This window comes from Kordiimonas aestuarii, assembly GCF_025574465.1.
In the GTDB taxonomy this organism is placed as follows: domain Bacteria; phylum Pseudomonadota; class Alphaproteobacteria; order Sphingomonadales; family Kordiimonadaceae; genus Kordiimonas; species Kordiimonas aestuarii.
Genome location: NZ_JAOBPP010000018.1, coordinates 1 through 115,343, shown reverse-complemented (window position 1 = coordinate 115,343; position 115,343 = coordinate 1). Strand labels below are relative to the sequence as shown.

Here is a 115,343-nt window from a genome sequence, read left to right as displayed (position 1 = left end):
TGCCCGAGTGCGATACGTCGACAAGAATGCCAAGCTTGTTCATGCGCTCCACCACGGCGACGCCAAAGTCGGAAAGCCCGGCGTTTGTGCGCTCCGTACTGCCATCTCCCACAAGATTACGGCTGTTGTAGGTAAGTTGGAAGCAGCGCATGCCCATCTCGTAAAGGATGTCGATGTTATCCACGTCACCTTCGAGCATGGTCGCGTTCTGGAAGTTCATCATCACTGCCATGCGTCCGGCCTTTTTGGCGGCCAGAAAATCGTCGGCCTTCAGGGCGAACATATAGCGGTCCGGGTGCTCGTCCACGCGCTGGTGCCATTCCAGCAACTGATCAAGCGCGACCTTGAGGGAGTGCCGGTTCAGGCTTGTGATGATGCCGGTGTAGCCCGATTGCTTGACGGCTTCGTATTCCTCATCGTCCCATTTGTGTGCGAAGCTGAGGGTATCGATGACAACAGCATTGTCATAGAGCGCCATCAGGTCTTTACCTTGCAGCGCGCTAGCAGCGCGAGGTGTGAGCGCCGCAGCCCCAGTGGCTGCGGCACCTGCCAGAAATGTGCGGCGATCAAATTGCATGACAACTCCCCCTTGATATTTCTTTCCCGCAGGTTCGGCGGCGAGCGGGGGAGTGTCAAGAGGTCGCAATAAAAAAGGGTGGCAAGAGCCACCCTTTGGGTTCAACTGTCAGAAGGTTATTCGGCTGCTTTGGCAAATCCGGTCAGGCGACCTTTGGCGGCGAAATATTCGTTTGCCAGCCGATCGACCATTTTGGCGGCGGGGACAATTTCCTTTACGGCACCGATGCCCTGACCACAGCCCCAGATATCCTTCCAGGCTTTGGATTTTTCGCTGCCGCCTGACCCAAAGCTCATTTTTGACGGGTTGCTCTCTGGCAGGTTCCGGGGGTCGAGGCCGGCGGCCTCAATGGACGGAGCCAGATAATTGCCGTGTACACCGGTAAAAAGGTTCGAATACACGATATCGTCCGCACCATACTCCACAATTGCCTGCTTGTAGCGGGTATCCGCGTTGGCTTCCTCTGTCGCGATAAAGGCGGAACCAATATAGCCAAAATCAGCCCCCATGGCTTGGGCCGCGAGGACAGCACCGCCGGTTGCAATGGAGCCGGAAAGGGCTAGCGGGCCATCAAACCATTCACGGATTTCCTGAATAAGGGCAAAGGGTGACAGCGTACCGGCGTGGCCACCAGCGCCTGCCGCAACGGCGATCAGGCCATCAGCGCCTTTTTCAATGGCCTTTTTGGCGAAGCGGTTGTTGATGACATCATGCATCACCACCCCACCATAGGAATGCGCAGCGTCATTGACTTCCTTCACAGCGCCCAAGGAGGTAATGATGACCGGTACCTTGTATTTTACGCACAGGTCCACATCGTGCATCAGCCGTTCATTCGATTTATGCACGATCTGGTTTACGGCAAAAGGCGCGGCGGGTTTATCGGGGTTGGCCTGGTTATAGGCATCCAGCTCTTCCGTGATGCGCTTTAGCCACTCTTCGAGCACCGGGGCCGGGCGCGCGTTAAGCGCCGGGAACGCGCCCACAATACCGGCCTTGCACTGCGCGATCACCAGATCGGGGTTCGAGATGATGAAAAGCGGCGAGCCGATCACCGGAATCCGCAGGTTTGAAAACTGTTTCGGTAGCGCCATGTCTGTGCCGTTCCTTACCTAATTGAATGACCTTGTCTTGAGCGTGACGGTAGCGTGATTGCCGCGCCCGTCAACTTTCCCTAGGGCCAAAATAGTTTTTTGGACTGTATAGTCCAGTAAATAATGACGATAGCGCCATCTGGTCAGTCAGCTTTCGCCATGCTACGCAGGTTAAAGACAGTGAACAGGGCTGGGTATATGGTCAAGGGCAGGTTGAGGGATTGGCAACAGCGGTTGTTTGCGCCGGTTGATGGTGCATCGCTCGCGGTCTTTCGCGTCCTGTTTGGTGCGGTTATCCTTTATGAAGCATGGCGGTATGAGACCCATAACTGGATAGAGGACAAGTTCCTTTTCCCTGCTTTTCGCTTCAGTTATCACGGTTTTGGCTGGGTTGAGCCCCTGCCGCCTGCCCTCATGTTATGGGTAACCAAGCTTTTGGCGATATGCGCCTTTCTTGTCATGGTGGGCTTGTTTTTCCGTGTGGCTGCGATGGGGCTGTTCCTATTGTTCAGTTATATCTTCCTGCTCGATAAAGCGCAGTATCTGAACCATTTTTACTTTACCATCCTGCTTGCTTTCATTCTTGCCGTTATTCCGGCGAACCGCGTGTGGTCGCTTGACCGCATGCTGGGGCGAGTGAGCGGCGACGAGACAATGCCCGGCTGGTCGCAGTGGCTCGCACGCGGGCAGATGGAAATCATGCTCCTCTGGGCTGGGCTCGTGAAACTCAATTCTGACTGGCTGAACGGCTTGCCTCTGCGGGACTGGTTGGCGCGAGACGCTGACAAGTTCCCGGGTGTGATCGCGGATATGCTGCGTGCGCCTGACTTTGGCGTGTATGCGGCGTGGGCGGCGGCGGCGCTCCATATCATTGGCGCGCCGCTTCTGCTGGTGCCCGGGGTAAGGGGGGTGGTGTTTTTTGTCTATGCCGGGTTTCATATCTCCAACCATTTCCTATGGCAAATCGGGATTTTCCCTTGGCTGACCATTGTTGGCACGCTGCTTTTTCTGGACGCGTCATGGCCGCGCCGGGTCGCGGGCTTGGTGTCGCACAGGCCGGTTATTTTGCCGGTAAGGCGCATCACATTGCCTGCACAGCCGTTGGTGACGGTTTTTGTCTGCGTCTGGCTTGGGTCTCAGGCGCTGTTGCCGCTCAGGCCCTATCTCTATTCCGGCAATGTCGCCTGGAATGAGCAGGGGCACCGTTTCTCCTGGCGCATGAAGTTGCGGGACAAGGAAGGCGAAATCGCTTTTCGCGTGGTAGACCCAAGGTCGGAGAGAAGCTGGAAGGTTGACCTTGATGATTTTCTGGACGGCAGACAGGTGCGCAAGATGGTGGCGCGGCCTGACATGATCCTGGAGTTCGCACATCATCTTCGCGACCATTGGCGTCGGCGCTATGCGGTCAGGGATGCGCAGGTGTTTGTAAAATCCTTTGTTTCCGCCAACGGCAGGCCGATGGAACGCTTTATTGCCCCGGAACTGGACCTCGCCCGTGTTGAGCGCACGTTTCTTGTACAGGATGACTGGATAGAGCCTTATTCGGAAGACAGGAAGCAGAAGGCCATACCATGAGTGACGTGCCTATCATGCTGTATGATGGTGTGTGCAATCTGTGCAACAGCAGTGTGCGATTTGTGCTGAAACGGGACACCAAAAACATCTTTTGCTTTGCCGCCATCCAGTCCCATGTGGCGACTGAGCTTCTGTCTGGTTTTGGGGTTACCGCACAGCTCGATACCATTTATCTTGTTCTGGACGGCAAGCTTTATGACAGATCAAGTGCAGCGCTGAGGATAGCCGCTAAACTTCGGTTTCCCTGGCGTCTTCTGGCGATTTTTCTCATCGTGCCAAAGCCTTTGCGCGATGCTGTCTACAACTGGATTGGCCGAAATCGCTACCGCTGGTTTGGCCGCACGGAGAGCTGCCAGATACCCCATCAGGACGTGAGAAAATATTTCCTCGATCTTTCTGAAGATTAGCGCTTGAAAGGGTCAGGCCCTTGGAGTAGGGTGCGCGCCGCTGTCGCACCCCATGTGCGGCCATGCCCCGAATGCGGAGAGTTGCCAGAGCGGTCGAATGGGGCGGTCTCGAAAACCGTTGTGCGTGCAAGCGTACCGAGGGTTCGAATCCCTCACTCTCCGCCATTTACCCATCAGCGCAGGCCTGTTTCATATTGGTAAAACAGCCAGCCTGCTTTATGCCATCTGATGGCCATTGACCCGCCGTGTTGACGCCATCGTATTGCCTCAATTCCCACGTTTTTCGGCGTTTCTTGCTGGTCTTTATGCTTTCTTAGCATCGCGGCATATCTGTCCCCATCGAATTCTGACTTCCATGCCGGTAGCTATTAAGTCTGCTCACGTGCTCAGGCCGCTATAAGCCAATAGCCGCTGAGCACGTATATGACGGAAGGAGAAAAGCGATGCTTTACAAATCTACAACTGCACTTGTTACGGCTGGTTTTCTGTTTGCTGCTGCTGGCGCTGCCTCAGCGGGCGACAAGGAATACGCCATGATCGATCAACTGCCCGAAAAAGGTAACGTGACGATCACCGCCACGGTGGAGGACGTTGATAGCAACACCGAATTCACCATTCGTGATGCCCACGGTAAAACCATCGACGTTGAATCGATGAGCGCTGTTACCATCCGAGAGGGTGACCGCGTAAAAATTATCGGTGTGATGGATGATGAGTTTGTCGGTATCGGCCGGGAGATTGATGCGACAAGCGTAACCATTGTTGATGCCGCCGATGAAATGGCGACAGCGACCGGTGACGACAAAAAGAATCTCAAAGCGTCGCTCGAAAGCACCGTTGATTTCAGCGCTTCGGAAACCGAGTTTGATACCGTAGACGCCCTGCCGGACGAAGGTATGGTGACCATATCCGGTATGGTTGAGGAAGTGGACATCGAAGACAACAGCTTCAAGCTGCGTGATAAAAGCGGTGAGAGCATCGATGTACATCCGCTGAAACCCCTGTCCGTGAAAGCGGGCCAGAAGGTAAAAGTAACTGGCGTGATGGGTGATGAGACAGCTGGCCTTGGTATTGGCGAGCAGATCGTCTCCGCCAAGATCACCGTCCTGACCCAAGGGTAACCTGGTGACTAGATAGGTAACGGGAAGCCGGGTGGCACTGCCGCCCGGCTTGCTTCTGTGTCACGGCAAAGGGAAGCCTGGCACAATTCTCTATACACATTTATCTGAATGTACCGCATAGTACACGCACCAACGCAAGGGGGCGAGTGTGACTGATAAATCCGTGACCGGCGGGGTGGCTGGCAGGTATTCACTAATCTTGGCGCCGGTTTTTGTTGTCCTGATTGTTGCCGCGTTTTTCTTCAAGGTGAATCTTGAGCCCAAGATCACGCCAGATTTCTTTTTCTCTTCCGACAGCGAAATCTTCAAAAAAAACCAGACGATCAGGGATGTCTTCCCGTCTCAGCAGCAGATATTGCTCAACGTTACAACGGCTGGCAGTATTGAAGACCCCAATTTCATCGAAAAGATAGGCATTGTTACCAACCGTGTGAAGGCGGTGGAGGGGGTGACCGATGTCCAAAGTATTACCAATGGACCGGACGACCTTGAGGCCGCGCGAGAGAACCCGCTATGGCGTCGTCTGCTGATTGGCAAGGACGAGCAATCAAGTTTTGTCCTGGCCTTTGTCGATACGGATGAGTTTGCGCCGCTGGTTGAGGAAATAGAACAAATCGTTGGCGAGGAAAAGAACCGGTGGTTCGATATCCGTATCTCGGGGCTGCCGTATATTGTCGAGCAGATACGGCGCAATTTGATGCGCGACATGAAAAATTTCACAACAGGTGCCATCCTGCTGAGCGCATTGGTGGTTTTTGCAGTATTTCGGTCGGTGCGGGTGGTGCTTGGTGCGCTCGTGGCCTGCGCATCGGCGGCAATGCTGACGCTGACAATACAAAGCCTGATGGGTGTATCCATTGGTATTCTGACCGCCAATCTGGGCATTATAGTTTTTGTGCTCACATTATCCCACGTGATTTTCCTGACTTCAAACTGGCGAAATATTGATGCCGAGGAACCAGGGGGACGACGGAGGGCGACAATCGGCCATACATTGCCCGCGTCCACCTGGGCGGCCCTGACAACACTACTTGGATTCTTCAGCCTGATTTTCGTGGAAGCTAAACCGTTGAACCAACTGGGAGTGGGCGGGACTATCGGTGCGTTCTCGGCGCTTTTATGTGCGTATCTTATCTTTCCGGCTTTTTTGCACGACGGCGTAAAAAGCAAAACACCGGCCCTCGATGGGGTGAAAAAGGCGAAGGCATTCAGGCATGCGCCAATGGCGGTTACCTGCGTGACCCTCGCCTTGGCGCTAGGGCTGGGGCTTCCGGGGCTGGCGCGGCTCAATACTGATCCAAGCCTTTTGTCATATTTCAAGGAAGAGTCAGACCTGCACAAAGGCATATTTTTTGTCGACGAAAACGGCGGCAGTAATCCGCTTCTTATTGTCGTGCGTAGTGACAACCTTGAAAAGCTGGATGAGAGCGAAGCCTATGATCGTATGTGGAAATTACAGTCAGCTTTTGCCGACCACGGGTCTGTCGGCTCCGTGATTTCATTGCCGGTTATTATGGCTGAAGGCAATGAACACTGGCTTGGCAGCTTACTGCCCTGGAATATCCTGCTTGATATCCTTTCAAAACCTGAATATGGGGCCATCGCCAAAAGTTTCGTCACCGAAGACCGTACACAAGCCCTGTTTATGCTGCGCATGCGCGAGAATGATCGCACGCGCGATCGTCTGCCTATTGTGAATGAGATCACCAAGTTGCCACTTGAGTATGGTTTTGAAGTTACGGCGACAGGCGGTACATACTACCTGCAGGGCGAGTTGGCGGCCTCGGTCGCACGCAGTATGACAATGGGTGTTATTACCTTGATCATCATGTTCGGAGTGATCGGGTTTATCGTTTCTGGTTCGCTGATGGTCTCGGTCGGGGTCATGGTGTGTGCGGTCTGTGTGTCCGGCATCGTTTTGGGGACGCTAGGCGTCTTTGGTATTCCGGTGGATATCATTTCTTCACCTGCGATCAACATCTGCCTGGGGCTGATTGTTGATGACATGATTCACCTGACAGTCACGGCCAAGCGCCACCTGAAGGAAATGGGAGGCGGCAGCATGCGACAGCTGGATGTCTGGCAAAAAGCATTGTCGACACAGGCGCGTCCGGCGGTGGTGTCCACACTCGCAATCATGATCGGGTTTTCGGTGTTTGCCCTGTCGGACTTCCCGCCATCCCAGCGGTTTGGGCTTGAAATTGCCTATGGTGCCGCGTTGGCGGTGGTGATGGCGCTTGTGGTGTTTCCGTATATCGTGAGGTTCGGGCAACAGGAAAAAGAAGAAGCTTAGGTAGCGGTTTCTTCTGGCTGTGCCGCGGGTTTTTCCTCGTCCTTTTGTTTGTCTTTTTGCGCTTCTTCAATCGCCTCGATATAGGCGTCGTTGAACTCAACGGTCCCGTCTTCATCCTTGCTGAAGGCCTGCCCAAAGGCGTTTTTAAAGATGCTGAAAAACGCAGCCCACATATCCTCGTCGGGATTGTTCAGGTCTCCTTCAATTGGCACGCGGGCTGCGAACTGATCTTTCGGCTGGTTCTCAAATAACTCGATAAACAGGGAAGCCAGTGCTTCCCATATGATGTTGAAGGGGTTTTTGTCCTGATCAAGGTCTATCAACGCGATGTCGGTGGCGACGGGCTTGACGTAGCCGACGACATGCCCATCCGCAGCTGCGAGTTCGGCAAAAATGCCAACAGTGCCCTTGCTGAAATCCAGAAGGGCATACTCGCGGGCATAGTCGTTAAACGCCGTGAGGTCAGCATCCCGAAGTTCCAGTCCGAAATCAAAATCAGGAGTATCCTTCATAAAATTCATGTTGCCGCCCATGGTCAGGACCCCGCCCCCGACGGACGTCCCATAGGCATCCACGCGGGACGGCAGTTTATTCTCTGCATCGGTCACATTGCGCAGGTTTGTAACCGACAGAACGATGTCGTCAACGTAAAGGTTGATGTTCGGGTCCGCCGTATAGTCAATATACGCGAGGCGACCACCATGCACGGTCAGGCGGTTGACATCCAATGGTGAAATGACCTCCACAAATGTGGGCCAGCCTGCGCCTTGGCCGGTCTGGTTTTTTGCAAAGGTCAGGTTGATCTCGTAGATATCAACCTCCGCAACGATACGCCCCCTGACCAGGGCTCCCCAGTCGACAGCAAGGTCAATCGTATTCGCAGCGACAAACGGTTTGTCCAGCCCGCCTTTGGTCTTGCGGATATTCATGCCATGAATTTGGTAGGCTCCCCGCCATACAGACACACTTACCGCTTCGACCGAGCCGGTGTAATTCTCAAGCTTGTCAATTTCAGCATTGATATAATCTCTCAGCCAGTAGGGCAGGAACAGGCGTGACGCCACCAAGACGATGGCAAGGCCAACGATGAGGCCCGCGAGGACTTTGTGGCGGGCAATAAATGGGGCGACAGAGGCAGGCATGGCAAGACCTTCATGCTGAATTGGCATTCAATAGTCCAGCAAACAGAATTTTGCCTCCATTCTCTATTGGGAAGGCGCGCCAACCGCATAAGCGCTGCATCAATGCCTACACCCCGGTGGCCTATCCCCAAGTGCTGTTTATTGCCTTTTTATATGAGGCACAGTGCATGGTATCGGATCCTGATCTGAGCTCCTGTATCAAGGAAGCTCCAGCGCATGCGGCGAAAGGATGCCGCGCGAGGCACCATCCTTTCTCTGTCTGGCACCACGGCCCACTCCATGGCTGGTTTGGGCATGTTCAAGAGGAGAGTTTTCGATGATGACAAGAGAACAGGCACAGGAAATCTGGGAGTATATCAAGGGCACCAAAGTGGCGATGATCACGAGCCACGACCAGGGTGTGCTGCGCGCCCGGCCCATGCGTCATGAACAACATGATTTTGATGGCATGCTGTGGTTCTTCACGTCCAAAGCTTCAGACAAGGTTGGTGAGTTCACCGAAGACGACCGGGTGTGTGTCACCTATGCCAACCCGTCAAAGGCGACCTATGTTTCGCTATCCGGTTTTGTCCGCTTCACCGATGACAAAGCCTTGATCGACAAGTTCTGGAATGCCGAAGCGGCCGCGTGGTTCCCTGATGGCAAAGATGACCCGAATGTTGCCCTTATGGGCGTACAGGTCACTCAGGCCGAGGTATGGGACTCCGAAAGCAATGGCATGGTCAAGTTGTTCGAGATCGCGAAGGCCAACCTGACCGGTGAAAAGCCGGACATGCATGACAACCGTAAATACGGGTAATCAAAGGATTGGAGGTAAAGATGACAAACAACCATAAACTCAAAGGTAAAAAGATTGCCTTTCTGGCAACGGATGGCTTTGAACAGATCGAGCTGACCCGGCCTTGGGAAGAAGTGCAGGAGGCTGGTGCCGATGTTGAGCTGATCTCCGTCAAGGACGGCAAAATTCAAGGCATGCACCACGACAAATTCGGCGACATGTTCAGCGTTGATAAGACGGTGATTGATGCCAAGGTCGGCGACTATGACGGTTTGGTGCTGCCCGGCGGTGTACATAATCCCGACAGCCTGCGCCTGAACGAACCCTCCGTCGCTTTCGTGAAAGAATTTTTCAAACAGTCCAAGCCTGTGGCCGCGATTTGTCATGGTCCGTGGACACTGATTGAGGCCGATGTGGTTAAAGGGCGAACGCTCACGTCGTGGCCAAGCTTGCGGACCGATATCCAAAACGCCGGTGGCGCGTGGGTAGACAAGGAGGTCGTGGTGGATGAAGGGTTGGTAACCAGCCGGAACCCTGATGACCTTGAAGCCTTCTGTGCCAAGGCGATCGAGGAGTTCTGCGAAGGTAAACATGAGGGGCAGGCGGCATAGCCCTGTTCATCCCGTCCACCGACAAAGGCCCCGCACCTGCATAGCGGGGCCTTCTCTGTTTTCCGTTGCGCCCCAGATTTATGCTGCCTTGTCTTTTTTCTCGACTTCCCTGTCTTCTTCGTCTTCTTTGGCCGGCGCGAGTGAACGGGAGGTGTCGCCGAAGTCGATCTTGGCATCTTTGAGGTGCAAGTCGCGCTGTGGGAACGGGATTTCGATACCGGCTTCCTTCAGATTGTTCCAGACAGCGAACATGACATCGCTCTGGGCCCGCCAGCGGCCCTTGTGCACATCGTCGACCCAAAAGGTCAGCAGGAAATCAACCGAGCTGTCACCGAACGAGCGCAGGAAACATTGCGGCATATAGTCATCATCACTGGATGCGCCGTCATAGTCCGTTGCCGCAGCTAGGATGCAGTCGTGGGCGGCAGAAAGGTCGGTATTGTAGGACACACCTACCGGAATATCGATGCGCCCATTGTTTGACGTATGGGTAAGGTTGGCAACGCGAGAGGTGATGAAATCTTCATTTGGCACCATCACCTCCTTGCCGTCGAAGGTTTCGATCACGCTGGCACGGGCGCCCAGCTTGCGCATGTAACCAAGGGTACCGCTGTCCATCTCGACAAGATTGCCAAGGGTGACTGATCGTTCGCTCAAAAGGATGATCCCGCTGATGAAATTTGAAGCGATTTTCTGCAGGCCGAAGCCAAGGCCCACGCCAAGGGCTCCACTGAAAACTGTCAGGGCTGTCAGGTCGATGCCGATCAGGTCCAGCGATACAATGAACAGGATGACGTAAAGCGCGATATCAAACAGCTTCACAAGCAGTTCCTGCGTTGAGATCGTCAGGCTTTCTTTCCGGCGGATATATTCACCGCCAGACTGGCTGAGGAATTTACCAAGCCAGGACAGAATGCTTAAAAACACGATGCCTTTGATGACGGTGTAAGCGGTAATTTCAACCTTTCCGATCTCGAAGCTTGCGCTTTCGAGTGCGTCGATCACTTGTACCAGTTCATTGAAGGCGTGCAGCAAAGCGGCGGGCACTAAAATCCACATGCCTATTGTCCGGATGAAGGGGCTGTCGACGAGGGAGCGAATTGATGTCCACATTAACCAGATGGTGGCTATCCGCGTCGCGGTTTCCAGCACTTCTGTCGTTTCCATGAAACGAAGGGCTACCCGCGCAGCAGCAATCAGGAGTATAACACTGATCGCGGGCGCAATAAGCGCGGCCAGTCTTGGCGCAATCTTCCGGACCGTCCGGATGTTATCGCGGTCGTCCTCTATCGGCTCCGCGATCTTTTTTTGCGCAACACGACCAATGGTCAGGCCTATGGCAACAATGCCTGCGATAAGAGCGAACTGGGTATAGGTGTCGGGCTGTTGCAGGTACGCCAGCAACCACTCCTGTATATTGGTTGAGTGGGTGGCTGCCTGTTCAATATATCCGTCTATGCTGCTGTCTGCTTTGGCCATTGGGGTCTCCTCTGGCGCAGAAGCATAATGTTTCTGCCATAAAGGCGGGAGAAGAAGCAGGGTGTTGAGGCGTTAAGAGCGCATAAAAATCGCACCCTTAAGTATCCGGACGCAGAAAGATTTCATGTAGCTACGTATTGGCCCTGGCCATTAATAAACCCCCGCACACGTCGGCCGTGGCGGGGGCTTAAAGTGAATGGCCCGGTTACGCCGCCTGGAAAGAAGCGTCGGTTTTTTGCCGTTTCACGCCAATGATCTGGCCGATAGCAAAGGCGAGCACGGCGACAGCCTGGAAGGTCACGAATGCGGTGCCCAGCGCCGTCGGGGCAGGGTCGATGCTGGCCAGAAGGACAAAGCTGTCAGCCACCCACAGGAGGTTCAGAATAGCGATAGGCCACACGGCGCCTGCCTTGATATATTGGCGAGTACCCACAAAAGCCACGAGTAACGCCCACGGCAGGAAAAACAATCCGCAATAAAAAAGCAGATCGGCGGGCAAGCCGAGGAGGCTGGTCAGTGCCTTGGCACCAAACACCAGAAGAAGGCCCGTTACGGCGCTTGCGACAGCGTCGGCGAGAAGGGCATATTTCAGAAGGGGGAAATAATGAGCAGTCTTGGTCATGGGAAGCTCCTTTTGTTTGGACGCGACCATGGTTGGCCGAACAAGGCGCGCTGTCGATTAACTCGGAGGTAATTGAAAGCAAAATAAATCCCCGATACGACTTGAGGTATAAGAAAACCCCGGGTCACAAGCATGAGGAAGATCATGGACGCGATTGAGAACAGACAGCAGCGGTTTGGCGGGCAATTGAAGGCATGGCGCAATCGCCGCCGCATGAGCCAGCTTGATTTCGCGCTGGAAGCGGAGATCTCGCAAAAACACCTGAGTTTCATTGAAACGGGCCGGTCAGCACCAAGCCGAGATATGGTCATCCGACTGACCGAATGCCTTGATGTGCCACTGCGTGAACGCAATACGTTGCTGCTTGCTGCCGGTTACGCGCCGATGTATCTGGCTCGGGAACTTGATGACCCGTCGCTGAAGGCTGCACGGGAAGCCATCGACCTGCTCCTGAAGGGGCACGAGCCGTATCCTGCGATTGCGGTAGACCGGCACTGGAATATGGTGGCATCCAACGCTGCCATCACCCCCTTTCTTGCGGTGCTGAGCGAGCCTTCGCTACTGGAGCCACCGGTCAATGTGTTGCGCCTGTCGCTGCACCCTGGCGGGCTGGCACCCTATATCGGCAATCTCGGCAACTGGAAGTCCCATCTGCTTGATCGGCTCAGGCACCAGATTGAGGTAACGGCTGACCCTGCGCTTGCTGAGCTTGCAAAAGAGCTGGGGGCCTATCCCGCAGGTAGTGAGGCCACGGATGACCATCACGACTATCACGACTACGGTGATGTGTTTGTACCGTTTGAACTGCACATGCCGTCTGGCAAGCTTGCGTTTTTCTCCACCATCACTGTGTTTGGTACGCCTGTTGATGTCACCTTGTCTGAAATCGCGATTGAATCTTTTTTCCCTGCGAATGATGAAACCCGCGTAGCACTTGGCGGGTGAGCCTTTTTCTTGAATAATCATTCAATATTGCGCGGTTTGACAAAAAAGCTTCATCGCTTTTGAGCACAGTATGACCAGATAATTTGATAACCTTCGGCGAGTCTGTTGCCGGAAAGGTCAGGGAGAATACTGTGCGTCTCATCGCTTCTATCTTTTTAAGCTTGCTGTTAGGTCATCCCGCGTGGTCAGCGGAGAAGAAAACCGAAACTGTCATTCTCATTACCATTGATGGCATGCGCTGGCAGGAGGTGTTTCGTGGTGTTGATAACGCCTTCTTCGACCAAGAGGCGTTCATCGCCTACAAAAAACACCATGCTGATTTCAAGCAGGACTTCTGGCATGCGGACGCTATGGCGCGGCGGGCCGCGCTCATGCCATTCTTCTGGAATACGGTCGCCCGTGAAGGACAGCTATACGGCAACCGTGATAAAGGCAGCGTGGGCGAGATCAGCAACACATTCCACTTTTCCTACCCCGGCTATAGCGAGATATTGACCGGTATCGCCGATGACAAGCGCATCACCAGCAACGACAAGATACTCAATCCCAACCGTACTATTCTGGAATGGCTGAACGACATGCCTGAAAACAACGGCAAGGTTGCGGCTTTTGGCTCGTGGGATGTGTTCCCATACATCATCAATGAGGATCGGGCAGGCGTGCCTGTAAACGCGGGTTTTGAGGCCTATGAAGGAGAGGAGCAAGAGGTCGCCTTCCTCAACAGGTTGCAGAAGCAGGTGCCCAGCCCATGGGACACTGTACGGCTTGACGCTTTTACAGTGGGCTTTGCACGTGCAGCGCTTGCCAGCCAGAAAATGAAATTTGTTTACATCGCGCTCGGGGAAACTGACGATTTCGCCCATGAAGGGTTCTACGACCAGTATATCCGCGCGGCACGCCGCAGCGACAAGGCCATCGCCGAGTTGTGGCAATGGCTGCAGGCCGACCCGCGCTATGCAGGGAAAACCACTCTTCTCATCACCACAGATCATGGTCGCGGTAGTGACAGCCTTGAAGCATGGAAGCACCACGGTAGGTTCCCCTATACGCGCGAAGACGGTACGCTGGCGGTGAGCGAGTTTAAGGGCGATGGCCAGATCTGGATGGCGGCGCTTGGGCCAGATACCCCGGCACAGGGTGAAGTGTCAGGGGGTCCGACGGTGCGGCTAAACCAGATCGCAGCGACGGCCGCCAGGCTGCTTGGCTATCGTTTTGAAGACAGCCATGAGGAGCTTGAGGCGGGCGAGGCAATCGCCCCGATGGTGGGAAAGCAGTAGCAGCAAGAGAAAAGGCGGAGCCCCATGCCTGTAGCTCCGCCCCGCCCCTGCTACTCGTCATTGCCAGAGGCGTCACTGCGGAGAAAGGTCACCTAGCAGCAGGGATTTCTCAAAGACGGGCTGGCCGGTTACATCCCGCGCCTGCAGCACGATATGCGGGTTGGGCACACGCCAGTCGATCTCGATAATACCGAAGTTGGTTTTGGTAAACATACAACCCGGCAGGCGGTAGGCGTTTGGGCTCATGTTATACCAGGTTTCCGTCAGCCCGCTCGACGTGAAGTCATAAAGTGGGTAGGGCACATGGTCGGTCTGCCGGGAAATCTCAGCCCAGTGGGTGTCGCCGCTGATGAAAAGAACGCCTTCAGCCCTGGTTTTAGTGATCAGGCTGATCATGCGTTGACGCTCGTTCGGAAACAGGCTCCAGGCTTCCCACCCGGGAAAGCTTGAAAGGAACTGCAAGCTTGAACCGATAATGCGCAATTTGGCTGGTTTCTTGAGCTCGCCCTCAAGCCATGTCCACTGCTTTTCGCCCAACATGGTGGCGTCGGGTTCGGTCGATGGTAGATATGGGCCGAAGGCCATCTGGTCACGGCGCTGGAATTCTTCTTTCGTGACGTGAGTAAGTTCTGTGCGGTTCCATCTCAGGTCCAGCAGGATCACCTGCACGCGCTGCTGCGCCGGTCCATACATATAAGATGTATAGATGCCGTCATCGGCACGGCGGCGGGTGCTATCGGGGCCTTCGCCCCAGAACTCAAGAAACAGTTCCTTGGACCGTTCTTTTTGCGGATATTCGCGGCCTGAATCATTCTCGCCATAATCATGGTCATCCCACGTGGCGATGATCGGCGTTTTTTCTTTTAGCCTGCGAAACCCTTCAATGTTGCCAAACCTTTTATATTTATCGGCCAGCACAGTCATGTCGCGCGTGTCGCCATAAATATTGTCGCCGAGAAAGATAAAAAGATCGGGATCAAGCGCGTTGATCGGTTCCCAGATGGGCTGGGGTTTGTCTTGATTGGCGCAGGAGCCGAACAAAATGCGCGAGACGCCGTTTTCTGCAATATCAGCGTCCGCCGTTTTACCGCCCGAAAGGTCAAAGGGGGCTATTGCCGCCGCTCCGGCTGCCGCACCCATCAGTTTCAAGCTTGTGCGTCTTGTTATCATTTTATCCTCCCCGTTTGCGAAAAGGCGGCGCCCCTGCCCGAAGGCAAGGGCGCCAACCTGTTGCTGGATGTCAGAACTTCACCGTCAGGTTTGCGATAACCTGACGGTCCGACCCGATAAAGTAGGAGCCCGGCGTACCGCCACCAAGATAGTTCTTGTTGGTCAGGTTCGAGACATTGAGGCTTACGTCAATGGTCTGGATGCCCGGGATCACATTTTCATCAACCGTGTAACCGATCCATGCGTCAACGAGGGTGAAGGACGGCAGCTCCTGCGTGTTGGCGAAGTCGCCGTAGCGCTCGCCCACATGCTTGGCGGAAACACCCGCGCGCACACCTTCGTTATAGTAGCTCAAGGTACCGACAAGCTGGAACTCAGGTGCGAGGGCTACCTTGTTGCCTTCAACGACTTCTGCTGTCGTTTCGGTGTATTCCGAATTGTTCAGCGTCAAGGAGCTGTAGATATTCCAGTGCTCGGCGAAGTCAGCGGAAATGCTGGCCTCAATACCCTTGGATTCGATACCGCCTACGTTGAGGTAGGTGCCTTCACCCTCTTCCAGATAATCAATGCCACCAACCGGGTCACCCGCGGAGACAAAGGTGATACGGTTGTTGAACTTGACATAGTAGCCGGTCACTGTCGCGCGCAGCCAGTTGTTGCCAAAGCGGATGCCAACGTCATAGTTGTCTGCCGTTTCACCCTCAAGGTCTGGCACATTTGGGTTGGTTTCGCTTGCGCGGCCCTCGATGACGCCATCCTTGATGGCGGCGAAGTTTTGCGAAAAGCCAGCAAAGAACTCAAGGTTGTCGGTAACATTGTAGATGGCACCGGCGGTAAAGAGGATGTCGGAGTCTGACTCCAGGCCTTGCTCTGCCTCATTACCGAAGTTGTCGGTGCGAGTGAGGTCAACGAAGAATTTCTTCAGGCCGCCACGCAGGGTCAAATCATCCAGTTCGACCGTATCTTCGGCGTAGACCATCAGCGTGTCAGTCTCGAACGAGCGGTCGTACTGACGCCAGTAGGCGATATCGTCGAACTCGATGCCAACGGTCGGGTCAATCACCCGGTGCCAGTCTCGGTACTCGTTACGGTCCGAGTTTTCCCACCAGATGCCGGCGCGGATCGTGTTCATGTCCCCAAGGCGGTAGGCCGCGTCAGCGGTAACACCGAAGCGCTGTTTGCCGTAGTGCGTGTGGCGGTAGGAGCTGTTTGGCCGGGCACCCGCTTCATAACATGCCGGGTTATTGGCTGGTGCGCCGCCGCCATAAGGGAAACTCAGCGTTGCGGTACAGCCGTCGATGGGGGCAAGTGGTGTACCGTTACTGTCTGTATAGACATAGGAGCCCGCGGCAGGGCCGCCGAAGATCGTGCCGTTGGCCTGCTCATCACCGCCAGCCACAGCAATCATATAGGGAGGTATCCAGTCACCACGACCTTCGTTGTCGTGATAATAAGGTGACACGCTGAAATCGAAATCCTCGCCCTTGTATTCGGCTTTCACATAGGCGAACCAGTTTTCACGCAGGGTACCCCATGCCGGGCGGTAAACCTGATCAACATACGGGATGCCGGTGATGGTGTCGGTCAGACGGTCCCAGTCCGGGTCTTCTTCGAACTGCGCGAGGGAAATACGCTGGAAGTTATTCTCATGTGTGTCGTCCCACGAGAGGCGACCGGTGAAGGTCCATTCGTCCTGCTCGGAAACGATTTTGGCGGCGAAATGGTCGCGTGTGGCGCCACCTGCATCACCAATCCAGGCGTCGGTCGACTGGTTGGAATAACTGAGGTAAGCCCTTGTACCCGGTGCGATTTCCCCAGTGTCATAGCGGAAGAAATAGCGCTGGGAATTATTCTCGCCGATGCTGAGGCCAGCCCAGAAACGTTGTTCCTCATAAGGGGCGCTGGTGACGAAGTTGATCGTGCCGCCCAGCGCTTCATGGGACGGGGAAGCGATGTCCGCCGTGCCCTGGGACACCTCGGCGCGGTAAAGGTTTTCGCTGTCGATATAGCGGTTTGCCTTGGCGCCACCACCGTAGTTGGAGTTGCCGTTTGGCAGACCGTCAATGGTCATGCCAACCTGTTGTTCTGAAAGGCTTACGGTGAAACCACGGATCGACAGCGTTGTCGACCAGTCGTCAGAACCCAGCGCGCCACCTTCCGAGACAAAGATGCCCGGCAGGTTGTCGATCACGGACAAAACACTTGCAGCGTCCGGTTCCTGGTCCAGCATCGTGGTGTCTGTCGCGTTGTTGGCGAACGTGGTTTTCTGTGCGGAAACAATGATTTCCTCGAAATCCATGTTTTCGGTGTCAGCTGATGTGGAAGCTTCCTGAGCCTGTGCCGTGGTTGCGAGGACTAGAAGACTGGTCGCGCCCAGCAGCACCTTTTTTGTCGTAAATGTCATAATTCTCCGCCCTGTTTAATGATATATATTAATGTTAGCTTTTATTGAACAGTCATTCAATAAAAGCAGGCAGGAGACTTAATGCCCTGTAATCATTACGGTTTGGTGACGGATTTATGAGCGATTGGCAAAACTTTAGCGCGTGTGTTAAACTTCTGCCTGCGCTGAGGAAATTCGAGCGTACGCCTGTGCACAATTCCCAAAAACTGTGCGGACTCTGTGCGAGAACTGTGCGGCAAAAACCCGCTTTTGCGCCAAATCTGTGCGGAGAGTGAGACTCGGGACCGAGACTCGCGACTTTCAGGAAACGCCCCGTTGCGGATCGGGCCTAACCACGGTTCGCGGCGACATACAGATTGATGCTGTGTTCCACCTGCCCGCGGATGCGATCAAGGTCCGGTGCCTCGTCCCCCACGGTCGTCCTGAGCCAGAATCCGTCTATCAGGGACGCCAGCACCTCGGCTCCTTCCCTCACAGCCTCAGGCCGGACGAGCCCGCGCAGTTCAAAGGCAAGATTGGATAGCAGGCGCCTGTTGTAGATGCGTTGCAGGCGCCGAAGTTGCGGCGAAAACGGCACCTGCGCCCAGAAGGACAGCCAGGCCCGAACGATGTCGGGCTGGTATTGGTCGGCGACAAAATTGGTTGCGACAATGGCTGACAGGCGCGATCGCGGGTCACTGGCCTGAGCGAGACGCTGCAGGAAGGTGTCATGCAATTCAAACAATAGCCGCGCCATGGAGGCTTCCAAAAGGCTTTGTTTGCCGCCAAAATAGTGCGAGATAATACCGACGGAAAGCCTGGCCTCGGCAGCGATTTTGCTGACCGTGGTTTCAGAATAGCCAACGCGCGCAATGGTGCGAATGGTTGCATCAATCAGTTGCTGGCGCCGGATTGGCTGCATTCCCACCTTGGGCATAAAACTTCCCTTCCCATCATGTCCTTTGACGAGTGCTGCCACAGTGTGGCGCCGGGGTCAATTGTGTCTGTAGCCGGGTGGTGGGTGCGCCGCTGTGGCGGGCGCGCCAGTGTTCGGCTTAGGGGGCGAATGGGCGGTGCTGCAAGGTGGGGGCATCATCGCATATTGCCATTGCGTGCCGACGCGCTAGTATGAAAGCGTTTTCAGGTCGCAGCAAAGGTGAGGTGTAGACCAAGTGGCAGAGGGCAGGAACCCAAAGACAACCATTGCCGACGTCGCGCGCGTCGCCGGTGTGTCTGTGACCACCGTGTCACGCGTGTTGAACGGCGAAAAATATGTCCGTGAGGACAAAAAAAAGGCGGTCGAGCGCGCTGTTGCAAAACTTGATTATCAGCCCAATCTTTACGCCCGCAGCCTTGCGGGCGACAAATCCTATCTGATCGGTCTGTTGTTTGATGATCCGCGCGGGGATTATCTTTCCGGTATGCAGCGCGGCGCGATGCAGAAGTGCCGGGAGGAGGGTTATCACGTGGTGGTGGAGTTGTTTGATCGCAGCACGACCCTTGATCAGATCGATCAGTTTCTGAGCAAACTTAGGCCATCCGGTGTGCTGCTCACCCCGCCCGTATGCGACAATAAAATCATCCTCGCAGCGCTCGCCAGAAAAGGAATTCCGGCAGTGCGCATATCGCCGAGCGAAGGCTTTCCCGGCATGGCGTCGGTAAAGATTGATGACTATCATGCCGCGCGTCAGATGACGGAGCACCTGATCAGCCTGGGCCACAAGGATATTGGGTTTATCATTGGCGATATAGAGCACGCGGACGCGCGCGCCCGCCTGCGTGCCTTCCGCGATGCCATGAGGGACGCGGGTCTCCGCGTGGTGGAGGACTGGATCGCCCAAGGCACCTATCAGTTCTCAAGCGGGCTTGACGCTGCAGCACAAATCCTGTCGCACGAGAAAAAACCAAGCGCGATTTTTGCGTCGAACGATGACATGGCCGCAGCGACCATTGTGGTGGCTGACGGGATGGGCCTTCATGTGCCGGAGGACCTTTCGGTTGCTGGCTTTGACGATATTCCGCTCGCGTCAGCTGTGTCGCCTGCGCTGACGACCATTCGCCAGCCCGTTGAGGATATGGCCGTGACGGCTGTCGGGCGACTGATGGATATGCTGCGCGGCGGAGACTCGGACGTCAATGAGCCCGCTTTTCTGGATGTTGAGTTCATCAAGCGCGCCTCAACCGGCCCCAAGAACTGAAAATAGATTGTTTGTGTGAAACCCTTGAGTGCAAAGGGGTTTGTGGCTTTTCTGAAATAGAATATGGAAGCGCTTCCAGAAAATGTTGGACAAGGTCATTTATTTGTAATACCAAAATTACTGACAGCGCTGTCAAATTGGAAGGAAGGCAGCGCGGTACACTGAATTTTGGGAAGAAGCTGGCAGGGAAGTAATGCGGTCGGGCATACTTCTGGAAACGCTGCCACCATTCGGGGAGGAAATGACATGAGTTTATGCAATCTACAGACCGGGCGGCGTATGGCACTGCTTGCAGCGACCTCTATGGGAGCGTTGATGTGTGCAAACGGCGCTATTGCGCAGCAAGAACAGGCAACCGAAGCGGAAGAGTTTGAAGAGATTGTTGTGACGGGCTTCCGGGCTTCGCTCGCGGATGCGCTGTCGAACAAACGTAATTCAAACCTTATTCTGGAATCCGTGACCGCCGAGGATATCGGCAAGTTCCCGGATCAGAATATCGCGGAATCACTGCAGCGTCTTTCCGGCGTACAGATCGACCGTGAAAACGGCCAGGGCACCACGGTGCGTATCCGCGGGCTGGACCAGAACGTCACCGTGCTGAACGGCGAAGTTTTCCTGACGGGCCTTGAAGTTTACCGCCTTGGTGAAGGTGGTGACCGCAAGCAGGATTCGCTTGAGGGTATCCCGGCGGAGCTTGTGGGCGGTGTTGACGTCTACAAAAGCCCCAACGCGTCCCTGGTGGAGGGTGGCCTTGGCGGCATCATTAACCTGAAGACCAGAAGCCCGCTTCAAATGGAAGAAGGCCTGACGGTTGCAGGCAACGCCCGCATGAACAAGGGCTCCGACATTGATGGTTGGGAACCTACGGGCGCAGTGGCTATCGGCTACAACAATGCGGACCGGTTCGGCCTGATCGCGACAGCTTCCTATGATAAACAGAACCTGCATACTGATGTGCTGGGCGGCGATAACCGGGGTAACTGGGTGTTCAGTAACCGCGGTGATGCAGATACGGTGGGGGACTATTACGCCCCGGAATATCGTTATGTCACCGACCGGGATGAAGAGCGTGAACGCTGGGGCTTCAGCCTTGGTGCCGAAGCCCGCGTGAGCGACGCTGTTAAGATTGAGGCCAACTGGTTCCACTCAGACCTGACCATCGCCACGCAGGAAGCTTCGGCGAAGTTCCCGATGAACCTTGAAAGCCCGGGGCTCGACCCGAACTATGACATTGTCATTGGTGCGAATAACGTGCTCGAGCAGGGTACCTTCATTGCTAATTCGGCCGAGGTCATCTCCTTTGTGCAAACCACAAAAACCAAGGCGGATAACTTCCAGCTTGGGATGGATTTTGACGATGGGGGTCGTCTGCGCGGCAGCATCAAGGGCGCTTATGCCAAATCAAGCATGACAAGCCTCAATGCCAACAATGACGTGAGGTACACGCAGTACAGTGTGCCGACCGCCGATGCATCGAGCCCAACAGGCTTCAGCCATCAGCCCGCCAATCCTGATGCACCGGCAAATTTCCGTTATACCTACGACAATGGCGATGGCACCTTGCCGTCCTTCACGCTTGTCGACGTGCCGGACCTGTTCTCGAACCCGGCTTACGGTTTCTTCAAGTCGCACTGGTTGTTTGATAACGCCGCCGACCTTGAAAACTACTCCGTTCGCGGCGACGTGGAATATGACCCCGGGTTTATCTCAAGCGGTAACGTTACTCTGAGCGCAGGTGTGCGTTATGCCGCACGCGACATCAAGTTTGAACAGGCGCTCTATCTGGCTGATTACAGCAGTAAGGGTGAACTGGACGGGACAGATTTTGGCCAGAACTGGACGCCGTACGGTTACTTTCAGGACGGTGCTATAGGCTTCAAGTCATGTGAACTGCCAGCGGGTACACCGGGCATTCCAAATGGCTGTGACAACAGGTTTGGTAACAGCCCGCCCCTCATTACCCCATTTGAAACCTTCACCTCCAACCCGGACCGGGTAGAGACCATTGAAGGGTTCTGGGGCTCGGGCAACGGCGGCACGGACACCTTGTTGGCGCAGGATCGCGGTCAGATGGTGGAGGGGCTTGACTGGATACAGTCGCTTTACCCGGATACGCCGTTTTCGCGGTTCGTTGATCCGCTCAATTCCTTCAACGTGAAGGAGAAAACCACTTCCGGTTACTTGATGGCCGATGTGGGCGATGATGCTGACACCTATCATGTCAATGTGGGTGTGCGTCTTGTGCGTACAGACCTGACGGTCGACCAGGGTACACCGGCAGGCGCTGACCCAACCTACTGGGGCACGGACAGCTGGAATGGGGTCCTGCGTGACGCGGACACGATCCGTACCTCGCGCTCCTACACCGATATCCTGCCAAGCGCGAACGTGGTGCTGAATGTGGATGAAAACCAGAAGGTTCGGGCGTCTGCGGCACGGGTTGTCTCTCGCCAGCGTCTGTTTGATCTTGGTCGCGGGTTTGAGACTTTCTTCAACCGGAATCCAGATACCAACCTGTTCGAGTTCACCAACGGTAGCTCGGGCAACCCGGAACTGGACCCATTCCGCGCCAGCCAGTTTGACCTTGGCTACGAATATTATATCGGTGCTGAAGGGCTGGTGTCTGTTACGGGTTTCTGGAAGGAAGTAGACAGCTTTATTGTTACCAATACGGTGCCGGTATTTGTCAACGACCAGGCCGGTGGGCGCGTTGGGCCGGTGCAGTTGCCAGAAAACGGTGACGGCGGACGCATTCGCGGGTTTGAGCTGTCTGGGCAATATGCTTTTGCGTGGGGTGGTGGCTTTATCGCCAACTATACCTTCTCGGACAGCACAAGCTCCAGCTTCAACGACTTTGATGAAGGGCTGCCGATCCCGGGTGTTTCCAAACACTCCGCCAACGCGCAGGTCTATTATCAGGACAATCTCTTTGAGGCCCGCCTCTCCTACACCTGGCGCAGCAAGCGCTATAACGGCAACTTCGGCTTCAACGACGGGGATACTACCCGGACGCTCGGTCGCTGGATCCGCCCTTATGGCCAACTGGATGCGCAGGTGGTGGTGCATGTTACCGAAAACTTCGACCTGACGGGCGAGGTGGTAAATATCACCAAGGAAGCGCAGAGCGAGTATCTGCAATTTGAGAACCTGCCGTTCCGGTATAACTCCGGGCCGCGCCGTATTCTCCTGGGCGGGCGTTTCCGCTTCTAGCCTCCATTGGGGCCTTGTGGTGTGGCCGGTTCTCCCTGGTGCCACACCACATTTTTTAGCACGCGGTGTAGTGAAGGCTGGTAACGGGCGATGGCTGATCAACTACCTCATAAAATTCTGATCGTGGGCGGCGGCACCGCTGGCTGGATGGCGGCGGCGGCGCTTTCGCGGATGCTGGCGCACAGGGTAGAGATTACCCTGGTGGAATCCGATGCCATCGGTACCGTGGGTGTCGGGGAAGCGACCATTCCCCCGATCCGGTCTTTTAACCAGATCCTCGGCATTGACGAAGCCGAGTTTATGGAACAGACAAAAGCCACCTATAAACTGGGCATCGAGTTCGAGAACTGGACCCGCGAAGGGCACAGTTATTTCCATCCGTTTGGCCTTTATGGTGCCAGCCCGGATGCTCGATATCTGCATCATTACTGGCTGAAGCTGGCAAGCGAAGGCACGGTGCCGCCGCTTGATGAATTCAGCATCTGTGCCCAGGCGGCAAAACGTGGCCGGTGCGGCATGCCAAGCGGAGATGCAAGCTCGGTACTGTCGGCTTTTGGCTCCGCGTTTCATTTTGATGCCGGCCTGTACGCCGCCTACCTACGACGCTATGCCGAAGCACGGCGGGTGACGCGCATTGAAGGCCGCGTAGAAGCAGTAAAGTTGCGGGGCAGTGATGGTTTTATCGAGGCGGTAACGCTTGAAGGTGGCCGCACGCTTGAAGCAGACTTTTTCATCGACTGCTCGGGCTTTCGCGGCCTGTTGATCGAAGAGGCGCTAGGCGCGGGATACGACGACTGGACCCGCTGGTTGCCGTGTGACCGCGCCGTAGCCGTGCCCTGTGCGCGCATGGGCAAGACGAACCCCTACACACGTTCCGTCGCGCACAGGGCAGGCTGGCGGTGGCGTATTCCGCTGCAGCATCGCACCGGGAATGGCGTTGTTTACGCCAGCCAGCACATGAGCGACGATGAAGCGCTGGCGCATCTTATGGGTAACCTCGATGGTGAAGCATTGGCGGAACCCAATTTCCTGCGCTTCCGGACCGGTGTGCGGCGAAAATTCTGGGACAAGAACTGTCTCGCGCTCGGGCTTTCAAGCGGCTTCATGGAACCGTTGGAAAGCACCAGCATTCATCTTATTCAGGCGGGCATCACCAAACTTCTGGATTTTTTCCCGGGCCACGACTTCAAGGTTGCGAACACGGCTGAATATAACCGCCTGGCGCGGGTCGAATTTGAGGAAGTGCGTGATTTTCTCATTCTGCATTATTTTGCCACGGAACGAACGGACAGCGATTTCTGGAACTATTGCCGCACCATGAGTATACCGGAAACCTTGCAGCGCCGTATTGCGCTTTTCAGGGCATATGGGCGTATTCCGCCAAGGGCCTATGACCTTTTTACCAGCACCAGCTGGATCGCGGTTTTCCTAGGCCAGGCTGTTGTGCCGGAAGGTTATGACCCCTTGGTCGATGCCCACGATATCACCAGCATTCGCGAACGACTTGAAAGTGCCAGGCACCGTATCCGGCAGGCTGCGGAGGGGCTGCCGGCGCATGACGAGTTGATCTCCCACCTTCTGACACGCGCGAGACGTGTCGCCTAGGGCCACTGCCCAGCACCTATAAGAACTGAAAGGAACAGATGTGAAGGTCTCTTTGCAAAACAATCGTGCGGCAGGCAGGGCACTGAAAACCATGGTGGCAGTGGCCACCTTCGCGCTTGTCGCTTGTGGGGATGACGGCACGGCACCTCAGGGCGAGGCAGTCACATGGCCACATATTGCAAGCCCGGTCAGGCAAGACAAGGGCATGGAAGCGCGCATTGATGACCTCATCGCCCGGATGAGTGTTGAGGAAAAGGTCGGGCAGGTGATCCAGCCTGAGATACAGTATATTACCCCGGAAGAAGTGAAGGCCTATCACATCGGTTCCATCCTGAATGGCGGCGGGTCGTTACCTAACCGAAACAAACATGCCACACCAGCGGAATGGCTGGCGATGGCGGATGCGTTTTATGACGCCTCGATGGATACATCGGACGGGGGCCTCGCGATCCCCATCCTGTGGGGCAGCGACGCGGTGCATGGCCATAACAATGTTATCGGCGCGACCATATTCCCGCACAACATTGGCCTTGGCGCCATGCATGATCCGGCGCTGATGCGCAGGATTGGCGAGATCACGGCGCGGGAAATGCGTGTGACCGGTATTGACTGGACCTTCGCGCCCACGCTTGCCGTTGTGCAAAACGACCGTTGGGGCCGGACTTATGAAAGTTATTCGGAAGACCCGGCTTTGGTACGCTCCTATGCAGGCGAGGTGGTGTACGGTCTTCAGGGTGTGCCGGGCACGGCACACTTCCTTGACGGTGACCATGTCATCGCGACGGCCAAACATTTTGTTGGCGACGGCGGCACGGAAGGCGGTGACGACCAGGGCGATACCCGCGTCAGCGAAGCAGAGCTGCGCGATATTCATGCGGCGGGATATATCACCGCGCTTGAGGCGGGTGTACAGACGGCGATGACCAGCTTCTCCAGCTGGAACGGCAAAAAGGTGCATGGCAGCAAATATCTCATCACCGATGTGCTGAAGGGCCAGATGGGCTTTGATGGCCCGGTGGTCAGTGACTGGAACGCGCATGGTCAGGTCAAGGGCTGCACCAATGTTTCCTGCGCCCGTTCGTTCAATGCCGGTGTTGATATCCTGATGGTGCCGCAGGACTGGCGGGGGCTATATGACAACACCCTCGCGCAAGTGAAGTCGGGAGAGATTACGATGGCCCGCCTGGATGAAGCGGTGCGCCGTATCCTGCGCATGAAACTGCGCTCGGGCCTCTTCGACAAATCCAAGCCGTCAGAACGCGGCCTTGCGGGGGAAGACGGGGTGATCGGCAGCGCCGCGCACCGTGACGTCGCCCGGCAGGCTGTCCGGCAGTCGCTGGTGCTCCTTAAAAACGCTGCGGGTGTTTTGCCCATCCGCCCTGACATGACTGTGCTGATGGTCGGTGACGGCGCCGATAACATCGGCAAACAGGCAGGCGGCTGGACCATAAGCTGGCAGGGCACGGGCAACCAGAATAGCGACTTCCCGGGCGGGCAGTCCGTTTATGACGGTGTGCGCGCCGCGGTCCAGGCCGTGGGCGGCAAGGTGATCCTTGATCCCGAAGGTGCCTTGGATGTGGACGCGGACATCGCCATCGCGGTGTTTGGTGAAGAACCCTATGCGGAGTTTCAGGGCGACCTTGACAGCCTTGAGTATGACCCGGGTGCCAAGCGTGACCTTGAGATGCTGAAGCGTCTGAAAGCGCGCGGGTTGCCTGTGGTCAGCGTGTTCCTGTCCGGGCGTCCAATGTGGACGAACCCGGAGATCAATGCGTCGGACGCCTTTGTGGCCGCGTGGTTGCCTGGCAGCGAAGGCGAAGGTATCGCGGATGTGCTGGTCGCGGATGCACATGGCACACCGCGCCATGATTTCACCGGCAGGCTGTCGTTCTCATGGCCCAAAACACCCATGCAGGATGTGCTGAACCCGCATCATCAGGGCTATGACCCCTTGTTCCCGTTGGGCTACGGGCTTGACTATGCCTCGGGTGACGAGGGGCCGGGCGTATTGCCTGAAGATGTCGAGGGCGTGCAAAAGGGCATGCGGGCTGAGCTTGCGCTTTATCACGGTCGCGCGCTTGAACCCTGGCGGGTCTATATCGCCACCGATGGCACGCCGCAGATTGTCTCTGGCCCTTATGCCAAGCTGACGGACGGTGAGATGACCATCCGCACAACCGACAAGGATGTGCAGGAAGACGCACTGGCCATCACATGGGCCGGCGGCAAGCCGGGGCAGATGAGCATTGACGGCGGCGGGGCACTTGACCTCGCGCCCTTTGCCGAAACAGGCGGCATTCTCTCCTTCGAGATCAAGCTGGATACGGTGCCGTCGGGTGAAGTGATGCTAAAGATGGCGTGTGAGACAGGGTGTGTGGACAGTGTGCGCCTGACCGATCACCTGCGTGCGCTCGTGGGACAGGACTGGCAAAAAGTGGCGATCAAACTTGCCTGCTTCGATGCGGATTCCAGCCACTTGGCGCGGGTTACCACACCCTTCATGCTGGCAAGCGAAGGGGCCGCCCAGATTGATATCGCACATGTGCGCGTGCTGCCGGCTGGCAGCGCGGCTTTCACCTGCACTGCTGAATAAACAACAGGGTGTGGGGATATGTCCCGCACCCATAATGTCATTGCCTGACAGGCTACAGCAGCGTTATATGGTGCGCAAAAGGCCCCAAAAGGCTGGCGGAGCAGGTAATGGCAATCAGACTATATCTTCACATCGGGCAACCTCAGGCGGAGACCGGGCACATCCTGGCGCTGCTGGCAGACAATGCTGCACACTTGCGCCGGCAAGGCTATGGCGTGGTGACAGTGGATCCACCTAAGGGTGCGGGGTCGCTGCCATCTTTGATTACTGAGGAGCGGCGAGCGGATGTTGCCGCGTTTTTTTCCGCCCTTAAAACCAAGGCGGAGCATGAAAACTTAGAAGCCGTTGTGCTGAGTTTGCCTGGTTTGTGCCACGTGCGGGCGGCGGGTTTATTGGCGACCGCCAGAGGCCACTTTGATTGCCGTGTTGTATATTATTTTCACCGGCAGGATGATCATCTTGTGGCAGCTTGGGCCGCCGGGCAGTATATGACCGGTATCGGTTTAGCCGCGTATATAGAACAGCATCTGGCCTCAGCCGGGCGCAGGCTATACAGGGATGTTCTGGAAGCATATCTTGAGCATTTTAGCGCTGCAAACATGCGGGTGCGGTTGATATGGGCCCCTGTTTTGGAACAGCGAAGCCTGTCACAGGATTTCTGGCGGACGCTGGACCTGGGCGATGTGGGCCTGCCGGACACACCTGTGGCCCCACCCGAGATCAGCCCTGACCTCGCAGAAATTCTTGGGGAAAGTCCTTATCTCTTTGCAGGAACGGACGACCATGAGATGACTGATTTTATCACAAGCCTTCGCATGAGTGGCGGGGTTGCCAAGGCCAACCCGCTTGATATCGACGTCCGCCGCAAAATCATGCAACACTACCAACCGGAAAATCGTTGGATAAAGCAGACATTTTTTGCAGATGTGCATATGGCGGGGTGGAATGCGGTGCCCGACAGCGATGACCGGAGCCAGGATGTGACAATGGGCGGTATTGCCGAGGCGATTAACCTCAATCTGGCCATGCTGAAGGACCTGCAACAGGATGTAGGGCGTATCAAAAGGAAAATGGGCCTCAAATAGAAGCCCATTTTATGATCTTTACCCGTTACTCCCTGATCAGGCCGGCGCTTAGCGGCTGCCCGCGTCCTTGATCATGACACCCTGGCCAGGCATCAGACGTTCGGCTCCTCGAACAACCACCTTGTCACCTGCTGCGACGCCACCCTTGAGAGATACCCATAGGCCGATGGAGGCGTCGATGTCGGCGTTGACCTGCTCGGCTTTGTTGTCGTTTGAAACCCTATAGAGATAGCGGGTGCCCCCCTTCAGTACGATAGCATCGCGCGGCACGGCGACGGCTTCGGTCGGTGTGTCCTTCGGAAGGCTAACCTTCACCGGCGTACCGATCATCCATACGTTGGGTTGTGCCGTCAGGCGTACCTCCACCATGCGGGAGACCATATCACCAACCGGTACGACGGTACGGATCGGCAACATGCGGCTTGCCCGGCCGTCATGGACGGCAACGCTATCCCCCGGCTTCATGAAGGGTGTGATGGCGATCGGTGCAGGAATAACTACCTCCACATTTTCGGTGTCGACAAGCCTGAGAAGCGGATCGCTTACATTCATATATTCCCCGATATTCACGAGGCGCTGTACCACGTGACCGGGGAAAGGGGCCTTGATTTCAGCGCGGGCGAGGTCGCCCTTGGCTTTGTCATAGGCGGCTTCAGCATCGCTGATTTCCTCCCGCAGCATGTCGCGCTGCGCCGTGACTTCTTGAAGCCGCGCCTTCGAGGCGTTATCGCTTTTCGCCAACTCGTCGTAGCGTTTGACGTCCTGCTCGCGGAACGACAGGTTGGCTTTCAGCCGCTTGAGGTTGGCCTCGGCACGGCGTGTCGCTATGGTCAGTAGCCGGTCATCAATGCGGGCGATCACATCGCCTTTTTTTACATGCGTACCAACCTGGGCAATCCATGAAAGCGGGCCTTCAACTTCTGCCGCGATGCGACTGTCGTTGAGGCTGATCACGGTGCCAGAGACCAGCATTTCCGGCGCCATCATGCGTTTTTCTGCAACAGCTACCTCAACCTGTGCCGGAGGCATCTCCTGCATGCCCTGTGCGCTGATGCCGAAGGAGGCTGTCAAGGACAGGAATACACCTGCACCTATCGCCAAAGGAGAGGGTAATGAAATTGTCAAAGCCATCGTTAACTCGTTTCTTTCAAGTATTTTATCGGTAAAACTGTTGCTATTCCGCTGCTTCTGATCGCTGCTCGTGAAGGTCATCATCCCTATCAACGTCGGCGCCGACGGCAGTTGTGGTTTTGCCCGGTGTCAACTGCAACAGGCTCGGCAACAGTACGAGGGTAAAGAGTGTGGATACGCTCATGCCCCCAACAATTGCCGCCGCCATACCACGGTATATTTCGCTGCCCGACCCGGGGAAAAGCAGAAGCGGTGCCATGCCAAACAGGCTGGTGAGCGTGCTCATGAAAATAGGCCTCAGGCGCAGGCGCAACGCCTGACGCACGGCATCGACGCGGCTGAAGCCCCGGCTTTCGGCACGGCGGGTCTGTTCCACCAGTAAGATGGCGTTATTGACCACCAGCCCCAGCAGGATGATGAAACCAATCATGCCCAGAAGGTCGAGCGGCTGGAAGTTGATCAGGTTCATCAGGTTGATCGCCAGCACACCGCCCACGCAGGCAAGCGGAATGGCAATGATAACCAGAAGCGCGTCTTTGAGCGACTTGAACAGCCCGGCCATGATCAGAATCAGCAGGCCAAGCGCCATCAGGAAATTGCCGCTTAGCGTGCCAATGGCGCGCTCAAGGTCCTCGGCGCTTCCAGCATATGTGATGGTGCCGTCCGCTGGCAGCATTGCCTGGAGTTGTGGTGCGACATCCGACTTGAGCTTGGTAATCAGTTCTTCCAGCGACATGCCTTCCGGCGGGTTGACCGACAGGCTGTAGGCACGCGCCCGGTCAAACCGCGCGATTGTATTGGGCCCAAGGGTGGTAGAAATTTCGGCCAATTCGCCAAGCGGCACAAGCCCGCCCTTGGGGGTCATGACCGGAAGGTCCGCCATTTCCTCGGGCGTGTGGAAGCGTTCAGATTTCAGGTAGATATCAAGCCTGGACGTGCCGTCAAAATATTCGCCAAGCCATGCTCCTTGACCAAGTTCCAGAACCACGGAAGTCAGGTCTGTGCGTGTCCAGCCTACCTCGGCCAAACGTTCGTCATTCGGTTCAAAGCGCAGTTCGGTCGCTTCGGCGAAGGGATCAGGCATTGGGTTGGCAGTCGCACCGGGGATTGAACCCATCACAATGCCCATGCCTGACATCGCGGCGTTTTTAACAGCGTCAAGGTCGGTGGACATAATGCGCATTTCAACGCTGTTGCTGTCTTCAAAACCACCAAACAGGCTACGGCGCATGGTAAAGCCAAACATGTCCGGGATGCCGGAAATGATTTCCGTCTGGACAACGTTTTGCAATTCATTGAGGTCCGTGCCGTCCTCGCCGTTGAGGGCAAGCCAGCCGCCGGTGGCGCCAGGGAAGGACCAGAAGAAATAATCCCGCACTTTTGGGGACTTTTCTCCGGTCAGGTAGGGCTGGATACGGGCATCAATAACCTGCGCGATTTCCTTATCCGCCGTCTCTACATTTGTGCCGGGCGGGAAAAACAGGAAGCTGTCAACGGTGTCACGCTTAACGGGCGGCAGATAGTTGCTTTGCGGCCAAAGCGTGACCGTCAACGTGACGGAGACGATGATCAGGCTGGCAACCCAGCCGATGCGCTTGGCCTGGGTATTGGTCATGGCCATCAGGCGGTCAGTAATGCGATCCCAAACTGTGACACCTGTCTCTGGCTCAGGTAGTTGGCGCATCCAGAAACGTGCGGTGGTCGGCAGGATAGTCACCGCCACAAAAAGGGAGACACTGACGCCGATTGCAATGGTAAGCGCAAGGTCAGCAAACATTTGCCCTTCGGCGTCCTTGAGGAACATGATCGGGATAAAGATGGCAACCGTCGTAGCCGTGGATGCCAATAGCGCCCCCCACACCTGGGTTGCGCCCTTATCGCTGGCTTCGAGCGGGCGCTCGCCGCGCTCCCTCAGGCGCACGATATTCTCCAGCACCACAATGGCAGCGTCGAGCACCATGCCGCAGGCAAAGGCAAGACCCGCCAGCGAGATAACATTGAGTGTCCGGCCGGTAACCTGAAGCACCAGGAAAGTGGTCAGCAGGGATACCGGGATCGCCAGTGCGATCAGCATTGTGGCGCGCCATTGACGCAGGAATAACCACAGGACGACGATGGCCAGCATCATGCCGATGACAAGGTTGCCGCTCAGAAGGCTGATGGACCGGTTGATGTAAAGGCTGGGGTCAAACGAATATTGTGCCTTCAAGCCGCGCTCGGCAAAGGGGCCGACGTTCAACTGATCCAGCTTCGTTTTTACACCTTCAAGGGCTTGCAGGACGTTGGCATCGTTATTTTTGGAAATGCTCAGCCGGAACGAAGGATTGCCGTTCTGGTATATGAAGCCGTCCGCACGGCCAATGCCGATCTCTACCCGGGCAACATCGCCAAGGCGGATGGGCAGGCCGTCGCGCCATTCCAGGATCAGCCCGGCAAGTTCGTCTGCGTCATAGCGGCCTTCGAGGCGCACGGTGTATTGCTTGCGTCCGACGTCGACAAAGCCGCTTGAAATATCGGCCGAACGGCCGACACGGGCCGGAACTTGCGCGATATCGATACCCAGTTCCGCTGCGCGGTAGGGGTCAAAAATGATCTGCAGCTGTTCGCCGCGCCCGCCGCTACCATCATCAAAGTCGATACGGGAAACGCCGTAGAGCGATTGCAGCTCCGGCACGATTGTATCACGGATATACCGGCGGTTCTTGGCAACCTGCTCTTCATTCAGGTCTTCCATCTGAATGTAATAGTCGATCAATGTGTCGTTGGCGTCACCCCATTCACCCATCAGGATTTGCGGTTTTTCTGCACTCGCCGGAAGTGGACGCAGCCGGTTCAGGCGGCTGATCACCTCAATCAACGCCGTTGTCATGTCGGTTTCGAGCGCGAACTCAAGCTGCATGAAGCCGAAGTTGGCCATATTCCACGATACCATTTCGGTCATCCCGGGTGTGCCAACCAGCACTTCCTCGACCGGTACCGCGATCTCCGATTCCATCTCGGCGGGGGAGGCGCCGGGCCAGGAATTGACAACAGAGATAATCGGTTTCTGGATTTGTGGCAGCAGTTGTGCCGGCATGCTCATGACCGACATGACGCCAAGCAGCATGAGAACCGCGGTTACGATCGCGACGGCGGCGGGGTTCTGGAGGCTCTGTCGTGTCAGTTTCATCGTCTGTCCCTGTCGTGCATCTTTTTCTTTTGAATGCTGAAAAGTTCTCTATTCGTTCTCTTGTGGCAAGTTGTTTTCTTCAACCGGCCATCAAAACAGCGGACATTCCTTCAAACTGTTTGAAAAATGTCACGCTTTTTGGCTATCAGCCTCGTTTTTAGGTTATTTTTTTGCTCTTTTACCTGATGGACTCATGAGAGTCTCAGCCTGAAATAAACCATAGTATGGGGCGCTCCCCCGCGATACGGCCATCTTGGCCGTGCCGCGTCGGTCAGCCTCAATTATTTCAGGCTGGTGGCCAGCTCGACCAACTGGTCTATGCATGTACCCCAACCGTCAAAGAACCCCATTTCCTCATGGCGCTTGCGGCTTTCTACATTGTTGTGCATCGCGGTTGCGATATACCGGGTGCTGTCGCCAAGGTCTTCCATCGTGATCACCGCAGAGAAGAAGGGCTCCGCCGCCGGACGCCAGCCGCCGGTGAGGGCATCGGTGAAGACGATGCGTTTTTTTTCCTCTACCGCGAGGTAGCAACCCGCGAGGGGAAAAACCGTGCCGTCGGGCAGGTTCATTTCGGCCCGAAAACCGCCGCCGGGCCGCAGGTCCATCTCCTCGACTTTCAGCGTAACCGGCCTGGGTGCCCACCATTGCTGGAACAGGGTGACATCGCTCCAGGCTTGCCAGACGAGGTCTACCGGTACGGGAAGCGTGCGGTCAATCACAAGGTCGAGGTTGTTATCATTCGTCGCTGTCATGTCTTTGATCCTGTTTTTGTAATCGTAGAAGAAGGCCGTCCAGCCTGTTGAAACGGTCCTGCCAGATTTTGCGCTGGTCGATGATCCAGCTTTCTGCAGGCACAAGGTTCATGGGCGTAATCTCGCAGGTTCGGACCCGACCCTCTTTCCGGCTGCGGATGAGCCCGCTGTCCTCCAGCACCTTGAGATGCTGCATAAAGGAAGGCAGGGCCATTTCGAACGGGCTTGCCAGTTCGCTCACCGTCAGGGGGCCATCGGCGAGGCGTTGCAACACCGTGCGACGGGTTTTATCCGCCAGCGCCTGAAAAACGATGTCCAGATTTTCTGCATTGTTAGTCATTCACCTAACTAACTGGTGCGGGCTTTCAGTGTCAATCAAAAATTAGGTATATGCCTAACTAATTATGTTGGTGGGGCTCTGGCCTTGAACAACCATTGACCCGCTAGGCCCGGCGGCCTAAGGCTAGGAAGCTCAATGATTGCCACGGGGGGGGACATGGCACCTGACAAATTGGATGTTGACCAAAATGATGTCGAAACCAGGGTGGCGGCATTGCTGCATCAACTGCGCACACCGCTTCTGACCATAAAAAACCTGACGGAGCTGATCGGCGACGGTACTGTGGAAGCCGCAGGCGTCCGGACGGATATTAACCGGCAGGTGGACCGGATTAATGCGGAGCTGGATGCCTTCTGGCACCAGTTCGGGAACAGGGATACGGAACCCGGGAATGATGTTCCCGCCGGGGAGACCGATACCGCCTTCGTGATCCTCTATGTTGATGATGACCAGATTCACCGCGATATCGGATTGCGGCTTCTCGAACAACTTGGTCACAAGGTGGTTGTGTGCGCGGATGGCGTGACGGCGCTTGAGCTTTGTGAAACGCAGGGATTTGACGTTATCTTCCTTGATGAACATGCCCCGGTTATCCGTGGCACTGACTTTGCGCGTGGCTGGGCAAAGGCGGCCGGAGACCGGGACATGCCGTATATGATCGGCATGTCCAATGATCCGCGGGTGGAGAATTTACGCCAGGCGTGCCTTGACGCAGGCATGCAGGATTTCATGGCGAAGCCGGTAACCGGGGTGAAGCTTATGCAGGTTCTTGCAAGGGCGGCAGAGCGGCTGCGGGCAAGTTAGCCTGCGGAAGCTCGAAGCGGGCTGGTGCCGGCATCGCGGGGTTTCATGCGTTTGGCTGCTGGCAGCATGACGATAAATTCTGAGCCGACGCCAGGCTCGCTGGTCGCGCGAATGCTGCCGTCATGGCTTTCGATGATGCGTTTGACCACGCCAGTTCCGACCCCAGACCCCCCCGTGCCGCGATGGCCGGTCTCACCGCTTTGCCAGAGGGTGGCAAGCCGCTCAGCATCCATACCGCTGCCGTTATCGCGGATACGGCACCCGACCTGATCAAGCGTTTTATCATACCATGTTTCGATATTGACCGCGGAACGTGGTTTGTCCAGCGCCTTGAAGGCGTTTGAAAGCAGGTTCGAGAGCATGATGCTTATTTCCTGCTCATATCCGTCTACGGGCGGCAGCGGGTTCAGCGCGGTTTGCACCAGCCCCTCATGTGTCGGAAAGCTGGAGACCACATCTTCAATGGTTTCATTGAGGTTGAAGCGGGTGAGCACTTTCTGGTGCTGGCCCTTGAGCATGCGGGTCATGGTGGTGACAAGGGCGTGGCCCTTCTTCACTTGCTCGAGGATTTTTTCCTCCCGCTCTTCGGGGGAGAAGGCATCTCCGGCCAGCAAAAGCGCCTCGATATTCGAAAACGGTGTTTTAACATCATGATTATATTCATTGAGACGAGAAACCACGGTCAGTGTTTTTTCCGCATCGTTCAGGCTGCTTTCAAGCCGTGCCGTGGTGATGAGGCGATCAAGAGCAGGGGCGACCTCGCCCGCAAACCACGTCATCAGGCGGATATCGTCATAGCTGAATTGTTCGTATTTGCCGGGTGTACCAAGGGTGATGGTCCCTATCTGCTGCCCGGCATGCATGATCGGTACACACGCACTGATCCGATGTACGGCAAAGGCGCGTTTCAGCGAGGCAGGCGCTTCATCGTAAAATAGCGTGCCGGGAGTATCACCGATCTGTTCGAGGAAGGCCAAGCCCTCTTTCGGTGCAGGGTACAGCATGGGGTTTTGGCCTTGGAAGCGCACATATCCATCGCCGGTGTCGCCACCGAGTGTCTCTGCCTTTAAATCGATATGATAATCCGAAACACGGATCAGCTTGAGAAAAACCTCATCGGTCAGGGCACGAAGTGCTGCCGGGGTTGAGCAATCTTTCAGGCCCGTAAGCACCCAGTGGGTGACAAAGTCGTAATGGTAAGGTGGTTTCAGGAAATAGCGTTCGCGCAAGGCACAGATGCGCGCAACCAGCCACGGATAACTCTCCAGCGCCGCGAACAGGGCTACCATGCGTATCAGGACCGTCTCAGTGCTTGTGAAGGCGGCCTGCGCAACAGCAACTTCAAGACCAGCAAACAGGGTAGCCAGAACGACGAGCGCTAGCGCTTTGGTCAGGCCGCTGTTGATTGCAAAACCAAGATTGATGACGTGGTGGCGCAGCAGGGCATACGCGAGGATTGATAGCCCCAGAATATTTCCTGCCATACCGAAGAGCTTGGAATATTCAAAACTGGTAATGCCGAGCGCAGTGCCAACCACGATCGCGGCCATTAACCAGCGGATACGTTGCTTCTCCCGGAAGATCGCGGTTTGCAGAGCCCTGATCGTCAAGGCAAGGCTGACAAGCGCCGCGACAACAAAATTCGCCTCGTGAATATGAGAAAGGGTGTCTGCGGCTGTCGTGAAACCTGTGGTTCCCGGCACCAACGTGCTCTGGAAGAAGGCAAGGTTGGTAATATAAAGCAAGGTGCTGGCAAGCGCGGACGAACCAATGGCGAGTTTCAACAGGCGGTCCATGCGGGCACGGGTGATGTATGCGAAAAACAGCATCATGCAAGGAGCAATGAAAAACATGCCAAAGCGCAGCAGGTGGAACCATGGCGCCAACTGGTTGGCATCCGCGATGCTGGACGCGAGGTAGAGGTTCAGGGACCAGACGCCAAAACAAACCCAGAGAAGCGCAAAGGCCAGCGCAGCGCGATTTTTCCCCGACGTCCGAAGGACATAAAATGCGACGGCGATGTCGATCAATGCGACAATCAAATAGCCTGTCATCCTTACGTCCCTTTGTGTTCTAACCCTGAATACATATTATAGGTCTAATAAGTCACCAAAGGCTTAATAGCGCAGCTCCGTGCCTGTATCACGTGTTTTTTTGCACGCATAGGAAATGCGGTGGGATGCCGGAGCCTCGAAAGGCCCCGGCGTTTTGTAATTTTAACACAACCCAAAGCGTCGCAGCGTTTTATATTTGGGGTCAGTCGCCACGAGCTTGCGTGCCTTGTTCAGGTTGCAAGCCATCAGGACAACATCGAAATCGAGCGCCAGCGAGCGCTTGACGCTGGAGATGGGTTCAAATTGCATACCTCGGTAGAAGTCAATCTGTGTCGCCCGCGGGGAGGTCACGATATAATCGGCTCCGATCTCGAGCGCTTTGTCGAAAACATTCTTGAAAAGCTTGAATTTCAGGCGCAGCGCCTTGTGCTGGAACGTCGGGTGCACGACAAATTTGTTGGACTCGACCACGGCACTTTCCAGCCCGAGATGTGCCTCCATCTCCTCCGGGAATAGCTCCTGGGCCGGTATGCCCAAGTGTGGCTTCAGGGGTTCGTAGACACACGCACGGATGGAACCCGCTGCCATGCCTTCAATATATTCAATAAAGGAGTGACAGTTGGGCGCCATATCATAGGGGTCGGAAAACGCGCCATTGCTGTTTTCCTTGATGGAGGCCTTGTCCAGATATGCGGTGTAGCGCAGTTCAAAGATCTCCTGCGCGGCGGATTTAGGTTGTTGACTGGTAATCATGGAAATCTCCCATTGCAGCTATTGAAAATGTGAACCGAGGACGAACTTTCGTCCGGCAGCCATTTTAAGCTGTAGAGAAACTCATGGTTACAGTAATGCTCTTATTAGCCGTATTTTTTATCAAATTGGATAGAATTAGGCATGCGGAGCAGGGAGTTAGGCATGGTAAACGCTTGGCGACACACTAAGTGCCACCAAGCCGGGAAATTTCAGATTCCGAGTCGTTTGTCGGTTGAATCGGCAATTCTAGTGTTGTGTATCCGCTTCCATACCGGCCATGCGAGACGTTTCTCGCTTGAAGAAGAAGAGTGAGGCAAGGAGGCCGGTAAGCGGTATCAGGGACAGATAAAAAGCCGTGCTGCCGCCCATTTCACCAAATACCGTGCCGGTAATGATCGAGCCTGTTGTACCGCCGAGCGCGGAGAAAATAACGATCAGGCCGGTCATTTCCGAATGCTGGTATTTAGGGAGTGCACTCAAAACAGCGGAATTGATCGCCGGATAAATGGGCGCAAGAAACAATCCGATGAGAGGGAAAATATAAGAAGCGGCAGGGGCATCGAGCCACGTCACATTGGGATTATGTGCGATGTTTTCTGCCATGGGCAAGCTAATAAGGATGAGGGCGCCAACTGCCAGGACGCAGACATTCAAAACGGGGTACCAGTCAAACCGCGCCATAACCATACCGGCGCTCAGGCGTCCGATAGCGAGGGTGGCGGCGAAAATACTGGTGGCCTGAATGCTCATGCTTTCGGGCAGCATCAGCACTTCATTGTTGAACGTCGGCAGCCACGTACCGATGCCCTGCTCGATCAGCACATATAGAAAAGCTGAAACCACAAAGATATATCCAATGGGACGAATGACCAGCCGCATCATGTCCATGAAATCCTGTCCTATCGTGCTGCCCTCATGGTGGGCTTCACTTTCGTCCAGCGGTGTGAAGTAAATAATAAGGATGCTGAGTGCCGTGAGCGCGGCCAGCAACCAGTATACGTTCAGCCAGTTCTGGGACTTTGGCATGCCGTCTTCGACAAAATAGCTGAAGAGGCCATAGCCAACCAGCACGCCAGTCATGAAAATTCCTTCAAGCGTGTTCATGAAGCTGGCGTGTTCCTTCCGGCCGTGGGTGATCAGTCCCACGGTGGAATAAACCGAGACCTTAACAAGCGCGAAGGAAACACCAACAGTAAGGAACAGGAGTTTGGTGGTCAGGAACGCGGGCACCAGCGGCATGGCAAGGCAGGCGAAGGTGACAAGTAAAAGTCCTGTCATCATGGCGTTGCGAAAACCGAAACGCGGCAGGAACGAGGCCACAAGGAAAGACACTATGGCAATTGGCAGGTCCTTGAAACCTTCCAGCACGCTGGCGTCGGCGTGGCTCAGGTCGTAGTTTTTTATGACCTGCAGGATCACTGTGCCAACACTGTTGAGCAGGATGGCAAATACAAAATAAATCAGAAACAACGAAAACTTGATGCGCCAGTTGCCCATGGAACCTCCCTAAACTTCCCCTTGCTTGTCTCATGCCTACTTCCCGTCAGCAACGAAACAAGCACGCAGTACCGCTTTACTGGCCTGCTTGCAGAAATGACCATATCAGTATTGCAATCGATTGCAAAGAGGATATTATAACGGTGATTCTAAGGGTCGGAATAGGGAAGAGAGTAACTGTGAGTTCTGCCGAAAAACGTGCCAAGTCTGCGCCGCGGTTCAAAGCTGACCCGTGGTGTTTGATCGAAGAAGGTTTCTCAAGGGAAACCCAGTCGGTGTCCGAGACACTGTTCGCGCAGGCGAACGGGTATCTTGGCACCCGTGGCACTTTTGAGGATGCCGTGGAGCGTGGTGTATCTTCCGTTGAAGGTACATTCCTCAATGGCGTGTATCTGCGCGAGGAAATTCACTATGATGAAAGCGCCTACGGCTTTGCGACCCACAATAATAAAATGATCCTTGTGCCGGACGGCAAGGCGTTCCGCCTGACTGCCGAAGGCGAGGAGTTGACGCAGGGCGAAAGCGAGCTTGAAGCGCAGGCCCGTTCGCTTGACATGAAAACTGGCTTGCTGGAGCGCAGCAGCCTGTGGCGGCCAAAAGCCGGTGGTACACTTGAAGTGAAGGTGCGCCGCTTTGTTTCCATGGCGCGCCCTGGTCTGATGGCTATTGAATATAGCCTTGTCTCGCACGGCTTTGAAGGTGGTGTTGTGCTTGAGACCGGGCTTGACGCCGGTTATGGCGGCACCAATCGCGGCGGTGATCCGCGTGCGGGGGCGCTTTCGATCCGCGATTGCCTTGAGGGGGCACAGGCTGACCGTACGGCTGATGTTCAGTATGTCGGCCATAAAGTGCACGGCAGCGAACATTTGGTCGGTGCGGCCTATTGTCTTGATGGTGTTGGCGGCAAGGCGGCTACTCACGCGGTGCAGGGCGCCCAGTGGCGGGAACACTTGTCATTTTCGCTTGGCAAGGGCGACAGTGTCACCTTGATAAAATATGTAGGCTACTGCGACGGTCCATTCTCTGACGCCAAGGACCTGAAAGCGCGTCTTCAGGCTGATATAAGTGACGCGAGGGCGTTGGGTTTTGACGCACTGCTTGATGAGCATAAACGTGTATTCGCCGATTTCTGGGCAGCGGCCGACATTCAGGTCGACGCCGGTGCCGAGGTTCAGCAGGGTGTGCGCTTCAATCTTTTCCATTTGTTCCAGAGCGCGGGTAAAGACGGCAATCGTGCGCTTTCCGCCAAGGGGCTGACCGGCGCGGGTTATGACGGCCATTATTTCTGGGACACCGAAATTTACGCGGTGCCGTTTTTCGTATTCTCGCGGCCTGAGGTCGCGCTGGCGCTTCTGGAGTATCGGATATCGACCCTCGATAAAGCGCGGGAGCGCGCCCGTACCATGGCGCACAAGCGCGGGGCCCTGTTCCCGTGGCGCACCATTGGCGGTGAGGAATGCTCCAGCTACTTTCCGGCGGGCACCGGCCAGTATCATATCAATGCTGCCGTTGCATATGCCGCCATTCAGTATGTTGCTGTAACTGGCGACGAAGGTTTCTGGCAGTCGGGTGGCGCGGAGCTGCTGTTTGAGACCGCGCGCATCTGGATGGACCTTGGCCATTTCAACGCCCGCAAGGGTGGCCGGTTCTGCATCACCGAGGTCACCGGCCCGGACGAATATACAGCGATGGCCGACAACAACCTCTATACCAACGCCATGGCGCAGCATCATTTGCGGGAAGCGGCAGCTTTGGCTGCGGATCTCAAGGCCAGGACGCCGGAGGTTTTCGCTTCCGTTTGCGCGGAGATTGATCTGGACGAGGAAGAGTTCACCTCCTGGAGTGACGCAGCTGAGCGGATGTACCTGCCATATGATGAAGAGCGCGGCATTTATGAGCAGTGCGACGGTTTTCTCGATAAACCCGAATGGGATTTTGAAAACACACCGGCGGAGAATTATCCGCTTCTGCTGCACTATCACCCGCTCGTCATTTATCGCCATCAGGTGTTGAAGCAGCCGGACGTGGTGTTGGCGCAGACCTTGCTCAGCGACCGGTTCAGCCGCGAAGACAAAATGCGTAACCTTGCCTACTATGAACCACGTACCACGCACGACAGCACCTTGTCGGTATGTATCTATGCGGTGGCAAATGCCGAAGTGGGCGACAAGGCTAAAGCGCTCGAGTTCTTCGAGGAAACTTACCGGATGGACATCGATAACCGTCACGGCAATACCCATTACGGGGTGCATATGGCCTGTATGGCGGGCTCGTGGATGAGTATGACATACGGATTTGCCGGGATGCGCTTTGCCCACGGCACACTTTCCTTTGCGCCTTATCTGCCCGACGGGTGGAACGGGTACAAATTCATGGTCACGGTACGGGGTCGCCGCCTTGGCGTGAGTGTCGCGGCCGAGGGCACGCGCTATGAATTGCTGTCCGGCGAAAATTTCAGTTTTGAGCATTGCGGGCAGGCGGTTACGCTCGGGTATGGTGAAAGCCAGACCCTGACAGCATAACAAGACCGTGGCAGCGCAAAAATTGCTGTCCGCCAGTTAGTGAGGGAACTCATGGCCTTTAAAGCCTGCATCTTCGATCTCGATGGTGTCATCACCGACACCGCACATTTCCATTTCCTTGCGTGGCAACGGTTGGCGCATTCGCTGGGTATTGCATTTGATCACGCCGACAATGACCAACTCAAGGGCGTGGGGCGTATGCAATCGCTTGAGTATATTCTCGCGAAATCAAGCAGGGCATACTCCGAAGCGGAAAAAGAGACGCTCGCGCACCAGAAAAACGAGGATTATAAAACCCTGATCCAGGAAATTTCGCCCGCCGATATGCTGCCTGGCATCCTACCGGCTTTTGACTGGTTGAAGGCGAGAGGGTGGAAAATTGGCCTCGCGTCCGCCAGCCGCAACGCCCCGGTGGTGATAGAGGGGCTTGGTATCGCGAAGGTGTTTGACTATGTCGCCGACGCGGGTGCAATCCCGAACGGCAAACCTGCGCCTGACATCTTTTTGGATGTTGCCAATGCCTTTGGCCTTGAAGGCGGTGAGTGTTTGGGGGTTGAGGATGCAGCGGCGGGGGTCACGGCGATCAAGGCGGCGGGCATGACAGCGATCGGGATCGGCGACGCGTATGTCCTGGCACATGCAGACATCATCCTGCCGCAAACAGGCATTCTGGTCAGCGAAGGTTTTGAAAAAGTGGCCGGTTAGGCCTTGCCACAACTTTCGCGCACGACAAGCTCCACCGGCATGGCCACATGGTCGACCGTTTTGCCGCGAATGATATCCAGAAGGTTGCGCACCAGTAATTTGCCGCCAAGACGAATGTCCTGCCGTACTGTCGTGATGCCAGGCGTGGCAAACACGGCCAGCGGGTTATCATCAAAACCGACGATCGCAACCTCTTCGGGTACCTTTACATCGGCTTCGGACAGGCGTTTCATCACGCCGAGGACAATATTATCGCTGACCGCGAAGATAGCGTCACACTTGAAGGTTGGATCAAGGATGACGTGACCGGTTTTCATATAGCCGTCTGAACGGGAAAAATCTGTCGGGATGACAAGGTTGGCGTCGAATGGGATGCCCGCCGCGCGGAGCGCATCGCAGTATCCATCCAGCCGGTGTTCCATTTCGGGGTGACGCGCGTCGCCCATGAACGCAATGCGCTTGCGGCCGTTGCGGACCAGAAGGGACACGGCCTCAAAGGCACCAGTGCGGTTGTCACTTCCAACCGTCAGGTAATCATGCTCGGGCATTTCAGCGCCCCACACGATAAATGGCCGCCCGCTTTCCGCCAGCCGGTCCAGCCGGGGGTCATTGCGGCCCTGACCAATGATGATCAGGCCGTCGGCGCGTTTGCTGTCGATATAATAATCGGCCAAGTCATCAATATCATGCGGGTTGGTTGAAAGCAGCAGGTCATAGCCGTGATGCGCTGCTTCATCTGCGATGCTGCCAAGCAATACCATAAGGAAGGCGTCGGAGACTTCGTGGCCCCACTCCTTGTCGACAAGTAACACGACGGCAATGGTGTGGGTCTTTTGAGTGCGGAAATTCCGCGCAGCTGTATTGATCTTGTAATTGTGCTCACGTGCGATCGCCTGGATACGCGCTCGCGTCTCCTTGTTAATAAGTTCGCTATTCTTCAGCGCGCGCGAGACCGTTGCCTCGGACACGCCGGCGAGCTCAGCAATGTCTGCCATGGTCAGATTTTTGCTTTTTGTCATAGGCTTTTACTACATGCTGATCAGCCGTCTTGTCGAGAATTATTACAATTTCATGCAATCGATTGAAATTTTATATTGCAATCGATTGCAAAGAGGCGTAGCTATAATACATCACCGCTTTCACGCGCGATTCGTAATGTAATATTTTCCGGTTTCTGCCCGAGAGGTCAGGCAGCAATCGGTAGACAGGTCAAACAAGCCGTGGCGTGTGCAGCAGAATGAAAAGTAAGGCGTGGGAGGGCCAAACAGATGCGTTTTACACACAATAGATTAAAATCCACGACCGCGATTGCGGCAATACTTGCCATGACGGCGACGTCCGTGTCCGCACAAGACACCGATGCAGCAGCCGATGAAAGCATGGATACGTTCGAAGAAATTGTTGTCCTTGGTACCCCGGGTGGTGCCGGTGTTAAAAAACAGGACGCCAGCTTCGCCATCACCACCATGAATGCAGACACCATTGGCCTTGCCGGCCCTAAAAGCACGGCAGAGCTTTTGACGCTCGTACCGGGCGTATGGGCGGAGAGCTCAGGCGGGGTTGCCGGTGCAAACATTGACGTGCGCGGTTTGCCGGGTGGCGGCGACGCACCATTTGTAACCATGTCGATCAACGGCGCGCCGATCTACGGCACAGAAATGCTGTCGTTCTTCGAACAAAGCTCGATCTTCCGGATTGATGAAACCGTGCGGGCTGCAGAAGCCTTGCGCGGCGGACCAAACGCCGTCTTCTCGAATGGTGAACCGGGCGTAACCCTGAACTTCAACCTGAAAAAAGGCGGCCCTGAAACGGAAGGCCGGGTGAAGTACACCACGTCCGACTATGACACACAGCGTGTTGATGCTGTGCTGTCGGGGCCACTGACCGATGACCTTTATTATATGGTCGGCGGTTATGTACGCAGTTCATCGGGCATCCGGGATGCGGAGTTCAATTCCGAAAAGGGTCATCAGGTAACCGCACAGATTACCAAAGAGTTTGATAACGGCGAGATCAACGTCTTTACCCGTATCACTGATGATCACGGCATGTGGTACCTGCCGCAAGCGTTGAATTCTGGTAATGATCTTGGCACTTTCTCGCAGCTTGGCACGGCGACACGCTATCGCACGCTGCAGATCAACGCCAACGGTGACACCGAGCAGTTCGACTTTGCCGATGGTCGCGGTTGGGACGGCAGCGTTTCCGGCCTGACAGCTGATTTTGACCTGGGTGACGGTTGGCACATTCGTGACAACATGTCCTACACAAAGGGTGACGCGGATACATACGGCTTTGTGCCGGATGGTGGTGCCATTCAGGCAGGCGACCTTGGTCTTGCATCCGTCTCTACCCAAGGCGGTGAAAGCCTTGGCGACGACGAATATGTGCAGAATTACGGCCACTGGGTTGTTCAAAAAGACCTTGAGAGCTTTACCAATGACCTCAGCATCAACAAGATGATGGGCGATCATGATGTCACGTTCGGTTACTATAAAGCGATCTGGTCATCAGACGACTTCTGGACGATTGGTAACTTTACGCCAGTTCACAATGTCGCCAACGGTGATTTCCTTGAGGATAGCATCGAGTGTTCCGATCTTGCCGACGCAGGTTCGGGTTCCGGTTGCTGGGCTTACGGTATCCAGTCCTCTGGTGACGCGACAGCTGATGCCTTTTATGCAGCTGACAGCTGGCAAGTGAATGACGCGCTGCGCATCGACGTTGGTGTACGCCACGAATGGCTGGATATTGACTATATCCTCGACGCCGGCCCAGGTTATCCTGATGGCGTGCGCGATATGGCCACTAACCTGAAAGACAAGGCATGGTCCTACACCGGCGCCATCAACTATGACTTCAGCGATGATCTTGGCGTGTTTGCCCGCTACTCCAAAGGCTCCTTGTTCCCGCACTTTGATGATGTTCGTGAGAACAACCTCAACGTGAACGGCGTGAAGCAGCTTGAGGGTGGGGTGAAATATTCCAGCGATTATGTTGGCCTGTTCGCAACTGTCTTTTACAACAAAAACGACAGCTTCTCGAGCACGGTAGGTAGCGATATCGCCGCCGCCGCGTTCAAGACCCGCGCCCTTGGCGTGGAGCTTGATGGTCACTTCACTTATGAGGCCTTCAACCTCTCGTTCATCGGTACATTGCAGGATGCTGAGATTACCGAATCCACAACGGCATCCGATGTCGGCAACACCGTTCTTCGTCAGCCAAAATGGCAGGTTCGTCTCGCGCCAAGCTATGACATTCCTGTTGGCAGTGCGACAGCAACCCTATACGGCGCTGTCAGCCTGATTGGCGACCGCTGGGGCGACAATGCCAACACCAACAAGCTGGAAGGCTATGAGAAGGTTGATCTGGGCGTACAGGTACGCATGGAATCAGGGCTCTTCTTCCAGGTTCATGCTGACAACCTGACAAACAGCCATGGTTTGACCGAAAGCGATCCGCGTTCCGCCGCGGCGCCAAACGGTCGTGCAATCCTTGGTCGTTCATTCAAGTTCAGTGTTGGTTACGACTTCTAGGTTCTGAGTATCCGGCGCGCGCCTCTGGTTTCGGGCGCGCGCCACTCCCCAATGGTTTCCCACCCGAGTATTTTGGGGCCTGACGCTGCGTTCTCTCCTGGATGCAGCGTCTTTTTTATTGTCTGCTCATGGCACCGCTATACCTGCGCGCAAAAGCATGTCATAGGGTCCATTGTACTGCGCCAGCCCGCGCTTGTGTGAGTAACAGTAATGAATGTCAGAGAGCTTGAAAAACTTTACCCCGGTGCGGCCACTTTTCATTTTGGCGACAATGAGGCGCTCTGCCGCGAACTGACGGAGCTTGTGCGGTCTGGTCGGAAAACTGCGACCTGTGAAGCGCTGGATGCATTCTTTGAAACCGGCGCCGCACTGCCCGAAGAGGGTCGTAAGGATATTGTTCTCAACTGGGATGACAGCCCGGCTCTTGTCATTGAGACAATCAGTGTCGAGTGGGTCCGTTTCTGCGACGTGGGCGAAAAGTTTGCGCTCGCGGAAGGCGAAGATGACAGCCTTGAAGGCTGGCGAGAGGGCCACAAGCGCTATTTTGAGCGCAACGGCAACTTCTCTCCCAGTATGGTTCTGGTGTGCGAACGGTTTAAACTGGTCCGGGATCTGGCGAAAGGCTAGTGCTGTCGCTTAGACAGTACCGCAGACGTGAAGTTCGCCCTCACGCCTGCGGGCGGTTAACGCCAACGCTTTAGTGCTGGTGCTTCTGCTGCCAGGCTTCGACCTCTTTTTCGGCCGCTTCACGGGTTTTGCCGTAGCGTTCCTGAATAAGGCCCGCGAGCTTGGTGGCGTCACCCTCGATTTGGTCAATCTCATCATCGGTCAGCTTGCCCCATTGCTTCTGGGCATCGCCTTTCAGTTGCTTCCACTTACCTTTGATAATGTCCTTGTTCATCATGTATCTCCCGATCTGAGGTTAGACCTTGACTGCAATGCGACCAGTCAAGGTCTTGCAAATCATGCATCGGAAGGTATCAGAGTTGAATTCGGGATTATTGCCCGCAGATAAAGAAGCCGTAAAATGAGGCCTACCCGGCGAGGTCTGTCAGGATCTGGTGCCACATCTGCAGTGCCCCTGAAAGACTTTCAACCGGCACTCGTTCATTAAGGCCGTGGGCAAACTCATCCTCCGCTTTCATGAAAATGCCTGTCAGGGTGTAGCTGGGAATGCCTGCCGCACGAAAGTGCAGGGCGTCCGAGGCACCAGACGCCATGTGCGGAATAACAGGGATGCCAGCATATCGATTGTGCACGGCTCGCTCGATTGTGCTGAAAACGTCAGAACGCAGGGGCGACGCATCGCTCTCATCCGGTGTGTCAAGGACACGCCAGCGCAGGGCATCGTTCGCGACCACGGACTTCAAGGTTTCAAGCGTGGCGTCTACACCGACACCTGGGAAAATGCGGCAATTGACCGTAGCTGTCGCCGACTGAGGCAAGGCGTTTTCGGCGTGTCCACCCGCAAGCATGGTCGCGACACAAGTTGTCCCCGTGGAACCAACATACTCTGACTGTTCGCGCAGAACGGCTGCGGCATCAAGGTCAGCCGGATCATCCGCAAAGCGCGCCATTGCGTCGCCGACCTTACCACCGATAAGCGGGGCGGATTTCGCGAAATAGCTTCGTGTCAGGTCACTATACATGATGGGAAATTCAAACGCGTCCAGCTTCACAAGCGCCTGGGCGAGGTCGTAGATCGCGTTGTCGCGCCGGGGTAGAGAGCTGTGTCCGCCCGGGTTGGTGGCCGTAACGGTAAAGGATGCGTAGGTCTTCTCGGCGCTGTCGACCGTGAAGGACACGGCCTTTCCGCCTTTGTCCAGCAAGCCGCCGCCACCGTCGGCGACGAGGGCAAATTCCGCATCGATCAGGTCACGGTATTTCTTGGCCAACAGTTTCGTGCTGGTCATGCTGGTTTCTTCATCGCCCGAGAATGCAATGACCAAGTCCCGGTTGGGTACAAAGCCTTCGGCTTTGAGCCGAAGGAATGTCGCGGACAAGGTGGCAACGGCAAACTTGTTGTCGGATACTCCGCGCCCGAAGAAATAGCCGCTTTCCTCGACAAGTGTATAGGGGTCACGCTCCCAGTCTTCCGGGTTGGCCTGCACCACATCGAGGTGCGCGGACAAGAGGATCGGCTTTTTCCCCGAGCTATCATTGCCGCGGTACCGAATGATCATCGCCATGGTATCGCCAACCGGAATCAGTTTTACATCCTCACGGGCAAAACCACCCTGGAGAAACAGCTCTTCCAAATAATGCGCCAGCTTGGGCACCATGTGGTAACCCTCCACCGTTCGCATGGCGATGCTGTCACGTAATATGGTGTGTGCTTTGTCACGGAAGGGCACGTCATCAGCCCACACTGTGGGCATGGATAAAGCCACCATTGTCGCGGCTATAATATTTGTCGTAAATCTCATTGGTCTGCTCCCCCTGTTGCGGTGCCATGTTTTTCCGACTTGATAATCCGGCCGCCTTTCATGACAGCATCAATATGTTCCAAGAGGCTGATATCCTTTAGCGGATCGCCCTTCACCGCGACCATGTCGGCGAATTTCCCGGCCTCGATCGAGCCGACGTCTGCCTCCCAGCCAAGAAGTTGGGCGGGCGACAGGGTCGCAGACTGGATCGCTTCCATTTCGCTCATGCCGTATCGCACCATATACACAAATTGTTTGCCGTTATCACCATGCGGATAGACGCCACTATCGGTGCCATACGCAATACGCACACCGGCGGCGTGCGCCTTGCGGAAGCCTTCGCGCTGGCGCTCGGTCGTTGCTTCGTTTTTGGCGAGGATTTCATCACCCCAGCCATCGGCGCGTCCGACGGCATCGATATAGTCACCGTTATAGATATCGGCCACGAGCCAGGTGCCGTGTTTTTTCATCAGAGCAATGCCTTCATCGTCGATCAGAGAGCCATGCTCAATCGAGCGCACGCCCGCGCGCACTGCCGCTTTGATGCCCTTGGCCCCATGAGCGTGCGAGGTGACATACACATTATAGTTGGCCGCCTCCGTGACCGCTGCGTGTATTTCTTCTTCGCTCAGTTCCTGCGCGCCGACGTGGGTGCCGCTTGTCAGAACCGCACCGGTGGCCAGCGTTTTGATAAAGGTGGCCCCATGCTGGATCAGGGTACGTACACGTTCGCGCACTTCCGACGCGGAGCGTACAACGCCAAAGTGTAGATCCTTGGGGATCTCCACGTCGAATGCTTGTCCGGTGACATCGCCCGCACCACCCGGCACGGTGATATAGGCACCAACAACCGCCATGCGTGGCCCTTCTATAATACCCGAGTTGATCGCATCCCTGAGCGCTACATCATTAAAGGCGCGCCATGCGCCTACATCACGAACGGTGGTGAAACCAGCCCTTAGGGTTTGGCGCGCGTGCTTCACACCTTGCAACACCGATTCCGCTGCTGTGAATTCAAGCGGGGCGAGCACATTGGCGCTCTGGCCGCTGTCGGCCAGATGCGTGTGCATGTCCATCAGGCCTGGCATTACCGTGAGGCCAGACCAGTCGATAAGTGTGGCACCTTCCGGCATCGCGCCAGGCGCCCACGACGTTACTTTGGCAATACGCTCGCCTTCAATCTGGATCATCTGGTCTTTGAGCACCTTGCCGTTAACCACATCCACCAGCGCGCCTGCGTGCACAATTGTAACCGGTTTGACCGGACTGGTGGTGTTATCAGCAAAAGCCGGAACAGCGAGGAAAAGCGTGAGAAGGCAGGCGTAAAGTCGGCGCATAATAAATCTCTAAATCTTTCTGAGGCCTCTCTGGAGGCGGTATTTTTGAAAAAGCACGGCGCTCTGAGGCGCCGCGCATGTTTTTTCAGTGCCTAGAAGCGCTGGCCAAAACGAATACCAAACCGCCGCGGTCGATTGGTATAGATCGGGAGGTCGATAAAATTGTCCTGGCTGGCAAATATGACTGCCCGCTCGTCGGTGATATTGTCTGCGAACAATTCCGCTGTCCAGCCATCACCTTCAATGCCAATCGCGGCATTCAATAGGTCATAGGACGGTTGCAGGATACGGCCCGATACATCCAGATTGTTCCAGTTCTCTCCGGTGTGAGACCAGGCGCCCTGAACATAGGCTGGTAAGTCGCCGATGTTGAAACCATAGCGCGCCGTGGCTGTCAGTTTCAGTTTAGGCACAAACGGCATGCGCGTACCTGATGGTGCCGTTACTTCACCGGCTGCCCGGGCGTCGTCATCCTGATAATAGTCTTCTTTCAGTTTGGCGTCGTTATAACTGCCGGATAACGATACGGTAAGTTGCTCGGTTGCAGCAAACACCGCGTCGAATTCCACACCTTTTGTTCGCGCCTGGCCGACATTGGTGATCAACGTCAGAGGCGAGATGGAATAGTCCAGGAAGCTGTACTGGAAGTTTTTCCAATCCAGCAGGTAGACGGCGCCGTTGAACCTGAGCCGCCGGTCGAAGAACGATGTTTTCCAACCCAGTTCATAATTATAGACGAAGTCCTGCTCATAAGCGGGTGCCACCACGCCGGTAAGCGCCCGGTTTACGCCACCGGGGCGGAAGCCCTTTGAATAGGTGGCATAGATCATTTTATCGTCGTCTATTTTATAGGAAAGATTGAACTTGTAGGTCGAGCCATTGTCCTTGGTTTCCTTATCGAGGTTAGGGTTATCAAGGCAGGGCCGGGCCGAACAATAGGTTGATGACGCGGTACCGTAATAGCCGATCAACGAGTTCCTCAGTTTATAGACCCGCAGCCCGGCCGTTGCGGTCAAAGCTTCGGTGATGTCATAGGAAACTTCGCCAAAGAGGGCCCGGTCCTTGTCTTTGCGCACCTGCTTGGTGATCCAGACCAGGGGTTCACCGGGCACGGGCGAATAATCCTCACCCGTTGGGACATCGGGCGCCACCCAGCGCAGGTCGAAGTCGTGCTTCTGATCCTGATAGAAAGCGCCAGCGATCCAGCGTAGCCGGCTGTCTGCGGAAGACGATAGCCTGAGTTCGTGGCTCTGGCGGGTAAACTTCTCATCCCCGGTAATATGCTGGGTGGGGTCGGCACAACCACCTAACTCGTCGTAATACAGGCAGTCGTAGCCATAATCGGCAAGCAGTCCCTCCCAATACTCGGCATACCAGCTATAATCGGTTGAACTGTCATTGCTGCGGTCCAGATAGGCACCGGCATAAACGACATCGATATCGCCGATCTTGCCATTGACGGTCAGTGTGCCCTGCACCCATTCGTCATTGGCGAATTCATCCCCGAAGGTGCGGTATTTCAGGTCTCCCAGGTCGTCCGGCCGGTGGGCCCATACACCCGTCGACTTCTGGTTCTGGTACGTTACGCCGGGCGTGACGGTCCAGCTGTCGTTCAGGTCAACCTTCAGGGCGGCACGCATGCCAGCGGTACGAACATCGTTGAAATCTTCCTCGACATAGTCCGAGTTGTCGATTTCGATCCCCGAAGCGGCGTAGTGGCGCTCGCCGTATATGTTATCGATATACCCGCCTTCCTCTTCGTACCAGCCAACAACCCTGAGAGCTGCCTTGTCGGAAATGGGGAAGTTGGCAAAGGCTTCTGCGCTGAAGCCCATTTCGCCATGTTCAACCTGATTGACACTGACATCATACCCGCCAGCAAAGCCCGATGGGTCGGGCTGGTTGGTAATGATGCGCATGGTACCGGCCTGGCTGCTTGACCCAAACAATGTGCCTTGTGGCCCTGCCAGTGTTTCGATGCGCGCGACGTCATAGATGTGTACATCAAGCACATTGTTGATAGTGGTGATTGGTTGCTCATCCAGATAGACGGCCACACTTGGCTGCGAGCCGGAGTGAACCCCGTCACCGCCAGACGAGATGCCGCGCATGTAAACCTGAGCTAGCCCCGGAGCGAACGATACATATGATACCGTTGGCAGGAAATTGATGTAATCGTCAAAACCCTTGATGTTGAGATCTTCAAGCGATTTGGATGTAAGCGCTTGTACGGCCACGGGCACATCTTGCAGGTTGCTGGCCCGTTTCGTAGCCGTAACAACAATTTCCTCAAGCGCGAAATCGTCTGTATCTGCGGCCTTGGTTGCGTGCAATGGGATCATCGTTGAAGCCATCAGGGCCGCGAGGCCCGCTTTGGCTGTTCGGCTACCCGTTAGGGTCGGCCCCTTGTTCTTGTCATCGGTGTAGCGCATAGTCTCCTCCTTTTTTGCCATTAAGGTCAGTTCGGCTGACCCACAGCCCCCACGTTACTCAACCGGATAGCGCTCCAGCACTTCCGGCCCGAGTGCCTCCGTCAAAGGCGCCAGATGCGGTAGAAAATGGCGCCAGTGTTCTACCGCGTCCTTGAACACGGGTTTGCGCACCTGCTCGCTGCTGGCGGTTTTCACCGCACGGTCGTTTTTGTAAAATTCCAGGCAGTTCTGCTCGAATGGCAGGTCGCAATATTCAAGCAGCCGGCGAACTTCATTCTCAAAATCGTCCACCAGCGTTTCGTACTGGACGCGATGCACCCGGCCGGGCAGCGCGGTGTCAAAATGATCCATCAGTTCGACGTAACTGCGGTAATAGCGCCCGATATCGGACAGGCTGTAACTGAAGCGTTGCCCCCGCGCGAAATACTGCTTGAAACCGGAGAAACAGCAAGCGAGCGGATGCCGTCTTGCGTCGATGATGCGTGCGTTTGGCAGCATTAGGTGAATAAGCCCGATGTGCTCAAAATTATTGGGCATTTTATCAATGAAATAGGGCATGCCACTGCGGTAACGAAGCGTGCGCTCCAGATATTCCTCGCCCAGCTCACGAAACGCGTCCACGCTCATGTGGCCAAGTATTTCAGGGTACTGTGTTTCATCATTCGGCCGTTTCTTGCCGCCAAGCCGTTTGGCAAGATTGATGATATCAGGCAACTCCTGCGTGCCTTCCACCTCGCTGTGACTGGCCAGAATTTGCTCCAGTAATGTTGAGCCCGCCCGGGGTAATCCAACAATGAAGATGGGGTCGGGTGCGTCAGATCCGTACCCGCAGCGCGCCTCAAAAAAGTTTTCGTCCATCAATTTGATGCTGCGTTTTATCTTCTTGTCTTGCTCGTCGGCGCTATAGAGGGACTGACGGCGGCGCACTTCGTTGCCCTCCGCATAATGTTTGAAAGCCCGGTCGTAGTCGTCGCGATCTTCCAGGGCCTTGGCAAGGGCGAAGCTAAGTTGCGCGGCGTCTTCCGGCGTGAGGGCAGGGCGCTTGAGCGCGGCCTGCATGTGAGCCACTTCTTCATCGGTCAGCGTTACAGTCTTGAGATTGGCAAGCGACCAGTAAGCCTCGCCCAGTTCGGGCGCCTGTTTGATGGCGGTACGGTAGGCCGTGATGGCGTCTGACTGCCGGCCAACGGTTTTCAGCGCATGGCCGTAACTCAGGTACACGCGCGGCTGATGAGGGACGTCGCCCAGCAGTTTTTCGTATATCTGGATTGCGGGCTCAAATTGGCCCAGCCGCACATAAGATGCAGCTTTCAAGACATAATAATTCGGGTTGTCTCCGTCGCTTTCCAATAGCCGGTCTATCTCGGTGATCGCTTGCTCGAACTTGCTCTGCCGTGTGAGAACAAAGGCATAATTGTAGCGAGCGAAGCTGAAGTCAGGCGCTAGCTCAAGGCAGCGGGCCAACAGGTTTTCTGCATCGCCAAATTGACCGACCTTGATACCAATTTCAGCGAGGAGCCGGATGGCGGTTACATCCGTGGGGTGGCGCTTCAGATAGGCGCGACAGACTTGCTCAGCCACTGCAATGCGGCCATCTTGCAGTGCGGTCATCGCGTCCAGCAGAACAGGCGGTAAGCGGCCGTTTTCAAGGTAGCGCTGGTAGGCCTTATTGCTTTTGTCTTCGTCGCCGGCAGCTGCGTAGGCATCGCCGAGACTGCGCCAGGCTGGCCCAAAGTCGGGTTGCGCCGCCACCGTTTTCTCCAGATCTGCCAGCGATTGCCGATAGCGTCCCACCGTCCTTAGTGCCAGCGCACGTTCATACCAAAGCGCAGCAACACAATCGGTGCGCTCCAGCATCGGGCTTAGCAAGGCAATGGCCTCTTCCGCCCGCCCCATTTTTCGCAGTGCGACTGCGTGGGCGTGGACGAGCGCCATATGATCGCCGAACTGGCGCCTGAGCGCGACAAGCCGGTTACCTGCGCTGGCAGGGTCGCGTTTCATAAGCTGCATTGCGGCGCTGAGCGCCTGCTGGAGCTGACGGGCGTCAGTCGCCGGAACCATCGCCGCCTCCCTCAATCGTCAAGGGTGCCGCCTTGTCACGGAAAGTGGGAGATAGTGCTATCGCCTTGCGAGTTTCAAGATCGAAGGCCACCGATGTCGCATGCAGCGTTGCGGCGAGACTATCGTCTGCCAAATTACGCATTTCGTGATAGGCAGTAAAAGATTTACCGCCTAGTCGTTTGATGCCGCTTTTAATTATGATCAATGCGCCTGCCTGCAACTCGGCAATGAAATCCATTTCAAGCTTTACGTCGACAAAACCGGTTTTGCGCTCGCGCGGATCAATGGCAACGCCACACGCGTGTGCCAGATGGTAGCTCGCGTCATCGAACATCGCGATGTAATGTCGGGTCGTCAGGTGCCCCATAATATCGCATAACCAAGGGTGTACGACGCCGCGATATGTTTCCATCATGCCATGGTCTCCCGTGCTTTGCGCCGTAATCTGTAGGCTACGGCTCCGAGCAGGAAGTAGACACCGGCCCAGGCGAATTGAGAAACGGAATCATTGATGACGACAATCAGGAAAAAGGCCGAGATCAGAATCAGGCCCCAACCGGAAAGTCTGATTCCCAAATGCCCCAGTTTGAATGGAGACGCATCATAAGCGGCGGCTGCCCGCGTTGGCACATATAGGAGCGCCGCACCGACAAGTATCTGGAAAAGCAGTGTGAAGGATGCGACCCACACGGCGTAATCCGTGATGCTTTTGCCAAGTGCAAGCCCGGCGAGGGAACACAGGCCGACAATCAACACGCTGAGCGCGGGGCTGTTTTCGCCTGCCACCGAGCCAGACAGATAGCCGTCTTGCGCTAGTGCATAAATATCCCGGGAAGCAACAAGCACCAGCGCGTTGATGGATGTTGCGGCGGCACCCATCATGGCAAAGCTGGTGAATGTGGCGCCAGCTCCGCCAAAGAGTCGCTCGGCGACCGCCATGACCGGTGCCTTGGTGCTTGCGAGTTCCTGCCAGGGGATCATGCCAACAAGCGCCAGTGACAACGCCACGTATGTGATGACAACGAGCACAAAACTGAGGATCAGCCCTCGCGGGATGGTTTTGCCGGGTGACTTGATCTCACCCGCCATTTCCATCACTGCCATGAAGCCTCCATAGGAAAAAAAGGCGGGAACGGCCACTAACAATACCGGATTCCAGCCCGCAGGCACAAAAGGGGTAAGGTTGGCACTGTCCATTGTAGCCAGGCCGCCGATCGAGACGCCCGCAAGCGCGACCATGAAAGCCAGCACAAGGATGCCCTGTAGTCTGACAAGCACGTCAAGCTTGCCCATGTTGAGGACGGTAAACAGAGCAACCACAACAAAAGCCACCGCAGTGGCATCAAAGGCGGGGAACAGTGCCGTGAAATACTCAGCAAAACCGAGCGCGATCAGCACTATCGCCATGATATAGACTGCCAGCATCAGCCAGATGCCGATAAAGCCGGTGAAGGGGGATAATAGCCGGGTGACGGCGATAAACCCGGCCCCGGTGTTGGGAAACACCGAACCCAACTGTCCGGCGGCCAAGCAGGAAAATGCGGCGATAACAGCCGCCAGAAGATAGGCAATCACTACCGCTGGCCCTGCGGTGGCTGCCAGCGAGCCTGGCAGGATGAAAATGCTGGCGCCGATAACATAACCGACAAGGGTGACGACCACGCCAGTTGTGCCAAGGGTGCGTTTCACTTTGAGCCCTCCGGCTTGAGGTGCCTGTCATACCAGTTCAGGTTCCGGTCCATCCGGTCATGCAGGTAGCTTGGCACCGTAATGCCGTGATGCTGCCCGGGGTAAATGACGAGTTGGGTTGATGTGCCGACGGAGCGCAGGGCTTGATACATCTGCTCTGCGCCGATGCATGGCACGTTGAAGTCTTTTTCGGCGCATTGGAACAAGGTCGGCGTGGCAATACGACCCGCATTCAGGAAGGGAAAGCTGACACGCTCATAAGCTTCAGGGTTAGCCCAGGGCGTGCCCAGCTCAAGTTCGTATTCGCGGGAGTATTGGTCATGGCCGTAGGTGCCAAACATGTTGGCTGTGCCAGCGCCGCTTATCGCGGCTTTGAACCGGCTGTCGCTGCCGATAACATAATTCGTCAGCATACCACCGTAGCTCCAGCCGCCAACACCCATGCGGGCCGGGTCTATGGTATCATTGCTGGCAAGGTACTCGGTGCCGGCCAGAATATCGGCAACATCCACGTTGCCCCAGTCTGCATAGATCGCGCGAGAAAAGTCGAAGCCACGGCCCGACGAGCCGCGCGGGTTGATGCCAATCACAGCGTAACCCTGCGCAGCATATATCTGCCAGTCGCTCATGAATTCATGGCTGAACTGATATACAGGCCCGCCATGCAGGCGGAAGATTGCCGGTAGCTTGTCACCATCTGACGCACCGGGCGGCAACAGTATCAAGCCATCAATGCGGCCCGCTGGCCCGTCGAAGGAAAATTCCTTCGTCTCACCCAGAGTCACATCGTCAAGCCAGGCATTGTGGTTGCTAAGCTGGCGTAATCCGTCATCCAGCGCAAAGATCTCAAAAGGCCGGTTGTCGGTGCTATCCAGAAGTACGGCGCTATCGGTGGCAGACAGCGCGTATGATAGGGCAAAGCGCTTGCCGTCACTCAATTTGCTGATGTCACCCGTGGCAGCGTCTATTTTAACCAGCCACGTTGCACGGTTTTCTTCAAGCAATGCATAGAGTGCGCTGCCGTCTGCGGACCATTCAGGCATGAAAAAATTGCGGTCAATACGGGCGAGCGGCCGGTTTTCACCAGAGGCGAGGTCGGCAACTGTCAGTTGCCACGGCGCATAATAGATCCACTTGCTCTCGCCACTTTGTAACCAGGCAAGCTGGCTGCTGTCCGGCGACCATGCGGGTGGGGACATCCAGTAAGGGTCAACGTCCGTGCCTGTGAACGTGCTGATACGGCGGGCTTCGCCTGCCCCGTCAGCCGCGATGACAAATACGTCAGAGTCCATATTGCGGTCGGCGTCGCCCTGATCCTTCGAGACGTAGGCGATCCACTTGCCGTCAGGTGACCACCGTGGCAGCCAGTGGTCCTGATCCCCGCTGGTGAGCTGACGCTGTTTACCTTTTCTAAGATCAATAACCAGTAGCTGCCGCCGGGCTGCGGCCAGATAGCCGACCCAGTCTTCCATATACTGGAAACGGGTTATGACGATAGGAGGCGGGGTGCCTGCTTCATTCTCCTGGGCGCCGCCGACAAAGGCGGTGACGACAAATTGTTGACTGTCTGGCGCCCAGTCATACTCCAGCAGGCCGCCCGCGACATGGCTGACCTGTCGGGCTTTTTTGGTCTTGATGTTGCGTACGAAAATCTGGGTGCTGCCGTCGTCTTTGTCTTCCCCAAGGTAAGCTAACAGCTTGCCGTTCGGCGAAAATTTAGGGCTGTATTCACTTTTGTCGTCGCTCTTGGTGATTTGTTTCGCCTTGCCGCCCGCATAGGCGACGACCCAGACATCACTGACGGTGGCATCAAGTTTCATGTCATGGCTTGAAACCACATAGGCAACGGTTTTACCGTCAGGCGAGATGGCAGGTTCGCTAACCTCCTGCAGTTTGTTCAGGTCGTCCACTGTCATCAGCCGTGGCTCGGCTGCGTCGGCGTGAATAGCAAGGTCGGCTGCAGCAAAAGTCATCAGGATCAATGCACAGGTGCGGGTTATCCCCCATCTCATCGTTGTTTCCCCTCGTAGATTTTCCGGGCTTTTGCGATGTCAGCCAACACGGCTGCGCGTTCCCAGTCATAATTGTAATCGGTCCGGGCAGCGGCGTGCTCGGCGATGCGGTCAAGCCAGTGGATGAAATATGCGGCATCGTTGGCCGACCGTTGTGGCTTGCCCTCCACGGTCAGCCAGACCGGGTTGGTGGTGGCGTAGGTGTAGATGTCCTGCACAAAAGGGTGGGACTTTTCAGCGACCGCACGTACTAGCATCCAGCCGCTTGTGTGTACCGGTACGGTGATGTCCGCATCCGCGCGCGTGCCACTCTCCGTCGTCTCGAACGTGTGGCTCACTTGGCCGTTGATCACCAGTTCAAAGCGTTCGACAGGCACGGGGGACCGCAGGGCGGCGCGAACCCGCACACTGCCACCTTCCTTGCCGAACATTAGCACCATGCCCGGCTTGGCCTCGTTCACCAGCAGGCCAATAAGCGGCCCGTTGCTCACAAAGCCATGTCCGCTTCGGATGGCTGACTTCAGGCTCTCAGGCTGGTCGGCGCGAACGCCATCAAGGAAAATACGGTTCAGGCCGATCGGGCCGCGCAGCGACGCGTAGTTGGTCATTGCGTCGGTGCCTGCACCCGCCGCGATGTGAAAACCAAGGTTAAGCAGGCGGTACCATACACTTGCAGTGTTCTGGTGGTCCGCGAAGGAGACAATCTCCAGATAGTCCGTCTTTCCAAGCGCTGCATCCACCGGCAGGCTATGGGTCAGTTTTGCATCATCGGCGGGGTTCGGTGTGTCGCCAAAAGGATGCACATATCCAGTTACCGCACCCTGCGCGTGCGCCAGGTCCTGTACCACGGCATTGGTTGGGTAGGCGGAGGCCAGCCCGGTATGCCAATAGCTGGCGAAATCGGGCGTCAGGATATGGTCGTCCAGATGCAGGAGGCCAAGGTGCCCCCAGTAGCTGGTGTGATATTCCTGCCCCTGATAAACAGTTACACTATCGTGTGTCTGTTTATCAGGGGTGAACTCGCCGATGTCGGGGATGCGTTCTTCCTTGTTGACAATCAGGTTATATACGACATCCAGACCCTCCGCTGCAGCATCGCCAGACATCGTCTCGATGTCTTGTTTGTATTTCCCGCCATAATTCATGTGCACATGCATGTCGGCGCTGGTGAAGCTGCCATAAAGCGTGGGCAGGGTGTGTTCGTCGAGCCTCAAGGTAAGCTGGGCCGGCCTTTCTGACACGTCAAGCCCGCGCGTTGCCAGCTTGTAGCGGAAACCGTGAGATCCCTGCACCTGAACCGGGCCCACCGGGACCGAAAGGCTACATCGTCTGGCACAGTGAAAATAATGGGTCTCATGGTCTGCCTGAACGGGGTCAAGGTAATCATCAGCGTGGATACGAGCGTTGACAGGCGCATAGTGTCGGCCATCTGCGGCTTTCACGCTGACACGGCCCGACAAGGGTTTGCCGTGGTCATCCACCAGGGACACCTCAAGCGTCTGCATGGTGCGTTTATAGACACGCTGCTTCGCTTCGATTTTGTGCCGTGCTCCACCGATCACCGTGTGATGATAGAGCGCAAGCCCTCCATCCTCATTCGTGATGTAGATCAGGCTCTGGTCATCAGGGCTCCAGCGGGGCTGCCAGATATCATACTCCCCGAAAGTAAGGGGTAGTGGATAGTTGCCGTCGGTACCAGTTAGCCAAAGCTGATGCCACTGTCGTCCGCGGTAACTGGCATAAAGTAGCCTCTTGCCATCATGCGCGGGTTGTGGCCTGGCGGCCCATGTCGTTTCTTCGACAAACACGCGGCGCGGTTCGCTCGGGTCTGACACCGAGGTGGCCCATATATCCCCCGTACCCCAACTGGTTTCCGGATTTGAAACATAATAGAGCGTATCGCCGTCCGCCCCCCATGCCGGATTGATCGCATGATCGGCCTGCGAATAATAATACCGGTATTTTTCCGAGACGCGGCCTGCGACTAAAGGCCTGGGGTCCAGAAGGGCGTGGCCGTTAAAGCCAGCGACATGGATACCGAAATAACCATCCAGTTTGGTGGAGACATAGGCAAGCTGGCTGCCATCGGGGCTGAAGCGGGGTTCGAGATTTACGTCATCGCCGGTGGTCAGCGCTGTTTCAGCGCCTGTATCAAGGTCGAGCAATATCAGATTAAGCGCATTGCCATGCTGACGGCTGAAAACAACGAACCGTCCATCCGGTGACCAGTCTGGCTGATAATCGTATCCGGGCCCCGTGGTCAATTCATAGGCGGTGTCATCGTCGATCGCCTGCCGCCACAGGCTGCCTTGCATACTATAGATAACACTTTTGCCGTCGGGGGAGAAGGTTGCTGCTGACGGGCCGCTCGTCAGCTGCGGCATATACATCTCGCGCCAGTAATATGTGTGGGGATGTGCGACCTGTCCCAGCACGGGTATTCTTGTGGCCTCAGCGGTTGTGCCTGCGGTCGGCACAATCGTCAGCGCTGCGGCGAGTGTTAGCCATGTTTTTTTCATTCGGCGTCCCCCTTCATGGCATCGAAAGGTGCGCCTTCAAGCACCATGATGTTTTCTTGATTGGCTTGTTGGAAACCAAGCTGCTTATAAAAGGCCATGCCGCTTTTATTGGCCGCATGAACGCTAAGCCTCACATAGCAGGCATCCTGTTTGGCCGCCTTTTTGGTGGCTGCGACGAGTAACTTGCGGCCAAGGCCCAGCCCTCGGGCCGCCGCGTCAACAAAGATGTCCTGCACATAAAGGCCCGGGCGCCCGCGCCATGTAGAAAATTCATAGAAAAACAGTACCATGCCCAACGGTTCGCTGTGCCGTTGGGCGACCAGAACTTCAAATGCCGGACTGTCGGAAAACCCATAAGTGCGTATCGCAGTCGCATTGCCGCGATATTCTTCGCCCTGGCCAAGATCATGCGCCATGGCCTCCAGCATCGCCTGGATCATTTCCGCATCCTCGAGATTGGTCTCCCTGATTTCTATCATGGTTAAAACGCCATATTCACCGCACCCCTGCCTTTAAGACATAGCATTTGCCGTGCCTCCTCAGGGGTAGCGATATTGTGTCCCATTTCCTCAATGATTGTTCTGATCTTGCGAACCTGCTCGGCATTGCTGGTCGCCAGTTTGCCGGGCGGAATTGTCAGGCTGTCCTCAAGTCCGACGCGCACGTTGCCCCCGAGGATTACGCCAAGTGTTGCCAGTTCGATCTGGTGGCGACCGGCTGCCAAGACCGAAAACTGGTAGTTATCGCCCAGCAAGCGGTCCGCCGACGCTTTCATCGCCATCAGGTTTTCAGCGGATGCGCCGATGCCTCCCATCACCCCAAGTACAAATTGAACATAAAGCGGGGTCTTCACCTTACCCTGCCGCAAATAGTAGGCGAGGGTCTCGATATGGCTCATATCGTAGCATTCAAATTCGAAGCGGGCACCGCCATGATCGCCGAGATCCGCCAGGATGTTTTCGATGTCCTCATAGGTGTTGGTGAAGAGCGTGTGCCGTGTTGCCTCCAGCAGCGCGGGTTCCCAGTCGTGCTGCCAGTTTTCATATTTGCGTTTCAGTGTGAAAATGCCGAAGTTCATTGATCCCATGTTCAGGGAGCACATCTCCGGCAGCATGGCCCGCGCAGGTGCCAGCCTTTCGTCAAGCCGCATCAGCGAGCTACCGCCTGTGGAAATATTCAATACCGCGTCACTTGCCTGATCGATCACCGGAATAAACTCGCGAAAATGCGCAGGGTCGGCGCTGGGGCGGCCGTCTTCAGGGGCGCGGGCATGGAGGTGGATGATTGCAGCTCCAGCCTGTGCGGCATCGATCGATGACGAGGCAATCTGAGCGGGTGTCACCGGTAGGTGCGGCGACATGGTGGGTGTGTAAATGGAGCCGGTCACCGCACAAGTGATGATGATCTTCCTGCCCACAATTTACCCCCTTGTTTCAGATTGCTCTTGATCCTGCTCAGCAAGCGACTATCATTTGGTATTGTTATCTTTATAAAGTCAAACATAGTTTAAAAGAATATAAACATGCCTGAAACGGATGATATCGGCTTCGGCTTGCCCTCCGGGGTCAGTTGGTCAATGGACTGGAACCTTTTGCGAACCTTCATGGTGATCGCTGAGGAAAACAGCATCACACGCGCCGCGCGGTTTCTTGGCCTCAAGCAGCCGACGGTCAGCAACGCGCTTCGGCGGCTTGAGACCTTGCTAGGGTGCCAGTTGGCGGCGCGGGATCCGCGCAATTTTGACCTCACCCGACACGGGCAGGCGCTCTATAAGGAGTGTCGCGAGATTTTTGGCTCGGTCAGTCGTCTGCCTAATCTCCTGTCCGATACCTGCGATACGGTGGAGGGGCATGTTAACATTTGCATGGCCAGCCATGTGATGACACCGCTTCTTGATACAGCGCTCGCCACTTTTCACGCCAGACATTCGATGACGTCCTTCTCTATCTCGGTGCTCAGCAGCCGCGACGTTGTGGAAGCCGTGGTGTCAAAACAAGCAAGTTTTGGTGTGTGCCTGATGCGCGAACCTGTGCCAGAACTGACGACAACGCTGTTTTATCGTGAACACTTCGGTTTTTTTTGCGGGCCTAGCCACCCGCTTTATGGCCGCACAGGTTTGACACTCAGGGATATGCGTGACTATGAGCGTGTCACCTTTTCAACCGACAATCTGGGTGACGTTCTGCACCCGGTAGCTGCCCTCAGGGCTCAGGCGCAGTTCAGCGACAAGGTTGCGGGGGACAGCAATAACCTTGAAGAGGTCAGACGCATGATTATGGCGGGGCTCGGTATCGGCCCATTGCCTATCCACGTGGTGGAACGTGATATTAAGAACGGTAGGCTTTGGCAGTTGCCGCCCTATAAAGACCCGCCGATCATAGACCTGTTTGTGATCAGCCATCCACGCGCCAACCTGAATGCAGCGGAGGCGGCATTCCTCGTTACATTGACCGACCTCATCGCCGAAACACCGCTGGATGAGCGCACCTATGGGACCAATGTCCCGATGCCGGGGGGGCAATCATGAACCAGTCTCATCTGTTTTATCAGACCCGTATGCGTCGGCCGCTGCTGGACCGTGCGGAAGGCGTGTATATGTGGGACGTCCATGGCAAACGCTATCTTGACGGTTCAAGCGGCGCCATGGTGTCCAACATCGGGCATTCCAACCCGCGGGTGCTTGCCGCCATGCGGGCGCAGATGGAAAAATCCACTTTTGGCTATCGGCTGCATTTTGAATGTGAGGTTTCGGAAAAACTCGCGGCCAAAGTGGCGCAGCTCAGCCCTGAAGGTCACGAGAAAGTATTTTTTGTTTCTGGCGGATCCGAAGCGGTGGAGAGCGCGATCAAGCTGGCGCGGCAATACAAGGTAGCGACAGGAGAGGGCCGCCGATGGCAGATCATCTCCCGCAGCCCATCTTATCATGGCTCTACACTCGGTGCGCTCGCGCTGACCAGTTATGCGCCGCTGAACGGCCCGTTCACCCCACTTTACCGTGCGATGCCCAAAATCCCGGCACCACGTTGTTATCTTGACCGCGATAGCCTCAGCGATGAAGAGCGCGGTATTCGGTATGCTGAGATGCTACGCGACAAGATTATTGAGCTTGGCCCCGATAGCGTGCTCGCATTCATCATGGAACCGATCGGGGGTGCGTCAACCGGCGCACTTGTTGCGCCAGACAGTTATTATCGCCGCGTGCGCGACATTTGTGACGAGTTCGGGGTGGTCCTGATCTATGACGAAGTCATGACCGGGGTAGGGCGAACGGGCTCCTTTCTGGCTGCCGAGCATTGGAATATCAACCCGGATATTGTCGCGCTGTCGAAGGGCTTTGGCGCGGGCTATGTACCGCTGGGTGCGGTGACAGCCAAGGATCATATTGTTGAAGCGGTATTGGATGCAGGCGGTTTCCAGCACGGGTATACCTATGCCGGCAACCCGATAGCCTGTGCGGCAGGACTCGCGGTGCTTGAGGAGATACTCTCGGCGGGCCTGATGGATAACGCCACCACGATGGGAGACAAGCTGAAGGCTGGCCTCAATGCGCTGATGACGGAATTTGCCTTCATCGGGGATGTGCGCGGTAAAGGCCTGTTGCTGGCTTTTGAGCTCGTTGCGGACCGGGCGACCATGCAACCCCTTCCCAAAGAAATAAACGCTTATCTGCGATTGAGTGACATTGCTTATGACCGTGGATTAATTATTTATCCACGCCGCACCCGGGATGGTCTTGAGGGTGACCATTTCCTCGTTTGTCCGCCAATGATTGCATCGGCAGTACATATATCTGAAATCCTGACCACGTTGCGTGCGAGCCTGATAGCCTTCGCGCAAGAGAACGGCCTTTAAAGGACACGCGCATGAAAGCTTTTTTCTCCCAAAAACAGGCGGCTCATTTTCCAGAACACTTTCTGGTCAACGGTGTATTTCGCGCCAATCCCGAACATCCGGATCGTGCCACACGACTTGGCGATGGTGTCGTGGCCGCCGGTTGTGAGGTTCTGGAGCCACGGGATCATGGTATGGGCGCCATCGCAAAAGTGCACAGTCCCGAATATCTTGCGTTTCTTAAAAACGCTTATAAGCGGTGGTCTTATATAGACGGCGCGTCGGCCGCTGTGGTTCCTGATATCCGCCCTGTAAGTCGAAGCGGGGGCTACCCGGCATCTGTGGTGGCCCAAGCGGGCTATCATATGTCTGACGCCTCCAGCCCCATCACTGCCGATACGTGGGATAGCATATGTTGGAGCGCCTGGTCGGCCGTCGAAGCTGCGGAAGTTGTCCTCGCGGGCGAAAACCTGGCTTATGCGCTATGCCGTCCACCAGGTCATCATGCGGGACAAGATATCGCCGGCGGCTTCTGTTATTTCAATAACAGCGCCATTGCCGCTACGCACCTGCAATCGCGTTTTCCGCGGGTTGCTATCCTTGATGTGGATCTGCATCACGGTAATGGCACCCAGCAGATTTTTTACAACCGCGCCGACGTTCTGACAGTGTCGCTACATGCAGATCCGGTACGTTTTTATCCGTTTTTCTGGGGTCATAGCGCCGAGCGTGGAGCCGGCGAAGGACTTGGGTATAATCTCAACCTGCCATTGCCACGTGCAACGGGCGATACCGATTATCTCAAATCGCTTAAAGTAGCTCTTGGCCGCATCGAGGCATTCGCGCCTGATGCACTGGTTGTAGCACTTGGCATTGACGCGTCGGCGGACGATCCTTTCGGTGGTCTTGCGGTAACGCCGGACGGTTTTGGTGGTATAGGAAAGGCGATCGCTGACAGCATCGTTTGCCCGACGGTAATTGTGCAGGAAGGAGGGTATCTGAGCGACACATTGAGCCTTAATCTGACCCGTTTCCTTCAGGGTATGCAAAGCAACTGATGCTATTCGGCAGTGGTGCAGGGATGCACAACAACCTCTGTACCTGAACAATAAAGTATCATACTGAATTTGCGGCAATAGCGGCAGAAAGTCGTAGTCCATACACCGGGATAGATTCACAAAGTATCATACTGAGTCAATTCTAACTTATTGATATAGCCGATATTCGGGTCAATAAAGTATCATACTGTCAATAAAATCAATGTGATATAGTTGGAGTTCTTCGAAAAGAGTTCTTTCGCAGATGAACATTGAGTTTTTGGATGTAAGGTGTTTGCTGGGCGACGGATTTTTCCCGAAGGCAACTGACGGGGCCAGTGCTGTCCAATGATTTTTCGCACGCGCGATGATATATTGCGAATGGTCCCGTCAACCTCGCTAAAGGAAGATTCTAATGCCTGCAGAAGAAGCCGACACTGAAGAGTACGAATACCGTCACTTCGAATGGCGCGCATTTCAAGAAGAGGAAGTGCGCGCGCAATTGAAACAGCTACTGCTAGATGGTTGGGAACTAGACGGTCCGGAGGGTGTTAAAGCTGGAACGTTCGTCGATTTATATTGGCAAAAGGTAAAGCGCCGCAAAAGCCAAAGTACAACTGATGGCGATGTCTAAATTTCCGCATTCAGAATGGGGAAATGCGCCCCGGACCGGATGCTGAATTTTTGGGCCTTTTCTTTAAGCTCTCTCGCTGAAATGCCATGGCATTCTGCAAATGCTAGCTGTTCCTCTACTGGAACTTCACCGAAAAACCCCCAGATCTGCCCAATAAAATAAGTTGGAATTTCTTCACCTGATAAATACCTGATGAGGTCAGCCTCATCCATATGTAGTCGGTAAGGGGCATTGATTGTTGTAAAAATTGCAGCAAATCGATCCGACACGAAACTTTTCCGCTTGTGGTACTCGCTAGTTTGCATTGTAGCCGTATGTTGGGGCAAATGAAGCCATTATCGTTGCCCAAATCACGCAGCTCTTCGATTCGGTAGCATCGGTTGTATTCGTACGCACGGCGGCACTTGTGAGGGCTCAATACTTTGAATTTTTTGTTACTCCATTGAGCTAAATGATAGCACTTGCAGTGCAATTTTACTTGGCTAGGTCCAAAACATCCTATTCAATTGACACAACCCCTTCGCTTTGTTTGCCTTTCCTGAAACTGCTCTACTCCTATTGCTTCGGGAAGGCATCGTGAATGTCACTCAGCACGTCCAAAGATAGAGTAATGGGCCGAAGGCCCACATCCCTCACACGGGCCGCACAGTATGTGCGTATGTCCACAGAGCATCAAAAATATTCAACGGAAAACCAAGCTGAAGCCATCAGGGCTTATGCCGATCTGCATGACATGCAAATTGTTCAAACCTTTTCTGACCAGGGCAAAAGCGGCTTACGAATACAAGGACGAGACGGCCTAAAAGGGTTGATAGAGCAAGTTGAAAGCAAGAGTGCCAATTTTGATGCCATTCTTGTGTATGATGTTAGCCGCTGGGGTCGGTTTCAAGACGCCGATGAAAGCGCCTACTATGAGTATATATGTCGTCGCGCTGGCATTGAGGTGCATTATTGCGCCGAGCAATTCCTCAACGATGGCAGTCCCGTTTCGACTATTGTCAAAGGGGTCAAGCGCGCAATGGCAGGAGAGTATAGCAGAGAGCTTTCTACCAAGGTGTTTGCGGGCCAATGCCGCCTGATCGAAATGGGATTTCGCCAGGGTGGTCCAGCAGGCTTCGGACTTCGTCGCATGCTGATCGATGAAACAGGCATGCAAAAAGGCGTTCTAAAGCGGGGACAACACAAAAGCCTTCAAACCGATCGAGTTATCCTTGTGCCAGGACCGGAACATGAGCAGGAAATGGTGCGGCGGATATACCATTTGTTTGTGGAGGGAGGAAAGACGGAGCGTGAAATTGCGGCCAACTCAACGAAGAAGGCGTACGCACCGACTTAAACCGACCTTGGACCCGTTCCACCATTCATCAAATCCTGACCAATGAAAAATATGTGGGCAACAACGTCTACAACCGAACGTCTAATAAACTCAAAAGGAAACGAACCGTAAACTCCCCTGAGACTTGGGTGCGTTCCGATGGAGTGTTCGATCCGTTGGTACCGCTATCATTGTTTCATATGGCGCAGGGCATTATCCGTGAGCGAAGCCGCAAAGTCTCTGATGAGGAGATGCTTGAGCGTTTGAAGCTGCTATACCAGAAGTTCGGCTACCTGTCGGGCATCGTCATTGATGAGTGTGACGAGGCCCCACTAAGTGGAGCCTATCGTTACCGATTTGGCAGCTTAATTCGTGCCTATGAGCTCATAGGATTTCGCCCGGATCGAGACTACAGATACATTGAGGTCAATAGGCAGCTAAGGCAACTGCATCCAAAAATCGTGCTGCAAGTAATTCAAGATATCCGAAAGCTTGGTGCACAAGCTTCGAGCTGCAAGACAACTGATCTGATCACAATAAACCAAGAGTTTTCAGTCTCTGTTGTTATAGCCCGGCATTTCAGGACACCCGCCGGTACATCTCGTTGGAAAGTTCGGTTCGACGCAGGCTTGCGCCCAGACATCACCGTCGCTGTTCGGATGGACAAGGATAATGACGGTGCGCTTGACTACTATTTGTTACCACGCATTGATTTCGGGCAGACCGCTCTGCGGATTGCAGACGAGAACGGCGCGGCACTCGATACCTACCGATACGATACACTTGATTACCTCTTATATGTGGCTGAGAGAGTATCTCTTTATGAGGTGGCATAATGACAGGCCACTCCGCCTCGAACACGGTTACGATGATCCCGGTCAACGCAATTCGCATACTAAACCCAAGAGAAAGAAATGCGCGCAAGTTTCGGGAGATGGTTCTCAGCATAGAAAAGGTGGGCTTGAAGAGGCCCATCACCGTTAGCAGAACAACCGGCTCATCTCCCGAATATGAATATGATCTTGTGTGCGGCCAAGGGCGGCTAGAGGCATTTAGACAACTCAAACAGGCCACCATCCCCGCGATTGTGATCGAGGCAACGACGGAAGAATGTTACGTGATGAGCCTGGTGGAAAACCTAGCACGTCGGCAACATAGCTCACTGGAACTAATGCATGAAATTGGGGTCTTGGAGCGACGTGGGTATGACCCTTCACAAATTGCGGCCAAAACTGGCCTGACCCGGGAATATGTGAAACAAATACTTCACCTCATCCACAATGGCGAAGAGCGCCTGCTCGCTTCAGTGGACCGTAATCTAATTCCTGTAAGCGTTGCCGTTGAAATTGCAACCACCAAGGACGAGGATATCCAGCAAGCCCTCACGGAAGCCTATGAGCGTAAAGAGTTGCGTGGGCAAAAGCTTCAGATAGCCCGTCGCCTTGTAGAGCAGCGCCGGCGCCGAGGGAAAACACTTGAAGGCTCCGGCCGTCAGCGCAGTAGCAGGCCTCTTACATCACAAGCTATGGTTCGAGCTTATAAGCAGGAAACCGAACGACAACGTGCAATGATCACCAAGTCAGATATGACTGAACGACGACTGCTTTTTATTGTCGCTGCGCTAAAAGAGCTGTTCCAAGACGAAAACTTTGTCACCTTGCTGCGCGCAGAGGGCTTGGAAACTGTGCCAAGGCAATTGGCCGATCTTATTCATGGCTCGAGAAATGTATCATGACAGATCAAATTTCTCTCGGATTTGAAAATCAGACCAAGCTACTACCCATTGCCGATATATTGCCATCGCGCATCGTATCCTTGCAGATCAAAAAGACGAAAAAGTACGCACAGATTTTAGTCTCAGTCAGGGAGATTGGTCTGGTGGAGCCCCTGGTGGTGTTTCCGCAAAGCGGCACCAGGAGAACATATATGTTGCTTGATGGCCATCTTCGCCTTGCAGCGCTGCAGGAGCTAGCTATCAACACTGCGCCATGCATGATTGCGAAAGATGATGAAGCGTTTACCTATAATAAGCGTATCAGCCGGCTCTCAACAATTCAGGAACACTTTATGATCCGACAGGCGCTGAAGAAAGGTGTGTCCGAGGAGAAGCTAGCCGTGGCACTGGGGGTGAACGTCGCCAGAATTAGGCAAAAAAGAGCTCTTCTTCGCGGTATATGCACTGAAGCTATCGATATTCTGAAAGACCGCAACTTTTCAGGTGGAACGATTGGCGTCCTTCGCAAGATGAAGCCGATACGCCAAGTGGAAACTGCTGAGCTTATGATCGCAGCAAACAATTTCTCCCTTTCATATGCACGGGCCTTATTATTGGCCACGCCGGACACGGAACTAGTCGATGCACGCCGAAAAGCCAGCCATGGACTTTCAGCGGAAGAACGGGAGCGTATGGAAATTGAAATGGAGAAATTGCGCAAAGATATGAAGGCAGTCGAGGAAAACTATGGGGCAAACGTCGTCCGCTTGGTCGTCGCCAACGGATATATCCGTAGGCTTCTGGAAAACGACGCGGTTGCACGTTTTTTGTCCATCAATCATGATGAACTACTGTCACAAATGCAGAGCCTCAACGAAGCGCTTGACCGTGATCAGATGCTATAATGGATATTCGTCCAGTCGGTCAGCTGCCCGAGTAGGGGGAATGTGTTGTCCCCATAGCGCTTGAGGGCCGCCCAGAACTCTTCCTGCTGTATAGGGCGTAGTTTTAGTGACGGTTTGTGCGCGATGCTCGGAAACAGAGCCGTGATTGTCCGTCGCAGGTTTATCAGAAGTGTATAACTCTGGACTTCAGTCGCTCAGGCAAAATGACGACCAATACTTTCGGTGAATCCCATTGCTCTCTGCCAGCTAACTTATCTAAGCTATTAAAAATAAATGCTTTTTAACTTCAGCGAATTGGCGTGAACCCATTTCTGTTCCCTTTTTATGTTGAGGCCTGGAGGCATTGAGAAGTCTGAAAGACATTCACTCTTTCTTGAAATCCCGTGCAAGAGTCACCGAAGCAACGGACGGCTCTACTGAAGTGGCTGTTTTGTTCTCTGCGGCTAGCTTTATGGCTTGACTACGAATTTCTTTCATTTGGCCGGAAAGCCCTTCAAGCTCGTTTGTCCGAAAAGTCATTGAGACAAGTGTACCAGGAATGAAACAAGTTTTCTCGAGTTGACGAGCATTTTGCAGGCCAACCGCTGTGTGCCCACTTGCTAGAGCAAACTTGCCCTTTGTGCCGCAGATACGGCTAACCATATACAGTCCAAATCCTGAGTTTTGCCAAACATCACCGTGGCCGCCCTTGCCAGCATCTACGTTGCCAGATACGCCAGGCATTAGAGCTATAGTGATAGCTTCCCGGTCACTAGAGCAGCTGTTTCTTGGGTTACGTAGCAGTGATCGTTTCAGGCCCATACCGAGGTCAAATATGCAAACTTCGGCCTTGTGCTTTGACGGCCAATATTGTGCGCATATTGTCGCGGAACCGGCTCCGCTGTGTTCGAAGACATTTCTGAGCATCTCGCGAAATGAAAATTGAATACCAGAATAGGCGTCTCCAATGCCAGTTTGAAGCAAGACGCTCGTTAAAGCCTCGGTCTTTTCTTCGATTACATCGCCGGCTTCTTGGTACTTCTTCTCTGCCTGTTCATCAATCTCAGACCGCTCTATATTGGTGATCGGAAGATAACGACTGCTGCCAGCGGCTTCGTTTGGGGCTTTTCCGAAGTCAACACCGAGGCCCAGAAATAGCCCCATATGGCCCATGTAAGTATGCTTGTCATTTGTTTCATCAAGCCCGACCAAATTGACCTGAATACCTGCGTTTTCCTTCTCTTGTTTGAATGATTTTATCAGCCCATATAGCGCCACGAGAGTGGTTGGGCAAACGAAGCCGATTTTTGAAAAGTCGAATTTGAAAGCATCCGCACGCTTGGAAAAACTTTCTTCGACGAGACGTGAAAACTTCAACGTTGAACTGATGGTGTCGAACCTGCCTTCAACAGGAATTGTGATTTCGGTCATTGCTTGCCGCTCCTCTTCTAGGCAGTTCGTTTGCTGGCTAATCATTCGTACAGTTGCCGCCGCAATCTGATGACGGCGGCGGCAACTGTACGATGCTCGGAAACAGGGCCGTACATGTCTGTCGCAGGTTTATCAGAATTGTATAACACTGGACTTCACCCAAGCTATGATTGGCACTGATTGCGGCCAAAACCAACTAGTCGATCTAATAGACACTGCAGGTACCTGTTTACCCTTCCACCGGTATTTGCTACGCGAGATCTAAATTTCGCCCACATGCCTGTGCCAAGAGGTACTCTTTCCGGAGAAGGGGCATCACTTTTGGCGCGCTAATTTTAGAGGAGGGTGTTTCCTCATGTTGTACTCGACCCTTGTTATTCAAGCCTTGGAAAACCTATCTTCTCAGAATGGTTCCTAATTGTTCTTTATTTGTTCTCATAATGCGAGTAGGTTAGCACTTGCGGTTGGCTGCTAAATAAGGCATCTTACTAGATATTGCCGCGGAATGCCGCGGAATGCCGCGGAGAGAAAAAATGGGCAAGGATGGCAAAAACGCCGCGAGGCAAACAACGACCCTGACTAAGCAACAAAAAGCCGAACTCGAGCGGCTTGCCAAGTTGAGAGGTGTGAAGGTTGCTTGGCTTGTTCGTCAGGCGGTGAGCCGCTACCTGGAGGATGTCTCGGGAGGTGCGTTGCTCCCATTTGAAATGGAAGGCGACGAAGATGATAAGTGCTGAGCTTTTTGCGGGGTGTGGGGGACTTGCTTTCGGCATGTCCAAGGCCGGTTATAAGCATAGCTATATGGCTGATTTTAATTTTGATGCTGTTGAAACCGTATTGCACAACAAGGTCAACGGTATTCCTTATGTGCGTGATTGGCCGATGGAGCGCGAAGATGTGCGGTCGATCGATTGGAATGCTTTAGCAACCCTAGATACCATTTCAGGTGGGCCTCCTTGCCAGCCCTTTGGGATTGGTGGAAAGAAATTGGGCCAAGATGACCGCCGAGATATGTGGCCAGAGGCCATACGGGCTATTCGGGAGGCTGCGCCAAGATCATTTCTCTTTGAGAATGTACGCAACATTGCCGGGCCAAAGTTTAAGCCATATCTTGAATGGATCCTTGCGCATCTAGAGCGTCCGTCAGTAGTGCGAGGGGAAAGTGAAGCGCATGAAGAACACCGTCTGCGATTGATCTCCTCTGGCAAGGAATTGGAATATCAGGTTGCGTTTCAGGTTGTGAATGCAGCCGACTTCGGTGCGGCGCAAATTAGACATCGTGTTTTGATCTTTGGCATTCGCAGTGATCTCGGTGTTGAGCCGAAACTCATGAAGCCAACGCATTCTCACGATAAGCTTCTTTGGGATCAGTATGTTACGGGGTCTTATTGGCAACGTCATGGTCTGAAGCCCCGGCAGGAGCCGGTTCTTCAGCGAGATAGAGCGAGGGTTGTCCTACTGAAGCGAAATGCTGTCGAGCCCGCTGGCTTACCTTGGATCACTGTGCGAGACTGCCTCGCCGGATTAGGCGAACCAGATGGTTTGCGAAATCATACATTGCAGCCAGGCGCAAAAGTATATTCGGGTCATACGGGTAGTCCCCTCGATAGACCTGCTAAGGCCCTTAAGGCTGGTGACCATGGTGTCCCAGGTGGCGAGAATATGATGGTCCGTGATGATGGCTCAGTCCGTTATTTCACGATTAGAGAGGCGGCCCGTCTAGTTGGATTGCCTGATGACTATGAGTTTCCTCGTTCGTGGAGCGAAAGTATGAGGCAGCTTGGTAATGCGGTCCCTGCGCCGCTGGGGGAGGCGGCTGGCAAATGGCTCGCGGATTTAGTCGCCGGCAGAAACAGGCTTCTGGATGCTGATGGGATCAAGGTAGCCTAGCATTTTCTATTGCACAAAATCACTTAGTGTTGTTTTTATTCAACCTCAAGGTGGCGTCGTTCCCTGTATGTAGGGAACAAACTATTCTGGAGGTTGACTAATGGCCCTTGCACCAGATCGGGTAGCATTGAAAGCCCTTGAGAAGGCGCTAAGTGACTTGGTTGCCGCAGTTGGCGAGGATCCGCCTGCTGCTGTGGTAAGGCGTATTCGTAAGGGTCTTTCAGCGCACTCTGAGGCGATTGAGGAAGCAAGGTCGACAGCTGATTCAATCAGAATGCCCCGTAAAATCTTTGACCCCTCAAATCCCAAAGACGTCGGGCGTATGGTGTCCATTGCGTTATTGGCACAGCCTTTGGTCCCACTTTTAGGCATACAACCCGCTTATGGATCGGGTGTATACGCGATCTATTATCGTGGAAGTCATCCTCTGTATTCAGGTGTTACAGGGTCAGAGACGCCTATCTATGTCGGCAAGGCCGATCCTGTTATTGGCGATGCAAGTGATGCTCGTGAGCAGGGCAGCAAGCTCACGGCCCGCCTTATGGAGCATGCGCGGACAATCGCAAGTGTCGAGAATTATTCTGGTCCAACATATCCCAGCTTTGATCAAATTCGCCTTGGGGATTTTTATTGCCGCCGTCTAGTTTGTGCAACGAATGCGCAGCTGGTTGCCGAAAAGCATCTGATACAAACTTTTAGGCCCATTTGGAATTCAGAAACCAAAGCGTGCTGGGGTATGAGTAAACATGGTGATTCTGCGAAAACACGGGCCAATAAGCGATCGCCCTGGGATGTCGTCCATCCCGGACGAAGCTGGGCGTTAGACGAAAATCTCGAAGACTCTTTAACGCCTGATCAAGTCAAGGAAAAAATCGAGGAAACTCTAAGGAAAGTACCTGCGCGGCGAGATCATTCAGAGCTATTGGAAGAAATGCTCGCTGGGTTCCGCCAAGATGACACTGAGGTAGTGACGGCTGTAGCGGGCATTGAAGGTGACGCCGATCCGGAAAGAACCTAGGGGTGGCAAGGGAAATCGAAAACAGGTCGGCGCGAAGCGCGCAAATGGCTCGTATCCGAGCCCAAGACACCAAACCAGAGATGCTTGTACGTCGAGCTCTTCACGCGGCAGGGCTGCGATATAGGTTACACGTAAGGGAACTGCCGGGTACACCTGACATAGTTTTTCCTAGTAGTCGCGTTGTATTATTTGTCCACGGTTGTTTTTGGCATCAACATCCTGATCCGGATTGTAGGTTGGCTAGGATGCCGAAATCGAAACTTGAGTTTTGGCGTCCGAAGCTGGAAGGGAACCGTAAGCGTGATGTTTTGGTTCGAACAAACCTTGAGAGGCTAGGTTGGGAAGTTGTCGAGCTTTGGGAATGTCAGTTAAATAAAAGAGAATTAGCTCAATTCATCAAGTGGTTCTCTACATTAATTAAATCCAAAATGCCAAAAAAGAAGGCGGCAAAATGATCCAGGAATTCGACCTTACGCCAGACCCAAGGGTGTTGCAGATGCTTGGTGAAATCAACCTTCATCAGTGGAGATGCATTGCTGAACTCTTGGATAACTCGATCGATGGATTTCTTGACGCTGAGCGAACCGGATCTCCTGTAGATGCTCCTGAAATTTGCGTGGCTCTTCCCATGGCAGATAACGCGAATGCCCGTATCGAGGTTAAAGACAATGGGCCAGGTATGTCATTTGAGGTACTGGAGAATGCCGTTAAAGCAGGCTGGTCTGGCCAAGGTTCAGTTAATAGTCTCGGGCTATTCGGTATGGGTTTCAATATTGCGACAGCTCGATTAGGACTTGTTACTGAGGTTTGGACCAGTCGGAAAGGAGACCCTGAGGAGGTAGGCGTTCGGATTGATCTTGATGACCTTCGTATCAGTCGGAACTTTAAAGTTCCTCGTCAGACGCGGCCGAAACCAGACCATACCACACACGGAACAACTATTGTAATTACTAGGCTCAAACCAGATCAAAGGGCTTATCTGGCTCGAGGTAACAACCAGAAAACCATCCGCAAGCATTTGGAACGGGCGTATTCGCCTATTCTTGAGCGAACAGGAACCGGCAAAATTCATATTAAACTTGGGTCAGGTCGCCTTCGTCCTCGCCGTCACTGTGTTTGGGGAGAAGATCGTACAGTTACATACCCCGATGGATCGGTTGCTCGGGCTGTAGAGATAATTGATGCCAAGTTGGCGCCGCGTCGCTATTGCATCAGTTGCATGCGAACGCTTGCTCCTAGTGAGGAACACTGTCCTACAGGTACTTCAAACTGTGAAATTGAAGAGATTGCACGTAGCGTCCGCGGATGGATCGGATTGCAACGATATTTGCATGCTTCAGAATTTGGCATTGATTTTGTCCGTAACGGCAGGAAGATCGAGATATCAAATAAGGACCTATTTGAATGGAATAACGGAGACAGCCGCGACGTCGAGTATCCTGTTGATGACCCTAGAAATCGAGGGCGATTTGTTGGCGAAATTCATATTGATCACTGTCGTGTAAGTTATACGAAGGACAGGTTTGAACGCGATGATCCATCATGGAATGAAATGGTTCGCATCGTAAGGGGGGACGGGCCATTGCGTCCAATCCTGGCAAAGCAACATGGATATTCCGGTAACGACAGCCCTTTGTATAAAATGTTTCAAGCCTTTCGGCGGTCTAGTCCTCAGGGGAAGAATGGCCTGTGGTCGCGAGTTTTGGTTGTGCGCGATAATGAGCGTGCACAGCAGATGGCGGAGCAATTCTCCCAGGACGATCCTGACTATTTGACCGACGAACCATGGTGGCAACTTGTACAAGAACAGGACAAGGAGGCAGTGGGTGATTTAGCTGGCGATCCGGCGGACCCACCTTTGCCGGGAGGCTTCATTGATGAACCAACCGATGGAGATCCAACCGGCGATCCCGCAACGCCCGCACCTGCACCTGTTGTTCCAGAGCCTGTCGTTCCGGTTCGTCATAGGCTTCATGAGCTTTCCCAAAAGTATGTTCATCCAACCTTTAGGGTAGAGTATGATGTTCAAGCCTTTCAGGTTTTCCAGGATGATCCGGATTTGCCGACAGGTCTTCCATGGCTTCTAAAGCTTGATGATGTGTCAACCCGAACATATGCTTTTCTGGTTGATGCTACCCATGACATCTTTCGATCGACAACAATGATGCCGCTCGACGCTTTGCTTACCGAACTTACTTTTAGGACAGCCGAATTTCTTAAGGGGCAAGCGCAAAACCCGTCAGTGGCAGGAGTGCTTGCTGATTTTAGAAAGCTTTATTGCGTAGACACTCGGCTCGACCCTCAGGAGATTATAACACTCGCCACCTCAGTACTGGGCGATATTGCACGGGCTATTCCGTCGTTGGCAGGCTTGGATGGGAACGAATTGTATGAGGAGCTCGATAGTGGTGAGCAGCAGTCGATTACGAGAAGGATGGCAAACAGGGGTGTGCCAGATCACAAGCGGGTCATAGCAGAGGGTCGCTTCTGGGACTACGCGAATTTTGAGACGTTACAGCAAGTTTTCAACCGACATCCGGAGATGTTTCTTGATGGGAAATTCTGGGATGATGCCTATGAGGCTTTGGATTTTGGCAATGCTGATGTGACTGATGAAGCTCGAAGCGGGGTCAGGGCACGATACGACGCCTATTTTCGCGATGCGGTTTGGCTAGCCAACCAAACTGCCGCTGACATCGAGCGAGCGGACCGAGATGTGGTAATAAGGGCAACATGTTCGGTCCGGCTACTGAGGCAAGATACGGCGGGCTGAAACATGGAACCTTTCCTTGATACCACATCTTTACTGCAAGGCCCGTGGCAAGCTTTTGAAAGGGATATAGCGCGCCTTCTCGTATGTAATGGTTTTGATGATGTACGTCTAGTTGCAGGTACAGGGGACCATGGAGCGGACGTTCTTGGTGTGAAGCATGGCGAACTTTGGGTCATCCAATGCAAGTTTACTTCTGGCGGATATCCTTCCGCCAATGCCGTGAATGAAGTTGGGGAAGCCGCGCGCTTTTACAAAGCAGATAGAATTTTTGTAGCTACAAGTCGTCGTGTGGGTCCAGCTACTCATGATGCAATCAGACGTTGGAAAGCTCTTGGGATTGAAATTGGGTTGTTGGAACCGCCAGCGTTACTCAGGCTAGCTCAGAAGAGCCCAGAATATTCCCATCACAGACGGGAACTGCGAGATTATCAAGACGAGGCAGTCGAAAAGCTCATAGCTTCTTTGCGAGAAACAGGTAGGGGGCAAGTGGTCCTTGCAACCGGATTGGGCAAAACTGTTGTGCTGGCGGAAAGCGTTGCCCAATTATACAGGGATGGGGCGATACTAGGCGGGCGAACGCTAGTGCTGGCGGGTACTAGGGAGTTGGTCGACCAACTTCAACGATCCTTTTGGGATCAACTGCCAAAATGGGTGGCTACTCACCGCTTGATGGCGGGGGAAACACCCGGCTCTTGGGACGGCATTACATTTGCTACAGTGCAAAGTGCGGTCTCTCGCCTTGATGAGCTCCCACAATTTGGGCTCGTGCTTATTGATGAAGCTCACCATCTTGGATCCGATACATTCAGGCGCGTCACAGAACACCTTTCGGATTCGATGATTGGCGGTGTGACTGCGACACCTTGGCGTGGTGATGGTTACGATATTGATGACTTGCTAGGACCGCCAGTTGTCAAAGTTGGGATTGAGGACGGTCTCAAGCGAGGGTTTTTATGTGAGGCCGATTATCGGTTGCTTGCGGACAATGTTGATTGGTCAGCTGTAAGTGCGACATCGAGAAATCATTACTCAATTAGTCAGCTAAATAGACTCCTTCTGTTGCCAACTAGGGATGAGGAAGCGGCACGAACAATTCGTGATGTTTTCGATAAGGAAAAACGAAGGTCCGCTATTATTTTTTGTTCTTCAATTCATCATGCCAATAGTTTTGCCGCAACTCTCAAGCTTTTCGACTTTCGGGCTGAAGCTATCACGGGTGAAATGGACTTGCGGGAACGGGACCGAACAATGGCCGCTTTCCGAAAAGGCCAACTGGATATTGTAACTACTCGGGACCTTTTTAACGAGGGGGTAGATGTTCCAGATGTCGACATGATTGTCTTTATGCGGGTAACGCATAGCCGGAGAATATTCGTTCAGCAACTAGGAAGGGGGCTCAGAATAAGCCCGACCAAAAAGAAGGTGGTTGTTCTGGATTTTGTAAGTGACCTTCGACGGATTGCCGAGGTTGTTGAGTTGGAAAAGGCTTTGGCAGGCGACATCGAACGGCTGAGAATGCCCGGTGTTGTGCAGTTTAGAGATGAAAGTGCCGGTAGTTTTATGCTCGATTGGATGCGTGATCAGGCGGACCTTTTCATGCGAGAAGGGGATCCAACGCTGGAACTGCCCTCTTTCAATTTTCCGAGGCCACATAACAAAGGGGGAGTGCAATGATCATTCCCCAGAATATTAGAGATGGCATTCGTGATTCCCTATGGGAGACTGCTGATGAACTTGGTTGGTCTTCTCTCTCGGATGTCGAGCGATCCCGATATTATGAATTGTGGACAAGAGATCCAGCGATTGGCGGGCAGCTCGCACATTTTATGGATCCTCGAAAGGTACGGGTCTATATCAAGGATAGCTTGATAAAAGCATATGAGCGAAATCGGCTTTCCGAGAGTGAAGCAGCTGTATGGGAATTGCTTAGAGTGCCGGCTCCTCTCAACGGTGTCTGCCATGTCTATATTAAGCCACATGGACGGCGTTTGGAGGGAGGAAAGGTTGTTTGTTGGGGGAAAAGTAGAGATTGGAAACTGATATTAATGGCAACATTTGAACGAGGTCATGCATTCTCGGATGCTGTTCCGTATGGCGTTGTTTTATGGGAAACAGGCCAGACGTCTGAACCACGCAAGCGCTCTCTTGTAAAACTCGCAGCGAAGAACCTGGGCATCCAAAAGTTGGAGTGGATGGAGTAATGAGTATGCGCGAGAAGTATCCAGGCTGGTATACCAAATCCGCAACCGAAGTGGCTGCCCTTTGGGAGAATGCGATTTTTGTCCCTGATGCAAACGTTCTGTTGCATTGCCTACGCCATCCTGCGGTCGTTCGAGAAGAATTGTTGCGTTTGTTTAGTGTGCTTAGGGCTTCACTTTGGATTCCCTACCAAGTTGGGCTTGAATTTCATCGCAATCGGCTTGATGTCGAACTCGGTGCGCAGGACGCATATGACTCATTGGTTCGGGATCAGGAGGCCAATATCGAGAGGGCTTGTGAGCGCTTGCGACAGCTGCGGGCTCATCCGACGATCGACGTTCAGAAGGAATTGGCCGCCTTAAATATATTTGTTGCCGATTTTAAGGCGAGGATGAGAGAGGCACAAAATAGCCATCCAACCGATGATATTGACACCGCTGTTACACGTTTAACTGAGTTGTTGGACAATCGCGTGGGCGATAGATGGACTCTCCAACAGTTTGCGGCGATCAAGAAGGAAGGTGAGGAGCGCTATTCGAAAAAAATACCCCCGGGTTATAAGGATGCGAAAAAAGATGCCGGCGAGTTTGACAAGTTCGGAGACCTCATAATCTGGAAGGATATGATAGCCAAAGCAAAGCTGGAGGGGAGGCCAATAATTTTTATTTCGGACGATGTAAAAGAGGACTGGTGGTGGATTCATAAGGGTAGAAAACAGGGGCCTCGACCGGAACTCATTGAGGAATTTAGGCGCGAGAGCGGCCAGGATTTTCATATTTATGAGTTCAGTCAATTCCTTAGATTTGCAGCTGCGCGACACCCGGAAATGCAAGGAAAGGTCGAGAAAGTAGAGGAAAGCCTTCTGGCTGATATTGAGGCGAAACGGAGATTGGATGACCAAGCGGAGGGAGATGCAACTCGCCTCAGGGAAATTGAGGATGAGCGAGATCAGGTCATATCGGCCCTGTCGGGTGCCCCCGGTGGAATAGCTGGAAGAACAGCTATTGATCGAACAGCGTTAAGGCTTCGACTTCGTGAGTTAAACGAAGAGATTGAATTAATATCTGACCAGGGAGGCATACATACAAGTAACTTGAGTGATGCGGAAAGCTACGAGCATGGTTGATCTTTCGGAAGTCTCTTAGAAGTGACTAACCGGACGATTACATGCATATCGTGCCGTTTGCAGCAATGTATTTGGAAAGGTATGTGATTTGGCACTATATTGTGAGGCAGATAGATCCTCACGAATAGGCAATTTTCAGAACCGTGTCGGTGGCACGCCGGAATGACCGAGTATTACTGAGAATGGATAAGGTCGTCTGAGTTTAAGAGTGGCTAAGAACATATAGAATACGTTGGCTCCAATGCGCAATTCCGTTCAAGTCGTCTTTACCTAGATCTGTATAATTTGGATGGCGAACGCTGTGGTTGCATTTGCAGAGATTGTTCAACAATTCCCGAGGCCAACGCAAAGAATTTTTAATAAGTCGTCGCATAATTGACTGGATGTGTTCAACGTGGCCGGAGTTTTCTCGCAGTTCAAGGACTTTCGTTGCGAGGGATTTAGGGCTGTCGGTCGTATCGACCTCCAAAATATGACAAATGCGATTGTCAGGGCATTGAACGACTACATGCATGTAGTGGCGACGCTCGCCCGACGATGTCAGGTGCGTCTGGTGTCGCGGCAGTTCTGGGACAGGTGAAATCTTACTTTCAAGGATGTTGATGCTTTCTTCTGCATTCAGGAGATCAATCATTTTCTTAAATTGGGTAAACTTCCTTCCCGGTTCCGCCAGATTTCCGCTGGTATCCAATTGAGAAAAGTCGCTTTGCGGAATACCTCCGAAAATGCTGCCTTCGGCAATACTGCCAACGACGGCAGGGATGCCTGTTTCACCTGCCGCAGCAACTCCGCTTGTGGTTGGCATAGTTGATCCGGATTTCTTGGTCGTTAGGGGGCGTATGAAGGCGAGCCCGACCTCAGGTGTTGGGGCGATTAGATGTTTACTATAGACTGAGGGCTCGTCCTCATCCTCGATCTCTATGTCGTCGGCTGGAGACTGAAAACTACCGGCGCCCGTCTTTCCGCTGCTGCCGCTCGAACTAGTTGCGCGAGCATCGGCAAAGTACACATCTCCAAAGATGCCATGATCTATGTTGCTGAGACCAGCGATCTCGTAGACCAGAAATATTCCGAGAGCGCGATCAAACTGACCAACTGCCTGCACCTTGGTGCCGGCGAGGTTTGGAGGATCGAAGTTAAACACCCATCGAGCATATTGACCGTCGACGACCTGGTTGGCCATTCTATTACGCGCTATTGAACCGAAGGAGGCACGCATCTCAGAGTTCAAAAGCAACCAGGCGAGATGAATTTGATAATCATCTCGCTCCAGGTAGTATTTGGGGAAATTGGCTCCCGGAAGCATATGGATTTGGTTGACGTTGGCTTGAGGTCTTTCGACATAGAATGCTCCATCAAGCCCCTCAGGCTGCAAAGATAGGCGCGCCAGATATGACGATGGAAAAAATAATGCCCGTGCAAGTTCTAGCGCAGGTAGCCAAACGTCTAAACCATTCGCCTCAAAGCGAAAGCAGGCCTGATGCCGATGCTCTGGCATAGAATCCTTCTTGGGAAACTTGGCAAAATCACCGACAGTTGCTGTCCGCCATGATCTCTTAGGCGGCAGTACGAGTGTTTGTGGGTAGCCGCTTGAGATAAATCTGGGATTTCTGTCTTTGTCATATGTTCGGCGAGAAGCCAGTACCGGCATCAACCCAAAATCAAACCGCTTGGTTTCGTCCCTGCCATCAACTTTATAGCGCACGGCAATTTTCCACCTGCTGTCCGATTCTTTGCGCCTGAAACAGTTGCCGAGGTGGCGTAGTTGAGACTTATTCGGGATACTGCGGATCGTTGTTCTCGTCACATACCACTCCGTCTAGCTTTGCCAAGAATCTCTCAGTTGCAGGCTTTATATTATGCATGCCAATGCCCGCTCGGCGCTCGACACGCCAGCGAGCCGTCGGCACGCCCTCGGACGCCAGTTCTTTCAAAGCGTATTTACAACGCCTGATTTGATAATTTGCAACCGATTCAGTTGTTTCAGTTAGAAGGGCGGAGAGCAACGGCAGATGTGTGAGGTTTTTCTCGATAGAAGCGGATTGAGGTAGCTGGTTGATATACCAGTTTTTCGTGCGGCGGGTCAGTATGGAGTCGTTGTTTTGAGCAATTGTGCGAAGCTTGCGAGAGAGCGCCTGGTCCCGCGCGGGCCAATCTACACGTTCAGAATGACCGGGATGCTGGATGCGATGTTGCTTATTGATTTTGATGAGCCACGTACGGTCATGCCGATAAAGCCACGCATAGGTGGCGGACATGCCGCTAATGTTGGCACGAACCCACTTTATGCCCCGCCCGCTAAAGCTATCAAGAGCACGGCACCAATTTGACCGGTATGTCATCAGGTCGGTTTCTTGGGAAGGTAGCTTCGCTTGGCTCATCGAGACGACATGCTGCTTCGGGAAGCTCAATGCCCATTGAAGGACTTCTCGAACCGTCAACTTTGGTAAGAAAAATGCCCAAACGGCCACATGCTGTAGGTATGAGAATGATTTCTTGTGTTTCCGGAACATTTCTACCAGCCAGTTCGGAGCCAAGTCCGTAATTTCCTCACAGCCACCCTTCCAGGCGCTGTGAAAATCTCGCATCAGCTCTTGATGGCGGATATGAGCCCCGTTGGCGCAACCGGCTTCAACTGCAACTTCATGATATAGCTGGGACCACTGATGATATGTTGGCGAGCATTGTGATGGCATTCTGAGGAGCTCACTGATCAAATTGTTGCATGTATGGTGAACCGCGTGAGCTTCTCTCCTGACCGCATCAATCGGCGAGAGTTGACAAGCAGAAGGTGTCGCAGGAACGAAGCGATGACGCTCCAGATGTCGAAAACGAACGTTGGACTCTAGCAGCGGACCATGGCAGCGGCATACGTTCAACCCGGTGACCTGCCAAGAGCGTTGCCAGAAATATTCGCCGTAATTGCTGAGCTGTTCGTTGAGACAAGCAGGGCAGAACCTCAAGAAAGTGGGTGGGTTGACGGTGGATGCTGAAATCCCCAGTTGAACATGCAATGCACGACCATCACCGCTGCGCATGTGTAAAAGGGCGGACTGTCTGCGTGTCTCGGGAACAAATGGAGCATACAGCGGAAAAAGAGTGTGGTGATAGATGAGTGCCTCGGGGGTAATGTCCCAAAGGTGTCCTGCATTCGCGAGAAACGCATCCAAATGCGAGGGCAAGTCCACAGTCGCAACAACCGTTCTACAGCCGAAAAGGTCGTCAAGGCATTGCTTGGCGCTAATGTTGCCCATATGCACAGCATAACGAGCGAAGACACTGTAAAGCAGCTCATCAGGTTTTGGTTTCGGCAAATAATGGAGCATGTCAGGCGCTCCGCGCAAATTCCTTTTTCAGGTCAAGCAAAATTCCAGCTTTTTCTGAAGCCTCGTACATGGTGCTTTGATGCCTGTCGGTATATATGTACCTGAGGTCATCAGGGGGCAGTTTCGCCCAATCTCGCTCTTGAATATACTTTCTGGCTGGTGGTTTCTTATGTTTCTGGGCATCCATCATGCGGCTCGTTGCCAAATGAACTAGCGTGTGCATGGGGAGGTCAGGCTCGTCAGCCAACACTTCGTCAGCCAATGGCACAGCGACATCATGTTCCAGACCCATCGCGCACAACACGGCGACCAGTTGGCTGGCTGTGTCATTGCTAACTTTGGGCTTCCATTTTTTCGGTGCCGCAAAGGTATTGATATCCTGACTTATTGTGAGAATTTTGGCCGTGACATCCGGCATTCGTAGGTCGCCATACTTCAAGATCAGTTCGGGCTTGCCGCTTCTTAGTGCGTCAAGCATCGGATGCACCGGGATCAGTTCGTCTTCATAGACCTGCCGTAGCAATGGTGGCGTGATTTTCTCTACACCGGTCATGATGGCTCTGTGCTGGGCGAGTGCAAAGAGTTTAACCACGATATCGATGACCCCTTGCGACAGATCATAGAGCTCGTCGCTGACATCGCCAGATGAAAGCGGCGATTCACGGAGCCATTGATACTGCCAGAGGCGTTTCACGAAAGACCGCCATTGGCGGTCATTCGGCATTCTGTCCCACAACAGGCTACCGAAACCTGCAGCGCGACGGGCTGACCGGAGGTCTTTCTCGAAGAAGCGACGAGCCCAGGGGGTACCTACCATGACAACTGAAACGCCGATGATGTTCACGAGGGTGACGAAAAAATTGAGCATCTTCTCAATCCCGCCGGCTTTGGCGATCTTCAGGTGCTGTAATTCGTCAATGACCAGAACCCCAATTGCATGTAGATTGGCGACCTGTGCCATCCGCCCCAGCAGGATGTTGATATTCAGCCGCTTGTTTCCATACCGGTTGGTGTAGTCCGTTCCTAGTATCTTATCTACCGCCTGGAAAAAGTCGAAGCAGAGGCTTTTGAGAGTACCGTCATGAGGGCAATCTAGCTTGAGGTAAGGAATCTGAGTTATGTTGTAATCGGCATGAAAGACGGCTTGCGGATAGGTCTCAAGGATAATTCTTAGGGCGGTACTCTTTCCACATCCCGAGCAGCCGATGAAGGCCAGACTGTGAGCGGTCGAGCTTGCAGACTGAAAGGTGAAGGATTTGAGGTCACCCTTGACCAGACGTTCATAGCCATTCTGGAGGTGTTCGAAGTAGTCTCCCGTATCTGGATTGCGCCCCTTGTAGCCTACTCTCATCAAGAGAGAAATTTTGCTCTCGAGTTCTACATGAATGGAAAGTGGTTGGAAAAAATCGGTCAAAAGGCGTGCTATAGCGTGTAAGCGGACAGAACTGGGTAACGTTTTTTCTTCCTCATGGAAAGCCGGGAGACGTTCCAGTTTTACGCGAATGTCCTCGAGTTCCATGATGCGGGGCAGCGTAGCAATAAGTGGGTTGTTCCGGTACTCCTCAAGCCCCGGGTCACCGTACACGGCGTTGACGATGTTGCCCATGTTTCTATTCGTCATCGGCGTCGTCTCCAAACAGGGTCTCTACCATATCAGGAAAGCGAAAGTCAGAACAGGATGGATCTGTCTTAAGGGGTACGACATTCGCGCTTTTTGGCTTTGAGCGTTTTGGAGGCGCGAAAGCTGTTGCCGCTCGTTCCAAGTCCTTCTCCGCCGTACGGTTCTCGCGGATGTTCCGAGTACGTGCAGCCTTACTTTCGCCTGTTGATTTTGGCCTCTTTTCTTGCGCGTCGCGAGCAATCTCTTCGATAGTGGCGTCCAGATCGGCTTCGCTCATGTTGGCATCAGCCTTGGCTTTGGCCTGTGTTGCTCGTTCGGATTTCTGCTTGCGCCAGACCTCCCAAAAATTCATGTCGCGAAAGCGGCGGCTTCGGTCAGAGAGGTCGCAGACCCAGTAGTTCGTCGGATTGCCTTCAGGCAGAATATAGATCTGATTGGCACGTCTCGGATCGTAAGAAGCCATCACGCTACCAGGGCGCCCGGTGTTGGCTCTATGAAACCAGCCAGCCGCCAAGGCTTCCTTGCATGTATAAAAAAGACCGAACAAATTGATGCCCAAGTCTGAAATGGTTGCACGTTTGCGCGGAAGCAGGCTTAGTGCCACAGTTTCGTGTGGAAAACTTCTCAGGCGGCCCGTCTTGTTGGCTAAGCCCCATTTCCAAAGTTCGATGGGAATGGAGGGCAAGTCGTCTGGCATGTCGACATCCCGGTCATAGTCCTCAATAACTCTGTTCTGATTGTGCCAAATCACCGAATGCAGAATAATCCGCGTAAAGGCGTCAATCGTAAGGTTGGCAGAGAGCCGATAGTCTTTTCCTCCCCGTTTTTTCGATATCGGGCCTTCGACCACGCCTTCCACATATGGTTTGAATTGTTCCTGGACAGTTCTGAAATAGCGCTCGACGATGCCTTTAGCATCGCCGCGGTAAGCTGCGGCATTTTCGACGCGGACGTTGAACCGTGAAACAAGTGCCTCAATTTGGTGGCCGAGCAATTCACCCCGGTCGGCAAGGATTGCGTCCGGGATTCCAGCGACAGGCCACTGATCAGGACTAATCTCGATGTCAAAACGCTTGCAGTATTCGACCTTGTTTTCGGCGGCATTTGCCAGCCCTTGCATCGCGCTAACATAGGAAGGTCCTTCAAAACCAATGTAAACCCCCACTACAAGGCGACTGAAAACATCGATAATGATATAAACGACAGGCCTGCCAACGATACGCCTCTTATTGGCTGCCGAGACGAGATAAACGTCGGCAATTGTTGCATCGATCTGAAATCGGGAACCAGGTCCGAGTGTTTCAACTGTTGAGGTGCTGATAAGAGGACGAATATCCTTGTTGAAGACATGCTTGGGTGTTCGCTTGATAAGCGCTTCCGTCGGGTGATATTCCCTGCGGTAGAAGTGCGAGAGTTGGCGGTAGGTAGGTACTTCATGTGATGGTACATCGCCAAAGCTGGCTTTATATAGGTTAAGTAGCTTGAGGTAGGCCTTCTTGAGGGATCGGCCTTTCTTTTTCAGGAAAACTTCCTCTATTGCAATTCGGCACAGACGTTCGACATCGGGCGTTATCACACAACCGATACCGACCAGGACAACTCGCGGACGACCTAGTTTGGTAATCTGTTTTCTCTTGCGCCCCGCACCTCCCGATTTGTGATAGTCGGGTAGCAGAGCATTCTGTGTCATTCCGCGTTGCCAGTATCGCCGCAAAAGCCGGTAAACGGTCTGCTTTGTCGTGCTATGCTTCTGCACCGCGAGCTCAACGAGCGGCCCCCGCGATTGGGGGCTGAGAATAGAAGGGTCGTTTACCAAATCTGAGATAATTCTCCATCCTCGATCCCTGATTTCTTCTGCTTTGGAGCCCGCTTCCACTGTGGCCATGGTCAGAGACAAATGTGGATCGTCCGCCACCCGCACATCTTCCGACGCGATCAGGTGCAAAAGGCTTTCTGGGTCGTCGTGCGGAACTGGGAAGGCCTTGGTGTCGTTGATGTCAATTAATATTAAGGTGTGAGGTGAGGACCAAAGAACCCTGTGGTAGCTTTCACCAATCTCAACGATCTGGTTAACTTGCAGCATCCAGCACCTCCGTCATCGGAACGGCATCGTTTGGCACGATATCGCCAGCGCGCACCGACTGGTACGGTATTGAGATATCGAAGAGGAAATATCTGCGCCCCAGGAGGTTTCTTAGCCAGTATAGCGCTTCTCCGGGTTCCAGATTTTCATCCGCGTCGATCTTTGCGGCAAGTGTAACGAGCCTGTCCTCCGCATGGGTTTGGAAACAGCGGACATACAGGGAATGGAAATGGTGAAGGTCGTCAGTATTGACGGTATCGTTCAGAATGGGACTGAACCATTCAACATTTTTGCAGGCGGCCGGACTAACGTCATGTTCTGTGACGATGAACCAGGGAATGCCCTTTGAATGCCAGTATCGCCGTTCCAGCTCAAGTTTTTCGACCGTGCGCTTATCTTCCAGGTCTTGAGCATATTTAGCTTGAAGGGCAAACTGTGGTCGATCTTTTGCCAAGGTATCAACCAGAAAATCAGAAGTCATGACCTGATAGACGCCCTTGTACGCAGCGTGCCGTATTCCGGCTTCTTCCGCCAGAGCGGCGGTGTCATCAACACTCAGTGGGAATTGTTCTCGTATGTCGGTGGTATTGTCGGACCAATCAAGGCTCAGAAATACCGCAAGCTCCAGATTAGACAATAGATGATGAATGCGTTGTGTCTTTGTGCCGAAGGCCCGGTGAGACCGGCCTGATGATGATACGTCCCGAACAGTCAGGAAGGGTTTGTAGTCCTGTTTGTGGCCAGCGCCTCGCCCTTCTTTGAGGCGAGTTTCAATTTGCTTTGCCGTTAGTCCTCCAAATGTAGGCATCGACCACTCTCCCGTTAAAGTGCCATCCGACCCTCTGGCAGGGCCCAGTATGATACTTTATTGTCGAGTATGATACTTTATTGTTCAGTATGATACTTTATTGTACGGCCACAACCTCGTGGAACAAGATCATTTCATTTATTCAACGGTGACCGATTTTGCGAGGTTGCGCGGCTGATCCACGTCCGTGCCTTTTTCCACCGCAGCATAATAGGCCAGCAGTTGCACAGGAATGGCGTATAGAATTGGGGTGACCAGTTCCCCGGCGCTGGGCATTTCAAAGCGCGCAAACATGCCTTCCGCTTCATCTTCTGCGTTGTCGGACAAAAGGATAACCTTGCCCTGCCGCGCCATGATTTCCTGCAAGTTAGAAACGGTTTTGTCAATCAGGTCATCATTGGGGGCAATGCCGATCACCGGCACATTCTCATCAATTAGCGCAATCGGCCCGTGTTTCAGTTCACCTGCGGCGTAACCTTCCGCATGAATATAGCTTATTTCCTTGAGCTTCAGCGCCCCTTCCATGGCGATGGGGTAGTGGATGCCCCGACCTACAAACAGGACATCGCGGGCGTGGGCAATGGAGCGCGCAATGGTCTGTAATTTTGCGTCATTATGGAGTACCTGTGCCATCAGTTTCGGCGCGCTTTCAAGTTCGGCCACGTAAGCGTCTTCCTGCGGATCGTCAATTTGCCCCTTGGCAGCAGCGAGATTGACCGCGAAAGCTGCCAGCACGCTCAACTGACAAGTGAAAGCCTTGGTGCTGGCCACACCGATTTCCGGACCCGCGTGGATGGGTAAGACAACGTCCGCTTCCCTCGCCATGGTGGACTCCAAAACGTTCACGAGGACCAACACCCGTTGGCCCGCTTCCTTGGCGTGCCTCAGAGCGGCTAGCGTGTCTGCAGTTTCACCAGATTGTGAGATGAAGATGCATAAGCCGCCCTCTGCGTAAACCGGTGCGCGGTAGCGGAATTCGGACGCGATGTCGACTTCCACGGGTACCCGGGCCAGTTTCTCAATCCAGTAGCGCGCAACGAGGGCTGCATAATAGCTGGTGCCGCAGGCCACGAGCGTCACCTTGGGGACTGTTGCCAGCTCGAACGGCATATCCGGCAGGGTGACCTTGCCTGCATTCGGGTCAAGATATCTGCCGAGAGACTGCGCGACGACTGTTGGCTGCTCGAAAATCTCTTTTTGCATGAAGTGGCGATGGTTGCCTTTGTCCACCATGGTGGAGGCGACCTGGCTGATGCTTACGCTACGCTTAACCGGGCGTCCGGTGGTGTCATAGACCTGCACAGTCTCCCGGGTCATTTCCACCCAGTCACCCTCTTCAAGGTAGATCAATCGGCTAGAGAGGCTGGCAAGCGCCATTGCGTCCGAACCGAGGTAGTTTTCGCCGCTGCCCAGTCCGACCACCAGCGGGCTGCCCTCGCGCGCGCCAAACATCAGGTTGTCTTCGCCCCTGATCAGCACGCAAAGGGCAAAGGCTCCTTCCAGTCGGCCCAGGGTTTTGTGAAAGGCGTCTCTGGGGCTTAGGCCTTCCTTCAGATAACGGGTAAGGAGGTGGGCGACGACTTCGGTGTCGGTTTCGCCTTCAAACGTCACACCGGTTTCTGTCAGTTCGGCTTTCAGGCTGCGGAAATTTTCGATGATGCCGTTATGCACGATTGCGATACGGTCGGTCATATGCGGATGGGCATTGGCTTCGCTGGGTTCACCGTGTGTGGCCCAGCGCGTGTGTCCGATACCGTTGTTTCCCTGAAGGGGTGCTTCTTTCAGTTTTGTGCTCAGGTTTTCGAGCTTGCCAGCCGCGCGGCGGCGGTCAAGCGTGCCCGCGTTTAAGGTAGCAATGCCGGCGCTGTCATACCCCCGATATTCAAGGCGTTTAAGGCTCTCCAAAATGCGCGGTGTCGCCGCGGTGGTGCCAAGGATACCAACGATGCCGCACATGGGCTATTTTCCCTTCTTGGCGTCGAGCGCCGCTTTTTTTGACGTTTGTGCCGCGCGGAACTCGGCGGCAAAACCTGGCCTGTCATATTGTTGACCGCGTGCGATAGCGAGTGCGTCTTTTTCCACGTTATTTGTGATAACACTGCCGGCCGCCACAAGGGCGCCGTCGCCAATTTTCACCGGTGCTACCAGCGCTGTATTCGAGCCAATGAAGGCCCCTGCGCCAATATGGGTCTCAAATTTGAGGAAACCGTCGTAGTTGCAGGTAATGGTACCCGCACCGATGTTGGCGTCAGCACCGATAAAAGCGTCACCGATATATGACAGATGGCTGACTTTGACACCTCTCTCGAGCTTGGCCTTCTTCACTTCGACAAAGTTGCCGATTTTTGCTTCAGGGCCGATGTCCGCCCCGGGACGCAGGCGGGCAAAGGGGCCAACGCTGGCACCCGCGCGTATACGTGCGCCTTCGATATGCGAATAAGCCTTGATGATGACATTGTCTTCTATGACCACACCGGGGCCAAAAAAAACGTTGGGCTCAATTATTACATCAGCGGCGAGCCGGGTGTCGTGACTGAAATACACCGTTTCGGGGTCGACGAGTGTTACGCCTGCCGCCATGGCTGTCTTTCGCCGCTTATGCTGAAATCGGGCTTCGGCATGAGCCAGATCTTCGCGGCTGTTGATGCCAAGAACGTCATCTTCCGCCGCTTCGACGACCGCCACCGAATGCCCGTCCGCCCGCGCAACCGCAACGAGGTCAGTTAGATAATACTCACCGGCGGCATTTTTGTTCGATAGGCGGTCAAGCCATGCGAAAAGCTTTTCTCCGTCGATCAGCATCATGCCGGAATTACATAAATCAATGGCGCGTTCCGCCGCTGACGCGTCCTTGTATTCGACAATGCGTTCGAGGCTGCCATCCCGCGCGGTTACGAGCCTGCCATACCTGGCCGGGTCTTTAGGGCGAAACCCGAGCACAACGAGGCCGGTGTTGCCACCATCGTCTCGTACCTGGATCATCTCTTTCATCAGGTTCGAAGGTATGAAAGGCACGTCGCCGTATAGAACGAGAACATCGCCACTATATGTCTCAAGTGCTTCGCTTGCCATCATGACAGCGTGGCCCGTACCCAGTTGTTCCGTTTGAGCAACGATTTCGCAATCACAGACAGCGGCCTCAACCTGGTCACGCTCAGCCCCAACAACGATGACGGTTTTTTCCGGAGCGAGGCTATGCACACTGTCCAACAGATGGTGCAGCATTGCTTTGCCGCCAACCTCATGCAACACCTTGTGGCGCGCAGATTTCATCCGGGTACCTTTGCCGGCGGCAAGGATGACAACAGCAACGTTATGCTTTGGCATAAAAGGCTCTCCAGAGGACAGATCGGCAGTTAATCCAGCATTTCATTGGTGTCAATCAAATGCCAGCTGGATTTCACACCTCGTTTTTTAGCCTGTTTGTCCTTGTGTCGCCAATAGGCTTTCAGGAAAAAAAGTTCGATATTACTTATGAACTTAAGATTGAACCCCGGCAAAGGGTTGAAGGGGTTGTGGCGACCATATGCCCATATCTCGATCCTGCCTTCGCCGTCTTCAGCGTCACCACGGCCGTGGAACCCATTGGTGTTGGCAATCACAAGAGTGCCCGCCTTGGCGGTAATACCCTCTGGCTCCGGCAGGTTCATTTCGGCCAAGTCATCAGGGCTGGCACGGAAGGATCCTTTCTCGGAATAACCGTCGCGTAACTTTCCCGCTGCGCAAGAGCGGGCGTATTCCCAGTTGAAGCGCGCCTTTGTCAGTTTGTGAGAACCCCGTACATAGGTGAAGGGGCCGTGTTTCTGCTCTACGTCTTCAAGGAACAACCACGCTTTCATGGTTGGGTGAAATGTATCTGAGTGCATTGTTTTTTGTGGGTCTACGGAGCCTGGAAGATGGCCGTTCCGGATACGCTGGATATACATAAGCGGCATGCACGCTTTGGCGGCGCCGTATTCAAGGAGGTCGACAAAGCTGCCGCTGTGGATCAACGCGCTAAGGGAAGGGCGGGTTTGTAAGAACGCCTCATCCAGCAGAATTCGCTGTGTTGCGGTGTTGCCTTGTATCATCTGCCGAGCGGTTCCACCGGGAGTTCGAATTTCCTGCCGGATCGCGGCCAGTTCGTGTTCATCCAGAAAATTGGTGATAATGCAAAAACCATCGCGGGCGTATGCCTTTCGCAGAAGCTTTGGCATTTTTGAACTTAATAACAACCAGCGGAAATGTGCAACTGCTCGAGCCAGCAATACCCGGATCATATGGAGGCCGAGTCTGTTCAATATATGCGAGCCAATAAGGGGGTTCGCTTTGAAGGACTTGCCCTGGCCAAACAAAGCCAGAAACCACAGGGGCCACATATGGATTTTTAGCACTCGCGGCATGTTACGGTCCGTGGTTCCATTCAAAGTTCGCTCTTTCGCTTGTGCCGCAGCCTTTGACGGGGCGCAATTACTAAAAGTTCAAATATGATATTTTATGTGGGCGCTGTCGGTTTTGTGAAATTATTCGGCCTAAATGTTCTCGTGATGCGGAAACATTAGACAGCACCATGCCATTTTTGCTTAAATTGCGCATTGCTCGAGGAATTTTGGGGATTTTATGTCTTTCAGTCAGGCAAATTTGTTGGACAGAGCCACGCTGGTATCTCCTGGAAGGAGACGATAATGGGCATCGTTCACGCGGATCTGCTTATCCTGATTGGTGTCCTGTTGGTGCCGCTCACGCTGCTTGCAAAGGTGCGGCGGCTGACAGGCCTTGACCGTGGCCTGAAACTTATTCTGCTTGGGTCGCTCTTCTTGTGCGCAGCGGCGTTTGTCGATTACCTTGAGGAAACAGCCCTGAAACCTCACATGGATGCCATGGCAAGCAAGGATGCCTGGAACCTGCTTGTGGCAGTTTTTGGCTATGTGCCGGGCCTTTTCCTGACCGCACTTGGCCTATCACGCTGGTTCAAGGTCTCGCTGTTATGGGAGGAAGAAGTCAAGCGCCGCAAGGCCGCTGAAGCGGAACTGCGGCGCAGAACCCAGCAATTGCAATATGCGGTCGAGGAGGCCGAGCGTGCAAGCCGGGCCAAGACGGAGTTCCTTGCCAAAATGAGCCATGAGCTCAGGACGCCCCTGAACGCTATTATCGGGTTTTCGGAAGTGATGAACATGCAGGTGTTCGGACGGCTTGGTGAGCGCAGGTATGAGGAGTACAGCCACCTCATACACCGCAGCGGGAAGCTGCTCCTGGATATCATCAGCGATATCCTTGACCTTGCAAAGGTTGAGGCCGGTAAGCTGGACCTTGACGAGGAAGAATTCTATCTTGGCGACTTGCTTGAGGAATGCCTTCCTATTGTCGAGTTCAACGCCCGCGACAAGGGGTTGTTGCTTGAGCGTCAGATTGCCAAAGATCAGTATCTATGGGCTGACCGTCGCATTGTTAAGCAGATGATCCTGAACCTGCTTTCCAACGCTATTAAATTCACCAAGCCAGGTGGTACGATCATGGCGGCTTCGCTTCTCATGCCCGATGGATGTTATGCGCTTATCGTCAAAGACACAGGCGAAGGCATGCACCAAGAAGAAATCACGGTCGCGCTTGAGCCATTTGGCCAGATCGAAAGCGTCATGACCCGGAGCCACGAGGGCACGGGCCTTGGTTTGTCGCTTGTACGAACTTTCATTCAGTTGCACGGTGGTGAAATCTTTATTGAAAGCGAGAAAGGCAAGGGCACCAGCGTATGCCTGAAATTCCCCCTTTCCCGAAATCTGAGTAAGGCTGCTGAATAAGATGCTGGTGATCGGGGGTATAGGGTGAGCGGCTTTAAGTTTGTTGTTGTTTGTATTCTGGTGCAGGTCACCTCTCAGACGCTGCGGGCCCAGGACATTGCGAAAGCACCGCCGTTTCCTGAACAGAGTTGCCTTGGTGCGTCTGCGGGTGCCAGAAACTGGCCGTCATATTGTAATGATGCACAAGCTTTGCACGACAAGTTGGTGTCGCGCACCCGTACAGCGCCGGTGGAGTTGAAACAACTCAAAAGCCTGCTTTGGGAAAAAGGCGATCAGGATATGTGGCGGTTTCTCGCTCTGAGCCTCGCTGAGCGCAGCCCCTATTTTTCCAGCAAAGCCCGCCGGATTGCATTGATGGACGAAATCGAAGCGTCGTTGGAGCAGAAAGACAGAGTTGATGATTTTATTCGTGTGGCCACTGATACGATAAGGGCTGTCGAAAAAGGGGAGGTCGAACCCACGGTTGAGTATATCAAGGCAGGCCAAGACCTGCTGCCGGGTGAAAACAACCGACATCTTCTCGCGTTGTTGGGCTCGTCAATGATCAAGCTGGCGCAGTTGAACAGCCTGCACGCTCGCTACGACATCGCCCTTGAGGCATTGGACCTGTGTGAAAAGGCATCCGACGCCTGGGGTAACCCGTTGATGCCGCAACGTTGTTATAACCTCCTGAGCGTTTTTGGCAATGAACCGGAAGGCTTTTTGGCGGAAATTGCAACGAGGGAAGAACGCCTGACCTGCGGACGTAATCTTACGCCGCTGTGCAATCTGTTTCGCAAGACAGGTCACGGTAGATACCTTCCGGCAAACACCGAATGAATGGGTGACTAACCTGCGCCAAGCAGCGCGCGGCGCTCAGACGCTACAAGCGTAGTGAGGAACTGGCAGACCCTGTCTATGTGAGGTTCGGGTCGAAGCTCCGCGTGTGTTACAAGCCAAAGATCCCTCAAAATCGACAACTCATTCGGCAGTACGGTGGTGAGCCCTTTCATTCTGTCGGCAAGGTAACAGGGCAAAAGTGCTATGCCGAGGCCAGCTTCTGCTGCATGGGCCTGTCCGGTGACACTTGTGGTTCGGAAAATGACATGCGGATCTGTGATCGCCTTGTCGAGCATCTGCAGTTCAGGTAGCGGCAGAAGGTCTTCCACATACCAGATGAAATGATGGTGCCTGAGGTCAGGCAGGCGCACGATGGGCGGATGTCGCTGCAGGTAGCTCGGCGCGGCGTACAGGCGAAGTCGGTAGTCAGCAATTTTTTCCGAGACAACGCGGCCGTGGCTGGGGGGGGCCAAGGTTATTGCTGCGTCCGCGTCGCGGCGGCTGAAGTTCAGGGAGCGTGTTTCTGCGACAAGCTCAAGGGTTATGCCGGGGTTGTGGTTATGAAAACTCATGCAATGGCGGGCAAGAAACTGGCTGCCAAAGGCCTCTGGCGTGGCTAGGCGAACAGTCCCGGTAGGGCCGCCCAGTTCCGGGGCGATTTCGTCCATCAGAGCCAGCGAGCCTGCTTCCATTTTTTCCGCATGGGCAAGCAGCCGCCGTCCGTTCTCATTGATAAGATACGCGCGGTTTTCCCGATCAAAAAGTGAGACGCCAAGCTGATTTTCCAAGGCGGCTATGCGGCGCGCCACCGTGGTGTGGTCGACCCCGAGCCGGAGGGCTGCCGCCGCAAGTTTGCCGCGGCGCGCCAGTTCCAGAAAATACCGAAGGTCATTCCAGTCAAACATAGATCCTGTCTACGCGATGAAGCGGCCTTCGCAAAGCCAGAAGATCAGTTATTGCGATCCTTTTTGTCGTCTTCGCTTTCGACTTCCTCAACATCAACATTGCCGGGACGCAAGGATTTGTTCTTGCGCATTTTCTGAATGTATTCGGTGACATACTCGGGAAAGCGGCTTTCGATCGGGGCCAGTTGATAGTTGGCGTAGGTGTCGAGGTTCCAGTCGCCAATACCAAAGTTGACACCCGGCAGTATTTGCGCCGCCCCGTCGTTTGAACTGACCAAGGCTGTGGTGAGGGCCGCAGGGTTGGAAGCGGAAGCTGTGCCTTTGCTGGATGAGCCGGCATACAGGTCTGCGATGTAATAGTCGTCAGTGGTGGCTTTGATGCGTTTTGCCCCACGGATGCGATCATGCCAACTAAACTCGGTTAAGCTGATGAAGTGCTTCTTCAGGTCCTCTTCCCAGTCAGGAAACAGTTTTTTATTCTCTTTATAATACTCGGAAATGTGAAGGGTTGAGCCCTTTGGGCGCATACCACGGTTGGAATTGACAAATTCCTTGGCGTTTTCGATCAGTAGCTTGTGAACCGTCCGTCCGGTATAGGCTTGATCCTGAATGCTGGGGCCACCAACATAGCCTTGGAACAGGCCATACATCACAATCGTGCTGTCCCATTTTTCAACGAGGATGTTGTGTACATCATTCAATGACAGGTCGATGTTCGCTACTTTCATCAACTTCTGGTCCCAAAGAGAAGGCTCCTTGCGTGAGCCTTCATGAAGGTCGCGCAGCGATTTCACCGGGTATTCTTTTGTCAGCTGGATAATGATCGAGATATTGTAGAGGTTGAGCCAGTAGGCAAGCTGCTCATTTTTGGTCCACAGACGCAAGGGAGCCTGGTCGGGGAGTGCTTCAAGCTCCGTCTTGATCGTCTCAAGGATTTTCAGGTTTTCCTCATAGTCGGCAAAAGCCGGGAAGGCAATGCGGTTGCCTTCGTTTCTGGTGCTGCTGGTGTTACCACGCACCGACCGTGTGCCGATTTCAGGGCGCGGGGCGGACGCCGCCGACCTGTCTGATGTACCGGCATCAATGACCGTCATGTCCAGGATAGCGTTCCAGTCGTCATACCGAATTTCGATGGGCGACCCTTTGGTTTCCCCGCGGAAGGGCTCAGGGATGTTTTTCTCGTCAGCTGCGGTTACAGCTGCGAATAAACCACTCATCAGCAATATCGCCGTTAGCCGGGTCCGGATTACCTTAAGCAATGCCATCTCCTGTCTGTTTAATGCTTTGCTTTTACTGTTTACTGTTGTCGTCTGTCACATCTTCCACGTCAACGTGTCCTTCGCGGGCCGCGCGAGCTTTACGCACATGGTCGATATATTCCATGACGTGCGGGGGGAAGCGCAGGTCAATGTCTGCCTTACGGAAGTTGCCGTATGATTCCATGGTAAACGCAGCAATGCCAAGCGTTACTTCACCCGTGCTGGGGCTGCCACCTGTGGGCTGGTTTACACTTGGTGTCGCGCTGGCGCCGCTTGTGTCACCCCCCGGTCCCGTTGGCACGAACTGCCCGGAGTTTACGCCAACCAGCATGTCATTCAAGGCCGCCCGGTTGCTGGCGACGGCGCTGCCGTTGCTGCGTGTGCCGCCATATAGGTCGGCGATGTAATAGTCGTCAGTGGTTGCTTTGATTTTTCTGGCATTCCGGATACGGTCATGCAGGCTGTAGTTGGTCAAGCTAACGAAGTGGTTTTTCAGGTCTTCTTCCCAGTCGGGGAACAGAGCCCTGTTTTCTTTGTAATATTCAGAGATTTGCAAGGTGTTGCCGCGCAGCCGCATCCCTCTGTTGGAGTTGACAAACTCGCGGGCATTGGCAACAAGCAACTTGTGAACAGTGGCCCCCGTAAAGGCTTCGCTCGGGATGCTTGGTCCGCCCACATATCCTTGGAACATGCCATACATCACCAAGGTCGTATCCCATTTTTCAACCAGCAATTCATGAATATTGTTAAGGGAAAGAGGGTGACCGGCAACGGTAACGACCTTCCTATCCCAAAGGCCGGGATTTTTCCGAGAACCGGACTGTAGTTTCTTCAGGGATTTGATTGGATATTCCTGAGCCAGTTCTTCGATGAGCGCAATGTTGTGCAGGTTGAGCCAATAGGCCATTTGCTCGTTCCTGGACCAGTATTTGAGAGGTATCTGGTCTGGCAGGGCCTCAAGCTCCGCTTTAATCTCCGCCACCACTTTGAGGTTGTCCGGGTGATCTGCAAAAGCGGGGAACGCCAGCCGGTTACCTTCATTGCGCGTACTGCTGCTATTGCCCCTGATGGTACGTGTGCCGAGTTCAGCACGAACGTCCCCAGCGGAAGAGCGGTCTGACATACCGGCGTCAAGAACGGTTGCCTGCAGGATCGCGGACCAATCATCATACCTGATTTCAAGTGGCGAGCCCGGCGTGGCTCCCCGGAACTCTTCGGGGATATTATCCTCGTCGGCCATGAGAGCGGGCGACAATACGCCACCCGCCAGTGCTGCTGTGAGAAGCAGCTTTTTCACGTTTCCAAACATAAATACCCTTCACTTCTATTCTAACGTCACTGAGGGGGCTCGGAGGGTTCACTTGAACCGTCGTCGATTTCCTCAACGTCGACCTCTCCCTTTTTGAGCGCCTTGTTCTTACGCATCTGATAGATGTAATCCCGAACATGAGGCGGGAAGCGCATCTCGACCGGGTCTTTGCCGAAGTCTGCATATGTTTCCATTGTGAAGGACCCAATGCCCATGGAGGCGTTGCCCGCGCTTTGGCCCGAGTTTACCCGAATGAAAGCGTCATTAAGGGCGGCGCGGTTGGTTGCCAATGCGGTGCCATGGCGTGTGCTGCCGCCATAGAGATCCGCAATGAAATAATCATCGGTGGTTGCCTTGATCTTCTTGGCAGCCCGGATACGGTCATGCATGCCGTATTCCGTCAGGCTTATGAAATGTTTCTTCAGGTCCTCTTTCCAGTTCGGGAACAAGGCCTTGTTGTCCTTGTAGTACTCGGAAATCAGCAGTGTGGACCCTTTAAGACGCATGCCGCGGTTGGAGTTCACAAATTCCTTGGCGTTGTCCACAAGGGCTCTGTGAACGGTTTCACCGGTATAGGCAGTACGCCGGATACTCGGACCCCCGACATATCCCTGGAACAGGCCGTACATGACAATAGTGCTATCCCATTTGTAGACGAGAATGTCATGGATATCGTTCAGGGAGAGATTTACATCCGAGACCTTCAACACCTTTTTGTTCCATAGCGAATCCTTGCCTTGCGCAAGCTTTTTAAGACTGCGTGTCGGGAATTCTTGTGCGATAAGATCGATCAGGGTGATGTTATAGAGGTTGAGCCAATAGGCGAGTTGCTCGTTTTTGGTCCACTCCCGCATCGGAACTTCGCCGGGCAGCGCCTCCAGCTCAGCACGGATCTTGCGGACGATCGCAATATTCTTTTCATCCGTATAGGCTTCAAAAACGATGCGGTTTCCTTCGTTGCGTGTGGAGCTCGTATTGCCGCGCACCGTGCGCGTGCCAATTTCCGGCTTGGGCGCCGATGCTGAACTGCGGTCCGATTCTCCGGCGTCAACAACGGTCGAACGGAGAATTTTTGTCCAGTCGTTATAGGTGATCTGGATAGGCGAACCTTTACGTTCGCCCCTGAATGGTTCTGGAATTTTGCTTTCATCAGCTTCAGCGAAAGCGATAGAAGTGCTGACGGTAACGAGCACCATCAGCAAAGCGAATTTTGCTTTATTAAACATATTACCCCCCCCCGGTAAACGATAGAACGATATTCTAAGCGCAATGTTCTAAACCTAGCGGTAATAACGCTATTTTTTTTTCAGAAAGCGTGCAAGAGCATGGCTAGAGATGTCCTGAAGGATTTTTTAGATAAAATTGCTACTGCATATCTTCGGCGTAAGAAAGTGGTGGCCTGTTTTGTCGAACGAAACGCCTTTGCCGTCGCGCATTCTGGCTGGTGTGACGCTCTTACCCGGGCACCCTCTTACAGTAACTTATTGAACAAGCTTTTGTTTTAGAGACAGTTTGAGAGTGGAGGGAACGGAAGAAAGGGTGGCTGGGGAAATTTTTCGTGTGGAATATCCCGGGAGCAGACAAGCACTGGCCAAGCTGCTGATTAGTATCAGGAAAAATCAGGGAAATAATCCTTAGTTATATAACTAATTGTGAAACAGGCCTGGTTGCATATGAACGATGAGGAATCGTGGTTTTGGCGCCATCTTTTATATATGTGCAAAAATACACAAAAACTGCTGCAAAACTTCTTGATGACCTGCAAATTCGCATGACGTATGCTGCGCTCGACTTTGGGTGGAGTGCGATGGGTGAGCGGGAAGGAAGCTCGCCACGTCAGATTTAAATTTGGAGGATTTCTCAATGTACGAACGTCATCATTATATTGGCGGTAAAGCTGTGGACGGCACTAGTGGCCGTTTTGGTCCGATCTACAACCCGTCCACGGGTGAAGAGGCCGGTAAGGTCGCGCTAGCCAGCAAAGGCGAAGTTGAAAATGCTATTGCGGCAGCCGAAGCCGCATTCCCGGAATGGTCCACTACGTCGGTTGTCAAGCGCGCGCGGGTACTGCAAAACCTTGTGCATATCCTGTACCGCGAAAAAGATAAACTGGCCGAGGCTCTGTCTGCTGAGCATGGCAAGGTTTTCTCGGACTCGCAGGGCGACGTGCAGCGTGGTCTTGAAGTGGCTGAGTTTGCCCAGGGCATCCCACACCTGATCAAGGGTGAGTATTCCGATAATGTCGCAACCGGGATTGATGTCTATTCCATGCGAAAGCCGCTTGGCGTTGTGGCAGGTATCACGCCGTTCAACTTTCCGGCGATGATTCCGCTGTGGATGAGCTGTGTGGCGATCGCATGCGGTAACACTTATGTGCTGAAGCCATCTGAAAAAGACCCGTCCGTGCCGCTGATGCTGGCTGAATGCTGGAAAGAAGCAGGCCTGCCAGACGGCGTTTTCAACGTCGTCAATGGCGACAAGGAAGCGGTTGATACGGTTTGTACCGACCCAAGGGTGAAGGCCGTATCCTTCGTGGGGTCCACCCCGATTGCACAATATGTATACGCAACAGCCACAGCCCACGGCAAACGCTGTCAGGCCATGGGTGGTGCCAAAAACCACATGATCATCATGCCAGACGCTGACCTTGACCAGGTTGCGGACGCGCTTATTGGCGCGGCCTACGGTTCTGCGGGCGAGCGTTGCATGGCGATTTCTGTGGCTGTTCCGGTTGGTAAGGCTGTGGCCGACAAAATGGTTGAAATGCTGAAGCCGCGGGTCGAAGCGCTCAAGGTTGGTCACGCCATGGACCCACAGGCTGAAATGGGCCCGCTGGTGACGGCAGACCACATGAAAAAGGTCCGTGGGTATCTTGATCTGGCTGAGCAGGAAGGCGCTGAGGTCGTCGTTGATGGCCGTACCTTCAAATACAATATGCAGGGTTACGAGAACGGCTACTACATGGGCGGATCGCTGTTTGACAATGTCAAACCAGAGATGCGCACCTATAAGGAAGAGATATTTGGCCCGACACTGCAGATTGTCCGCGCTGAAACCTTCGATGAAGCGGCAAGCCTGCCGTCGATCCACGAGTTTGGTAACGGGACAAGCATCTTTACCCGTGATGGTGATACCGCGCGCGAATATGTGAACCGTGTTGAAGTGGGCATGGTTGGCGTAAACGTGCCGATCCCCGTGCCGCTCGCATTCCATACCTTTGGCGGCTGGAAAAATTCTGCCTTCGGTGACATGAACCAGCACGGCATGGAAGGGGTGCGTTTCTACACCAAAACCAAGACCGTGACCTCGCGTTGGCCGACCGGTATTCGTTCTGGCGCAGAATTTGTAATTCCGACGCTGAACGGCTAAATTGCGGAACCCGGAAGGCACAAGCTTTCCGGGTTCATCCGTTGCGGGGGCACAATAAGAATAGTCTTAAGTATTCAGCGCCTTTGCGACGATTTTTGTGGTGGGGAATTTGCGCCCACCCTTTATGACGCGGGGAGATGATTCTCATGAAGATCAGAAATTTGTTCCTAGGGGCAGTGGCAGTGACCGCCCTTGCGGCATGCCAGCCTGAACAATCGGCCAGCCACAAGGCCAAAGACAAAAGCACCGTCGAGGCGTCAGGCCTCGATATGGAAGTGCATATTCCGTACGAGAAGTTCACACTGGGCAACGGCCTGCGCGTGATCGTGCACGAAGACCGCAAGGCGCCGATTGTGGCCGTCAGCGTCTGGTATCATGTGGGTTCAAAAGACGAACCTGAAGGCAAGACAGGCTTCGCGCACCTTTTTGAACACCTGATGTTCAATGGGTCCGAGAACTATAACGACGAATATTTCAAGCCGTTCGAAGAAGTTGGCACCACCAACATGAACGGCACCACATGGTTTGACCGTACCAACTATTTCCAGAACGTGCCCACGCCGGCGCTTGATATGGCGCTGTGGATGGAATCAGACCGCATGGGCCATCTCTTGGGTGCTGTCACGCAGGAGAAGCTGGATGAGCAGCGTGGTGTCGTGCAAAACGAGAAGCGCCAAGGCGACAACCAGCCATATGGGCTTGTCGAATACCGCCAGCTTGAAGGTTTGTTCCCTGTTGGTCACCCTTACCGCCATTCGACTATCGGTTCGATGGAAGATCTGGACGCCGCGTCGCTGGATGATGTGAAAGGCTGGTTCAAGGAATATTATGGTGCCGCCAACACTGTTGTTGTGCTCGCGGGCGACATTGATGCTGAAACGGCCAAGCCGCTGATGGAAAAATACTTTGGTGACATTGAGGCTGGTCCCGCGCTCAAGCAGCATAAGGCGTGGGTACCGACACGCACCAACAACACCATTGAAGAAATGGTTGACCAAAGCGCGCCGCAGCGTCGCATCTACCGCGACTGGGCGGTGGCACCGCGCACGTCAGACGATGCACCAATGATGTTCCTCGCTGCTGAAGTGCTGGGCGGCGGCAAAAATTCCCGCCTATATCAGGCGCTTGTGTACAAGAATCAGCTTGCGGTGAACGTGAATGTCTCGATGCAGCCGTTTGAACTGGCGTCCATGTTCGAGATTGATGTGACGCTTAAGCCGGACGCCGATGAGAAGAAAGCCGAGCATCTGATCAACGAGGTAATGAGCGATTACCTTGAAAATGGCCCAACGTCCGATGAACTGGCGCGCGCGAAAGCCAGCATCCTTGCTAGCCAGGTTCGCGGGCTTGAACAAATTGGCGGATTCGGCGGCAAGGCAACTGCGCTTGCACGGTCCGAGCTTTATGCCGGCGACCCGGGGCATTACGCCAGGCAGGTTGAAGAACTGAATACCGCCTCGGCTGACGCAGTGAAAGCCGCGTCGAACAAATGGCTGGGGCAGGGCTATTACCAACTGACGGTTCGTCCTTACCCGAAGTATGAAACGGTTGTGTCAAGTGTTGACCGCTCAACCGGCATTCCAACCGTTGGCGAAATGCCAGATCTTACGTTCCCTGCCATTGAGGAAGGTGAACTTGAAAATGGCATGAAAGTGGTCCTTGCCACGCGCTCAACCGTGCCAGTTGTTAACATTGCGCTGCAGTTTGACGCGGGTTACGCAGGCGATATTGGTCGTCCGCTGGGCACGTCGAGCTTTGCGCTCAACATGATGGATGAGGGCACCGAAAGCCGCTCCGCGCTTGAGATATCTGCTGAGTCAGAGAAGCTCGGCGCCAACATCTCAACCGGATCAAATCTTGACATGAGCACCGCGACGCTTTCGGCACTCAAGCCGAAGCTTGATCAGTCCCTCGCGCTCTTTGCTGACATTGTCCGCAATCCGGCCTTTGATCAGGAAGAGATGGACCGACTGCGCCAGCGCTGGATCGCAACCATTGCACAGGAAAAAGCACAGCCGGTACAGCTTGCGCTGCGCACTTTGCCGCCACTTCTCTATGGTGAGGACCACGCTTACGGCATCCCATACACCGGGTCCGGTACGGAAGCGGCCATTGAAGATCTGACCCGTGATGACCTTGTTAAGTTCCACACGGATTGGATCAGGCCAGACAATGCCACGGTCTTCGTCGTCGGCGATATTACGATGGATGAAGCGATCCCTGCGCTGAACAAAGCGTTTGGGGACTGGACAGCGCCTGAAAGCGCGATGCCGACGAAAAACATCGCCGAGGTCGCAATGCCGGAAAAAGGCCGCGTCATCATTATGAACAAGCCAGGTTCCCCACAGTCGCTGATCCTGGGTGGGCACTTGTTCCCGTCCACCGGTGACGAGGCGTACCTGACACAGGAAATGATGAACAGCATCCTTGGTGGTGAGTTCACCGCACGGGTGAACATGAACCTGCGTGAGGACAAGGGCTGGGCCTATGGTGCTTACACCTTCACGACCGATGCCCGCGGCCAGCGCATGTGGCTGGTCTATGCCCCTGTGCAAACGGACAAAACCAAAGAGTCGCTCGCCGAACTTGAAAAAGAATTCGCGGACTATCTTGGCGGCCGTCCGGCCACACAGGATGAACTGGGCCGTATGGTGAAAAACCAGACGAACAGCTTGCCCGGGCAGTTTGAAACCTCGGGTTCTGTGCTCGGCAGTCTCTTGTCGAACCAGCGTTTTGGCCGGTCGAACGACTATGTGCCAAGCCTGAAAGAGAAATATCAGGCGCTGAACATTGATGCCATCAAGGCTCAGGCGAATGCGACTATCAAGCCAGAAAAAATACTGTGGCTGGTAGTTGGTGACCGCGCGCAGATCGAGGAAGGCATTCGTTCGCTAAACCTCGGCGAGGTTGAAGTATGGGACCAGAACGGTAACCGCCTCGACTGATAAAAGCATGACGGTGGGTGACATTGGTGACCCACCGTTGCCGCCACTTGGGCTGGCGGTCTGTACATAATATTTAACCCAAGGGGGTCGTCTTGGACTTTTCACTGAATGAAGACCAGCGTGCCATTCAGGACATGGCGCGTTCTTTCACGGCCGACATGATCACGCCAAATGCACATGTCTGGGATGAGGACAAGGTTTGGCCGCGTGATGTGGCGAAAGCCGCCGGTGAGCTGGGTTTTGGTAGCATATATGTGTCGGAAGAGGCCGGGGGCTGCGGCCTGAGCCGGGTTGAAAGTGTGCTGATTTTTGAGCAACTCTCCAAGGGCTGCCCGTCAACTGCCGCGATGATCTCCATCCATAATATGGCGACATGGATGATTGATTGTTTCGGCAATGACGACCAGCGTGAACGTTTTGTGGGTGAGCTGGCAATGCTTGAAAAAATGGCAAGTTATTGCCTCACGGAACCGGGCGCAGGCTCGGACGCCGCCAGCCTGAAGGCCAGGGCGGTGCGTGACGGTGACGATTATATCCTTAATGGTGCCAAGGCTTTCATCTCCGGCGGCGGCGAAAGTGATGTGTATGTGGTAATGGCTCGCACGTCTGATGACGGTGCCAAGGGCATCAGCTGTTTTATCGTCGAGAAAGACACGCCGGGCCTGTCGTTCGGTGCGCAGGAAAAGAAAATGGGTTGGCATAGCCAGCCTACCGCTGCTGTGATGTTTGATGATTGCCGCATCCCGGCCAGCAACCTCGTGGGCGAAGAAGGGCAGGGCTTCAAGATCGCCATGCAGGGCCTTGACGGTGGCCGTTTGAACATCGCGGCCTGCTCCCTTGGCGGTGCACAGCGTGCATTTGAAGAAGCGGTGACCTACACCAAGGACCGCAAGCAGTTCGGCAAGGCAATCGCTGACTTTCAGGCCACGCAGTTCCGCCTCGCTGATATGGCGACGGAGCTTGAGGCTGCGCGTCTGCTTCTTTATTCCGCCGCGCAGAAGGTGAGCAATAAAGCGTCCGATGCCGCAAGTGCTGCTGCCATGGCCAAACGCTTTGTGACCGATACTGGCTTTGATGTGACGAACGCGGCGCTGCAGTTACATGGCGGATACGGCTATTTGCAGGATTATCCCATTGAACGCATTTTGCGCGACCTTCGGGTGCACCAGATACTTGAAGGCACAAACGAGATTATGCGCGTGGTCATTTCCCGCGCGCTGTTGAAGGACTGATTTGTATGACTGACCCTGAAGTACTGTTTGAAACCCGCGGCAATATCGGCCTGATTACGCTCAATCGCCCCAAGGCGCTCAACAGCCTGACGCACGGCATGTGTGTTGAGGTAAAGCGCCTGCTTGACGAATGGGCGATGAAGCCGTCTGTGCAGGCTGTTGTCGTTGTTGGTGCGGGCGACAAAGCATTTTGTGCTGGCGGTGACGTGGTGAAGGTCACTAGATCTTACAAGGCGGGCACAACAGAGTGGCGTGACTTCTTCCACGACGAATATCTGATGAATATCGCCATCGCGGAATTCCCCAAGCCTTACATCAGCCTTGTGGACGGTATCGCCATGGGCGGTGGTGTCGGGGTTTCTATCCCTGGTGACCTTTGGGTCGCGACCGAGAAAACCCTGTTCGCGATGCCTGAGACCGGCCTTGGCCTGTTCCCGGATGTGGGTGGTGGTTGGTTCCTGCCGCGCCTGCCGGGTGAGACGGGCATGTTCCTCGCTCTCACCGGTGCCCGTATCAAGGCACCTGATCTCTATGCGCTTGGTATCGCAAGTCACGTGGTGGCTTCTGAGAACGTTGATGATGTCATCGCTGCCTTTGCGAGTTCAGAGATCAAGACTGTTGACGATGCGCGCGCTGTGCTGGACCGCTTCCATGCCGACCCGGAGCCTGCGCCCCTTGCCGAGGTGATGGACGATATTGACAGTGCTTTCGCGGGCGTGCGCATGGAGGAGATTGTGCATACGCTGGAGCTCAACGAGGACGAATGGTCACAAAAGCAATTCAAGATATTGATGAGCAAATCACCCACCAGCCTCAAGCTTACATTCGCACAGCTTCGCCGTGGTGAAGCGCTCGATAATTTCCGTGACAATATGCGCATGGAATATCGCATGGTGACCCACGTTATGCAGGGGAATGACTTTTATGAAGGGGTGCGCGCCATTCTTATAGACAAGGACAATGCCCCGGTCTGGAATCCAAGCGCACTTGATCGTGTATCGGACGACGACATCGCAGCCTATTTTGAGAATCTTGGCTCACAAGAGCTGGATATATGAGTTTTTATTCGGGAGGGAAGAATAACATGGCACAAACAATCGCATTCATCGGCCTTGGCAACATGGGCCTGCCCATGTCTAAAAACCTGCTGGGCGCGGGCTTTCGCGTCTACGGTTATGACCTGTCGGCCAACGCGCTTGAGGCCTTCTCGGAGGCCAGCGGCAAGCCGTTTACGAATGTGGGTGAGGCCGTGAAAGCTGCAGATGTGGTTGTCACCATGTTGCCATCTGGCGCCATTGTAAAAGGTGTTTACGAGGGCGAGGACGGGGTTTTCGCCAACGCGAAAGAGGGTGCATTGTTGATTGACAGTTCCACCATTGATGTTGATACCGCTCGCGTTGTTGCACAGTCCGCTGCGGATAAAGGTTTCGCTATGGTCGACGCTCCGGTTTCCGGTGGCGTGGGCGGCGCAGCTGCTGGAACGCTTGCTTTTATGGTGGGAGGCAGTGAAGAGGCCTTTGAACGTGCAAAGCCAGTGCTTGAACCCATGGCAGGCAAGATCGTGCATTGTGGGCAAAGCGGCAATGGCCAGGCGGCGAAGGTGTGCAACAACATGCTGCTCGCTGTTTCCATGATCGGAGTGTCGGAGGCCTTCAATCTCGGCCGTGCATTGGGGCTTGATGATCAGGTGTTCTTTGATGTGGCGTCCAACGCAAGCGGCCAGTGCTGGTCACTGACATCCTACTGCCCGGTGCCGGGTCCGGTGCCAGCCTCGCCTGCCAATAATGATTATAAGCCCGGTTTCGCAACAGCTTTGATGCTGAAGGATTTGCGCCTTGCCATGCAGGCTGTTCGTTCGTCAGGTGCTAATACGCCGATGGGTGCCCGCGCGGCCGAGATATATACAGAAATGGATGACGCAGGCCACGGTGGGGTGGATTTCTCCGGTGTGCTCAAACACTTGACGGGCGCGCTGTAGGCTGCGGCGGTTTCGAACAAATAAGAAAGGCTGCCACAGGCAGCCTTTCCTTTAATTCAAAACATTGTGTCAGTTAGCTTGCCGTCGCGTACATCCAGTCACTGCGGGCGGCGGGTTTTGGGCTTGCGTTTCCCACAGCGCCATAGCGGATAACCGCTTGTGTACGGTTGGAAACACCCAACACCTTGAAGATGGCATGCATATGCGCTTTTACGGTGCCTTCGGCAATTGAGAGCCTTGCTGCGATCTCTTTGTTGGGAAGGCCATCGGCAGCCATCGCAAGAATTTGTTTCTGGCGGTAGGACAGACGACCGAGGTCAACACCTTCAATGGCTGAGCGACTGGGGGCCGTATTGTCGCGAAAGCGTTCAAACTCGTGCTTCAGCGCACCGCGAACATCGGGGCGGGAAGGTTTGTTCGCGACGGAACCAAAACCGTCAAGCGGCAGTTTAAGCGCACGGCGGATGGCGGTTACCATCTGCCCGACGCTGGCGTTCCTTAGCACGGTGACCATATTGCCTGTGTCACCGACATTCTGGCCCTCACGGTCCATGATGGCGACCAAAGCAGCGTCGGGGTATAGGCGCTGCACAAGGCGCAGGCAATCAGCGCCATCACTACCAAGGCTTGATGGGTGGACGACGACCAGGGACAACTTGTCGTGGCTCGCGGTTTTGGCCAGAAACTCATGTTGGCTTCCAGCTTCCATAATCTCGCCGAAGTTACTGGATACCGAAATTACTTCCTTCAGGGAAAGCCGGATCAGTTCCTCACCGTCTACTATTAGAGCTTTCATTTTACGCATCCTCGCTGTTGATTTTAGTCCCGTCGACCTTTTCGGTTCTTCCTTAGGACAATTCGACAAAGCTACCTCCTCATGCTTCTTTTGTGTTTTTGTGAAAAAAGATTAGCAACAAAGTGGTTGAACTTTGGTCGAATGCGGTGAGGCGAGTGGCCGATGCGGTGAAATCTTGCGGTTTCCACCGGTTTACCTCGTAAGTTTAGCTGCGCTTGACGCGGGCGTGGCGGTCTCGTACTCCTCAAGGCTACACATGCCCGGAATCATACGCGACGACAGGAAGCTTTCATGTCTTCAACCTTTGCCCGCCTGACCGAAAACGATGCTGTAAAAGCGGCGCTCGCGAATATAGACGCGCGCCAGCAGTGCATGGTCGATATGGTGCTTGAGTGGTCTCGCGTAAATAGTGGGAGCAGGAACCTTGCCGGTCTTGACGAGATGGAAAAAAAAGTACTGGACGCATTCAAGGTTCTCGAACCCGAAGTGGAACTGATCGACCTTGACGACGGTGAAGCTGTGAACGAAGCGGGGGAACTGGTCACAATAAAAAACGGGCGTACCATTCGCCTGTTCAAGCGGCCGGGCGCCAATCGCCGGGTCTTGATGACAGGACATACAGACACGGTCTTCGCCAAAGATCACAAGTTTCAAGAGCCCGTCTGGCTGGACGGCGACACGATCAACGGCCCCGGTGTTGCCGACATGAAAGGCGGTATTCTCGTTATTTTGAATGCGCTGCGCGCATTTGAGGAAACACCACTTGCCGAGCATGTCGGTTGGGAAATTCTGTTGTCACCTGACGAGGAAACCGGCTCGCTCGCCAGTGCAAAAATCCTGGCAGATCGCGCCAAAGCGGCGGATATCGGGCTAACATACGAACCTGCGTTGGCGGATGGCACGCTTGCGGGGGCTCGCAAGGGCAGTGGCAACTATACACTCGTGGTGCGTGGCAAGGCGGCCCACGCGGGGCGGGAGTTTCACAACGGTCGCAATGCGGTTGTCGCGCTGTCCAGTATGGTAACGGCACTTGCATCGCTCACGGGCGAGCGCGAGGAAATGACGGTGAACCCGGCCGTGATAAGGGGCGGGGTGGCGCCAAACGTGGTGCCGGATATGGCATGGTGCCGGTTTAATGTGCGGCTGAAAGAGCCTGAACACGCTGAGTATTTTGAACGCAAGGTTGGTGAGATTGTTGCCACATGGGACGGTGTTGACGGCTATAGCGTCACTCTGCATGGGGGCATCAACCGCCCGCCCAAGGCGCTGTCTGATGCCAACATCATGCTGATGGAGGCGATCAAGGCGTGTGGAGGCGAACTGGGCATCAAGGTTGACTATGTGCCGACGGGTGGCTGCTGCGAAGGCAATAACCTTGCCGCTGCCGGCCTGCCAAATGTGGATACGCTGGGTGTGCGGGGCGGCATGATCCATAGTGCAGATGAATTTGTTTGCGTGGACAGCTTCAAAGAAAGAGCTAAGCTGTCTGCATTGATTCTTATGGCCTTTGCAAGCGGACAGCTTGACGACGTTATAAAGGCCAAGGGATGAGGCGCGCAGGAGGAGACTAGAGGCGCGTTTTCACTCCCTTCATGGCCGTGCGGCCATGAGGCAACCGGGGCCCTCACATGCTGCCCGGATCTAAAATGAGGATTAACTCATGTTTGTGGTGCGACCAGCACGATTGCAAGATCTTGATGGATTGCAGGCGCTTGCCCGGAAAACGGGAACCGGCCTGACAACACTACCTGATCACCGACCCACGTTAGAAGAAAAAATCAAGGCATCGATCAAAGCCTTTGACGCGCCGCCGGGCGTGACAGAACAGCTCAGCTATCTTCTGATTTTGGAAGACCTCGAGACTGGTAAAGTCATAGGGACAAGTGCGCTGATTGTAGGCCTTGGGCTCGACAAACCTTTCTACAGCTACCGGCTGTTGCATGTGACGCAGGTTAGTCATGAACCCGAAATGCGGGTTGATACCGAGCTGATGCAGCTAACCAACGATTTTGTCGGCGCGACCGAGGTAGCGACCCTGTTTCTGGATCCAGACTGCCGGATCGGCAAGCTGGGCAAGCTGCTGTCAAAAGCGCGTTATCTGATGATGGCTGCGCACCCTGAGCGCTTTTCCAATCAGGTTATCGCGGAAATACGTGGCTGGGTGGATGATGACCATAACTCGCCGTTCTGGGAGGCAATCGGGCGCCACTTCTTTGGCATGAGCTTTAAAGATGCCGATGAGATCAATGGCCGTGGCAACAGCCAGTTCATTGCTGACCTTATGCCAAAATTCCCAATCTACACTTCCCTTCTGCCGGATGCCGCCCGCGCGGTTATTGGTAAACCCCATGACGGTGCGCGCCCGGCTATTCACCTGTTGGAAAAAGAGGGTTTCCGTTTTTCCGGTGCAGTCGACATCTTTGATGGTGGGCCGGAAATGGAGGTGCACAAGCGTGATATCTGGACAGCGCGCGAAAGCATTGAAACCACAGTCGGTGGGATCGTGGATGGTGAACGCCACGACCCGGTACATCTTGTTGCCAATCCGTCCATCGATAACTTCCGGGTTGTGCTGACCCATGTGGTTGAAGGTTCAAGTGGTGTCTGGCTGCCACGTAAAGCCGCCGATGCGCTTGAGCTCAAGGAAGGCGATGTCATCCGTTATAGCCCGGTGGAGCAGCCCAAACCCACCGAGAGTGAGGAATAAAAAATGACGCATTATATTGCAGGTGAATGGCTCCCGGGATTGGGGGAGGAATTTCGTTCGACCGACCCATCGTCTGGCAAGGCGATCTGGTCCGGTCATGAAGCAACAGCTGCGCAGGTGGAGGACGCGGTGCGCGCCGCCGGTGCTGCATTTGAAAGCTGGGTCATGACGGCGTTTGACGACCGGGTTAAAATTATCCGCCGTTATGCTGAGCTGCTGGTGGAACGAAGAGGCGAACTCGCCAAGCTGGTCGCACAGGATGCAGGTAAAACCCTTTGGGATGCCACTGGCGAAGCCACTGCGATGGCCAACAAGGTTGAAATCTCGCTTACAGCCTATGCTGAACGCACCGGATTCAAGGAGGCCGTTAATGGCGCCATCCGGTCCAAGCTTGCGCACCGGGCGCATGGCGTCATGGCGGTCTTCGGCCCCTATAACTTCCCCGGCCATTTGCCAAACGGCCATATTGTGCCTGCGTTGATCGCGGGCAATACCGTGGTTTTCAAACCCAGTGAGCTGACCCCGGCCGTGGCAGAATTCATGGCCAAAACTTGGGCGGACGCAGGTTTGCCCAAAGGCGTGTTGAACCTCGTGCAGGGTGGCCGAGAGACGGGCGCGGCACTTGCGGCGGCTAAAGGTATTGACGGACTTCTCTTTACCGGCAGCGCACGCACAGGGCTTGCCATTTCACGTCAGCTTGTAGAGCGACCTGAGGTCATTCAGGCGCTAGAGATGGGTGGGAACAACCCATTGATTGTCCACAAAGTTGAGGACAAGCAGGCGGCAGCTCTCATCACCGTGTTATCGGCCTTTATCAGTTCTGGCCAGCGATGCACTTGTGCCCGCCGCCTGATCGTGCCTGAAGGCACAGAAGGTGATATCTTCGTGAACAGCCTCGCAGAGGTGATGGACGCTATCACCGTGGGTGCATGGGATGATGAGGAGCAGGCCTTCATGGGCCCTCTCATCGGGCCACGCGCCGCAGCTGCTGTTTTGAAGGTACAGCAGGACCTCATCGCGAGTGGCGGTGTGCCAATTCGCCAATGCGAGAAGCTTGGCCGAGGTGACGCTTTCATAACACCGGGGTTGATGGACGTGACAAACGTCAAGGATCGCCCGGACGAAGAGGTGTTCGGACCGTTTCTCCAGCTTATCCGCGTGGCAGATTTTGACGCCGCCATCAGGGAAGCAAACAACACTCGTTTTGGCCTTGCGTCGGGACTGCTGTCGGATAGTCGCGCACTTTACGACGCTTTTTACCCACGGGCAAAAGCCGGTATTGTAAATTGGAACCAGCAGCTTACCGGCGCTGCGTCCACGGCACCATTTGGCGGTGTCGGCCTTTCAGGCAATCACCGGCCAAGCGCGTATTATGCCGCGGACTACTGTGCCTACGGCGTGGCCACCATGGAGCAGGCCGAGGGCAAGGTTGCAGTGGGCGCTTTGCCTGCAGGTCTCAAGCTTAAGGGAGACAAATGATGGCGTGGCGTGAAGCAAATTTTGACGGCATTGTGGGCCCGACCCATAACTATGCTGGCCTTTCCTATGGTAATGTGGCGTCAGCCAGCAACAAGGGAGACATCGCCAACCCCCGCGAAGGCGCGCTTCAGGGGCTTGAGAAGGCCCAACACCTCATGAGCCTTGGCATGACACAGGGGGTGCTGCCGCCACATGACAGGCCGAGCCTCAGGGCTTTAAGGGCGCACGGCTTTACGGGCAGTGACCGCGAGATGCTCGCCAAGGCCTGGGAGGCCAGTCCGGCGCTTGTGGCGAATGTCACATCCTCTGCAACTATGTGGACAGCAAATGCCGCCACTATATCTCCCTCTGCGGATACGGCTGATGGACGAACCCATTTCACTCCGGCCAACCTTGCTGCGATGTATCATCGGTCTGTCGAATGGCCGGTAACGGCACGCGTGCTTAAGGCGATATTCCCGGAAGGAGACCGGTTCGCGCACCATAACGCCCTTGAAGGCGGCACTCATATGGGTGATGAAGGTGCAGCGAACCATAACCGCTTTTGCGCTGACTATGGTGACACTGGTGTGGCGCTTTTTGTGTATGGCCGGGGCGCGTTCGAGAAGGCAGATGACCTTATCTATCCAGGGCGGCAAACGCTAGAGGCAAGCCGCGCGGTTGCGCGCCAGCATGGGCTGACGCCCAAAAAAACATTGTTTGTGCGGCAGAACCCGGCGGCGATTAACGCCGGCGCCTTTCACAACGATGTGGTGGCGGTATCGAACAAAGATGTGTTTTTTTACCATGAAGACGCTTTTGTAAACCCGGACCAGCTCGAGCGGGACATCAAGGGCGCCATGGGCGACATACGGATGCACTTTGTGCGCGTGCCGCGCGCGCTCGTGCCTCTTGCCGATGCTGTGAAAAGCTATCTGTTCAATAGCCAGCTTATATCAACGCCAAACCGCGAAGGCATGACACTTATTTTGCCAAGCGAGGTGGCTGAGATGCGCTCAACCAAGGCGTATGTCGAAGAGTTGACAGGAAGCGGTGAGCTGATCAGCCATGCCGACTATCTTGATGTGCGCCAAAGCATGCGCAATGGCGGTGGTCCGGCCTGCCTGCGCCTGCGTGTTGCATTGTCTGACGACGACATGGGCGCCATCGGGGCCAATGCTGTACTGCATGAAGGCCTTGTCTCTACCTTGCAGGCATGGGTGAATAACCATTACCGGGACCGGGTGACACCCGATGATCTTGGGGACCCGATGCTAATGGAGGAAAGTTTTGCAGCTCTGGACGAGCTAACCCAAATTCTGAAACTGGGTAGTATTTACGACTTTCAGCAGTAGGTAGGGTTCTTAATCTAGGAGCTTTGCGGGGCGTCGGCATTGTCGTTGGCGCCCCCGTCGCTGGTGTCGGGTACACCAGCGCCGATGTCAAAGAAGTGGCGTTCCACGAGCTTTGCTTTTTTGAAGTCAACCTTGCCAAATTCGTCTTCCAATTGTTTGCCTTCAATGACGAAACCGGTGCCAACGAAATACCGAACGTTGTGAAACGGGTCGAGGAGCGGCATTTGTACGGTGCGGTAAACAAAGGGTTTATCGGCGAAATTGATCATGGACCGCGTGATGAATCCGGCACACGGCTGATCCCTGAGTAGCTGATAATAGTTGCGTTCGTCGGCGACCAGTTCCGGCGGTGTCATATCGAAAATATTTTTACCGGTCATATCCAGGCCAATCAGGCGGTCCAGTACGGTGCCCGCTTGCACAACGACAAGCGCGTCATTGCCATACCATTCACTGAGAAAAACTTCGGGAAGTGAGCCATTAATTCGAGCAGAGGAGAAGTCTGAACGTTTCGGACAAACAAGCCCTTCGGGACGCGGTAGGTTGAGCCAGAAGCGGACAAGCTCCTGCGTCGCTTTCGAATGATACAGCGTTTCAAGCACGTTTTTCATCGACATCGTGGCCTTCACATTGTCTCCACTTCAAGGCCAAGATTATTTGGCTGTCGTGTGAACTTTATGTGCCAGCGGCCAACCGGGTTATCTATATTTCCGGGCCGTGGGCTGGAAACGGGCTTTCTGCCGCTGTTCTGGGGAACAGAATAGACAAACGAGGGTGCGCCATAGTGCTGGCATTTTTCTTTATGGGTTGAATATTTAGACATGTCCGCAACTTTAGCAACCCCCGATAATGGAGAGCGATCGCTTAACGCCGCCTAATATGACAAATTACGGGGGCTGCTAAGCGGGATGAGGCGCCTGACGATGCTTGTATGACAGCCGACTGAAATGATAAGCATAGAAATTGAGGGCGGGAATTTGTCGAACGGTTTAGGTCGTAGACTCATAATTTTTCAACCAGATACAGACTGAAGCCAGTTTTACAGCGGCGAGGAAATTCTCCGGGTTTTTGTCATAGCGCGTTGCAATGCCCCGATAGTGCTTGAGCTTATTGAAGAAACGCTCGACGAGATTACGGTGTCGGTACAGCCATTTACTGAAGGTAAAGGACTGCTTGCGGTTGGCTTTTGGCGGAATATTGGCCCAAGCTCTGCGCGCTGTGGTGAAGGCACGAAGCGCGTCGGTATCATAGGCTTTGTCAGCGAGCAAGATCGCTTCCTCCTTGATGTCCTCAATCAGATCAAGGGCCGGTTTGCTGTCGTGGGTCTGTCCAGCAGTCAGCGAAAGCCTGATCGGCAGACCATCCGCATCGACGAGGGCGTGGATTTTGGTGGTCAGTCCACCCCGGGAACGGCCCATGCAGCCATCGTCCTGATCCCCCTTTTTGCCGTGGCCCCTTGTTGATGCACACGGACACAGCTGCTGTCGATCATAATGATGTCACCGTCATGGGCTTTGCTCACCGCCTCGAACAGTCGGTCCCACACCCCGGCCTTGCGCCAGCGGACAAACCGGTTGTAGCAGGTGGTGTAGGGACCATATCTTTCGGGAATGTCTGCCCACGGCGTTCCCGCCCGAAAGCGCCACAAGATGCCGTTGATCACCCGGCGGTCATCCACCCTAGGCACCCCGCGCGGCTTGTTCGGCAGCAAAGGCTCTATGATCGACCATTCATAATCTGTCAGTTCATACCGGCGGCGGCGCATCAAAACCTCCTCAATGATTTGAGAAGCGTTGAATCATATCTTCGCCTGTTTGGGAATCCCTTTTATGAGTTT

The 115,343-nt window shown here is 54.4% G+C and carries 87 protein-coding genes, 1 tRNA gene and 1 pseudogene (1 of these 89 running past the window's edge); 45 read left to right on the top strand and 44 right to left on the bottom strand.

What is annotated here, in order from left to right; all coding sequences use genetic code 11:
* Both OEU85_RS06555 and OEU85_RS06550 read right to left on the bottom strand, forming a co-directional pair.
* Positions 1-577, bottom strand: partial view of a dipeptidase gene (locus OEU85_RS06555; protein WP_262690655.1) — the 5' portion only. 509 nt of this gene lie to the left of the window's left edge; only the first 577 of its 1,086 coding nucleotides appear in the window; the start codon lies at positions 575-577; the stop codon falls past the left edge of the window.
* A 116-nt stretch (positions 578-693) separates the two neighbouring features.
* On the bottom strand, positions 694-1,671 hold the full coding sequence (locus tag OEU85_RS06550; protein WP_262690654.1) for an NAD(P)H-dependent flavin oxidoreductase: 978 nt from the start codon (positions 1,669-1,671) through the stop codon (positions 694-696).
* A gap of 198 nt (positions 1,672-1,869) precedes the next feature.
* On the opposite strand from OEU85_RS06550, the gene OEU85_RS06545 reads away from it, so the two are divergent.
* From OEU85_RS06545 to OEU85_RS06525, 5 genes are all read left to right on the top strand, one after another.
* Positions 1,870-3,246, top strand: a complete 1,377-nt coding sequence (locus tag OEU85_RS06545; RefSeq protein WP_262690653.1) for an HTTM domain-containing protein — start codon at positions 1,870-1,872, stop codon at positions 3,244-3,246.
* Complete coding sequence (locus OEU85_RS06540; protein WP_262690652.1) at positions 3,243-3,653, top strand: thiol-disulfide oxidoreductase DCC family protein; 411 nt, start codon at positions 3,243-3,245, stop codon at positions 3,651-3,653. Before OEU85_RS06545 ends, OEU85_RS06540 begins: the two co-directional genes overlap by 4 nt.
* Positions 3,654-3,728: 75 nt before the next feature.
* Positions 3,729-3,818 (top strand) — tRNA-Ser (locus OEU85_RS06535).
* A 278-nt stretch (positions 3,819-4,096) separates the two neighbouring features.
* Positions 4,097-4,774: a hypothetical protein gene (locus tag OEU85_RS06530; RefSeq protein ID WP_262690651.1), complete on the top strand. Its 678-nt coding sequence runs from the start codon at positions 4,097-4,099 to the stop codon at positions 4,772-4,774.
* Positions 4,775-4,922: 148 nt separating this feature from the next.
* Positions 4,923-7,067: an efflux RND transporter permease subunit gene (locus tag OEU85_RS06525; protein ID WP_262690650.1), complete on the top strand. Its 2,145-nt coding sequence runs from the start codon at positions 4,923-4,925 to the stop codon at positions 7,065-7,067.
* Here the strand turns inward: OEU85_RS06525 and OEU85_RS06520 are convergent.
* Positions 7,064-8,236, bottom strand: a complete 1,173-nt coding sequence (locus tag OEU85_RS06520) for a DUF748 domain-containing protein (RefSeq protein WP_262690649.1) — start codon at positions 8,234-8,236, stop codon at positions 7,064-7,066. The genes OEU85_RS06525 and OEU85_RS06520 overlap by 4 nt on opposite strands.
* A gap of 289 nt (positions 8,237-8,525) precedes the next feature.
* Between OEU85_RS06520 and OEU85_RS06515 the strand changes: the two genes are divergently transcribed.
* Positions 8,526-9,008, top strand: a complete 483-nt coding sequence (locus OEU85_RS06515; protein WP_262690648.1) for a pyridoxamine 5'-phosphate oxidase family protein — start codon at positions 8,526-8,528, stop codon at positions 9,006-9,008.
* A 20-nt stretch (positions 9,009-9,028) separates the two neighbouring features.
* On the top strand, positions 9,029-9,598 hold the full coding sequence (locus OEU85_RS06510; protein WP_262690647.1) for a type 1 glutamine amidotransferase domain-containing protein: 570 nt from the start codon (positions 9,029-9,031) through the stop codon (positions 9,596-9,598).
* Positions 9,599-9,676: 78 nt separating this feature from the next.
* Here the strand turns inward: OEU85_RS06510 and OEU85_RS06505 are convergent, their stop codons facing one another.
* Both OEU85_RS06505 and OEU85_RS06500 read right to left on the bottom strand, forming a co-directional pair.
* Positions 9,677-11,077 carry a mechanosensitive ion channel family protein gene (locus tag OEU85_RS06505; RefSeq protein WP_262690646.1) on the bottom strand — a complete coding sequence of 467 codons (1,401 nt, stop codon included), beginning with the start codon at positions 11,075-11,077 and terminating at the stop codon, positions 9,677-9,679.
* A gap of 205 nt (positions 11,078-11,282) precedes the next feature.
* Positions 11,283-11,699 carry a hypothetical protein gene (locus OEU85_RS06500; RefSeq protein ID WP_262690645.1) on the bottom strand — a complete coding sequence of 139 codons (417 nt, stop codon included), beginning with the start codon at positions 11,697-11,699 and terminating at the stop codon, positions 11,283-11,285.
* 144 nt (positions 11,700-11,843) lie between these two features.
* On the opposite strand from OEU85_RS06500, the gene OEU85_RS06495 reads away from it, so the two are divergent.
* Positions 11,844-12,644 (top strand): helix-turn-helix domain-containing protein, encoded by an 801-nt coding sequence (locus OEU85_RS06495; RefSeq protein WP_262690644.1) that lies wholly within the window; start codon positions 11,844-11,846, stop codon positions 12,642-12,644.
* Positions 12,645-12,775: 131 nt separating this feature from the next.
* Complete coding sequence (locus OEU85_RS06490; protein WP_262690643.1) at positions 12,776-13,921, top strand: alkaline phosphatase family protein; 1,146 nt, start codon at positions 12,776-12,778, stop codon at positions 13,919-13,921.
* A 72-nt stretch (positions 13,922-13,993) separates the two neighbouring features.
* On the opposite strand, the gene OEU85_RS06485 is transcribed toward OEU85_RS06490, so the two are convergent.
* From OEU85_RS06485 to betI, 3 genes are all read right to left on the bottom strand, one after another.
* Positions 13,994-15,091, bottom strand: coding sequence for an alkaline phosphatase D family protein (locus tag OEU85_RS06485; RefSeq protein WP_262690642.1), 1,098 nt, complete (start codon positions 15,089-15,091; stop codon positions 13,994-13,996).
* Positions 15,092-15,161: 70 nt separating this feature from the next.
* On the bottom strand, positions 15,162-17,495 hold the full coding sequence (locus OEU85_RS06480; RefSeq protein WP_262690641.1) for a TonB-dependent receptor: 2,334 nt from the start codon (positions 17,493-17,495) through the stop codon (positions 15,162-15,164).
* A gap of 328 nt (positions 17,496-17,823) precedes the next feature.
* Positions 17,824-18,411, bottom strand: a complete 588-nt coding sequence (gene betI / locus OEU85_RS06475) for a choline-binding transcriptional repressor BetI (RefSeq protein ID WP_262690640.1) — start codon at positions 18,409-18,411, stop codon at positions 17,824-17,826.
* A gap of 235 nt (positions 18,412-18,646) precedes the next feature.
* Between betI and OEU85_RS06470 the strand changes: the two genes are divergently transcribed.
* From OEU85_RS06470 to OEU85_RS06450, 5 genes are all read left to right on the top strand, one after another.
* The gene (locus OEU85_RS06470) at positions 18,647-19,672 is read left to right on the top strand and encodes a LacI family DNA-binding transcriptional regulator (protein ID WP_262690639.1); all 1,026 of its coding nucleotides are present in this window, start codon (positions 18,647-18,649) and stop codon (positions 19,670-19,672) included.
* A 246-nt stretch (positions 19,673-19,918) separates the two neighbouring features.
* The gene (locus OEU85_RS06465; RefSeq protein ID WP_262690638.1) at positions 19,919-22,882 is read left to right on the top strand and encodes a TonB-dependent receptor; all 2,964 of its coding nucleotides are present in this window, start codon (positions 19,919-19,921) and stop codon (positions 22,880-22,882) included.
* 90 nt (positions 22,883-22,972) lie between these two features.
* Entirely contained in the window at positions 22,973-24,487 is a 1,515-nt protein-coding gene (locus OEU85_RS06460; RefSeq protein ID WP_262690637.1) for a tryptophan halogenase family protein, read from the top strand.
* A gap of 205 nt (positions 24,488-24,692) precedes the next feature.
* Positions 24,693-27,080 carry a glycoside hydrolase family 3 protein gene (locus OEU85_RS06455; protein ID WP_449555796.1) on the top strand — a complete coding sequence of 796 codons (2,388 nt, stop codon included), beginning with the start codon at positions 24,693-24,695 and terminating at the stop codon, positions 27,078-27,080.
* Between the two features lie 107 nt (positions 27,081-27,187).
* Positions 27,188-28,165 (top strand): hypothetical protein, encoded by a 978-nt coding sequence (locus tag OEU85_RS06450; protein WP_262690635.1) that lies wholly within the window; start codon positions 27,188-27,190, stop codon positions 28,163-28,165.
* Between the two features lie 48 nt (positions 28,166-28,213).
* On the opposite strand, the gene OEU85_RS06445 is transcribed toward OEU85_RS06450, so the two are convergent.
* The 4 genes from OEU85_RS06445 to OEU85_RS06430 form a co-directional block, all read right to left on the bottom strand.
* Positions 28,214-29,296, bottom strand: coding sequence for an efflux RND transporter periplasmic adaptor subunit (locus OEU85_RS06445; RefSeq protein WP_262690634.1), 1,083 nt, complete (start codon positions 29,294-29,296; stop codon positions 28,214-28,216).
* A 43-nt stretch (positions 29,297-29,339) separates the two neighbouring features.
* Positions 29,340-32,465, bottom strand: coding sequence for an efflux RND transporter permease subunit (locus OEU85_RS06440; RefSeq protein ID WP_262690633.1), 3,126 nt, complete (start codon positions 32,463-32,465; stop codon positions 29,340-29,342).
* A gap of 281 nt (positions 32,466-32,746) precedes the next feature.
* Positions 32,747-33,220 carry an SRPBCC family protein gene (locus OEU85_RS06435; protein ID WP_262690632.1) on the bottom strand — a complete coding sequence of 158 codons (474 nt, stop codon included), beginning with the start codon at positions 33,218-33,220 and terminating at the stop codon, positions 32,747-32,749.
* Positions 33,204-33,560, bottom strand: a complete 357-nt coding sequence (locus tag OEU85_RS06430; protein ID WP_262690631.1) for an ArsR/SmtB family transcription factor — start codon at positions 33,558-33,560, stop codon at positions 33,204-33,206. Before OEU85_RS06430 ends, OEU85_RS06435 begins: the two co-directional genes overlap by 17 nt.
* A 156-nt stretch (positions 33,561-33,716) precedes the next feature.
* Between OEU85_RS06430 and OEU85_RS06425 the strand changes: the two genes are divergently transcribed.
* Positions 33,717-34,364, top strand: a complete 648-nt coding sequence (locus tag OEU85_RS06425; RefSeq protein ID WP_262690630.1) for a response regulator — start codon at positions 33,717-33,719, stop codon at positions 34,362-34,364.
* Here the strand turns inward: OEU85_RS06425 and OEU85_RS06420 are convergent.
* The 3 genes from OEU85_RS06420 to OEU85_RS06410 form a co-directional block, all read right to left on the bottom strand.
* Complete coding sequence (locus OEU85_RS06420; protein WP_262690629.1) at positions 34,361-36,418, bottom strand: ATP-binding protein; 2,058 nt, start codon at positions 36,416-36,418, stop codon at positions 34,361-34,363. The genes OEU85_RS06425 and OEU85_RS06420 overlap by 4 nt on opposite strands.
* 162 nt (positions 36,419-36,580) lie before the next feature.
* Entirely contained in the window at positions 36,581-37,171 is a 591-nt protein-coding gene (locus OEU85_RS06415) for an N-acyl amino acid synthase FeeM domain-containing protein (RefSeq protein ID WP_262690628.1), read from the bottom strand.
* Between the two features lie 246 nt (positions 37,172-37,417).
* Positions 37,418-38,668: an MFS transporter gene (locus OEU85_RS06410; protein WP_262690627.1), complete on the bottom strand. Its 1,251-nt coding sequence runs from the start codon at positions 38,666-38,668 to the stop codon at positions 37,418-37,420.
* A 179-nt stretch (positions 38,669-38,847) separates the two neighbouring features.
* Between OEU85_RS06410 and OEU85_RS06405 the strand changes: the two genes are divergently transcribed.
* Both OEU85_RS06405 and pgmB read left to right on the top strand, forming a co-directional pair.
* The gene (locus OEU85_RS06405) at positions 38,848-41,190 is read left to right on the top strand and encodes a glycoside hydrolase family 65 protein (RefSeq protein WP_262690626.1); all 2,343 of its coding nucleotides are present in this window, start codon (positions 38,848-38,850) and stop codon (positions 41,188-41,190) included.
* A 51-nt stretch (positions 41,191-41,241) separates the two neighbouring features.
* Positions 41,242-41,895 carry a beta-phosphoglucomutase gene (gene pgmB / locus OEU85_RS06400; RefSeq protein WP_262690625.1) on the top strand — a complete coding sequence of 218 codons (654 nt, stop codon included), beginning with the start codon at positions 41,242-41,244 and terminating at the stop codon, positions 41,893-41,895.
* Here the strand turns inward: pgmB and OEU85_RS06395 are convergent.
* Complete coding sequence (locus tag OEU85_RS06395) at positions 41,892-42,914, bottom strand: LacI family DNA-binding transcriptional regulator (RefSeq protein WP_262690624.1); 1,023 nt, start codon at positions 42,912-42,914, stop codon at positions 41,892-41,894. The genes pgmB and OEU85_RS06395 overlap by 4 nt on opposite strands.
* A 249-nt stretch (positions 42,915-43,163) precedes the next feature.
* On the opposite strand from OEU85_RS06395, the gene OEU85_RS06390 reads away from it, so the two are divergent.
* Together OEU85_RS06390 and OEU85_RS06385 are read left to right on the top strand one after the other, a co-directional pair.
* Positions 43,164-45,431 carry a TonB-dependent siderophore receptor gene (locus tag OEU85_RS06390; RefSeq protein ID WP_262690623.1) on the top strand — a complete coding sequence of 756 codons (2,268 nt, stop codon included), beginning with the start codon at positions 43,164-43,166 and terminating at the stop codon, positions 45,429-45,431.
* 210 nt (positions 45,432-45,641) lie between these two features.
* Positions 45,642-46,058, top strand: a complete 417-nt coding sequence (locus OEU85_RS06385; protein ID WP_262690622.1) for an ASCH domain-containing protein — start codon at positions 45,642-45,644, stop codon at positions 46,056-46,058.
* A 70-nt stretch (positions 46,059-46,128) separates the two neighbouring features.
* On the opposite strand, the gene OEU85_RS06380 is transcribed toward OEU85_RS06385, so the two are convergent.
* The 11 genes from OEU85_RS06380 to OEU85_RS06330 form a co-directional block, all read right to left on the bottom strand.
* Positions 46,129-46,332, bottom strand: a complete 204-nt coding sequence (locus OEU85_RS06380; protein ID WP_262690824.1) for a CsbD family protein — start codon at positions 46,330-46,332, stop codon at positions 46,129-46,131.
* 133 nt (positions 46,333-46,465) lie between these two features.
* Entirely contained in the window at positions 46,466-47,857 is a 1,392-nt protein-coding gene (locus tag OEU85_RS06375) for a M20/M25/M40 family metallo-hydrolase (protein WP_262690621.1), read from the bottom strand.
* Complete coding sequence (locus OEU85_RS06370; protein ID WP_262690620.1) at positions 47,854-49,194, bottom strand: Xaa-Pro dipeptidase; 1,341 nt, start codon at positions 49,192-49,194, stop codon at positions 47,854-47,856. The genes OEU85_RS06375 and OEU85_RS06370 overlap by 4 nt, the downstream gene beginning before the upstream one ends.
* Positions 49,195-49,286: 92 nt before the next feature.
* Positions 49,287-51,626, bottom strand: a complete 2,340-nt coding sequence (locus OEU85_RS06365; RefSeq protein WP_262690619.1) for a TonB-dependent receptor — start codon at positions 51,624-51,626, stop codon at positions 49,287-49,289.
* A gap of 54 nt (positions 51,627-51,680) precedes the next feature.
* The gene (locus OEU85_RS06360; protein WP_262690618.1) at positions 51,681-53,687 is read right to left on the bottom strand and encodes a tetratricopeptide repeat-containing sulfotransferase family protein; all 2,007 of its coding nucleotides are present in this window, start codon (positions 53,685-53,687) and stop codon (positions 51,681-51,683) included.
* Positions 53,671-54,102 carry an acyl-CoA thioesterase gene (locus OEU85_RS06355; RefSeq protein ID WP_262690617.1) on the bottom strand — a complete coding sequence of 144 codons (432 nt, stop codon included), beginning with the start codon at positions 54,100-54,102 and terminating at the stop codon, positions 53,671-53,673. Before OEU85_RS06355 ends, OEU85_RS06360 begins: the two co-directional genes overlap by 17 nt.
* Positions 54,099-55,376 carry an APC family permease gene (locus tag OEU85_RS06350; protein ID WP_262690616.1) on the bottom strand — a complete coding sequence of 426 codons (1,278 nt, stop codon included), beginning with the start codon at positions 55,374-55,376 and terminating at the stop codon, positions 54,099-54,101. Before OEU85_RS06350 ends, OEU85_RS06355 begins: the two co-directional genes overlap by 4 nt.
* Positions 55,373-57,388, bottom strand: coding sequence for a S9 family peptidase (locus OEU85_RS06345; RefSeq protein WP_262690615.1), 2,016 nt, complete (start codon positions 57,386-57,388; stop codon positions 55,373-55,375). Before OEU85_RS06345 ends, OEU85_RS06350 begins: the two co-directional genes overlap by 4 nt.
* Positions 57,385-59,907 carry a CehA/McbA family metallohydrolase gene (locus tag OEU85_RS06340; RefSeq protein ID WP_262690614.1) on the bottom strand — a complete coding sequence of 841 codons (2,523 nt, stop codon included), beginning with the start codon at positions 59,905-59,907 and terminating at the stop codon, positions 57,385-57,387. Before OEU85_RS06340 ends, OEU85_RS06345 begins: the two co-directional genes overlap by 4 nt.
* Complete coding sequence (locus OEU85_RS06335) at positions 59,904-60,386, bottom strand: GNAT family N-acetyltransferase (protein ID WP_262690613.1); 483 nt, start codon at positions 60,384-60,386, stop codon at positions 59,904-59,906. Before OEU85_RS06335 ends, OEU85_RS06340 begins: the two co-directional genes overlap by 4 nt.
* Positions 60,387-60,388: 2 nt before the next feature.
* Positions 60,389-61,327, bottom strand: coding sequence for a BKACE family enzyme (locus OEU85_RS06330; protein WP_394805393.1), 939 nt, complete (start codon positions 61,325-61,327; stop codon positions 60,389-60,391).
* A gap of 102 nt (positions 61,328-61,429) precedes the next feature.
* On the opposite strand from OEU85_RS06330, the gene OEU85_RS06325 reads away from it, so the two are divergent.
* From OEU85_RS06325 to OEU85_RS06310, 4 genes are all read left to right on the top strand, one after another.
* Entirely contained in the window at positions 61,430-62,434 is a 1,005-nt protein-coding gene (locus OEU85_RS06325) for a LysR family transcriptional regulator (RefSeq protein WP_262690611.1), read from the top strand.
* A complete protein-coding gene (locus tag OEU85_RS06320; RefSeq protein WP_262690610.1) occupies positions 62,431-63,759 on the top strand; it encodes an aminotransferase family protein in 1,329 nt (442 codons plus the stop codon). The genes OEU85_RS06325 and OEU85_RS06320 overlap by 4 nt, the downstream gene beginning before the upstream one ends.
* Before the next feature lie 11 nt (positions 63,760-63,770).
* Positions 63,771-64,796, top strand: coding sequence for a histone deacetylase family protein (locus OEU85_RS06315; protein WP_262690609.1), 1,026 nt, complete (start codon positions 63,771-63,773; stop codon positions 64,794-64,796).
* A 394-nt stretch (positions 64,797-65,190) separates the two neighbouring features.
* Positions 65,191-65,409 carry a hypothetical protein gene (locus OEU85_RS06310; protein WP_262690608.1) on the top strand — a complete coding sequence of 73 codons (219 nt, stop codon included), beginning with the start codon at positions 65,191-65,193 and terminating at the stop codon, positions 65,407-65,409.
* Here OEU85_RS06310 and OEU85_RS06305 read toward each other — a convergent pair.
* A complete protein-coding gene (locus OEU85_RS06305) occupies positions 65,406-65,678 on the bottom strand; it encodes a hypothetical protein (RefSeq protein WP_262690607.1) in 273 nt (90 codons plus the stop codon). The genes OEU85_RS06310 and OEU85_RS06305 overlap by 4 nt on opposite strands.
* Before the next feature lie 311 nt (positions 65,679-65,989).
* On the opposite strand from OEU85_RS06305, the pseudogene OEU85_RS18600 reads away from it, so the two are divergent.
* From OEU85_RS18600 to OEU85_RS06285, 3 genes and pseudogenes are all read left to right on the top strand, one after another.
* Positions 65,990-67,560: pseudogene (locus OEU85_RS18600) on the top strand (recombinase family protein).
* Positions 67,560-68,459: a plasmid partitioning protein RepB C-terminal domain-containing protein gene (locus OEU85_RS06290; RefSeq protein WP_262690605.1), complete on the top strand. Its 900-nt coding sequence runs from the start codon at positions 67,560-67,562 to the stop codon at positions 68,457-68,459. Before OEU85_RS18600 ends, OEU85_RS06290 begins: the two are co-directional and overlap by 1 nt.
* The gene (locus OEU85_RS06285; RefSeq protein ID WP_262690604.1) at positions 68,456-69,343 is read left to right on the top strand and encodes a plasmid partitioning protein RepB C-terminal domain-containing protein; all 888 of its coding nucleotides are present in this window, start codon (positions 68,456-68,458) and stop codon (positions 69,341-69,343) included. The genes OEU85_RS06290 and OEU85_RS06285 overlap by 4 nt, the downstream gene beginning before the upstream one ends.
* 363 nt (positions 69,344-69,706) lie before the next feature.
* Here OEU85_RS06285 and OEU85_RS06280 read toward each other — a convergent pair whose 3' ends face one another.
* Positions 69,707-70,753 carry a hypothetical protein gene (locus OEU85_RS06280; protein WP_262690603.1) on the bottom strand — a complete coding sequence of 349 codons (1,047 nt, stop codon included), beginning with the start codon at positions 70,751-70,753 and terminating at the stop codon, positions 69,707-69,709.
* Positions 70,754-71,286: 533 nt separating this feature from the next.
* On the opposite strand from OEU85_RS06280, the gene OEU85_RS06275 reads away from it, so the two are divergent.
* The 8 genes from OEU85_RS06275 to OEU85_RS06240 all read left to right on the top strand — a co-directional run bounded on the left by OEU85_RS06275 (position 71,287) and on the right by OEU85_RS06240 (position 79,759).
* A complete protein-coding gene (locus OEU85_RS06275; RefSeq protein WP_262690601.1) occupies positions 71,287-71,490 on the top strand; it encodes a ribbon-helix-helix domain-containing protein in 204 nt (67 codons plus the stop codon).
* A complete protein-coding gene (locus OEU85_RS06270; RefSeq protein ID WP_262690600.1) occupies positions 71,477-72,643 on the top strand; it encodes a DNA cytosine methyltransferase in 1,167 nt (388 codons plus the stop codon). Before OEU85_RS06275 ends, OEU85_RS06270 begins: the two co-directional genes overlap by 14 nt.
* 100 nt (positions 72,644-72,743) lie before the next feature.
* Positions 72,744-73,661, top strand: coding sequence for an Eco29kI family restriction endonuclease (locus OEU85_RS06265; protein ID WP_262690599.1), 918 nt, complete (start codon positions 72,744-72,746; stop codon positions 73,659-73,661).
* Between the two features lie 2 nt (positions 73,662-73,663).
* On the top strand, positions 73,664-74,116 hold the full coding sequence (locus OEU85_RS06260) for a very short patch repair endonuclease (protein WP_262690598.1): 453 nt from the start codon (positions 73,664-73,666) through the stop codon (positions 74,114-74,116).
* Positions 74,113-76,434 carry an ATP-binding protein gene (locus OEU85_RS06255; protein WP_262690597.1) on the top strand — a complete coding sequence of 774 codons (2,322 nt, stop codon included), beginning with the start codon at positions 74,113-74,115 and terminating at the stop codon, positions 76,432-76,434. Before OEU85_RS06260 ends, OEU85_RS06255 begins: the two co-directional genes overlap by 4 nt.
* A 3-nt stretch (positions 76,435-76,437) precedes the next feature.
* Positions 76,438-78,108, top strand: a complete 1,671-nt coding sequence (locus OEU85_RS06250; RefSeq protein WP_262690596.1) for a DEAD/DEAH box helicase family protein — start codon at positions 76,438-76,440, stop codon at positions 78,106-78,108.
* Positions 78,105-78,635 carry a hypothetical protein gene (locus OEU85_RS06245; RefSeq protein WP_262690595.1) on the top strand — a complete coding sequence of 177 codons (531 nt, stop codon included), beginning with the start codon at positions 78,105-78,107 and terminating at the stop codon, positions 78,633-78,635. The genes OEU85_RS06250 and OEU85_RS06245 overlap by 4 nt, the downstream gene beginning before the upstream one ends.
* 5 nt (positions 78,636-78,640) lie before the next feature.
* A complete protein-coding gene (locus OEU85_RS06240; protein WP_262690594.1) occupies positions 78,641-79,759 on the top strand; it encodes a PIN-like domain-containing protein in 1,119 nt (372 codons plus the stop codon).
* 202 nt (positions 79,760-79,961) lie between these two features.
* Here the strand turns inward: OEU85_RS06240 and OEU85_RS06235 are convergent, their stop codons facing one another.
* The 8 genes from OEU85_RS06235 to OEU85_RS06200 form a co-directional block, all read right to left on the bottom strand.
* Complete coding sequence (locus OEU85_RS06235) at positions 79,962-81,566, bottom strand: Tn7-like element transposition protein TnsE (RefSeq protein ID WP_262690593.1); 1,605 nt, start codon at positions 81,564-81,566, stop codon at positions 79,962-79,964.
* Positions 81,532-83,085 (bottom strand): TnsD family Tn7-like transposition protein, encoded by a 1,554-nt coding sequence (locus OEU85_RS06230; RefSeq protein WP_262690592.1) that lies wholly within the window; start codon positions 83,083-83,085, stop codon positions 81,532-81,534. The genes OEU85_RS06235 and OEU85_RS06230 overlap by 35 nt, the downstream gene beginning before the upstream one ends.
* A 1-nt stretch (position 83,086) precedes the next feature.
* Positions 83,087-84,706: an AAA family ATPase gene (locus tag OEU85_RS06225; protein ID WP_262690591.1), complete on the bottom strand. Its 1,620-nt coding sequence runs from the start codon at positions 84,704-84,706 to the stop codon at positions 83,087-83,089.
* A complete protein-coding gene (locus tag OEU85_RS06220; protein ID WP_262690590.1) occupies positions 84,696-86,789 on the bottom strand; it encodes a transposase family protein in 2,094 nt (697 codons plus the stop codon). The genes OEU85_RS06225 and OEU85_RS06220 overlap by 11 nt, the downstream gene beginning before the upstream one ends.
* Positions 86,776-87,597 carry a TnsA endonuclease N-terminal domain-containing protein gene (locus OEU85_RS06215; protein WP_262690589.1) on the bottom strand — a complete coding sequence of 274 codons (822 nt, stop codon included), beginning with the start codon at positions 87,595-87,597 and terminating at the stop codon, positions 86,776-86,778. Before OEU85_RS06215 ends, OEU85_RS06220 begins: the two co-directional genes overlap by 14 nt.
* 138 nt (positions 87,598-87,735) lie before the next feature.
* Entirely contained in the window at positions 87,736-89,553 is a 1,818-nt protein-coding gene (glmS, locus tag OEU85_RS06210; protein ID WP_262690588.1) for a glutamine--fructose-6-phosphate transaminase (isomerizing), read from the bottom strand.
* A 3-nt stretch (positions 89,554-89,556) separates the two neighbouring features.
* The gene (glmU, locus tag OEU85_RS06205; RefSeq protein WP_262690587.1) at positions 89,557-90,924 is read right to left on the bottom strand and encodes a bifunctional UDP-N-acetylglucosamine diphosphorylase/glucosamine-1-phosphate N-acetyltransferase GlmU; all 1,368 of its coding nucleotides are present in this window, start codon (positions 90,922-90,924) and stop codon (positions 89,557-89,559) included.
* A gap of 29 nt (positions 90,925-90,953) precedes the next feature.
* Positions 90,954-91,793 (bottom strand): phytanoyl-CoA dioxygenase family protein, encoded by an 840-nt coding sequence (locus OEU85_RS06200; RefSeq protein WP_262690586.1) that lies wholly within the window; start codon positions 91,791-91,793, stop codon positions 90,954-90,956.
* A gap of 468 nt (positions 91,794-92,261) precedes the next feature.
* Between OEU85_RS06200 and OEU85_RS06195 the strand changes: the two genes are divergently transcribed.
* Together OEU85_RS06195 and OEU85_RS06190 are read left to right on the top strand one after the other, a co-directional pair.
* Complete coding sequence (locus OEU85_RS06195; RefSeq protein WP_262690585.1) at positions 92,262-93,374, top strand: sensor histidine kinase; 1,113 nt, start codon at positions 92,262-92,264, stop codon at positions 93,372-93,374.
* Positions 93,375-93,398: 24 nt separating this feature from the next.
* The gene (locus tag OEU85_RS06190) at positions 93,399-94,193 is read left to right on the top strand and encodes a hypothetical protein (RefSeq protein ID WP_262690584.1); all 795 of its coding nucleotides are present in this window, start codon (positions 93,399-93,401) and stop codon (positions 94,191-94,193) included.
* A gap of 8 nt (positions 94,194-94,201) precedes the next feature.
* Here the strand turns inward: OEU85_RS06190 and OEU85_RS06185 are convergent, their stop codons facing one another.
* Genes OEU85_RS06185 through OEU85_RS06170 form a run of 4 tightly spaced genes read right to left on the bottom strand, consistent with a single transcriptional unit; the run spans position 94,202 to position 98,892 of the window.
* Entirely contained in the window at positions 94,202-95,098 is an 897-nt protein-coding gene (locus tag OEU85_RS06185; RefSeq protein ID WP_262690583.1) for a LysR family transcriptional regulator, read from the bottom strand.
* Positions 95,099-95,142: 44 nt separating this feature from the next.
* Complete coding sequence (locus tag OEU85_RS06180) at positions 95,143-96,357, bottom strand: DUF547 domain-containing protein (RefSeq protein ID WP_262690582.1); 1,215 nt, start codon at positions 96,355-96,357, stop codon at positions 95,143-95,145.
* A 31-nt stretch (positions 96,358-96,388) separates the two neighbouring features.
* On the bottom strand, positions 96,389-97,666 hold the full coding sequence (locus tag OEU85_RS06175; RefSeq protein WP_262690581.1) for a DUF547 domain-containing protein: 1,278 nt from the start codon (positions 97,664-97,666) through the stop codon (positions 96,389-96,391).
* Positions 97,667-97,692: 26 nt separating this feature from the next.
* Positions 97,693-98,892 (bottom strand): DUF547 domain-containing protein, encoded by a 1,200-nt coding sequence (locus OEU85_RS06170; protein ID WP_262690580.1) that lies wholly within the window; start codon positions 98,890-98,892, stop codon positions 97,693-97,695.
* 637 nt (positions 98,893-99,529) lie between these two features.
* Here OEU85_RS06170 and OEU85_RS06165 point away from each other — a divergent pair.
* The 5 genes from OEU85_RS06165 to mmsB all read left to right on the top strand — a co-directional run bounded on the left by OEU85_RS06165 (position 99,530) and on the right by mmsB (position 107,190).
* Entirely contained in the window at positions 99,530-101,035 is a 1,506-nt protein-coding gene (locus OEU85_RS06165) for a CoA-acylating methylmalonate-semialdehyde dehydrogenase (protein WP_262690579.1), read from the top strand.
* Positions 101,036-101,172: 137 nt separating this feature from the next.
* The gene (locus OEU85_RS06160) at positions 101,173-103,980 is read left to right on the top strand and encodes a M16 family metallopeptidase (protein ID WP_394805387.1); all 2,808 of its coding nucleotides are present in this window, start codon (positions 101,173-101,175) and stop codon (positions 103,978-103,980) included.
* 92 nt (positions 103,981-104,072) lie between these two features.
* Positions 104,073-105,212 carry an acyl-CoA dehydrogenase family protein gene (locus OEU85_RS06155; protein ID WP_262690577.1) on the top strand — a complete coding sequence of 380 codons (1,140 nt, stop codon included), beginning with the start codon at positions 104,073-104,075 and terminating at the stop codon, positions 105,210-105,212.
* A 5-nt stretch (positions 105,213-105,217) separates the two neighbouring features.
* Positions 105,218-106,270, top strand: a complete 1,053-nt coding sequence (locus tag OEU85_RS06150) for an enoyl-CoA hydratase/isomerase family protein (RefSeq protein ID WP_262690576.1) — start codon at positions 105,218-105,220, stop codon at positions 106,268-106,270.
* Between the two features lie 26 nt (positions 106,271-106,296).
* Positions 106,297-107,190 (top strand): 3-hydroxyisobutyrate dehydrogenase, encoded by an 894-nt coding sequence (mmsB, locus tag OEU85_RS06145; RefSeq protein WP_262690575.1) that lies wholly within the window; start codon positions 106,297-106,299, stop codon positions 107,188-107,190.
* Between the two features lie 73 nt (positions 107,191-107,263).
* Here mmsB and OEU85_RS06140 read toward each other — a convergent pair whose 3' ends face one another.
* Complete coding sequence (locus tag OEU85_RS06140; protein ID WP_262690574.1) at positions 107,264-107,986, bottom strand: response regulator transcription factor; 723 nt, start codon at positions 107,984-107,986, stop codon at positions 107,264-107,266.
* A 291-nt stretch (positions 107,987-108,277) separates the two neighbouring features.
* On the opposite strand from OEU85_RS06140, the gene OEU85_RS06135 reads away from it, so the two are divergent.
* From OEU85_RS06135 to astB, 4 genes are all read left to right on the top strand, one after another.
* Entirely contained in the window at positions 108,278-109,537 is a 1,260-nt protein-coding gene (locus OEU85_RS06135) for a hydrolase (protein WP_262690573.1), read from the top strand.
* 109 nt (positions 109,538-109,646) lie between these two features.
* Positions 109,647-110,693, top strand: coding sequence for an arginine N-succinyltransferase (locus OEU85_RS06130; protein ID WP_262690572.1), 1,047 nt, complete (start codon positions 109,647-109,649; stop codon positions 110,691-110,693).
* A gap of 3 nt (positions 110,694-110,696) precedes the next feature.
* Positions 110,697-112,172 carry a succinylglutamate-semialdehyde dehydrogenase gene (gene astD / locus OEU85_RS06125; protein WP_262690571.1) on the top strand — a complete coding sequence of 492 codons (1,476 nt, stop codon included), beginning with the start codon at positions 110,697-110,699 and terminating at the stop codon, positions 112,170-112,172.
* On the top strand, positions 112,172-113,506 hold the full coding sequence (astB, locus tag OEU85_RS06120; RefSeq protein ID WP_394805392.1) for an N-succinylarginine dihydrolase: 1,335 nt from the start codon (positions 112,172-112,174) through the stop codon (positions 113,504-113,506). Before astD ends, astB begins: the two co-directional genes overlap by 1 nt.
* Before the next feature lie 14 nt (positions 113,507-113,520).
* On the opposite strand, the gene OEU85_RS06115 is transcribed toward astB, so the two are convergent.
* Entirely contained in the window at positions 113,521-114,123 is a 603-nt protein-coding gene (locus OEU85_RS06115; RefSeq protein WP_262690569.1) for a PAS domain-containing protein, read from the bottom strand.
* Between the two features lie 372 nt (positions 114,124-114,495).
* Positions 114,496-115,271, bottom strand: a protein-coding gene (locus OEU85_RS06110) for an IS5 family transposase (RefSeq protein ID WP_262689381.1) whose coding sequence is annotated in 2 segments (ribosomal slippage) — positions 114,496-114,956 and positions 114,956-115,271 — 777 coding nt in all. Because the reading frame shifts where the segments join, the coding sequence is not laid out codon by codon here.
* Positions 115,272-115,343 lie beyond the last annotated feature (72 nt).

Bases quoted from the DNA above. Each gene is read 5' to 3' on its own strand.
- OEU85_RS06450 (WP_262690635.1), top strand. From the start codon at position 27,188: ATGGCAATCAGACTATATCTTCACATCGGGCAACCTCAGGCGGAGACC.
- OEU85_RS06255 (WP_262690597.1), top strand. From the start codon at position 74,113: ATGATCCAGGAATTCGACCTTACGCCAGACCCAAGGGTGTTGCAGATG.
- OEU85_RS06550 (WP_262690654.1), bottom strand. From the start codon at position 1,671: ATGGCGCTACCGAAACAGTTTTCAAACCTGCGGATTCCGGTGATCGGC.
- OEU85_RS06395 (WP_262690624.1), bottom strand. From the start codon at position 42,914: ATGACAAAAAGCAAAAATCTGACCATGGCAGACATTGCTGAGCTCGCC.
- OEU85_RS06420 (WP_262690629.1), bottom strand. From the start codon at position 36,418: ATGACAGGCTATTTGATTGTCGCATTGATCGACATCGCCGTCGCATTT.
- OEU85_RS06115 (WP_262690569.1), bottom strand. From the start codon at position 114,123: ATGTCGATGAAAAACGTGCTTGAAACGCTGTATCATTCGAAAGCGACG.
- OEU85_RS06225 (WP_262690591.1), bottom strand. From the start codon at position 84,706: ATGACGAATAGAAACATGGGCAACATCGTCAACGCCGTGTACGGTGAC.
- glmU (WP_262690587.1), bottom strand. From the start codon at position 90,924: ATGCCAAAGCATAACGTTGCTGTTGTCATCCTTGCCGCCGGCAAAGGT.
- mmsB (WP_262690575.1), top strand. From the start codon at position 106,297: ATGGCACAAACAATCGCATTCATCGGCCTTGGCAACATGGGCCTGCCC.
- OEU85_RS06355 (WP_262690617.1), bottom strand. From the start codon at position 54,102: ATGATGGAAACATATCGCGGCGTCGTACACCCTTGGTTATGCGATATT.
- OEU85_RS06160 (WP_394805387.1), top strand. From the start codon at position 101,173: ATGATTCTCATGAAGATCAGAAATTTGTTCCTAGGGGCAGTGGCAGTG.
- OEU85_RS06545 (WP_262690653.1), top strand. From the start codon at position 1,870: ATGGTCAAGGGCAGGTTGAGGGATTGGCAACAGCGGTTGTTTGCGCCG.
- OEU85_RS06385 (WP_262690622.1), top strand. From the start codon at position 45,642: ATGAATGTCAGAGAGCTTGAAAAACTTTACCCCGGTGCGGCCACTTTT.
- OEU85_RS06440 (WP_262690633.1), bottom strand. From the start codon at position 32,465: ATGAAACTGACACGACAGAGCCTCCAGAACCCCGCCGCCGTCGCGATC.
- glmS (WP_262690588.1), bottom strand. From the start codon at position 89,553: ATGTGCGGCATCGTTGGTATCCTTGGCACCACCGCGGCGACACCGCGC.
- OEU85_RS06130 (WP_262690572.1), top strand. From the start codon at position 109,647: ATGTTTGTGGTGCGACCAGCACGATTGCAAGATCTTGATGGATTGCAG.
- OEU85_RS06335 (WP_262690613.1), bottom strand. From the start codon at position 60,386: ATGATAGAAATCAGGGAGACCAATCTCGAGGATGCGGAAATGATCCAG.
- OEU85_RS06320 (WP_262690610.1), top strand. From the start codon at position 62,431: ATGAACCAGTCTCATCTGTTTTATCAGACCCGTATGCGTCGGCCGCTG.
- OEU85_RS06365 (WP_262690619.1), bottom strand. From the start codon at position 51,626: ATGCGCTACACCGATGACAAGAACAAGGGGCCGACCCTAACGGGTAGC.
- OEU85_RS06425 (WP_262690630.1), top strand. From the start codon at position 33,717: ATGGCACCTGACAAATTGGATGTTGACCAAAATGATGTCGAAACCAGG.
- OEU85_RS06375 (WP_262690621.1), bottom strand. From the start codon at position 47,857: ATGAGATTTACGACAAATATTATAGCCGCGACAATGGTGGCTTTATCC.
- OEU85_RS06390 (WP_262690623.1), top strand. From the start codon at position 43,164: ATGCGTTTTACACACAATAGATTAAAATCCACGACCGCGATTGCGGCA.
- OEU85_RS06275 (WP_262690601.1), top strand. From the start codon at position 71,287: ATGGGCAAGGATGGCAAAAACGCCGCGAGGCAAACAACGACCCTGACT.
- OEU85_RS06485 (WP_262690642.1), bottom strand. From the start codon at position 15,091: ATGATAACAAGACGCACAAGCTTGAAACTGATGGGTGCGGCAGCCGGA.
- OEU85_RS06185 (WP_262690583.1), bottom strand. From the start codon at position 95,098: ATGTTTGACTGGAATGACCTTCGGTATTTTCTGGAACTGGCGCGCCGC.
- OEU85_RS06455 (WP_449555796.1), top strand. From the start codon at position 24,693: ATGGAAGCGCGCATTGATGACCTCATCGCCCGGATGAGTGTTGAGGAA.
- OEU85_RS06530 (WP_262690651.1), top strand. From the start codon at position 4,097: ATGCTTTACAAATCTACAACTGCACTTGTTACGGCTGGTTTTCTGTTT.
- astD (WP_262690571.1), top strand. From the start codon at position 110,697: ATGACGCATTATATTGCAGGTGAATGGCTCCCGGGATTGGGGGAGGAA.
- OEU85_RS06480 (WP_262690641.1), bottom strand. From the start codon at position 17,495: ATGACATTTACGACAAAAAAGGTGCTGCTGGGCGCGACCAGTCTTCTA.
- OEU85_RS06325 (WP_262690611.1), top strand. From the start codon at position 61,430: ATGCCTGAAACGGATGATATCGGCTTCGGCTTGCCCTCCGGGGTCAGT.
- OEU85_RS06345 (WP_262690615.1), bottom strand. From the start codon at position 57,388: ATGAGATGGGGGATAACCCGCACCTGTGCATTGATCCTGATGACTTTT.
- OEU85_RS06515 (WP_262690648.1), top strand. From the start codon at position 8,526: ATGATGACAAGAGAACAGGCACAGGAAATCTGGGAGTATATCAAGGGC.
- OEU85_RS06360 (WP_262690618.1), bottom strand. From the start codon at position 53,687: ATGGTTCCGGCGACTGACGCCCGTCAGCTCCAGCAGGCGCTCAGCGCC.
- OEU85_RS06195 (WP_262690585.1), top strand. From the start codon at position 92,262: ATGGGCATCGTTCACGCGGATCTGCTTATCCTGATTGGTGTCCTGTTG.
- OEU85_RS06220 (WP_262690590.1), bottom strand. From the start codon at position 86,789: ATGCTGCAAGTTAACCAGATCGTTGAGATTGGTGAAAGCTACCACAGG.
- OEU85_RS06200 (WP_262690586.1), bottom strand. From the start codon at position 91,793: ATGCCAAAGCTTCTGCGAAAGGCATACGCCCGCGATGGTTTTTGCATT.
- OEU85_RS06340 (WP_262690614.1), bottom strand. From the start codon at position 59,907: ATGAAAAAAACATGGCTAACACTCGCCGCAGCGCTGACGATTGTGCCG.
- OEU85_RS06230 (WP_262690592.1), bottom strand. From the start codon at position 83,085: ATGCTCCATTATTTGCCGAAACCAAAACCTGATGAGCTGCTTTACAGT.
- OEU85_RS06435 (WP_262690632.1), bottom strand. From the start codon at position 33,220: ATGACAGCGACGAATGATAACAACCTCGACCTTGTGATTGACCGCACG.
- OEU85_RS06140 (WP_262690574.1), bottom strand. From the start codon at position 107,986: ATGAAAGCTCTAATAGTAGACGGTGAGGAACTGATCCGGCTTTCCCTG.
- OEU85_RS06520 (WP_262690649.1), bottom strand. From the start codon at position 8,236: ATGCCAATTCAGCATGAAGGTCTTGCCATGCCTGCCTCTGTCGCCCCA.
- OEU85_RS06280 (WP_262690603.1), bottom strand. From the start codon at position 70,753: ATGACCGAAATCACAATTCCTGTTGAAGGCAGGTTCGACACCATCAGT.
- OEU85_RS06175 (WP_262690581.1), bottom strand. From the start codon at position 97,666: ATGTTTGGAAACGTGAAAAAGCTGCTTCTCACAGCAGCACTGGCGGGT.
- OEU85_RS06430 (WP_262690631.1), bottom strand. From the start codon at position 33,560: ATGACTAACAATGCAGAAAATCTGGACATCGTTTTTCAGGCGCTGGCG.
- OEU85_RS06460 (WP_262690637.1), top strand. From the start codon at position 22,973: ATGGCTGATCAACTACCTCATAAAATTCTGATCGTGGGCGGCGGCACC.
- OEU85_RS06170 (WP_262690580.1), bottom strand. From the start codon at position 98,892: ATGTTTAATAAAGCAAAATTCGCTTTGCTGATGGTGCTCGTTACCGTC.
- OEU85_RS06150 (WP_262690576.1), top strand. From the start codon at position 105,218: ATGACTGACCCTGAAGTACTGTTTGAAACCCGCGGCAATATCGGCCTG.
- OEU85_RS06370 (WP_262690620.1), bottom strand. From the start codon at position 49,194: ATGCGCCGACTTTACGCCTGCCTTCTCACGCTTTTCCTCGCTGTTCCG.
- OEU85_RS06315 (WP_262690609.1), top strand. From the start codon at position 63,771: ATGAAAGCTTTTTTCTCCCAAAAACAGGCGGCTCATTTTCCAGAACAC.
- OEU85_RS06215 (WP_262690589.1), bottom strand. From the start codon at position 87,597: ATGCCTACATTTGGAGGACTAACGGCAAAGCAAATTGAAACTCGCCTC.
- OEU85_RS06495 (WP_262690644.1), top strand. From the start codon at position 11,844: ATGGACGCGATTGAGAACAGACAGCAGCGGTTTGGCGGGCAATTGAAG.
- OEU85_RS06250 (WP_262690596.1), top strand. From the start codon at position 76,438: ATGGAACCTTTCCTTGATACCACATCTTTACTGCAAGGCCCGTGGCAA.
- astB (WP_394805392.1), top strand. From the start codon at position 112,172: ATGGCGTGGCGTGAAGCAAATTTTGACGGCATTGTGGGCCCGACCCAT.
- OEU85_RS06270 (WP_262690600.1), top strand. From the start codon at position 71,477: ATGATAAGTGCTGAGCTTTTTGCGGGGTGTGGGGGACTTGCTTTCGGC.
- OEU85_RS06465 (WP_262690638.1), top strand. From the start codon at position 19,919: ATGAGTTTATGCAATCTACAGACCGGGCGGCGTATGGCACTGCTTGCA.
- OEU85_RS06380 (WP_262690824.1), bottom strand. From the start codon at position 46,332: ATGAACAAGGACATTATCAAAGGTAAGTGGAAGCAACTGAAAGGCGAT.
- OEU85_RS06240 (WP_262690594.1), top strand. From the start codon at position 78,641: ATGCGCGAGAAGTATCCAGGCTGGTATACCAAATCCGCAACCGAAGTG.
- betI (WP_262690640.1), bottom strand. From the start codon at position 18,411: ATGCCCAAGGTGGGAATGCAGCCAATCCGGCGCCAGCAACTGATTGAT.
- OEU85_RS06500 (WP_262690645.1), bottom strand. From the start codon at position 11,699: ATGACCAAGACTGCTCATTATTTCCCCCTTCTGAAATATGCCCTTCTC.
- OEU85_RS06415 (WP_262690628.1), bottom strand. From the start codon at position 37,171: ATGATTACCAGTCAACAACCTAAATCCGCCGCGCAGGAGATCTTTGAA.
- OEU85_RS06290 (WP_262690605.1), top strand. From the start codon at position 67,560: ATGACAGGCCACTCCGCCTCGAACACGGTTACGATGATCCCGGTCAAC.
- OEU85_RS06540 (WP_262690652.1), top strand. From the start codon at position 3,243: ATGAGTGACGTGCCTATCATGCTGTATGATGGTGTGTGCAATCTGTGC.
- OEU85_RS06265 (WP_262690599.1), top strand. From the start codon at position 72,744: ATGGCCCTTGCACCAGATCGGGTAGCATTGAAAGCCCTTGAGAAGGCG.
- OEU85_RS06285 (WP_262690604.1), top strand. From the start codon at position 68,456: ATGACAGATCAAATTTCTCTCGGATTTGAAAATCAGACCAAGCTACTA.
- pgmB (WP_262690625.1), top strand. From the start codon at position 41,242: ATGGCCTTTAAAGCCTGCATCTTCGATCTCGATGGTGTCATCACCGAC.
- OEU85_RS06505 (WP_262690646.1), bottom strand. From the start codon at position 11,077: ATGGCCAAAGCAGACAGCAGCATAGACGGATATATTGAACAGGCAGCC.
- OEU85_RS06445 (WP_262690634.1), bottom strand. From the start codon at position 29,296: ATGGCTTTGACAATTTCATTACCCTCTCCTTTGGCGATAGGTGCAGGT.
- OEU85_RS06135 (WP_262690573.1), top strand. From the start codon at position 108,278: ATGTCTTCAACCTTTGCCCGCCTGACCGAAAACGATGCTGTAAAAGCG.
- OEU85_RS06245 (WP_262690595.1), top strand. From the start codon at position 78,105: ATGATCATTCCCCAGAATATTAGAGATGGCATTCGTGATTCCCTATGG.
- OEU85_RS06310 (WP_262690608.1), top strand. From the start codon at position 65,191: ATGCCTGCAGAAGAAGCCGACACTGAAGAGTACGAATACCGTCACTTC.
- OEU85_RS06165 (WP_262690579.1), top strand. From the start codon at position 99,530: ATGTACGAACGTCATCATTATATTGGCGGTAAAGCTGTGGACGGCACT.
- OEU85_RS06410 (WP_262690627.1), bottom strand. From the start codon at position 38,668: ATGGGCAACTGGCGCATCAAGTTTTCGTTGTTTCTGATTTATTTTGTA.
- OEU85_RS06510 (WP_262690647.1), top strand. From the start codon at position 9,029: ATGACAAACAACCATAAACTCAAAGGTAAAAAGATTGCCTTTCTGGCA.